General features: G+C 73.3%; 80 protein-coding genes and 4 pseudogenes (2 of these 84 running past the window's edge). 56 read left to right on the top strand and 28 right to left on the bottom strand.

Translation table 11 applies throughout. The features are described from left to right. The 21 genes from QFZ71_RS00740 to QFZ71_RS00640 form a co-directional block, all read left to right on the top strand. Nucleotides 1-254 carry the 3' portion of a gas vesicle structural protein GvpA gene (locus QFZ71_RS00740; RefSeq protein ID WP_307666293.1) on the top strand. 184 nt of this gene lie to the left of the window's left edge, so 254 of the gene's 438 nt are visible here — the last part of the coding sequence; its start codon lies off the left edge, out of view; its stop codon occupies nt 252-254. A gap of 2 nt (nt 255-256) precedes the next feature. Beyond that, nucleotides 257-967, top strand: coding sequence for a GvpL/GvpF family gas vesicle protein (locus QFZ71_RS00735; protein WP_307666292.1), 711 nt, complete (start codon nt 257-259; stop codon nt 965-967). A 50-nt stretch (nt 968-1,017) separates the two neighbouring features. Beyond that, complete coding sequence (locus QFZ71_RS00730; protein ID WP_307666291.1) at nt 1,018-1,275, top strand: gas vesicle protein GvpG; 258 nt, start codon at nt 1,018-1,020, stop codon at nt 1,273-1,275. Nucleotides 1,276-1,327: 52 nt separating this feature from the next. Further along, nucleotides 1,328-1,912 (top strand): hypothetical protein, encoded by a 585-nt coding sequence (locus tag QFZ71_RS00725; RefSeq protein ID WP_307666290.1) that lies wholly within the window; start codon nt 1,328-1,330, stop codon nt 1,910-1,912. Beyond that, complete coding sequence (locus tag QFZ71_RS00720) at nt 1,905-3,140, top strand: SRPBCC family protein (protein WP_307666289.1); 1,236 nt, start codon at nt 1,905-1,907, stop codon at nt 3,138-3,140. The genes QFZ71_RS00725 and QFZ71_RS00720 overlap by 8 nt, the downstream gene beginning before the upstream one ends. A 128-nt stretch (nt 3,141-3,268) precedes the next feature. After that, nucleotides 3,269-3,757, top strand: a complete 489-nt coding sequence (locus QFZ71_RS00715) for a gas vesicle protein (protein ID WP_307666288.1) — start codon at nt 3,269-3,271, stop codon at nt 3,755-3,757. Beyond that, complete coding sequence (locus tag QFZ71_RS00710; RefSeq protein WP_307666287.1) at nt 3,754-4,614, top strand: GvpL/GvpF family gas vesicle protein; 861 nt, start codon at nt 3,754-3,756, stop codon at nt 4,612-4,614. The genes QFZ71_RS00715 and QFZ71_RS00710 overlap by 4 nt, the downstream gene beginning before the upstream one ends. Continuing rightward, entirely contained in the window at nt 4,611-4,823 is a 213-nt protein-coding gene (locus tag QFZ71_RS00705; RefSeq protein WP_053622820.1) for a gas vesicle protein, read from the top strand. Before QFZ71_RS00710 ends, QFZ71_RS00705 begins: the two co-directional genes overlap by 4 nt. Before the next feature lie 59 nt (nt 4,824-4,882). Next, a complete protein-coding gene (locus QFZ71_RS00700) occupies nt 4,883-5,299 on the top strand; it encodes a gas vesicle protein K (protein ID WP_307671299.1) in 417 nt (138 codons plus the stop codon). A 49-nt stretch (nt 5,300-5,348) separates the two neighbouring features. Then, entirely contained in the window at nt 5,349-5,804 is a 456-nt protein-coding gene (locus tag QFZ71_RS00695; RefSeq protein ID WP_307666286.1) for a hypothetical protein, read from the top strand. Nucleotides 5,805-6,219: 415 nt separating this feature from the next. Then, nucleotides 6,220-6,708 carry a hypothetical protein gene (locus QFZ71_RS00690; RefSeq protein ID WP_307666285.1) on the top strand — a complete coding sequence of 163 codons (489 nt, stop codon included), beginning with the start codon at nt 6,220-6,222 and terminating at the stop codon, nt 6,706-6,708. Then, nucleotides 6,705-8,252: a DNA polymerase Y family protein gene (locus tag QFZ71_RS00685; protein WP_307666284.1), complete on the top strand. Its 1,548-nt coding sequence runs from the start codon at nt 6,705-6,707 to the stop codon at nt 8,250-8,252. The genes QFZ71_RS00690 and QFZ71_RS00685 overlap by 4 nt, the downstream gene beginning before the upstream one ends. Next, on the top strand, nt 8,245-11,448 hold the full coding sequence (locus QFZ71_RS00680; protein WP_307666283.1) for an error-prone DNA polymerase: 3,204 nt from the start codon (nt 8,245-8,247) through the stop codon (nt 11,446-11,448). The genes QFZ71_RS00685 and QFZ71_RS00680 overlap by 8 nt, the downstream gene beginning before the upstream one ends. A 324-nt stretch (nt 11,449-11,772) precedes the next feature. Next, entirely contained in the window at nt 11,773-13,137 is a 1,365-nt protein-coding gene (locus QFZ71_RS00675) for a lysine N(6)-hydroxylase/L-ornithine N(5)-oxygenase family protein (RefSeq protein WP_307666282.1), read from the top strand. Nucleotides 13,138-13,230: 93 nt separating this feature from the next. Then, nucleotides 13,231-14,292: an iron ABC transporter permease gene (locus QFZ71_RS00670; RefSeq protein WP_307666281.1), complete on the top strand. Its 1,062-nt coding sequence runs from the start codon at nt 13,231-13,233 to the stop codon at nt 14,290-14,292. 68 nt (nt 14,293-14,360) lie between these two features. Next, entirely contained in the window at nt 14,361-15,395 is a 1,035-nt protein-coding gene (locus tag QFZ71_RS00665) for an iron chelate uptake ABC transporter family permease subunit (RefSeq protein ID WP_307671298.1), read from the top strand. Nucleotides 15,396-15,432: 37 nt separating this feature from the next. Next, nucleotides 15,433-16,305, top strand: coding sequence for an ABC transporter ATP-binding protein (locus QFZ71_RS00660; RefSeq protein ID WP_307666280.1), 873 nt, complete (start codon nt 15,433-15,435; stop codon nt 16,303-16,305). A 148-nt stretch (nt 16,306-16,453) separates the two neighbouring features. Next, nucleotides 16,454-17,506: an iron-siderophore ABC transporter substrate-binding protein gene (locus QFZ71_RS00655; RefSeq protein WP_307666279.1), complete on the top strand. Its 1,053-nt coding sequence runs from the start codon at nt 16,454-16,456 to the stop codon at nt 17,504-17,506. Between the two features lie 47 nt (nt 17,507-17,553). Beyond that, a complete protein-coding gene (locus QFZ71_RS00650) occupies nt 17,554-19,341 on the top strand; it encodes an ABC transporter ATP-binding protein (protein WP_307666278.1) in 1,788 nt (595 codons plus the stop codon). A 60-nt stretch (nt 19,342-19,401) separates the two neighbouring features. Next, the gene (locus QFZ71_RS00645; protein WP_307666277.1) at nt 19,402-30,339 is read left to right on the top strand and encodes a non-ribosomal peptide synthetase; all 10,938 of its coding nucleotides are present in this window, start codon (nt 19,402-19,404) and stop codon (nt 30,337-30,339) included. Between the two features lie 4 nt (nt 30,340-30,343). Further along, complete coding sequence (locus tag QFZ71_RS00640) at nt 30,344-32,044, top strand: ABC transporter ATP-binding protein (RefSeq protein WP_307666276.1); 1,701 nt, start codon at nt 30,344-30,346, stop codon at nt 32,042-32,044. Nucleotides 32,045-32,107: 63 nt separating this feature from the next. Here the strand turns inward: QFZ71_RS00640 and QFZ71_RS00635 are convergent, their stop codons facing one another. The 3 genes from QFZ71_RS00635 to QFZ71_RS00625 form a co-directional block, all read right to left on the bottom strand. Next, complete coding sequence (locus QFZ71_RS00635; protein WP_307666275.1) at nt 32,108-33,211, bottom strand: alpha/beta hydrolase-fold protein; 1,104 nt, start codon at nt 33,209-33,211, stop codon at nt 32,108-32,110. Nucleotides 33,212-33,415: 204 nt separating this feature from the next. Continuing rightward, complete coding sequence (locus tag QFZ71_RS00630; protein ID WP_307666274.1) at nt 33,416-33,943, bottom strand: DinB family protein; 528 nt, start codon at nt 33,941-33,943, stop codon at nt 33,416-33,418. 89 nt (nt 33,944-34,032) lie between these two features. Continuing rightward, nucleotides 34,033-34,455, bottom strand: coding sequence for a MarR family winged helix-turn-helix transcriptional regulator (locus tag QFZ71_RS00625; protein WP_307666273.1), 423 nt, complete (start codon nt 34,453-34,455; stop codon nt 34,033-34,035). A 187-nt stretch (nt 34,456-34,642) separates the two neighbouring features. Here QFZ71_RS00625 and eno point away from each other — a divergent pair. Continuing rightward, nucleotides 34,643-35,944, top strand: a pseudogene (gene eno, locus QFZ71_RS00620) (phosphopyruvate hydratase). 136 nt (nt 35,945-36,080) lie between these two features. Here the strand turns inward: eno and QFZ71_RS00615 are convergent. Then, nucleotides 36,081-37,052: a DUF3048 domain-containing protein gene (locus QFZ71_RS00615; protein WP_307666272.1), complete on the bottom strand. Its 972-nt coding sequence runs from the start codon at nt 37,050-37,052 to the stop codon at nt 36,081-36,083. A 307-nt stretch (nt 37,053-37,359) separates the two neighbouring features. Here QFZ71_RS00615 and QFZ71_RS00610 point away from each other — a divergent pair, with 307 nt between their 5' ends. From QFZ71_RS00610 to pgm, 3 genes are all read left to right on the top strand, one after another. After that, complete coding sequence (locus QFZ71_RS00610; protein ID WP_307666271.1) at nt 37,360-37,803, top strand: hypothetical protein; 444 nt, start codon at nt 37,360-37,362, stop codon at nt 37,801-37,803. A gap of 197 nt (nt 37,804-38,000) precedes the next feature. Continuing rightward, a complete protein-coding gene (locus QFZ71_RS00605) occupies nt 38,001-39,068 on the top strand; it encodes a chitinase (RefSeq protein ID WP_307666270.1) in 1,068 nt (355 codons plus the stop codon). Nucleotides 39,069-39,284: 216 nt separating this feature from the next. Further along, nucleotides 39,285-40,928, top strand: a complete 1,644-nt coding sequence (gene pgm, locus QFZ71_RS00600; protein WP_307666269.1) for a phosphoglucomutase (alpha-D-glucose-1,6-bisphosphate-dependent) — start codon at nt 39,285-39,287, stop codon at nt 40,926-40,928. 181 nt (nt 40,929-41,109) lie between these two features. On the opposite strand, the gene QFZ71_RS00595 is transcribed toward pgm, so the two are convergent. From QFZ71_RS00595 to QFZ71_RS00575, 5 genes are all read right to left on the bottom strand, one after another. Beyond that, complete coding sequence (locus QFZ71_RS00595) at nt 41,110-41,349, bottom strand: phosphopantetheine-binding protein (protein ID WP_307666268.1); 240 nt, start codon at nt 41,347-41,349, stop codon at nt 41,110-41,112. Next, entirely contained in the window at nt 41,346-41,978 is a 633-nt protein-coding gene (locus QFZ71_RS00590; RefSeq protein ID WP_307666267.1) for an isochorismatase family protein, read from the bottom strand. The genes QFZ71_RS00595 and QFZ71_RS00590 overlap by 4 nt, the downstream gene beginning before the upstream one ends. Nucleotides 41,979-42,007: 29 nt before the next feature. After that, nucleotides 42,008-43,684, bottom strand: a complete 1,677-nt coding sequence (locus QFZ71_RS00585) for a (2,3-dihydroxybenzoyl)adenylate synthase (RefSeq protein WP_307666266.1) — start codon at nt 43,682-43,684, stop codon at nt 42,008-42,010. Continuing rightward, nucleotides 43,681-44,886: an isochorismate synthase DhbC gene (gene dhbC / locus QFZ71_RS00580; RefSeq protein ID WP_307666265.1), complete on the bottom strand. Its 1,206-nt coding sequence runs from the start codon at nt 44,884-44,886 to the stop codon at nt 43,681-43,683. Before dhbC ends, QFZ71_RS00585 begins: the two co-directional genes overlap by 4 nt. Nucleotides 44,887-44,965: 79 nt before the next feature. Further along, the gene (locus QFZ71_RS00575) at nt 44,966-45,796 is read right to left on the bottom strand and encodes a 2,3-dihydro-2,3-dihydroxybenzoate dehydrogenase (protein ID WP_307666264.1); all 831 of its coding nucleotides are present in this window, start codon (nt 45,794-45,796) and stop codon (nt 44,966-44,968) included. A 99-nt stretch (nt 45,797-45,895) separates the two neighbouring features. Here QFZ71_RS00575 and fhuB point away from each other — a divergent pair, with 99 nt between their 5' ends. Beyond that, nucleotides 45,896-48,292, top strand: a complete 2,397-nt coding sequence (fhuB, locus tag QFZ71_RS00570; protein ID WP_307666263.1) for a Fe(3+)-hydroxamate ABC transporter permease FhuB — start codon at nt 45,896-45,898, stop codon at nt 48,290-48,292. Nucleotides 48,293-48,346: 54 nt separating this feature from the next. Further along, nucleotides 48,347-49,633 (top strand): enterochelin esterase, encoded by a 1,287-nt coding sequence (fes, locus tag QFZ71_RS00565; RefSeq protein ID WP_307666262.1) that lies wholly within the window; start codon nt 48,347-48,349, stop codon nt 49,631-49,633. A 111-nt stretch (nt 49,634-49,744) separates the two neighbouring features. On the opposite strand, the gene QFZ71_RS00560 is transcribed toward fes, so the two are convergent. From QFZ71_RS00560 to QFZ71_RS30385, 3 genes and pseudogenes are all read right to left on the bottom strand, one after another. After that, nucleotides 49,745-51,202, bottom strand: coding sequence for a DHA2 family efflux MFS transporter permease subunit (locus QFZ71_RS00560; protein WP_307666261.1), 1,458 nt, complete (start codon nt 51,200-51,202; stop codon nt 49,745-49,747). Further along, nucleotides 51,199-51,402, bottom strand: coding sequence for an MbtH family protein (locus QFZ71_RS00555; protein ID WP_307666260.1), 204 nt, complete (start codon nt 51,400-51,402; stop codon nt 51,199-51,201). The genes QFZ71_RS00560 and QFZ71_RS00555 overlap by 4 nt, the downstream gene beginning before the upstream one ends. A 5-nt stretch (nt 51,403-51,407) precedes the next feature. Next, nucleotides 51,408-58,818: pseudogene (locus QFZ71_RS30385) on the bottom strand (amino acid adenylation domain-containing protein). 136 nt (nt 58,819-58,954) lie between these two features. Here QFZ71_RS30385 and QFZ71_RS00540 point away from each other — a divergent pair. Beyond that, a complete protein-coding gene (locus QFZ71_RS00540) occupies nt 58,955-60,154 on the top strand; it encodes a M20 family metallopeptidase (RefSeq protein ID WP_307666258.1) in 1,200 nt (399 codons plus the stop codon). A 142-nt stretch (nt 60,155-60,296) separates the two neighbouring features. Here the strand turns inward: QFZ71_RS00540 and QFZ71_RS00535 are convergent, their stop codons facing one another. Next, the gene (locus QFZ71_RS00535; RefSeq protein WP_307666257.1) at nt 60,297-61,304 is read right to left on the bottom strand and encodes an ABC transporter substrate-binding protein; all 1,008 of its coding nucleotides are present in this window, start codon (nt 61,302-61,304) and stop codon (nt 60,297-60,299) included. A 149-nt stretch (nt 61,305-61,453) separates the two neighbouring features. Between QFZ71_RS00535 and QFZ71_RS00530 the strand changes: the two genes are divergently transcribed. The 6 genes from QFZ71_RS00530 (at nt 61,454) to QFZ71_RS00505 (ending at nt 68,584) form a co-directional block, all read left to right on the top strand. Then, nucleotides 61,454-62,245 (top strand): ABC transporter ATP-binding protein, encoded by a 792-nt coding sequence (locus tag QFZ71_RS00530; RefSeq protein WP_307666256.1) that lies wholly within the window; start codon nt 61,454-61,456, stop codon nt 62,243-62,245. Nucleotides 62,246-62,313: 68 nt separating this feature from the next. After that, nucleotides 62,314-62,973: an MSMEG_1061 family FMN-dependent PPOX-type flavoprotein gene (locus QFZ71_RS00525; protein WP_307666255.1), complete on the top strand. Its 660-nt coding sequence runs from the start codon at nt 62,314-62,316 to the stop codon at nt 62,971-62,973. 244 nt (nt 62,974-63,217) lie between these two features. Beyond that, the gene (locus tag QFZ71_RS00520; RefSeq protein WP_307666254.1) at nt 63,218-63,382 is read left to right on the top strand and encodes a hypothetical protein; all 165 of its coding nucleotides are present in this window, start codon (nt 63,218-63,220) and stop codon (nt 63,380-63,382) included. A gap of 5 nt (nt 63,383-63,387) precedes the next feature. Continuing rightward, a complete protein-coding gene (locus tag QFZ71_RS00515; RefSeq protein WP_307666253.1) occupies nt 63,388-64,308 on the top strand; it encodes a carbohydrate kinase family protein in 921 nt (306 codons plus the stop codon). A gap of 28 nt (nt 64,309-64,336) precedes the next feature. Beyond that, nucleotides 64,337-66,463: a trehalose-6-phosphate synthase gene (locus QFZ71_RS00510; protein WP_307666252.1), complete on the top strand. Its 2,127-nt coding sequence runs from the start codon at nt 64,337-64,339 to the stop codon at nt 66,461-66,463. A 384-nt stretch (nt 66,464-66,847) separates the two neighbouring features. Continuing rightward, nucleotides 66,848-68,584, top strand: a complete 1,737-nt coding sequence (locus QFZ71_RS00505; protein ID WP_307666251.1) for an immunity 49 family protein — start codon at nt 66,848-66,850, stop codon at nt 68,582-68,584. 91 nt (nt 68,585-68,675) lie between these two features. Here QFZ71_RS00505 and meaB read toward each other — a convergent pair whose 3' ends face one another. The 3 genes from meaB to QFZ71_RS00490 are packed head-to-tail and all read right to left on the bottom strand — an operon-like array spanning nt 68,676 to nt 73,828. After that, nucleotides 68,676-69,722, bottom strand: a complete 1,047-nt coding sequence (meaB, locus tag QFZ71_RS00500) for a methylmalonyl Co-A mutase-associated GTPase MeaB (RefSeq protein ID WP_307666250.1) — start codon at nt 69,720-69,722, stop codon at nt 68,676-68,678. Nucleotides 69,723-69,734: 12 nt separating this feature from the next. Next, nucleotides 69,735-71,966, bottom strand: coding sequence for a methylmalonyl-CoA mutase (gene scpA / locus QFZ71_RS00495; RefSeq protein WP_307666249.1), 2,232 nt, complete (start codon nt 71,964-71,966; stop codon nt 69,735-69,737). Next, the gene (locus QFZ71_RS00490; RefSeq protein WP_307666248.1) at nt 71,966-73,828 is read right to left on the bottom strand and encodes a methylmalonyl-CoA mutase family protein; all 1,863 of its coding nucleotides are present in this window, start codon (nt 73,826-73,828) and stop codon (nt 71,966-71,968) included. Before QFZ71_RS00490 ends, scpA begins: the two co-directional genes overlap by 1 nt. Nucleotides 73,829-74,097: 269 nt before the next feature. On the opposite strand from QFZ71_RS00490, the gene QFZ71_RS00485 reads away from it, so the two are divergent. Further along, nucleotides 74,098-74,604: a DUF6325 family protein gene (locus QFZ71_RS00485; protein WP_307666247.1), complete on the top strand. Its 507-nt coding sequence runs from the start codon at nt 74,098-74,100 to the stop codon at nt 74,602-74,604. A gap of 120 nt (nt 74,605-74,724) precedes the next feature. After that, nucleotides 74,725-75,522, top strand: a complete 798-nt coding sequence (locus QFZ71_RS00480) for a tyrosine-protein phosphatase (protein WP_307666246.1) — start codon at nt 74,725-74,727, stop codon at nt 75,520-75,522. Nucleotides 75,523-75,611: 89 nt separating this feature from the next. Here QFZ71_RS00480 and QFZ71_RS00475 read toward each other — a convergent pair whose 3' ends face one another. Next, entirely contained in the window at nt 75,612-76,256 is a 645-nt protein-coding gene (locus tag QFZ71_RS00475; protein ID WP_307666245.1) for a hypothetical protein, read from the bottom strand. Beyond that, nucleotides 76,253-76,831 (bottom strand): hypothetical protein, encoded by a 579-nt coding sequence (locus QFZ71_RS00470; RefSeq protein ID WP_307666244.1) that lies wholly within the window; start codon nt 76,829-76,831, stop codon nt 76,253-76,255. Before QFZ71_RS00470 ends, QFZ71_RS00475 begins: the two co-directional genes overlap by 4 nt. 413 nt (nt 76,832-77,244) lie before the next feature. On the opposite strand from QFZ71_RS00470, the gene QFZ71_RS00465 reads away from it, so the two are divergent. Next, nucleotides 77,245-77,742 carry a GNAT family N-acetyltransferase gene (locus QFZ71_RS00465; protein ID WP_307666243.1) on the top strand — a complete coding sequence of 166 codons (498 nt, stop codon included), beginning with the start codon at nt 77,245-77,247 and terminating at the stop codon, nt 77,740-77,742. 75 nt (nt 77,743-77,817) lie between these two features. Here QFZ71_RS00465 and QFZ71_RS00460 read toward each other — a convergent pair whose 3' ends face one another. Next, nucleotides 77,818-78,198 carry a VOC family protein gene (locus QFZ71_RS00460; RefSeq protein ID WP_307666242.1) on the bottom strand — a complete coding sequence of 127 codons (381 nt, stop codon included), beginning with the start codon at nt 78,196-78,198 and terminating at the stop codon, nt 77,818-77,820. A gap of 226 nt (nt 78,199-78,424) precedes the next feature. Between QFZ71_RS00460 and QFZ71_RS00455 the strand changes: the two genes are divergently transcribed. Continuing rightward, nucleotides 78,425-78,985 (top strand): DUF6328 family protein, encoded by a 561-nt coding sequence (locus tag QFZ71_RS00455; RefSeq protein ID WP_307666241.1) that lies wholly within the window; start codon nt 78,425-78,427, stop codon nt 78,983-78,985. 16 nt (nt 78,986-79,001) lie between these two features. Here QFZ71_RS00455 and QFZ71_RS00450 read toward each other — a convergent pair whose 3' ends face one another. Continuing rightward, nucleotides 79,002-79,814 (bottom strand): VOC family protein, encoded by an 813-nt coding sequence (locus QFZ71_RS00450; protein WP_307666240.1) that lies wholly within the window; start codon nt 79,812-79,814, stop codon nt 79,002-79,004. A gap of 233 nt (nt 79,815-80,047) precedes the next feature. Then, complete coding sequence (locus tag QFZ71_RS00445; RefSeq protein ID WP_307666239.1) at nt 80,048-80,389, bottom strand: DUF6479 family protein; 342 nt, start codon at nt 80,387-80,389, stop codon at nt 80,048-80,050. A 229-nt stretch (nt 80,390-80,618) separates the two neighbouring features. Between QFZ71_RS00445 and QFZ71_RS00440 the strand changes: the two genes are divergently transcribed. From QFZ71_RS00440 to glsA, 9 genes and pseudogenes are all read left to right on the top strand, one after another. Further along, on the top strand, nt 80,619-81,008 hold the full coding sequence (locus tag QFZ71_RS00440; RefSeq protein ID WP_307666238.1) for a hypothetical protein: 390 nt from the start codon (nt 80,619-80,621) through the stop codon (nt 81,006-81,008). Nucleotides 81,009-81,084: 76 nt separating this feature from the next. Then, nucleotides 81,085-81,648 (top strand): 2Fe-2S iron-sulfur cluster-binding protein, encoded by a 564-nt coding sequence (locus QFZ71_RS00435; RefSeq protein WP_307666237.1) that lies wholly within the window; start codon nt 81,085-81,087, stop codon nt 81,646-81,648. Further along, nucleotides 81,645-82,646 (top strand): xanthine dehydrogenase family protein subunit M, encoded by a 1,002-nt coding sequence (locus tag QFZ71_RS00430; protein ID WP_307666236.1) that lies wholly within the window; start codon nt 81,645-81,647, stop codon nt 82,644-82,646. Before QFZ71_RS00435 ends, QFZ71_RS00430 begins: the two co-directional genes overlap by 4 nt. 67 nt (nt 82,647-82,713) lie before the next feature. Next, nucleotides 82,714-84,813 (top strand): xanthine dehydrogenase family protein molybdopterin-binding subunit, encoded by a 2,100-nt coding sequence (locus QFZ71_RS00425; RefSeq protein ID WP_307666235.1) that lies wholly within the window; start codon nt 82,714-82,716, stop codon nt 84,811-84,813. A 181-nt stretch (nt 84,814-84,994) separates the two neighbouring features. After that, complete coding sequence (locus tag QFZ71_RS00420) at nt 84,995-85,453, top strand: ATP-binding protein (protein ID WP_307666234.1); 459 nt, start codon at nt 84,995-84,997, stop codon at nt 85,451-85,453. 194 nt (nt 85,454-85,647) lie between these two features. Further along, nucleotides 85,648-87,061, top strand: a pseudogene (locus QFZ71_RS00415) (NADP-dependent succinic semialdehyde dehydrogenase). 49 nt (nt 87,062-87,110) lie between these two features. Then, nucleotides 87,111-89,498, top strand: a complete 2,388-nt coding sequence (locus QFZ71_RS00410) for a phosphoketolase (protein WP_307666233.1) — start codon at nt 87,111-87,113, stop codon at nt 89,496-89,498. Between the two features lie 86 nt (nt 89,499-89,584). Next, entirely contained in the window at nt 89,585-90,544 is a 960-nt protein-coding gene (locus QFZ71_RS00405; protein WP_307671297.1) for a D-2-hydroxyacid dehydrogenase family protein, read from the top strand. Nucleotides 90,545-90,817: 273 nt separating this feature from the next. Beyond that, entirely contained in the window at nt 90,818-92,167 is a 1,350-nt protein-coding gene (gene glsA, locus QFZ71_RS00400) for a glutaminase A (protein WP_307666232.1), read from the top strand. A gap of 6 nt (nt 92,168-92,173) precedes the next feature. Here the strand turns inward: glsA and QFZ71_RS00395 are convergent, their stop codons facing one another. Both QFZ71_RS00395 and QFZ71_RS00390 read right to left on the bottom strand, forming a co-directional pair. Continuing rightward, nucleotides 92,174-92,995, bottom strand: coding sequence for an endonuclease I family protein (locus tag QFZ71_RS00395; protein WP_307666231.1), 822 nt, complete (start codon nt 92,993-92,995; stop codon nt 92,174-92,176). Between the two features lie 239 nt (nt 92,996-93,234). After that, nucleotides 93,235-93,786, bottom strand: coding sequence for a GH25 family lysozyme (locus QFZ71_RS00390; RefSeq protein ID WP_307666230.1), 552 nt, complete (start codon nt 93,784-93,786; stop codon nt 93,235-93,237). 158 nt (nt 93,787-93,944) lie between these two features. Between QFZ71_RS00390 and QFZ71_RS00385 the strand changes: the two genes are divergently transcribed. Together QFZ71_RS00385 and QFZ71_RS00380 are read left to right on the top strand one after the other, a co-directional pair. Beyond that, the gene (locus QFZ71_RS00385; RefSeq protein ID WP_307666229.1) at nt 93,945-94,157 is read left to right on the top strand and encodes a hypothetical protein; all 213 of its coding nucleotides are present in this window, start codon (nt 93,945-93,947) and stop codon (nt 94,155-94,157) included. 125 nt (nt 94,158-94,282) lie between these two features. After that, nucleotides 94,283-95,437, top strand: coding sequence for a methyltransferase (locus QFZ71_RS00380; RefSeq protein ID WP_307666228.1), 1,155 nt, complete (start codon nt 94,283-94,285; stop codon nt 95,435-95,437). Nucleotides 95,438-96,341: 904 nt separating this feature from the next. Here QFZ71_RS00380 and QFZ71_RS00375 read toward each other — a convergent pair. After that, on the bottom strand, nt 96,342-96,782 hold the full coding sequence (locus tag QFZ71_RS00375; protein WP_307666227.1) for a MerR family transcriptional regulator: 441 nt from the start codon (nt 96,780-96,782) through the stop codon (nt 96,342-96,344). 436 nt (nt 96,783-97,218) lie between these two features. Here QFZ71_RS00375 and QFZ71_RS00370 point away from each other — a divergent pair, with 436 nt between their 5' ends. From QFZ71_RS00370 to QFZ71_RS00360, 3 genes are all read left to right on the top strand, one after another. Beyond that, nucleotides 97,219-98,730 (top strand): SulP family inorganic anion transporter, encoded by a 1,512-nt coding sequence (locus QFZ71_RS00370; RefSeq protein WP_307666226.1) that lies wholly within the window; start codon nt 97,219-97,221, stop codon nt 98,728-98,730. A 212-nt stretch (nt 98,731-98,942) separates the two neighbouring features. Continuing rightward, entirely contained in the window at nt 98,943-101,114 is a 2,172-nt protein-coding gene (locus QFZ71_RS00365) for a serine/threonine-protein kinase (RefSeq protein WP_307666225.1), read from the top strand. 96 nt (nt 101,115-101,210) lie between these two features. Beyond that, entirely contained in the window at nt 101,211-102,833 is a 1,623-nt protein-coding gene (locus QFZ71_RS00360; RefSeq protein WP_307666224.1) for an NAD(P)/FAD-dependent oxidoreductase, read from the top strand. 68 nt (nt 102,834-102,901) lie between these two features. On the opposite strand, the gene QFZ71_RS00355 is transcribed toward QFZ71_RS00360, so the two are convergent. Next, nucleotides 102,902-104,821: a serine hydrolase gene (locus tag QFZ71_RS00355; RefSeq protein WP_307666223.1), complete on the bottom strand. Its 1,920-nt coding sequence runs from the start codon at nt 104,819-104,821 to the stop codon at nt 102,902-102,904. A gap of 301 nt (nt 104,822-105,122) precedes the next feature. Beyond that, the gene (locus tag QFZ71_RS00350) at nt 105,123-107,537 is read right to left on the bottom strand and encodes an acylase (RefSeq protein ID WP_307666222.1); all 2,415 of its coding nucleotides are present in this window, start codon (nt 107,535-107,537) and stop codon (nt 105,123-105,125) included. Between the two features lie 152 nt (nt 107,538-107,689). Here QFZ71_RS00350 and QFZ71_RS00345 point away from each other — a divergent pair, with 152 nt between their 5' ends. Further along, on the top strand, nt 107,690-109,195 hold the full coding sequence (locus tag QFZ71_RS00345) for an acyl-CoA synthetase (protein ID WP_307666221.1): 1,506 nt from the start codon (nt 107,690-107,692) through the stop codon (nt 109,193-109,195). 158 nt (nt 109,196-109,353) lie between these two features. Here the strand turns inward: QFZ71_RS00345 and paaK are convergent, their stop codons facing one another. Continuing rightward, complete coding sequence (gene paaK, locus QFZ71_RS00340) at nt 109,354-110,649, bottom strand: phenylacetate--CoA ligase PaaK (protein WP_307666220.1); 1,296 nt, start codon at nt 110,647-110,649, stop codon at nt 109,354-109,356. Nucleotides 110,650-110,852: 203 nt separating this feature from the next. Between paaK and QFZ71_RS00335 the strand changes: the two are divergent. From QFZ71_RS00335 to QFZ71_RS00325, 3 genes and pseudogenes are all read left to right on the top strand, one after another. After that, nucleotides 110,853-111,739, top strand: a pseudogene (locus QFZ71_RS00335) (alpha/beta fold hydrolase); the annotation flags it as partial. A gap of 221 nt (nt 111,740-111,960) precedes the next feature. Continuing rightward, nucleotides 111,961-113,232, top strand: a complete 1,272-nt coding sequence (locus QFZ71_RS00330) for an APC family permease (protein ID WP_307666219.1) — start codon at nt 111,961-111,963, stop codon at nt 113,230-113,232. Nucleotides 113,233-113,622: 390 nt separating this feature from the next. Next, a complete protein-coding gene (locus tag QFZ71_RS00325) occupies nt 113,623-114,123 on the top strand; it encodes a hypothetical protein (protein WP_307666218.1) in 501 nt (166 codons plus the stop codon). Nucleotides 114,124-114,411: 288 nt separating this feature from the next. Here QFZ71_RS00325 and QFZ71_RS00320 read toward each other — a convergent pair whose 3' ends face one another. Beyond that, nucleotides 114,412-115,343, bottom strand: partial view of a germacradienol/geosmin synthase gene (locus tag QFZ71_RS00320; protein WP_307666217.1) — the final stretch only. 1,282 nt of this gene lie beyond the right edge of the window; only the last 932 of its 2,214 coding nucleotides appear in the window; its start codon lies beyond the right edge, outside the window; the stop codon is at nt 114,412-114,414.

Raw genomic sequence — 115,343 nt, 5'->3', positions numbered from 1 at the left:
TGAGGTTCGCCGAAGCCTGTAACCGGCTCGACCTGGAATCCGGCCGCAAGGCGCCCAGCCAGCTCACCGACCTCGTCGGCGACATGACGGAGAGCGGCGCCAAGGGCAAGTCCAAGGGCGCGCTCAGCGGTGCCGTCGAGGCTTTCACCGATTCGTTGCAGAGCAAGAGCGACGAGCGCGAGGAGGAGCAGCCGCGCAAGCGCACTGCCCGTAAGACCACGTCCAGCCGTCAGTCCCAGCGAGGCGAGGAGTAACGGTGCCTACGTACATTTACGCCATCACCGGAGCCGGCCACCCGCTGCCGCTGGAGGGCCTGCACGGCGTGGGCGACCCGCCCTCCGCGCTGCGTGCCGTGAGCACCGACCGGCTGGCCGCCGTCGTCAGCGACGCGCCCCCCGGACTCCGCGCCAAGCGGCGTGATGTGATGGCCCATCAGAACGTGCTGGAAGCGCTGATGGCGGGCGGCGCGACCCTGCCGATGAGGTTCGGTCTGGTGGGCCCCGGCGATACCGAGGTCACCGCCGCGCTGGAGCGGGAGGCCGGCGCGTACCAGGAGCGACTGGCGGAGCTGGACGGCCAGGTGGAGTACAACCTCAAGGCCGGCCGGGACGAGGACGACCTCCTGCGGGAGATCATGACCGGGTCCGACGAGATCCGGCAGCTCAACGAGCGCACGCGGGCCCAAGGCAGCCATGACGACCGGATCGCCCTGGGAGAGCTGGTGGCGCGCGAGGTGACCGCCCGCGGGCAGCGGGAGGCGGAGGACGTCGCCCAGCGGCTGACGGACGCCGCCACGCGCAGCTCGCACGCCGAGCCCGCCCCGCAGCAGTTCCTCAATCTGTCCTTCCTGGTGCCCCGCGCCAAGACCGAGGCATTCGTGGCCGCGGTCCAACAGGAAGCCGAACGGCGCGGCGACGCCTACACGTTGACGCTGACGGGCCCGCTGCCGCCGTACAGCTTCGTCTGACCGCCGGGCTTGTCCGTCCGGCTTCCGGGAGCGGAGGTGAGCCGTCCGCCATGGGCCTCATCAGCAGCATCCTGACTCTGCCGCTGGCCCCCGTACGGGGAACGGTCTGGGTTCTCGACCAGGTCGTCCAGGCAGCGGAGCAGGAGTACTACGACCCCGAGCCGGTACGCGCCCGACTCGCGCGGCTGGAGCAGGACCTCAACAACGGACTCATCGACGACGAGGAGTTCGACCGGCTGGAGGACGAACTGCTCGACCGGCTCGACGAGATCGAGGCGTACCGGAACAGCACACGGCAGGGGCCGTGAACGTCAGCCACAACCACGCGTGAGCGGGGAGAGATTCAGAGGTGCACCACACATGACGAAGAACGCCAAGATAGGCGCGGCTCTGGTGGGGGGATACCTGCTGGGGCGTACCAGGAAGGCCAAACTCGCGCTGGGGTTCGGGATGTTCCTCCTCGGCAGGAAGATGGACCTCGACCCGCGGCAGATCGGCAGGATGCTGGCCGACTCGCCGGTCCTGGGATCGCTCAACGACCAGGTACGCAAGGAACTGGTGGACGCCACCAGGTCGGCCGCCACCAAGGCCCTCACCCAGCGGGCCGGCAGCCTGGCGGACTCCCTCCAGGAGCGCACCCGGGCGCTGGGGGCCGGGCCCGAGGCCGACGACGGGGAGCCGGACGAGGACGACCGACCGAAGAAGGCCGACGACACGGGCCCGGACGAGGACGCCGACGGGAGCGGGAAGGCCAAGCGCGCCCCTCGTAGGACCGCCACCTCCGACTCCAAGTCCCCTTCCGCGTCCAAGAGTCGCTCGTCGTCCGGCACCGGCCGGTCGGGGAAGGGAAGCACGTCGGCCGCTCCCGCGCGCAAGCGCGGCAGCGCCGCCCGCAAGACCGCGTCCTCCGGTGCCCGCAAGGCCCGTGGAGGCGACGATGCCTGAATCCGCTCTCGGCGGCATCAAGGACGACGTGGTCAAGAACCCGGCCACCGACCGTCTCAAGGACGAGCTGCAGAACTATCTCCGGGCCCGTGCCGAACACGCCGTGACCCAGTTGGGCCACCGTCTCGGCGACTCGGTGTCCAAGCTCGCGGAACCGGGCGGCGGAGGCGGCGCCTTGAAGAGCCTGGCCAAGGGAGGCCAGGCGTTCGGTGAGGGGAAGTCGCCCGGCCAGGCCGCCCTGAGCGCGGGCGCCTCCCACCTCAAGGACACCGTGAAGGACAAGGTCAAGGGATTGTTCGGCAAGGGCCGCAAGTCCGGTGGGGGCAAGTCGAAGAGCGTCACCATCGTCGAGGACATCGACGTCGGCGTGCCGGTCCGCGAGGCGTACGACCAGTGGACCCAGTTCCAGGAGTTCAGCTCGTTCGCCAAGGGCGTCGTGAGTGTGGAGAAGGCGGACGACACCACCAGCAACTGGAAGGTGAAGGTCGCCAAGTCCACCCGCAGCTGGAAGGCGAACGTCACCGAGCAGGTACCCGACGAGCGGATCACCTGGACCACCGAGGGCGCCAAGGGCACGGTGAAGGGCGTGGTCACCTTCCACGCCGTCACCGACGACCTCACCCGCGTCCTGCTGGTCCTCGAGTACTTCCCCAAGGGGCTGTTCGAGAAGACCGGCAACATCTGGCGTGCCCAGGGCCGCCGCGCCCGGCTCGACCTCAAGCTCTACCGCAAGTTCATCATGATGCGGGGTGAGGCGACCGACAGCTGGCGTGGCGAGATCCGCGACGGGGAGGTCGTCGTCAGCCACGACGAGGCGATCGAGGAGGAGGCGCGCGAGGACGAGGGCGCCGCATCCGAGGACGACGCCCCCGAGGACGCGTACGAGGACGACGAGCCCCGCGACGAGGGCGACGAGCCCGAGGACGAACACCTCGACGAGCCCGAGGACGAAGACTCCGAGGACGAAGATCTCGAGGACGACGAGCCGGCGGAGTCCGCCTACGACGAGGAGCCCCGGGACGAGGGGTTCGCCGACGACGACGCCGACGAGGATCTCGAAGCGGCGGACGAGGCGGAGGAGCCGGCGGACGAGGGCGACCTGGACGCCGAGGACGACCTGGACGCCGACGAGGACGACGAGGACGCCGAGCCTGCGGTCGAGGAGGAGGAAGCGGAGGACGAGCGGCCGGCCCGCCGCTCCGGACGCCGCGCGGCCGCCGACCGGTGACCCTTCCCGTTCGCGGACCCGCCCGCGACCGGCCCCCGGGCACACCCCCGGAGGCCGGCCGCCGGGCTCGCACCCGGAGCCGTAGCGGCACCAGCCCACCGACACCCCGTGGAAAGGAGTGAGAGACCGTGTCCGATTCACTCGCCGGCCGACTGCCGGCCTCGCCCCGAGGGGCCGCCCCGGCACGCGGGCAGCAGGGCTCGTCGGCCAACCTCGCCGACATCCTGGAAAGGGTGCTCGACAAGGGGATCGTCATCGCCGGTGACATCCAGATCAACCTGCTCGACATCGAACTGCTCACCATCAAGCTCCGCCTGCTCGTCGCCTCCGTCGACAAGGCCAAGGAGATGGGCATCGACTGGTGGGAGCACGACCCCTCGCTCTCCTCGCGGGCCCGCCCCGCAGCGCGTGAGCGTGAGACGGAGGCGGGAACCGTGTCCGGTGCCGGGATCGGCCCCCCGCCCGGGGCCGGGGCAGGCGCCGGGAACGAGGCGCTGGCGGAGGAGAACGAGCGGCTGCGCGCCGAACTGGCCCGTCTGCGGTCGGCGGCCGCGCTTCCGGGCGCCACCGAGGCCGAGGCACCGGCGGATCCGTCCGGACAGGAGGAGGAGCGATGAGTACCGGACCGAACACCCCCGCCGGTGCACCGGACGCGGGCGGCGCCGGGGAGATGAGTTACGTCTACGCGGTCGGCCGCGAGGGCCCCGCCCTGGACGGGCTCGCCACGCGGCTGCCCGGTCTGGACGGCCGGCCCTTGCGCCCCGTCGTCGGGGGAGGGCTGTGCGCGCTCGTCTCCTCCGTGTCGGCGGACGCGTTCAGCGAGCAGGGGCTCACCGCGCAGATGGAGGACCTGGACCGGCTCGAAGCCGTGGCCCGTGCCCACCACGCCGTGGTGGACGCCGCGTTCGCGGAGACCGCCGTCCTGCCGATGCGGCTGGCCACGGTCTACCTGGACGACTTCCGGGTGGCCGCCATGCTGGCCCGGCAACGCAGTGACTTCCAGGAGCTGTTGGGCCGCCTGGAGGGCCATGTCGAGCTGGGCGTGAAGGTGTACGCCGATCCCCGTGAGGCCGCCGCGGCAGCACCCGCCGGGCCGTCCGCCGTGACGCCGTCCGGCGCCGGGGCGGGCCGCGCCTACCTGCGGCGGCGCCAGGCGCAGCAGCGCGACAGCCAGGACGTCTACCAGGCGGCCTCCGATCTCGCCGCCCGCGCCGCGGGACTGGCGGAGGGGGTGGCGTCGTCGCGGGCGGTGCACCGCCCGCAGCAGGGGCAACTCGCCGCCAGGGCCGGGGTGAACGTGACCAATGAGGCCTATCTCGTACCCCGTGAGGACGCGGCCGGACTCCACCGCGAGCTGGCCGCGCTGGCCGACGGCGCCCCCGGCGTGTCGATCGAGGTGACCGGGCCGTGGGCGCCCTACTCGTTCGCCACCGCCATGGTGGCGGAGGGCGTGGACGGTGGTGGCCCGCGATGAGCACCGACCTCATCGGCGGTGTTCTGGGGGAGAGCGAGCCCCGGAGCGGCCCGCCCGTCGCCCTCATCGACCTTCTGGACCGGCTGCTGAACGGCGGGGCCGTGCTCACGGGAGACCTCGTCCTGTCCATCGCCGACGTGGATCTCGTCCACATCAATCTGCGAGCGGTGATCCGCTCGATCACCGGTGAGGAGCCGGGGCCGTGGTGAGCCCGGCACCGGTGGCGTACGAGCGGCACGCCCCGGAGAGCGGGGAGGAGAAGGACACGATGAACGAGGACGACCGCGCGCGAAGCGCGGAGGGGACCACCGCCGCCACGGCGGCCGAAGAGGTGGCCCGCACCGCGGCCCGCGCGTTCGGGCTCGCCCCCGCGCAACCGGACGACGGCCGCGGTCCCTCGGCGGCGGCCCAGCGGCTGCAGACCGACCCGGACACCGTGGAACGGGACCTCATCAAATTGGTGCTCACCATCGTCGAGTTGCTGCGCCAGCTCATGGAGCGCACCGCGATCCACCGCGTCGAGCAGGGCGACCTGAGCGAGCTCCAGGAGGAACGGATCGGCATGACCCTGATGATCTTGAACGAACGCATGACCGAGCTGTGCGACCGCTACGGGCTGACGATGGACGACCTCAATCTCGACCTCGGGCCGCTCGGTTCGCTGCTTCCGCACAACGGCGCCTGAACGCGCCGAATCCAGGTTTCATCCCATCGCGCACGGCAAGGAGGAGCCCATGACTGACGACAAGGACGCAAAGAACTCCACCCAGAGCAAGGGCCGGACCGCCACCGCTCGCAAGACGGCCGCCTCGGCCGGCAAGACGGCCACCGCCACCGCGGAGAAGGCCGGTGAGCAGACTCGGGCCAAGAGCGACGAGGCGCGGTCCGCGGCCGGGAGCGCCAAGGACTCGGCCTCGGAGGGCGTACGGGCGGCCGGTGAGACCACCCGGCGCGTCGGCCGTGCCGCCGCCGCCGGCCTCCAGAGCGGTCAGCAGGCCGTGGCCGCCAACGCGGCCAAGGCCGCGAGCGCGGCCGGTACGGCCTGGACCGTCGTCAAGCACCGGAAGGCGGTCGCCGTCGGAGCCGCGGCCGGAGTGGCCGGGGTCGCCGGGGCGGCGTTCGCCGTCGGGCGTTCGACGGCCAAGCCTCCGATGGGCCCGCTCACCCGGCTGGCACGCGGGCGGATCTGAACGCGGTACGGAACGGACGCGGGACGCCGGGGCACCACGGGCCCGGATGTGGGGCGGGGCCGGAGAAGAATCTCTCCGGCCCCGCCCCACATCCGGGCCCGGATGCTTTCCGTCCTGTTCCACCGTGGTCGTAGCGCCCCGCCTGCCGCTGTCGCGCCGCCTGTCCGCACCTCCGGTGGATCTCGTGGATCTAGCGCGATAGATCTGGCTTGAAATATTCGAACGTTCGAGCGAATATCGACAAGTGTGGACAGGTCAGCAGGTCGTCGAGGAGCGGGGCGCGAAAACCGGTGCGGTGGCGTCGCCGCTCTCCGGCCTGCTCCCGGGAGGAGGTATTCGTCCTGGTACTGCTGTAGGTGCGGGCGGGGACCTGCCCCTGTTGCTGGCGCTGGCCGCTCTGGCGGCAGCGGATGCGATGGCATGGGCGGCTGTGGGGGTGCCGGAGCTGGGTGGACTGGCGGCGGCACAGGCTGGGCTGGATCTGGCCACCGGCCTGGTGGTGAACGATCCGGGGCCACGCGCGGCCCAGGTCCTGGCCGTCCTCCTGGAGTCGGTGCCGGTGGTGCTCGTCGGCGCCTCGGTACGGGTGCCGGAGCGGGCGGTACGGCGGCTGCGGGCGGTGATGCGGCGCAGCGGAGCGGTGTTGCTGGCGGCGGGCCGTTGGCCGGGCGCGGACGTGCAGCTCCGGGTGGCGCCGGTGGGCTGGGCCGGGGTGGGCCGGGGGCACGGGCTGCTGCGCGGCCGCCGGGTGACGGTGACGGCGGGCGGGCGTGGCGCGGCCGCGGCCCCGCGGAGCGCCGAGCTGTGGCTGCCCGGCCCGGACGGTCTGGTGGGCGTGGTGGAGCGGGAGGCGGCGGAGACCGTGCCGAGCGGGGCGCGGGCCGAGCTCCGCGTCGTCGGATGACCGGGGCCTCCGGTGCCGTACGGGTGGTCGTGGTCTGGGTGCCCGACTTCCCCGTGCTGGCGTGCGGCGAGCGGGACGGTACGCCGGTGGCCGTGGTGCACCGGGGCGCGGTGGTGGCGTGCTCCCCCTCCGCGCGGGCGGCCGGGGTCCGGCGGCGCATGCGGCTGCGGACCGCGCAGGCCCGCTGTCCCGCGCTGCGGATCGTCGAACGGGACCTCGCCGCCGAGGTGAGGATGTTCGAACAGGTGGTGCGCCACGTCGAGACGGAGGTGACGCCCCGGCTGGAGGTCATCCGCCCCGGTCTGATCGCGGCCCCGGCGCGCGGGGCCGCACGGTACTGGGGCGGTGAGCGGCGGCTGTCCGTACGGCTGGCGGAAGCCGTCGCCGAACGGGAGCTGCCGGCCCGGGTCGGGATCGCCGACAGCACTTTCACGGCGGCGCTCGCGGCCCGCCGCGACGGCGGGGTGATCGTCCCGGCCGGCGGGGACACCGCGTTCCTGGCCCCGTACCCGGTGGGCGTCCTGGGCGTGCCCCGCCTGGCCGAACTGCTGAAGCGGCTCGGCATCCGCACCGTCGGGGACTTCGCCCGGCTGCCGGCGGGACGCGTCGCCGAACGGCTCGGTCCGGAGGGGGTCGCCGCCCATCGCGTCGCCCGCGGGGAGTCGGCCCGGCCCGTGTCCGTACGGGCCGCCGCCCGCGACCACACGGTGCGACGGCTGTTCGAGACCGCCGAGGAGCAGCTGGACGCGGTCGTGTTCGTGGCGGTCGCGCTCGCGGATGAACTGCACGCGCGCCTGGCGGCGGCGGGCGTGGTGTGCGGGCGGATCGAGGCCGAGGCCGAAACGGCCGACGGCCGGACGCTGACGCGGATCTTCCGCCACGAGGGGCGGCTCTCCTCCCGGGCGGTGGCCGAGCGCGTACGCGGCGTCCTGACCGCCTGGTCCGAGGCCGGCCTGCTGGACGCCGGCGGCGGGGAGCCGGGAATCCGGCGGCTCGTCCTGCGCCCCGACGGGATCACTCCGGACACCGGCTCGCAGGGCGCGTTCGACGGGGAGCGGGACACCCCGGTGGAGGTGGAGCGGGCCGCCGCCCGGGTGCAGGCGGTGCTCGGGCACCGGGCGGTCACGCGGATCATCGAGGCCGGCGGCCGGGGACCGGGCGACCGGATCCGGCTGGTCCCGGTCGGCGACGTCCCCGAGGACGACGGTGCCGCGAACGGCCCGTGGCCGGGACGGCTGCCCGCCCCGCACCCGGCCGCCGTCTACCCGGTACGGCGTCCGGCCCGGCTGACCGGCTCCGACGGCGCGCCGGTCGGCGTGGCCGGCCGGCTGGAGCTGTCGGCCGAGCCCGCGGTCCTCTCCGTCCACGGACGCCGCCCGGCCGGGGTGAACGGGTGGGCCGGGCCCTGGCCGGTGCTGGAGCGGTGGTGGGCGCGGGACGGCGGACGGCGGATCGCCCGGATGCAGGTCACCACCGACGACGGGCACGCCTGGCTGCTGCTCGTCGACCGGAGCGAGTGGTGGGTGGAGGCCCACTATGGGTGAGCTCCTGCGCCTGCCCATCTCCGGCCGGCCGGAGGAGGAGTGGGCCGAACTCCACGCGCACAGCGCGTTCTCCTTCCTCCGGGGTGCGAGCCCACCGGAGGGCCTGGCCGCCGAGGCAGCCCGGCTCGGCATCGGCGTCCTGGCGGTCACGGACGTGGACGGTCTGCACGCCGCGCGCCGGCTGCACGCCGCCGCGCGCGAACACGGGATCGGTGCCGTCCACGGCGCCGAACTCACCCTCGGCGACCCCGTCCTGGGCACACCGGTGGTGCTCGCCCGCACGGTGGAGGGGTTCCGGCTGCTCTCGGCGGTGATCACCGCCGCGCAGCTCGCCGGCTCCAAGAACGCCCCGGTCTACGACCTGGACGAGGTGGCGCGGGCGGCCGCCGCCGGACAGTGGGCCGTCCTGCCCGGCTGCCCCCCGCCGGACACGGACCGGTGCGACGTCGCCGCCGTCGCCCACCGGCTCGCCCGGCTCACCGACGTCTTCGGCACCAGCGGTACGTACGCCGAACTGGTCGACCACCGGCTCCCGGAGGACTCGGTCGCCGCCGACGCGGCCTGGGTGGCCGCCCGCCGCGTCGGCGTGCCCGTGATCACGACCGGTGCCGTGCACTACGCAGCCCCCCGCCAGGCCCGTGTGGCGCAGGCGCTCACCGCCCTGCGCCGACGCGAGACCCTGGACCGGGCCGCCGGACACCTGATGGCCGCCCCGACCGCCCATCTGCGACCCCGGTCCGAGCGGGCGGCGTTCCTGTCGCGTTACCCCGGCGTCGCGGACGCCACCGTCGAACTGGGCCGCGCCTGTGTGCTCGACCTCGGCGAACTGCGGCCCGAACTACCGGAGTTCGCCGTACCCGAGGGGTATACGCAGGACTCGTGGCTGCGGGAGAGCGCGGAGGCCGCCTGCGCCGGCCGCTACGGCCCGCGCACCGACCGGCGGGCGGACACGGCATGGCGGCAGCTCGACCATGAACTCGGCCTCGTCGCCGATCTCGGGCTCGCGGGCTACTTCCTGATCGTCCACGACATCGTCCGGCACGCCGCCGAACAGGGAATCTGGTGCCAGGGCCGGGGCTCCGCCGCCAGCAGCGTGATCTGCTACGTCCTCGGCATCACCGCCGTCGACCCGCTCCGGCACGGCCTGCTCTTCGAGCGTTTCCTGTCCGTGGAGAAGGCCGGCCCGCCGGACATCGACCTCGACCTGGAGTCCGGACGCCGCGAGGAGGTCATCCAGTACGTCTACACCCGCTACGGCCGTCGGCACGCCGCCCAGGTCGCCAACATGATCACGTACAAGCCCCGGCTCGCCATCCGGGACGCCGCCCGCGCCCTCGGCCACCCCGAGGCGCAGATCCGTGAGATGACCCGGCACATCCACCACGCCCCGCCCGGCCCCGAGACGGCCCTCCCCGACGACGTTCGCGCGCTCGCCGCCCAGCTCCACACGCTCCCGAGGCATCTCGGGGTGCACTCGGGCGGCATGGTCCTCACCCGGCAGCCCATCGGCGAGATCATGCCCGTGGAGTGGGCGACCGCCGAGGGCCGCAGCGTCCTCCAGGGCGACAAGGACGACGTCGCCGCCGCCGGACTGATCAAGATCGACCTGCTGGGTCTCGGCATGCTGTCCGCCCTGCACACCGCCTGCGACCTCATCCACGCGTACCACGGCGTCCGTCACGACCTCACGTCCATCCCCCGGGACGACCCCGAGGTCTACGCGATGATCGCCCGGGGGGACACGATCGGCGTCTTCCAGGTCGAGTCCCGCGCCCAGATCTCCACCCTGCCCCTCCTGCGGCCGACGAAGTTCGAGGACCTGGCCGTCGCCGCCTCCATCATCCGCCCCGGCCCCATCCAGGCCGGCAGCAAGCACCCGCTGCTCCGCCGCCGGCGCGGCGAGGAGCCGGTGACCTACCCCCACCCGCTCGCGAAGGCGGCGCTGGAGCCGACCCTCGGCGTCGCGCTCTGGCAGGAGCAGGCCATGCAACTCGCCATCGACTGTGCGGGGTTCACCCCCGGCGAGGCCGACCGGCTCAGGAAGGCGATGGCGGCCAAGCACGCCCCGGAGAAGGTGGCCGCGATGCGCGGCCGGCTGCTGACCGGCATGGCGGGACGCGGCATCCCCCCGGCCGCCGCCGAGCGGATCGCGTCGATGATCGAAGCCTTCTCCGACTACGGGTTCCCGCAGTCCCACGCCCAGTCCATGGCCGGGCTCATCTATGCCGGCGCCTGGATCAAGCTCCACCATCCCGCCGCGCTCATCGCGGGGATCATGGCGCACCAGCCGATGGGCTTCTACGACACCCAGACCCTCATCGGCGACGCGGAACGCCACGGCATCACCGTCCGGGGCCCCGGCGTCCGGACCTCCGGCGTCCACGCCACCCTCGAACCCGGCCCGGCACCCGGCTCCGCGCCCCGCCCGGCGTACGACGGCCCCGGTACGCGACCCGGCGGGCCCGGCCCGAGGTCCGCCACGGTTCCCCCGGCGATCCGCCGCGGTCTGACCAGCGTCACCGGCCTCGGGGAAGAGGCCGCCGAGGAGATCGTCGCCCTCCGGGCGGAACGGCCGTTCGCGGACCTGGACGACTTCGCCGCCCGCACGCGGCTGCCCGCCCGGATCCTGGAGCAACTGGCCACCGCCGGCGCGCTCGACGGCCTGGGCGGGCATCGCCGTACCGCCCTGTGGACCGCCGGCACCGCGCCCGGCCGGACGCGCCAGCCGCCGCTCCCCGGACTCGCCACCCCCGCGACCGCACCCGAACTCGCCGCGATGACCGCCGCCGAGGAGACCACCGCCGACCTCACCGTCACCGGAGCCAGCGCCACCGCCCACCCCGTCCACCACATCCGCCCCCACCTGGACCGTCTGGGGGCGCTCCCCGCGGCCTCCGCCCGCACGCTCCGCGACCGGGCGGAGGTCCGGATCGGCGGGCTGCCGAAGTACCTCCAACGCCCCCCGACCGCGCACGGCGTGGCCTTCGGGGCGATCGAGGACGAGACCGGCATGGTCAACCTCGTCTTCGCCCCGCACATCTGGGACCGCTGCCACCCCACCCTCATCGACGCCCCCGCCGTCCTCGTCACCGGCCGGGTCGAGCGCTCCGACGGCACGTTCAACATCGCCGTCGGCCAGGTGGAGCCCGTCCAGGTGGCCGCACCCGTGCCCCGGCGTCAGGTCGGGCGCCGCTGAGGTGCGGTCCGTACCGGCGGTGTACAGGTCTGTTCGCGCCAATGATCGGCGGGCCGGCGGTCCTGCCGGTGCCCGGCCCGGACGACGCGCCCCCCTGCGGCCGGGGTCCGCCGCCCCTGTGTGTGTCGATGTTTCGACGGAAGCACCCATTTCCAGCCGGAGTTGATCATCCGTCAGCGACACGTTGCCCGTTATGCCCTATCGACAAGGCGAGTTGACAAGCTTAGGCTCACCTAAGTTCGGGTGTCCGCTTCGTCGGCATGCCCGCCTTCCGTATCTTCCCCTCACGCCTGACAGGCGGATCTTCCGGACGATGGGAGTGACATGTCACAGGTTCTTCCTGGCGGCACACCACCGGTCCACGACCTCATCGGCATCGGCTTCGGCCCGTCCAATGTGGCCTTGGCGATCGCGCTCGGCGAGCACAACAGCACAGTCGGCAGGCAGGATTCGGTCACCGCTCACTTCTTCGAGCAGCAGTCGGGCTTCGGCTGGCACCGCGGCATGCTCATCGACGACGCCACCATGCAGGTGTCCTTCCTCAAGGACCTGGTGACGCTCCGGAATCCGGCCAGCGAGTTCAGCTTCCTGTGCTACCTGCAGAGCAAGGGCCGGCTGATCGACTTCATCAACCACAAGAACCTCTTCCCACTGCGGGTGGAGTTCCACGACTACTTCGAGTGGGCCGCGGCCAAGGTCGACGACCAGGTCTCCTACGGCCACGAAGTCATCGGCGTCACCCCGTTCGTCCACGACGGCACCGTGGAGTACCTCGACGTGACCGTCCGCTCCGGTGGCGAGATCGCGGTCCACCGCGCCCGCAACCTCGTCATCGGGACCGGGCTGCGCCCCCTCATGCCCGAGGGCGTGGAGCGGGGCGAGCGCGTCTGGCACAACTCCGACCTGCTGCGGAAGGTCGATGCCCTGGACGGCTCCTCGCCCTCGCGGTTCGTCGTCGTCGGCGCAGGCCAGAGCGCCGCCGAGAACGTCGCCTACCTGCACCGCCGCTTTCCGGACGCCGAGGTCTGCGCCGTCTTCTCCCGGTACGGCTACAGCCCCGCCGACGACAGCGCCTTCGCCAACCGGATCTTCGACCCCGAGGCGGTCGACGACTACTTCGCCGCACCCGAGGCGGTCAAGAACAGTCTGATGGCCTACCACGCCAACACCAACTACTCCGTGGTGGACATCGACCTGATCGACGACCTCTACCGTCAGATGTACCGGGAGAAGGTCCTGGGCGCGGAACGGCTGCGCTTCCTCAACGTGTCCCGCGTCACCGGAGTGGCGGAGCGGCCCGACGGTGTCCGCGCCACCGTGAAGTCCCTGGTGACCGACGAGGAGACGGAACTCGACGCCGACGTCGTGGTGTTCGCCACCGGCTACAGCCCCGCCGACCCGCTCGGCGTGCTCGGCGAGGTGGGCGAGCACTGCCTGCGCGACGACACCGGCCGCGTCCGTGTGGAGCGCGACTACCGGATCGCGACCGGCCCCGGCGTGCGCTGCGGCATCTATCTCCAGGGCGGTACGGAGCACACGCACGGCATCACCACGTCGCTGCTCTCCAACACCGCGATACGGGTCGGGGAGATCCTGGACTCCCTGCTCGGCCGCCGGGTCAAATCCACCTCCGACGAGTCGGGGCCGGTGGCCGCGGGCGCCGGCCGGGAAGTGCCCGCCGGGGCCTGACCGGACGGGCGGCACGACGGACGTCCCGCCCGCCCGGTGACCTGCCGGACGGGCGGCACGGCCGTTCTGATCAAAGGGATATCGTTCCTCGACATGGTGACGACTGAGGTGGACCGCCCCGCGCCCGGCGGGACGACGGACACCCGCGGACGGCGGGTGGCCGGTCTGGGCGTCCTCGCGGCCGTGCTGGTGATCGCGGCGGCTCTCTCGTTGACCGTCGGAGCAAGGTCGTTGAGCCCCGGCGAGGTCTGGCACGGGATGTTCGCGGACCCCGAACCCGACCGGAGGCTCACCGAGATCCGCCTCATCGTGCAGACCGTGCGGGTGCCCCGTACCGTCCTCGCGATCGTGGCGGGGCTGGCGCTCGGCGTCGGCGGGGCGCTGATCCAGGGGTACACGCGCAACCCCGTCGCCGACACGGGACTGCTGGGGGTGAACGCCGGAGCCTCCTTCGCCGTGGTGTCGGTGATCGCCGTGTTCGGGTTCACCGACCCGTTCCACTACGTCTGGTTCGCCTTCGTGGGCGCCGGTCTCGCCGGTGTCCTGGTCTTCGGCCTGGCGAGCGTCGGCAGGGGCGCGGGCAACCCGTTGACCCTCGCACTGGCGGGACAGGGCGTCACGGTGTTCCTCGCGGCGATGACCACGGCGGTGGCGCTCTCCGACAAGGAGTCGCTGAACGCCCTGCGGTTCTGGAACGCCGGCTCCGTGGCCGGCGTCGGATTCGACGTCATCCGGCCGGTGAGCGGCTTCGTGGCCGTCGGACTGGTCCTGGCGCTGATCACCCTGCCCGCCCTCAACCTGCTCAACCTGGGCGAGGACGTGGCGCGGGCCCTGGGCGTGAACATCGCGGTGAGCCGGACCCTCGGCATCGCCGCCGTCACCCTGCTGGCGGGGGCGGCCACCGCGGCCTGCGGCCCCATCGCCTTCCTCGGGCTCATGGTGGCCCACCTGGCCCGCCGCCTCACCGGCCCGGACTACCGCTGGCTGGTGCCGTGCGCCGGGCTGCTCGGCGCCGTGGTCCTGCTGGTGTGCGACATCGTGGGCCGGCTGCTGGTACGGCCGGGTGAGCTGGAGTCGGGCGTCGTGGTCGCCCTCCTCGGGGCGCCCTTCTTCGCGGTCCTGGTGTGGCGGGGCAAGTTCAGGAGCACGGCATGAAGCAGGTCCACGAGAGCCGGGAACAGGTACTGCCGCCCCTGAGCGGGACCGAGGCGGAGCAGGCGTCGATGCCGCCGGGCGTACGGCTCGGAAAGGTGTCGTTCGTCTGGCGGCCCTGGCTGGTGCTGGTCACCCTGGTCCTCGCGGCGGCGGCCTTCCTGGTCTTCTGCCTCTCGATCGGCGTCGGGGACTTCCCCATCGGTCTCACCCGTGTCATCGCCACCCTCTTCGGGCAGGGGGAGCAGGTCGACGAGTTCGTGATCATGGATCTCCGTCTGCCCCGCGCGCTGGCCGGTCTGATCGTGGGCGTCGCCCTGGGCGTGTCCGGGGCCATCACCCAGTCCGTGGCGCGCAACCCGCTCGCCAGCCCCGACATCCTGGGGATCACCGCCGGGGCCGGCGCCGTCGCGGTGTTCCTGGTGACCGCGACGGGCGGGACCGCCACGGCGGTGGCGGGCTCGGTCGGGCTGCCCTCCGCCGCCCTGCTGGGCGGGCTCGGCACGGGGCTGCTGGTGTACCTCCTCGCCTGGCGGCGCGGGATCGACGGTTTCCGGCTCATCCTGATCGGCATCTCGGTCACCGCGATGATGCAGGCGATCACGACATGGCTGCTGGTCTCGGCCGACATCCGCGACGTGGCCCGCGCCCAGGTGTGGCTGGTCGGTTCGCTGGACAACCGGTCCTGGGACGAGGTCCGGGTGGCGTTCTGGTGCACGCTCGTCCTGCTGGTCGCCGTCGCCCTGGTGGCCTTCCCGTTCAAGCCGATGCACCTCGGCGACGACGTCGCGGCCGGGCTGGGCGTACGGTTCGGCCGGGTGCGGGGCGTCCTGCTGCTCTGCGCCGTCCTGCTGGCCGCGGTGGGGGTGAGCGCGGCCGGGCCGGTCCCGTTCGTCGCACTGGTGGCCCCCCAGGTGGCGATGCGTCTGGGGCGGTGGCCCACACCGCCGTTGACCGCCTCGGGCCTGGTGGGCGCGCTGCTGCTGATCGGTTCCGACCTCGTCGCCCGCGCGGCGCTGCCGATCGGGCTGCCGGTCGGCGTGGTCACCGCGGTGATCGGCGGACCGTTCCTCGTCTACCTGCTGGTGCGGGCGAACCTCCGGTAGATGGTAGAAGTAAGGCATACCTCAACAAGGGGGACTCGTGGCCGCTCAGTTCACCGTACGGACCGCTGCGGACGTCAAGGACGACATTCCCCGGCTGGCCGCCAGGGGCATCACCGTCGGGTACGGCGACCGTACGGTCATCGACGGCCTCGACGTGACGATCCCGCCCGGAGTGATCACCACGATCATCGGCCCCAACGGCTGTGGGAAGTCCACCCTGTTGCGCACCCTGAGCCGGCTGCTCAAGCCGTCCGGAGGCACCGTCGTCCTGGACGGTGAGGACATCGGCCGTCTCCGGACCAGGGACGTGGCGAAGAAGCTCGGGCTGCTCCCGCAGGCGCCGGTCGCCCCGGACGGGCTGACCGTCGCCGACCTCGTCGCGCGCGGACGCCATCCGCACCAGAGCTGGCTGCGGCAGTGGTCGTCGGACGACGCCGACGTGGTGCGGCGCGCCCTGGCCATGACCGGGGTGGCGAACCTCGCGGAGCGGTCCGTCGACTCGCTGTCCGGCGGGCAGCGCCAGCGGGTATGGATCTCGATGACCCTGGCGCAGGGCACCGACCTGCTGCTGCTCGACGAGCCGACCACCTATCTGGACCTGGCCCACGCGATCGACGTACTCGACCTCGTCGACGATCTCCACGAGTCGGGCCGCACCGTGGTCATGGTCCTGCACGACCTCAACCTGGCCACCCGCTACAGCGACCACCTCGTCGTCATGCGGGCGGGGGCGGTCCTGGCGCAGGGGCATCCGCGGGACGTCGTCACCGCCGAGCTGCTGTACGAGGCGTTCGGGCTGCGGGCCCGGGTGGTCGACGATCCGGTGGGCGACCGGCCGCTCATCGTGCCGATAGGCCGGGCGCACGTCGGACCGGGCGTGCGGGCCGAGGGCGATTCCCCGCCCCGGTGACCGGATTGACCGGTCGTCAGGCACCAACTCGGCCTCATTGGTGGAAAGTTTATTCAGTAAGGCTAGGCTGCCCTCAGTTGATCGGGGTACAGTCTGGCTGCCTCCGTACCGGGGCGCAGTGGACCGCGCTAGAGCAAGGGATCCGACGATGCTTCTCCATCGAACGACGTCTGTGAAGCCGTGGCGGCGGCTGGCCGCGGCCGTCTCCGCCGCGACCCTCGGCGTCGGCCTCCTCGCGGGATGCGGCGACGACTCGGCGAAGGCGGGGAAGAACGACGACGCTCCGGCCGCCGGCGGGGGAGTGTTTCCGGTCACCGTGGAGCACGCGTTCGGATCCACCGAGGTCGAGCAGGCCCCGAAGCGGGTCGTCACCGTCGGCTACACCGACGACCAGGCCGTCCTCGCGCTCGGCACCAAGCCGGTCGGCATGGTCGACCAGTACCCCAACCCGGCCGGCCGGACGCCCGACATCAACACCCAGTGGCCCTGGGTGAAGGACCACTGGGGCGACACGCGTCCCGAGGTCGTCATGAAGAACGGCGACGCCGGCCCCAACTTCGAGAAGATCGCCTCCCTGCGCCCCGACCTGATCATCGCGGTCTACTCCGAGGTCGACAAGGCGGCCTACGAGAAGCTCTCCAAGATCGCCCCGACCGTCGGCCGCACCAAGAGGGAGAAGGAACTCTTCAGTGCCCCGTGGCAGGACAACGCGGTGCACATCGCCAAGGCGCTCGGCAAGGAGAAGGAGGGCGCCGAACTGGTCAAGGGCATCCAGACCAAGCTCGACGCAGCCAAGAAGGCCAACCCCGGTTTCGTCGGACAGAAGGCCGTCGCGGTGTCCTGGTACAAGGACTCGATCTCCGCCTTCACCTCCACCGACGTCCGCGGCCGCCTCATCACGGGCACCGGCTTCACCTACCAGAACGAGATCGACAAGGTCGCGGGTGGCGCCTTCTCCACCGAGCTCTCGCCCGAGCGCATCGACCTCATCGACGTCGACCGCATCTTCGTCATCAACGACAAGGCCGACACGGACGCGCTCAAGAAGTCCGAACTGTTCACCAACCTCCCGGCCGTCAAGAACGGCAAGGTCTCCTACCTGCTGGACAGCGAGGGCCCCGCGATCGGCGCCGCGATGTCGCAGGGCACCCTGCTCTCCCTGCCCTACGCGATCGACGAACTCGTCGAGTCGGCCAAGTGAGCGATGGCCGCCCCACGGCCCGTACCCCGGCGAGAAGCGGTCTCCGAGTGACTGTCACCGACACCCCCGTCGCCCCGGCGGCCCTGCGCACGGCAACCGGCGGCGAGGCCGCCCGCTGGGTGGCCTCGCACTGCCGCCGGACCCCGTGGCTGACGGCCTCCACCGTCCTGACCACGGTGGCCGCCGCCGCGCTCCAGGTGCTCCCCGTGCTCCTGCTCAGCCGCGTCGTCGACGGGGTGGCGGGAGGCGGGTCACGCTCGATCCTGCTCACCGTCGGCGTGCTGATGGTGGCCGCCGCGCTGCTCGGCGCGGTGGCCACCGCCGCCTCCACCTTCCTGATCGGCAGGCTCGGCGCCGAACTCCTCGCCCGGCTCCGCGAGCAAGCCGTGCGCGCCGTGCTGGGGATGCCCAGCGCACGCGTCGAGGAGGTCGGCCGCGGGGACGTGCTCTCCCGCGTCGGCGACGACGTGGCCGTCATCTCCAAGGGCATCAGGTCGGCCATCCCCACCGTGTTCTCGGCGGGCGTCCTGGTCGTCATCGCGACGGTCGGCATGTTCGGCCTCGACTGGCGCCTCGGCCTCGCCGGAGCCGGCGCCCTGCCCGCCTACGCGCTCGCCCTGCGCTGGTACCTGCCCCGCTCCGCGCCCCTCTACCGGCAGCAGCGGATCGCCCAGGCCGACCGCGCCCAGGCGCTGATCAGCGGACTCAACGGCATCGACACGGTCCGGGCCTACCGCCTGGAGGGCGCGGTACGCGAGAAGGTCACCACCGAGTCGTGGCGGGTGCGCAACCTCGGCATCGACGTCTTCCGCTTCTTCGGCCGCTTCGTCGGCCGGGAGAACCGCGCCGAGTTCATCGGACTCGTCCTGATCCTGGTCGTCGGATACGCCCTGCTGGAGGCGGACGCCGCCACCCTGGGCGAGGTGTCGGCCGCCCCGCTGATGTTCCACCGGCTGTTCACCCCGCTGGGCGCCATCATGTTCACCTTCGACGAGGCGCAGAAGTCGGGGTCCGGCCTGACCCGCCTGGTCGGGGTCTTCTCCGAGCCCTCCGAACAGCGGCTGGTCGGCGACGGCACGGTCGCCACGCCCGGCGTCGAGCCGTACCCGGTCACCGTACGGGACGTCACCTTCACCTACCCCGGCGCCGAGGAACCGGTGCTGCGCGAGGTCTCCCTGACCATTCCGGCCGGGGGCTCGCTCGCCCTGGTCGGCGCGACCGGCGCGGGGAAGTCCACCCTGGCCGCGCTCATCGCGGGCATCGGGAGACCGCAGGCCGGGTCGGTGCGCATCGGGGCGCACGACCTCGCGGGTCTGGACGAGGCCGGGGCCCGCGCCCTGGTCAGCATCCTGACCCAGGAGACCCATGTGTTCTCCGGCCCGCTCGCCGACGACCTGCGGCTCGCCGCTCCGCTCGCCGGCGACGAGGAGCTGATGGAGGCCCTGCGCACGGTCGGCGCGGGGGAGTGGGCCGGACAGCTCCCCGACGGCCTGGACACCCCGGTCGGTGAGGGCGGCGAACGCCTGGACGTCACCAAGGTCGCCCAGGTCGCCCTGGCCCGGCTGGTGCTCGGCCGGTCGCCCGTGGTGGTGCTCGACGAGTCGACCGCGGAGGCCGGCAGCGAAGGCGCGGCCGAGCTGGAACGGGCCGTGCTCGCCGCCTGTGCCGGCCGGACCACGCTGTTCGTGGCACACCGGCTGACCCAGGCGATGGCCGCCGACCGCATCGCCGTGCTGGACGAGGGACGTGTGGTGGAGGAGGGGACACACGGCGAACTGGTCGCGCTGGGCGGGCAGTACGCCCGGCTGTGGCGTGCGTGGCGAGAGGGAAGTTAGGCGCGACCCCGCCGAGCGGCCGGGTCAACGTGCAGACCGCGAAAGGATGCTGAGACGTCGATGGCGGAACCGAGCGCTTCTGGCATACAGCTGTCCCCCACCCGGCTGGCCGCCCTGCGGCGGCGGACCGGAGACCACGGCGACCGGACCCTCGTCGAGGCATGCGCCGCCGGGCTCGCGTACTGGGCGACCGGCGCGGGCCCGCAGGGCACGGAGCTCACCCCCGTCACCCCCTTCCCCGAACTCCTCGACCGGGTCCGGGAGGGTTCCGGCACCGCCCCGCGGTGGGAGGTCGACGAGCGGACCCTCCGCATCACCGTGCCGCCCGGCATCGATCCCGCCGAAGCCCAGCGGACCCTGGACGACCTGGCCGACTTCCCGGACCGGCCCCTCGGCGCCATCGGCCCGTCCGATCCCCGGCAGCGGGCCGAGGAACTGGCCCGCTGGAACGACACGCGGGCCGACCGCGTCCGGCCGACCGTCATGGAACTCTTCCGCGAACAGGCGCGGCTGCGGCCGGACGCCGTGGCGATCGTCGACGAGCACCGCTCCCTGACGTACCGCGAAACCGCCGAACTCTCCGCGCAGTTGGCCCACCACCTGATCGAACGCGGGCTCGCCCCCGAGCAGGTCGTCGGCATCTCGCTCGGCCGGTCCGCCGAGATGGTCGTCGGCCTCCTCGCCGTGCTCCGGGCCGGGGGTGCGTTCGTCCCCCTCGATCCCCAGTGGCCCGCAGCCCGCCGCGCCGCCGTCGCCGAGGACGCCCGGATCGTGCTCCAGCTCAACTCCAGCGGCAAGGCCGACGCCGGGGAACCGGACGCCGTCGCCGTCGCCCTCGGCGACTGGAAGTACGGCGCACACCCGGCCGACGCCCCCGACGCCGCCCTCCCCGGCGACGCCCTGGCCTACGTGATGTTCACCTCCGGCTCCACCGGGCGGCCCAAGGGGGCCATGATCCGGCACGAGGCGATCAGCGAGCGCCTGCTCTGGCAGTCCGGCGAGATCCTTCACTTCGGCCCCGACGACGCCTCCCTCTTCAAGGCCCCGCTCTCCTTCGACATCTCCGTCAACGAGATCCTCCTGCCGCTGGTGACCGGCGGCCGGCTCGTGGTCCTGCGGCCCGGCGGCGAGCGCGACCCGCACCACCTGCTCGGCGTCATCGCCGAACAGCGCGTCACCTTCACCTACCTCGTCTCGTCGATGCTGGACGTCCTCCTGGAGATCGTGGGCGACTCCGGCCGCCTGGACAGCCTGCGGCACGTCTGGTGCGGAGGCGAGGTGCTGACCCCGGAGCTGTACGAGCGGTTCCGCGACCGCCTCGACATCCCCCTCTACCACGGCTACGGCCCCGCCGAGACGACCATCGGCGTCTCCCACGTCATCTACCGGGACGCCGCCGAGCGCCTGTCGACGTCGATCGGCAGAGCGAACCCGAACACCCAGCTCTACGTACTCGACGACGAGCTGCGTCCGGTGCCGGTCGGCGTCGGCGGCGAACTATACGTCGGCGGGCTGCTGCTGGGACGCGGATACGCGAGCGCGCCCGGCCTCACCGCTTCCCGCTTCGTCGCCAACCCGTTCGCCTCGGACGGCTCCCGGCTCTACCGCACCGGCGACCTGGCACGGTACGCCCCGGACGGATCACTGGACTTCCTCGGCCGCGCCGACAACCAGGTCAAGATCCGCGGCATGCGGCTGGAACTGGAGGACGTCGAGGCCGGCCTCGCCGAACACCCCGGCGTCCGGCACACCTGCGTCGTGGCGAAGAAGAACGCGGCGGGCGGCACCTACCTCGTCGGCTACGTCATCCCCTCCGGCGACCACCAGGTCCTCGGCGCGGACGACGTGAAGGCGTGGGCGACCGCCCACCTGGTCGAGCACATGGTCCCCGCCCACCTCGTCGTCCTGCCCGAGTTCCCGCTCACGCCCAACGGCAAGATCGACCGGAGGGCGCTGCCCGAACCCGCCGTCGGCTCCGGGAACCTCGTCGCGCCCGCCACGGAGAACGAGCGCCTGGTGTGCGAAGCCGTCGCCTCGGTGCTGCGGCTGGAAGCCGTCGGCGTGGACCAGGACTTCTTCCGGCTCGGCGGCGACAGCATCCTCGCGATCTCCCTGCTCGGCGCCCTGCGCGACGCCGGCCTCCATGTGACGGCCCGCCAGATCTTCGCCAACACCGTCGTCGGTGCGCTGGCGGCGGTGGCGAGCCGGGAGTCCGTCGCCGTGGACCACGGGGACGTCGCCACCGGCACCGTCGTGGGACCGCCCATCGTGCAGTGGCTCGGCGAGACCACCGACGCCATCGACGGCTTCGTCCAGTCGGTCGTCCTCACCACCCCGGCCGCACTGACCGCCGAAGCGCTCGACACCCTCCTCGACGCCGTACTCACCCGGCACGACATGCTCCGCGCCAAGCTCGTACGCGGCGAACGCTGGAGCTTCGACATCCCCGAAGCCGGAACGGCCCCCCGCTGCTGGGAGGAGAGCGACGCCCCCCAGGAGGAATGCGTCGCCCGCGCCACCGCAGCACTCGACCCGGACCACGGCGTCATGCTGCGCGCCGTCTGGCGCCGCTCGGCCCGCCGACTCGTCCTGGTCGCCCACCACGTGGTGATCGACGGCGTGTCCTGGCGCATCCTCATGGACGACCTGGCCACCGCCTGGAACCTGCACGCCGCGGGGCGGCCTGTCGCGCTTCCCCCGGTGGGGACCTCTTTCCGCCGCTGGACCCAGCTCCTCGGCCGTACCCCGTTCGACGCGGACCGTACGTACTACACCGCCCCGCTGCCCGCCGCCGACGCGCCGCTCGGCAGGCGCGCGCTCACCGAGGCCGACACCGTGGCGCGGGAGCGGACCCGGACCGTCTCCGTCGGACCGGGGACCACGGCCGCACTGCTCGGCGAGGTTCCCGCGAAGTTCCACGCGGGCGTCAACGATGTCCTGCTGACCGCCCTCGCCGTCGCCCTCGCCCGGTGGCGCCGCGACCGTGGACAGGACCAGACGTTCGCCCACATCGAACTGGAAGGCCACGGCCGCGAGGCCCGCTTCGTCGCGGAGGCGGCCGGATTCGAACCCGAACTCTCCCGCACCGTGGGCTGGTTCACCACGCTCTTCCCGGTCACCGTGGACCCCGGCACGGCCCCCGACCTCACGGCCCCCGACTACCTCGCCGCCGCCCTCAAGGCCGTCAAGGAGGACCTCGCCCGCGTGCCGGCCAACGGCGTCTCCTACGGCGCCCTGCGCCACCTCGGCGGCGACCTGCCTGCCGGCCCCGCACCGCAGGTCCTCTTCAACTACCTGGGACGGTTCGCGGCGGAGAGGACCGGCGACTGGCAACACGCAGCACACGTAGGCCAGTTGGGTGAGATGCGCGACCCCCGGATGCGGCTGCCGCGCGCCCTGGAGTTCAACGCGATCGCCGAACCCGGCGCGAGCGGCTCCCACGAACTGGTCACCACCGTCTCCTGGCCCGAGGGCGTGTTCACCGAGGACGACATCACCTCCCTCTGCGACCACTTCCGCTCCACCCTCGCCGCACTCGCCGCCCTCGACGAAGGCGGCCACACCCCCAGCGACTTCCCGCTGGTGCCGCTGACGCAGGCGGACGTCGACGCCTTCGACGGCCCCGCGCTGCACGACATCCTCCCGCTCACCCCGCTCCAGGAGGGGCTCTACTTCCACTCCGTCTTCGACGACGAAGCCACCGGCGCCTACGTCGAGCAGCAACTCCTGAGCCTGGACGGCGAGGTGGACGCCGAACGGCTGGAGGCGGCCGCAACCCGGCTCCTCGCACTCCACCCCAACCTCGCCGCCCGCTTCACCGCCCTCGCCGACGGCCGGGTCGTCTCCGTCCTCGAGACCGGCAAGCGCCCGCCCTTCACCGTCCTGGACCGCCCCGGACTCACCGACGAGGAGATCCGCGACCTCGCGGAAGCGGACCGCAGGGCCGGCTTCGACCTCGCCGCCGGGCCCCTCATGCGCTTCACGCTCATTCGCACCGGCGCGGGCCGCACGACCCTGGTCCAGACGGTGCACCACATCATCGCGGACGGCTGGTCGGTACCGCCGATGCTCCGCGCCCTGCTGACCGAGTACCACACACCGGGGTCGGCCTACCCGCTCGGCGGCTACCGCGACTACGTCGACTGGCTCGCCGGACGCGACCAGGACGAGAGCGACCGGGTGTGGCGCGAGGAACTGGCCGGGCTGCCCCGTCCCTCCCTGGTGGCCGAGGGCCACATCCCCTCCGGACGGTTCGCGGACGTGGCGGCGGACCTCACCGACGACGTCGAGGCGGCCGCGCGCTCGGCCGGAATCTCCCTGAGCGTTGCCGTGCACAGTGCGTGGGCGGTGACCCTGGGCGGCCTCCTGGGCGGCAGGGACGTCGTCTTCGGCTCCACCGTCTCCGGACGCGACGCCGAGGTCCCCGGCATCCGCGACATGGTCGGCCTCTTCATCAACACGATCCCGGTACGGGCGCGCTGGAACGCCACCGACACGGCGGCTGACCTGCTGCACGCCGTGAAGCTCCATCAGGGCGCCGTCCTGGCCCACCAGCACGTCTCCCTGGCCCGGATCGGCCGGCTGAGCGGGACGGGACCCCTGTTCGACACCCTGGTCGTGTTCGACATCGCGGCCGACGTGTCCGCGCTGCGCGGACCGGACGACACCCTTGTCGTCACCGGCATCGTCAACGAGGGCGCACCGCACTACCCGTTGACCCTCGTCGTCGAACGCGACCCGGACGGCCGCTCGCGGTTCAACCTGATCCACGACGGTGAACTCCTGCGCCCCGCCGACGCCGAGGCGATCCTGCACACCTTCGTCCGGGTTCTCACCGGGCTGCTCGACCGCCCCGACGACCCGGTCGACGCGCTGGTCCAAGCGCCCGGCAGGCCCCCGGTGCGGGAGGAGCCGACCACCCTCGGCGAGCTGTTCGACGCCGCCGCGCGCCGCGATCCCGCGGCCACCGCCGTCACCCGGTGCGGGCTGGACGGCGGCACCCACTCCCTCACCTACGGCGAACTGGCCGACGCGAAGGACGCGTTGGCCGCGACCCTGCGCGCCGCCGGCGTCCGCCGCGGGCAACGGGTCGCCGTCGCCGTCCCGCGCTCCGTGGAACAGGTCGTCGCCCTGGTCGCCGCCGTCACCGCCGGAGGCGCGTACGTCCCCCTGGACCTCGCCTACCCGGACGAGCGGCTCGCGTACATCCTCGCCGACGCCGCCCCGCAGGTCGTGCTCGTGGACCGGGAGCAACGCGACCGCTTCACCCGGCTGCTGGACAGCGCGGGCGTGGCGGCCCGCGTCCTCGTCCAGGGCGACGAACTCCCGCCCGCGGACCGGCCCGAGGACGGTGGACCGGCTGCCCGGCCGCCCGCCGTCCGTCCCGGAGACCCGGCGTACGTCATCTATACCTCCGGCTCCACCGGCCGCCCCAAGGGCGTCCTCGTCCCGCACTCCGCCGTGACGACGCTCCTCGCCAACACCCGCGCGGACATGGCGTTCGGCCCCGACGACGTCTGGGTCCAGTTCCACTCCTTCTCCTTCGACTTCGCCGTCTGGGAGCTGTGGGGCGCGCTCGCGCACGGCGGCGAACTGCTCGTACCGGAGTACGCGCTGACCCGGTCGCCGGTCGACTTCCACCGGCTGGTCCGGGAACGCGGCGTGACCGTGCTCAACCAGACCCCGTCCGCCTTCCACCGCTTCATCGAGGCCGACCTGCGCGCCGAGCGGCCGGTCACGACGCTGCGCCGCATCGTCTTCGGCGGCGAGGCCCTCGACCTCGGGCGGCTGCGCGGCTGGGTGGAGCGGCACGGGACGACGTCGCCCGAGCTGGTCAACATGTACGGCATCACCGAGACCACCGTCCACGTCACCCACCGGGTCCTGACGGACGAGGACTTCGCCCGGCGCGGCGACGTCAGCCCCATCGGCGGACCGATCCCCGGTCTGACCGTCCATGTGCTCGACGACCGGCTGCGGCCGGTCCCGCCGGGCCGGGTGGGCGCCGTCTACGTCGCGGGCGGCCAACTGGCCCTCGGCTACCTGGGGCGCCCCGGACTCACCGCCGGCCGCTTCGTGGCGAACCCGTTCGCGGCGGACGGCTCCCGCATGTACCACACGGGCGATCTCGCCCGCCGGACGCCGGCCGGCGAGCTGGAGTTCGCCGGCCGCGCCGACGACCAGGTGCAGCTCAAGGGATTCCGTATCGAACCGGGCGAGGTCGAGAACGCGGTACGGGAGGTGAACGGCGTCGTCGACGCGGCCGTCACCGTGGCCGACAGCGGGGACCACCTCGTCGTCCACGTCGTCGGCGACCCGCCCGCCGACCTCGTCACCCGACTCGCCGCCCGGCTGCCCGCGCACATGGTGCCGGGCCGGGTGCTGCCCCTCGACGCGCTGCCGCTGACCGTCAACGGCAAACTGGACCGCAAGGCCCTCACCGAGCACGCCGCGCGGGCGGCCCGACAGGACGCCCGGAGCCGCGGGACCGCACCGGACGCCACCGGCGCACCCGCGCTCACCGCCCTGACCGGCATCTTCACCGAGGCGCTGCCCGGCACGACCGTCGACGCCGACACGGACTTCTTCGGCGCGGGCGGCGACAGCATCGTCGCCATCACCGTGATCAACCGCGCGCGGGCGCTCGGCCTGACGATCGCGCCCCGTGACGTGTTCCTGCTCCGGACGCCGCGCGCGCTCGCCGCCCATCTGGCCACGCGTGCCCCGCAGCCGGAGCCGCCGGCACCCGCCCGCAGCGAGGACGGCCCGCTGCCGCTCACGCCGATCATCCTGCGCCAGCGCGAGCTGGGCACCCCGCTCACCGGATTCGCCCAGGCCAGGGCGGTGCCGGTCGCGGAGGGCGTCGGCCTCGCCGACATCCGGCGCGCGGCCGACGCCGTCGTGGCCGCACACCCGGCCCTGCGTCTGCGCCTGCGCGTCGAGCACGGCGTGTGGTCCCTGCGCACCGAAGCGCCCCGCGCGGCGGTCGTCGTGCCGGAGCGCACCGCCGCCGCCACGGCCGCCGCGAACACGGCGGCCCGCCGCCTCGACCCCGAGGCCGGAGAGGTCGTCGCGTTCTCCTGGCTCGCGGCGAGCCGCACCCTGGTCGTCACCGTCCACCACCTCGCCGTGGACGCGGTGTCCTGGCTCGTCCTCCTCGACGACCTGGCCACCGCCCTGGGCGGAGCCGCGCTGCCGCCGCCGACCACCGGCTACGCCGCCTACGCCGAGGCGCTCGCGGTACGCGCCGCCGAGAAGGCCGACGACCTCGGGCACTGGATCACCACCCTCCGGGCCCCGGACCTCCTGCCCGCCGTCCAGGGCCTCAGAAGGACCACCGTCGCCCTGCCGCCCGACGTCAGCGACCAGGTGACCCGCACCGCGCCCGGCGCGCTCGGCCTCGGCCTCACCGAGCTGCTGTGCGGAGCCCTGCGCGCCGCTCTGACCCGCGTCCAGCCCACGCCCACCGACCTCGCCGTCGACCTGGAGCGCCACGGCCGTGTCCCGGCGGCGGAGCACCACGACTACTCCCGTACCGTCGGCTGGTTCACCTCCATCGCCCCCGTACGCCTCACCGCCCACACCGACCCCGTCGCCGCGGCGCGCGAGATCGCCGAACGCCAGCCGGACGAGGACGGGCATGTCGCCTACGGGCAGCTCCGGTACCTCAACCCGCAGACGGCCCCGCTGCTGACCGCCAGGCCGCAGATCCTCTTCAACTACCTCGGCCGGGGAAGCGAGTCCGAGGCGCTGCGGATCACCGACGCCACCCCCGCGAGCAGCCCGTACGCCGTCGAGGTCAACGCCTGGACGGACGAGGCCACCGGCCGTCTGCACGCCGGTTTCACCCTGGCCGAAGGCGTCCCCGACGCGATCACCGGACACTGGCTGACCGCCCTGCGGCGGATCGCGGACGCGTCCGCGACGGCCGAGCGCACGGCACCGGTCACCCCGCTCCAGCGGGGCCTGTACTTCCAGTCCCAACTGGGTGGCACCGCCGGGCACTACGTCGCCCAGAGCTATTTCACCTTCGACCGGACCCTGAACGCCGACGCGCTGTCCGAGGCCATGGCGCGGGTGATCTCCCGCCACCCCGTCGTCGGCGCGGGCTTCACCACCGACGACGAGGGCAACCCGGTCCAGCTCCTCGCGGCGGGCCGGCGCGTCGCCGTCCGCACCGTCCACGTGACGACCCGCGCCGAGGCGGAGACCCTGCGCACCGAGGACCGCGAGCGCGGCTTCGATCCGGGAGAGCCGCCCCTGGTCCGGCTGACCGTGGTGCGGGGCCCCGAAGGCGGCGACGGGCTGCTGCTCAGCTACCACCTGCTGCTCTGGGACGGCTGGTCCCGCGAGATCCTGCTGCGCGACCTCTTCGACGCCTACGAGGCCGTCGTGGCCGGCCGACCGTGGGACGCGACACCGGCCGTCCCCGGCTTCGAGGAGTACGCCCGCACGCTCGCCGCCGAGGACGCGGCGGCCTCCGAGCGCTTCTGGGCGGAGCACCTGGCCGGACTGGAGGGTCCGACGCTGCTCGCCGGGCCGGCCCCCGCCCTCGGCGAGGAGCTGCCGCGGCCGCTCACGCACACGCTCTCCACCGAGCTGTCGGAACTCCTGCGCGCCACGGCCCGGACCCACGGCGTCACGCTGAACTCGGTGCTGACCGGCGCCTTCGGCCTCCTCCTCGGAGCCCGCACGGGACGCGGTGACGCCGTCTTCGGCGTCACCGTCTCCGGCCGGGAGGGCGACGGGCACGGCGACATCGTCGGCGTCCTGCTCAACACGGTCCCGATGTGGACCCGCGCCCGGCCCGGCGACTCCGTCGACGCCTACCTGTCGTCCGTCCAGGCGGCACGGGTGGCTGCCATGGAACACGAGCACCTCGGGCTCGGCGAGATCCAGCGGGCCGGCGGACACGACACCCTCTTCGACAACCTGTTCGTCCTCCAGAACTTCCTGGACCCGGACGCCTTCGCCGAGATGAACGCCCGCCACGGCATCACCTCCGTCCAGGCGGACGACTCCACGCACTACCCGTACACCTGGGTCGTCACCCCCGGCGACCGGCTCACCGTCAAGCTGGAGCACCGCCACGGCGACGCCGTCCACGCCCGCCGCCTGCTGGACGACTACCTGCGTGTCCTGGAGGACCTGGCGACCGCCACCGGCCCGGTGGGCGCCCTGCCCGGTCTGGCACCGCCCCCCGTACCCGCCGTACGCACCGAGGTCGGCACCGACACCGTGGTCGACCGGTTCGACCTCGCCGCCGACCGGCACCCCGACCGCACCGCCCTCGTCGCGGACGGCGCCACCCTGACCTTCGCCGCACTCCAGAGCCGCAGCCGGGCCGTGGCCGGCGTCCTCGCCGCCCGTGGCATCGGCCCCGGGGCCACGGTGGGCCTGGCGATCCCGCGCTCCCCCGACTGGATCGCCGCCCTGTTCGCGGTCCTGCGCGTCGGAGCCGCCTACGTGCCGCTGGAGCTGGACCACCCCGACGAGCGGATCGCCGCGATCGTCGAGGACGCCCGGCCCGAGGTGATCCTCACCGTGAGCGCGGTCGCGCCCCGGCTGAGCGGCGAACTCATCGAACTGGACCGCCCGTTGCCGGAGGCGGAACCGTACGCCACGTTCGCGCCCGGCGACCCGGACCGGCTGCGCCACCCCGCGTACACCATCTACACCTCCGGTTCGACCGGGAAGCCCAAGGGCGTGGTGACCGAATACGCCGGCCTCACCAACATGCTGATCAACCATCAGCGTCGCATCTTCGAGCCCGTGCTCGCCGAGCACGGCCACCGGACCTTCCGGATCGCCCACACCGTGTCGTTCGCGTTCGACATGTCGTGGGAGGAGCTGCTGTGGCTCGCCGACGGCCATGAAGTCCACATCTGCGACGAGGAACTGCGCCGCGACGCGCCCCGGCTCGTCGAGTACTGCGTCCGTCACCGCATCGACGTCATCAACGTGACGCCCACCTACGCCCAGCAGTTGGTGGCCGAAGGGCTGCTGGAGGACCCCCGACGACGCCCCGCCCTCGTCCTGCTGGGCGGCGAAGCCGTCACCCCGGCGCTGTGGCAGCGGCTCGCGGAGACCGAGGGCACCGTCGGCTACAACCTGTACGGGCCCACCGAATACACCATCAACACCCTCGGCGTCGGCACCTTCGAATGCCAGGACCCGGTCGTCGGCGTGGCCATCGACAACACCGAGGTGTACGTCCTCGACCCCTGGCTGCGCCCGCTGCCCGACGGCGTGCCCGGCGAGCTGTACGTGGCCGGCGTCGGCATCGCGCGCGGTTACCTCGGCCTCAGCGCCCAGACCGCCCACCGCTTCGTCGCCTGCCCCTTCGGCGCGCCCGGCGAGCGCATGTACCGCACCGGGGACCTGGTGGTCCGCAGGCCCGACGGGAACATCGCCTACCTCGGCCGCACCGACCAGCAGGTCAAGATCCGCGGCCACCGGGTCGAACTCGGCGAGGTCGAGGCCGTGTTCGCCGCCCACCCGGCGGTCCGGCACGCCGCCGCCGTCGCCCAGCCCGATCCGGGGGTCGACGGCGCGTACCGGCTGGCCGCCTATCTCGTCCTCGCGGACTCCGCGGACCTCGCCCGCGTCGCGGAGGAGGCCGGCGCCGGGCTGCCGGACTTCATGCGGCCCACGCACTACGCCCGGATCGACGGCATCCCGCTCACCGTCAACGGGAAGGCCGACACCAGGGCGCTGCCCGAGGCCCGACCGCTCGGCGCGCTGACCACGGCGGGCGAGCGCGGCCCGGAGACCGAGACCGAGAGGGTGGTCTGCGAGTTCTTCGCGGAGGCCCTGGACCTGGACGACGACGAGGTCAGCGCGGTCAGCGACTTCGCCTCCCTCGGCGGCCACTCCATGCTGGCGGTGCGGCTGACCGGACTGCTCCGCCGCGAGTACGGTCCTGTCGTCACCGTCCGCGACCTGCTCACCCTGCGAACCCCGGAAGCGCTGGCCCGCCACCTCGATGAGAACTCCTGAACCGATGAAGAACCCCGAAACCCGGCGGCCCCGCCCCGGCGCCGCCATCCTGCGGACGGCGCTGCGCCGCAACATCGGCGCCATGGCCGCGGGAACCGTCCTCATGGGCCTGTACCAGGCGGCCGAGACCGCGTTCCCCATCGCGCTCGGCCTCATCGTCGAGCACACGATGCGGGACCGCAGCCCCGGCTCGCTCGGCGCCTCCATCGGCGCGCTGGCCGTGATCATCACGACGGTCTCCCTGTCGTGGCGGTTCGGCATGCGCGTCCTGCAGAAGGCCAACACGACCGAGGCCCACCGCTGGCGGGTACGGGTCGCCGCCTGCGGGCTCCAGCCTGCGGCCGGGGACGTGGACCTCAAGTCCGGTGAGATCCTGACCATTGCCACCGAGGACGCCGACCAGACCGCCGACATCATCGAGGTGGTGCCGCTGCTGGTCAGCTCCCTGGTCGCGGTCGTGGTCGCGGCGGTCGCCCTGGGTCTCGCCGACCTGAGGCTCGGCCTGCTGGTGATCGTGGGGACCGTCGCGATCCTGTCGGTCCTCGCGGTGATGTCCAAGAGGATCGGAGCCGGCACGCAGGAGCAGCAGGCCAGGGTGGCGCGGGCGGGCGCCAAGGTGGCCGACCTCATCATCGGGCTGCGCCCGCTGCACGGCTTCGGCGGCAACCACGCCGCCTTCGGCTCCTACCGCGGGGTCAGCACGGACGCAAGACGCCAGGCGATCACGGTCGCCCGGGTGAACGGCGCCTACGCCGGCACCGCGCAGGCGCTGAACGCGGTCCTCGCCGCGGCCGTCTCCCTCACGGCCGGGTGGCTGGCCTTCGAGGGCCGGATCACCATCGGGGAGCTGGTCATGGCCGTGGGCCTCGCGCAGTTCATCATGGAACCGCTCAAGATGTTCTCCGAGATGCCCAAGTACGTCATGATCGCCCGCGCCTCGGCCGAGCGTATGGCGCTGGTCCTGGACGCGCCCTCCGCGACGGCCACCGGGACGGAGCGGCCCGAGCCGGGCGGGTCCTTGGAGGTCGACGGCGTACACCATGGAACCCTCCGGGGGGTCACGTTCACGGTGGAGGCCGGCGAGTTCGTGGCGATCGCCGCCTACCAGCCGCGCACCGCCGCCGAGTTGGCCTCGGTCCTCGCGGTGAACACCGCTCCCCGGACGTACGGGGGAGTGGTGCGCGTCGGCGGCCGGGAGATCGGGGACCTGTCGGTCGAGGCGGTCCGCGAGCACCTGCTGGTGAACCCGTACGACGGGGAGATCTTCGCCGGCACCCTCCGGACGAACATCGACCCCTCGGGCAGCGGCCGGCCGGTCGACGCGGCCGTCGAGGCGTCCATGCTCACCGATGTCGTCGCCCTCCACCGCGAGGGGCTCGACCACCCGGTCCGCGACCGGGGCGCGAACCTCTCCGGCGGGCAGCGGCAACGCCTCTCACTGGCCCGTGCGTTGGCCGCCGACACCGAGATGCTCGTCCTGCACGACCCGACGACGGCCGTCGACGCGGTCACGGAGCAGCTCATCGCCCGCAACATCGCAAAACTGCGCCGGGGCCGGACGACGCTGGTGATCACCAGCAGTCCGGCGCTGCTGGACGCGGCCGACCGGGTGCTCGTGCTGGACGGAGGTGTCGTCACCGCCGAGGACACCCACCGCAACCTCCTCGCCGGCGACGAGGCGTACTGCCGGGCCGTGGCGAGATGAGCCGCCGGGCGGTCACCGGTGCGTCCACGGGGCGTTCCGGAGGCCGCCCATCCGGGCGGCTCCTCAGCCGAGCGCCCAGGCGACGTCCCTGAGAAGGGCGTGCCGCCAGCCCGCCCGGTCGTGGTCCGACGCCGAACGCGACACCCGCACCGCGGCGCCGGACCGCTCGGTGAGCGCCTCGGTCACCTCGCAGTGCGGCAGCATCGCTGCCTCGTGCTCGCCCACGTCGAACGCGCACCGCAGCCCCGACAGGTCGACGCCCCGGCGCAGCCGCTCCGCGATGACGCCGCCGGCCGGCCCGTTCAGCGGCTCCGGCCGGTCCCCGGCCCCCGGCGTCCACCAGAAGGACCCCGACTGGCAGGCCACCGCGGACACCAGCTCGGGAAACTCCAGCGCCGCGTACAGTGCGCTCAGACCGCCCAGGCTCTGCCCCGCGACCACCAGCCGGTCCAGGTCCGCCGACACCCCCGACTCGCGCACCAGCGGCAGCAGTTCGTCCCGGACGGCCTCCCACAGCTCGGGACGGCACGCGAACTCGGCCTCCCGGTCCTTGGCCGGCAGGAACACCAGGGTGACCGGCGGCAGATCCCCGGCGGCGACGGCCGCGTCGAAGGCGGTCATGGCCGGATGCAGGTACAGCCAGTCGTCCCCGTCGAGCAGCAGAACCACCGGGCCGCCGCCCCCCGCCGGGTGGACGCGCACGGTACGCCGCCCGCCGAGCCGGGCGCTGTTCCAGCGGATCCGGGTGCGGGGGAGGGGCGGCACGTCGTCGGGGCCCAGCGCGGGCCAGTGCGGCTGGGGCGGGGCGTCCGGCGTCGCGGCGATGGACCGGTCGGCCCCGGCGCCGACCGGGTTGAACGGATCGGCGTGGGCCGTGTCCCCCACGAGGAAGCGGTACGTCACCCGCAGCCGTTCGGGCATCGGGACCTCGGCGTACCAGCAGTCCGTGTTCGGCAGACGCCGCAGTGGCACGGGCGGCGACCAGCTCTCGAAGTCGAGCACGGCCTCGGGGCCACGCCACAGGAAGAGGGTGCGCCAGCCGCCGTCCACCGGCAGCGACACGGGCGTGCGTACCGCCGCCCAGAACGCGTCGGTACCGGGTCGGCCGGGAAGCGCGAACGCGGTGAAGGGGCTCTCACCGTCGGTCCGCTCGATCACCGGACGCATGGGCGTCTCCTTGGGGGAGGGGGGAGGAGCATCTCCCGCCGTGTAAGGGGAGCCTAACCCATGAGTGCTGACGGTTGGTCAGGCGCGGGATCCCGGCAGGACGCGGGCCGAGGGTGCTGCGGCCGGTCGGGGCACAAGGCCGCCCGAACCCCCTCGAAGAGCGCTACGGATGTGCGGGCGGGCGGCCGCCCGCACGGCTCCCGGTCAGGCGGAGGACGCCGCGCGCAACAGGCGGAGCTGGCCGATCTCCGCCACGTTCTTCATCAGTTCGGCGTTGACCCAGGCGGCCATGTCGGCGACGGTGCGGTCCGCGCCGTGTCCCCAGGGGAACGGCGCGGTCGCGTCGAGGTCCGCCTCGCCGAGACCGTCCAGGACCTCCAGCCACTCGTCCTTCAGGGCGCGCAGCCACCCGATGGCGCTCTCCGCGTCGCCCGGCCACGCGACGTCCTCCCGCTCCCGCGGCTTCCGGCCCGAGGCGTGGGCGACCGCCGTCCCCCACCACCAGCCGATGTGCCAGGTGAGCCAGCCGATCGTCGGTACGGGAATCGGTTCGGGCTCCGTCTCCGCCCAGTCCGGCAGCCACCGCCCGTCGGCCTGCCGGTGCACCGTCCAGCACAACGGCCCCGGCTGCCACAGGAAGTCCTCGGCGTCGAGCCGGTCGAGGTGGTAGTCGAACAGCGACCAGGTCAGGTCGAACTGGCGGCGCAGGAGGACATGTCGCGGAGAGTTCATCGGGCGACCTTCACACACCCGTACGCCCCCGACAACGCGATTTTCCGCGGGCTCCGGTTCCCCCGCCGGACCGGCCGGCCCGTGGCGCCTCAGTACGCGGCGAGCCGTTCCATCAGTACGGCAGTGCGCGCGAGCAGTTCCTGCTCCTCCGTGCTGAGTTCGAGGTCGATCGCGCGGGCCAGCCAGTCGGCCCGGCGGTCGCGCTCCGCTTCCAGAGCGGCCCGCCCCACCTCGGAGAGGTCCACCAGGGACTTGCGGCCGTCCGTGGGGTGCGCCCGGCGGACGACGAGGCCCTGGTCCATCAGGAGCCCGACCGCGCGGGCCATCGACTGGGGACGCACGCGCTGGTCCGCCGCGAGGTCGCTGGTGGTCATGGCCCCGTTTCGATCGAGGACGCCCAGCACGGCGACCTGGCCGTGCGGGATCCGGTCCTCCTGCTTCACGCGCCGTGCGAGTTTGCCCATGGCGATCCGCAGATCGGCGGCGACGGCGGCGGGCTCCGGGGTGGGCATAGGGAACTCTAACCCGTGCGCCGCGAGGAGTCCGCGCAGGTGACGGGTGCGTGGGAGACCACCGGCGAAACTGCACAGCAGGACTGCGCAGCACATCTGAACAGCATTGCTGTAGAGTCCTGGTGTCGCGGTTCGCGCCGGCGCTGTCGCAAGAGTGCCGCGACATGTGACTACGGAAGGGCCTTCCATGGACCTCGCAGCTGTCGGACCCACCGCCATCCGGTCCGTGACCGCCCGCCGCGTCATCGACAGCCGTGGCAACCCCACCGTCGAGGCCGACGTCCGCCTCGCCGACGGGTCCCTCGGCCGTGCCGCGGTCCCCTCCGGCGCCTCCACCGGAGCACGGGAGGCCGTCGAGCTGCGTGACGGGGACGCCGGACAGTGGCACGGCAAGGGCGTGGACCGCGCGGTCGGCCATGTCTCCGGGGAGATAGCGGCCGCCGTGGTGGGCCGCGACGCCGACGACCAGGCGGGTCTGGACGCGGCGCTCGTCGCGCTCGACGGAACGCCCGGCAAGTCCCGGCTCGGCGCCAACGCGATCCTCGGCGTCTCGCTCGCCGCCGCGAAGGCCGCCGCCGCGTCCCACCGCCAGCCGCTCTACCGCTACCTGGGCGGCGCCGACGCCCGTCTCCTGCCGCTCCCGATGATGAACATCATCAACGGCGGCGCTCATGCCGACAATCCGCTCGACTTCCAGGAGTTCATGATCGCGCCGGTGGGCGCGACGACCTTCGCGGAGGCCGTCCGGATGGGCTCCGAGATCTTCCACACCCTGCGCCGCGACCTGCTCGCCGCCGGCCACGCCACCGGCGTCGGCGACGAGGGCGGCTTCGCACCCGCGCTGCGTACGGCCGAGGAGGCGCTCGACTTCGTACTGAGCGCCGTGGAACGCACCGGGTACCGGCCCGGTACGGACATCGGCCTGATCATGGACCCCGCCTCGTCGGAGTTCTTCCGCGACGGCGCCTACGTCTACACCGGCGAGGGCGTCCGCCGCACCCCCTCCGAGCAGGTCGACTACCTGGTCGAGCTGATCGACGCGTACCCGATCGTCTCCATCGAGGACCCGATGGCCGAGAACGACATGGACGGCTGACGCGAGCTGACCGCCCGCGTCGGCCACCGCTGCCAGCTCACCGGCGACGACGTGTTCTGCACGGACGAGGCGCAGGTGCGCGAAGGCATCCGTACCGGCGTCGGCAACTCGGTCCTGGTGAAGGTCAACCAGATCGGCACCCTGACCGAGGCGCTCGCCACGGTCGCCACCGCCCGCCGGGCCGGCTGGAGCGCCGTGATGTCCCACCGCTCGGGGGAGACGGAGGACACCACCATCGCGGACCTGGCGGTGGCGACGGGCTGCGGCCAGATCAAGACGGGCTCGCTGTCCCGCTCCGACCGCACCGCCAAGTACAACCAGCTGATCCGGATCGAGGAGGAGCTGGGCGACGCGGCGCAGTACGCGGGCGGGGCGCTGCTCTCCCGCTCCTGACCGCCGGCCGGGGGCGGCCCGCACCCCCGGTGCCCCGTGTCCACGGGCCCGGCCCGGCCCGGTGGACCGTCATGTCCACCGGTGGCGGGGCCCACGGCCCCCGCCACCGGGCGGACGCCCCGTCCCGCACCCTGCCTCAGGGGGCCGTCGCGGAACCGGAGCCCCCGCGGGGCGCGTACAGGATCCACAGCGGGCCCTCGGCGAGTTCGATGCGCCGCCCGTCGGAGGCGGTGTATACGGTGTCCGCGTCCGCCGAGGGGCGCGACCACCGCACGTCGTGGGCCCGGCCGTCCCGCAGGACGACCGCGCTGCCCGCCCCCACCGTCTCGGTGAACGGGCTGACGTTGCCGGACCGGTCGCGGAACTCGGACGGCCGTACGGTCACCTCCTGGACGACCACCGTGCCGGCCCCGAGCCGGCCGCCCTCGCTCGTCCGGGCCGGCGCCCCGTCCAGCGAGACCAGCCACCGCTCGCGCCCCGCCGACCAGCTGAACGTCACGGACGCGGACGGATAGCGCACCGTGCGGCTGTCCTCCGGCTCCCCGCCGGAGGGCGTCGCACCCGTCTTCAGCCCCAGCGCCTCGACGGCGTCCGCCCCGGACGCCTCGAACGGAATCCTCCCCGGCCGCAGGTAGAGATTGTGCGGCGCGGGCCGCCCCGGACCCCGGAAGTAGGCCCCCGGCGCCTTCGAGGGCGGCACGGCGTCCAGCGGCGCGCGGTCGATGACCGGCAGCAGCCTGCCCTGAGCGCCCGAGAAGGCCAGCACCGGCCGGCCGAACTGCCGCAGCAGTTCCAGATCGGTCTCCCGCGCGCTGCGCACCGGGCCGATCACCGGCGGCACCTCGGAGGAGTAGACGGCGAGGATCCGGCTCAGCCCGGCCTCCACCTGCTCGACGTACACGACGTCGGCCTTCTCCAGTCCGGTGTGCGGGCGCGCGGGGGCCACGTTGTCGATCTTCACGGCGAGCACCCGCCCGGCCCGTCCCCCGAAGGACGTGCTGTCGTGGGGCGAGGGCGAGCCGTCCCCGCCCGTGCATCCTGCGGTCATGGCCAGCAGCAGCGCACCGAACAGTGCCCCGACCGACCTCTTCACTCCGGCTGCGGACATGGCGAACGCCCTTCCGGGAGCGGCGGTCGGCGGTCTCGGCGCACCGCCGTCGTATCGCGGCCCCCTCCACCGTCCATCATCGCCTCTCGGGCGCCCCGCGGCCGTGCGGCGGGCCGTGCCGGGCGGAGACGGCCGCGGACATGCAGACGGAATGTGCCCGAACCCCCTGGGGTCCGGCCGACTTGGCCGGAACTGCTCGCCGCCGCGCCCCGGATTCTGCTTCCTCCGGGGCCGTCACCTCTCTACGGTTGCACCAGTGGCGGGCGGTGTGCCCGTACGGCACGACAGGTGAGGCGGAGGGGATTCGGTGGAAGCCGAGTTGGCGGCACTGGCGGCTTCGGGGGCGACGACCTTCGTGGGGCTGATGGCGACGGAGGCGTGGACGCAGGTGCGCGGGCGGCTCGTCCGGTTCCTGGGCCGGGGCGAGGACGACGAGGTGATCGACGCCGAGCTGGAGGAATCCCGCGCGGAGCTGACGGCGGCCCGCGCCGAGGACGACGAGGCGGCGGCCGCGGACATCGAGGCGGAGTGGCGCAACAGGCTCCGCCGCACCCTGCGCGCCGACCCCGCGGCCGCCGGAGAACTGCGGGCGATCCTCGACGAGCTGGCGCCCCAGCAGTCCACCGGCCCCGCCGTGGCGATCAACCACAACACCATCAACGGCGGCCACTACAACGCGCCGGTGATCATGGCCCAGTGGGTCAACGACGGCGTTCCCCCCACGCCCCGGCGGGGATCAGGCGACGCGTGACCACCACGGGCTGCGGTGACGTGCCCCGGCACGCCGCCGCGGCGCCCGTCGCACGCCCCTGACGGCGTATCTGGTCCAGACCTCTTGACCGAAGGTCTGGACCATTCTACGGTTTGGCAGGGTCACGACACAGGGCGGGTCGGGGCGAACCTTTCGCGCCGTCGGCGGCGGACCCGGGCAGGAAGGACTGACGGACCATGGGACGTGCACCACGACTGCTGGGCCTCGCCCTGGCCGCTGCGCTCACCGTACCGATGCTGGTCGGAGCCGCGCCGCCCGAGACGTCGGGAACGAAGAACGCCGCCGCCGAGACCTGTGCGGTCAAGTCGAAGCCCGCGGGCAAGGTGCTCCAGGGGTACTGGGAGAACTGGGACGGCGCGGCCAACGGCGTGCACCCGCCCCTCGGCTGGATCCCGATCACCGACCCCCGTATCACCCGGCACGGCTACAACGTCATCAACGCGGCCTTCCCCGTCATCCGCTCCGACGGCACCGTCCTCTGGGAGGACGGCATGGACAACACGGTCAGGGTCGCCACCCCCGCGGAGATGTGCCAGGCCAAGGCGGCCGGCCTGACCACCCTCATGTCGATCGGCGGGGCCACCGCCGGAATCGACCTCAGCTCCGGCGCGGTGGCCGACCGGTTCGTCGCGACGATCGTCCCGATCCTGAAGAAGTACAACTTCGACGGCATCGACATCGACATCGAGACCGGACTCGTCGGTTCCGGCAACATCAACCAGCCCTCCCCGTCGCAGGCCAACCTCATCCGCATCATCGACGGCGTCCTCGCCGCCATGCCGCCGAACTTCGGCCTCACCATGGCCCCCGAGACGGCCTACGTCACCGGCGGCAGCGTGGTCTACGGCTCGATCTGGGGCGCGTACCTCCCGGTCATCAAGAAGTACGCCGACAACGGCCGCCTGTGGTGGCTGAACATGCAGTACTACAACGGCAGCATGTACGGCTGCTCCGGCGACTCCTACTCCGCCGGAACCGTCGCGGGCTTCACCGCACAGACCGACTGCCTGAACAAGGGGCTCGTGATCCAGGGCACCACCGTCAAGGTGCCCTACGACAAGCAGGTGCCGGGCCTGCCCGCCCAGCCCGGCGCGGGCGGCGGCCACATGTCGCCCTCGCTCGTCTCGCAGGCGTGGAACCGCTACAACGGTTCCCTCAAGGGGCTGATGACCTGGTCCCTCAACTGGGACGGCTCCAGGAACTGGACCTTCGGCGACAACGTGAAGTCCCTCCAGGGCCGTTGAGCCGCAAACCCGCCTGATCCCCACGCCCCCGGTCCGCCGATGACCGGGGGCGTGGCGCCGCTCCGGCCGGACGCGACACGAGGAAGGCGTGAACCGGTCGCGCACCGGGGCGGTCGAGACGACAGAATCGGGTACGGACCGGGTGATCTTTCCCCGGTGCGCCGGCCCCGTCCCCCCGCGGGCCGGCCGGTGACGAAGACGTACGAGGAGACCCCGATGGTGCACGAACGGGCCGGTCACCCGGCACAGCCCGCAGACCTGGTCGACGTGGCACGCCTGGTGACGGCCTACTACGCCCTCCATCCCGATCCGGCCGACCCCGCCCAGCGGGTGGCCTTCGGCACCTCGGGCCACCGCGGCTCCGCGTTCGCCGCCGCGTTCAACGAGGACCACATCGCCGCGACCACCCAGGCGATCTGCGACTACCGCGCCCGCCAGGGCACCGACGGGCCCCTGTTCCTCGGCGCGGACACCCACGCCCTCTCCGAACCGGCCCGCGTCACCGCCCTGGAGGTGCTCGCCGCGAACGGCGTCACCACCCTCATCGACAGCGCGGACGGCTACACCCCGACCCCCGCCGTCTCGCACGCCATCCTCACGTACAACCAGGGGCGCGCCGGGCACCTGGCCGACGGCATCGTGGTCACCCCCTCGCACAACCCGCCCGCCGACGGCGGCTTCAAGTACAACCCGCCGAACGGGGGACCGGCCGCCTCCGACGCCACCTCCTGGATCCAGGACCGGGCCAACGCCCTGATCGAGGCGGGGCTCGGAGAGGTCCGCCGCATCCCCTACGCCCGCGCCCTGGCCGCCGACACCACCCGCCGTCACGACTTCCTGACCGCGTACGTCGACGACCTGCCCTCCGTCCTCGACCTCGACGCCGTACGGGACGCGGGCATCCGGATCGGCGCCGACCCGCTCGGCGGCGCGTCCGTCGCCTACTGGGGGCGGATCGCCGAACGGCACGGGATCGACCTCACCGTCGTCAACCCGCTGGCCGATCCCACCTGGCGGTTCATGACGCTGGACTGGGACGGCAAGATCCGTATGGACTGCTCCTCGCCGCACGCCATGGCCTCGCTGATCGAGCAGCGCGACGCGTACGCCATCTCCACCGGCAACGACGCCGACGCCGACCGGCACGGCATCGTCACCCCGGACGGCGGCCTGATGAACCCCAACCACTATTTGGCCGTCGCCATCGACCACCTCTGCACCCACCGCGACGGATGGGCCGCCGGGACCGGCATCGGCAAGACCCTGGTCTCGTCGTCGATGATCGACCGGGTCGCCCACGACCTCGGCCGCCCCCTGATGGAGGTCCCGGTCGGCTTCAAGTGGTTCGTCGACGGCCTCCACGACGGCAGCCTCGGCTTCGGCGGCGAGGAGTCCGCCGGGGCCTCCTTCCTGCGCCGCGACGGCAGGGTCTGGACCACGGACAAGGACGGCATCCTGCTGGCCCTCCTCGCCTCCGAGATCACCGCCGTCACCGGGGCCACCCCCTCCGAGCACTACGCGCGGCTCACCGACCGCTTCGGCGACCCGGCCTACGCGCGCGTCGACGCACCCGCCACCCGAGAGGAGAAGGCCGTCCTCGCCAAGCTCTCCCCGCAGCAGGTCGAGGCCGACACCCTGGCCGGGGAACCGATCACCGCCGTCCTCACCGAGGCCCCCGGCAACGGGGCGCCCATCGGCGGCCTCAAGGTCTGCACCGACAGCGCCTGGTTCGCCGCCCGCCCCTCGGGCACCGAGGACGTCTACAAGGTGTACGCGGAGAGCTTCCAGGGCCCCGGCCACCTCGCCCGGGTCCAGGAGGAGGCGCAGGCCCTCGTCTCCGAAGCCCTGGGAAGCGCCTAGGAGCCGGGCCGCCGGCCGCGTCGCGGGCGGAGCGGGCGGACCCGGCGGGCCGGGCGTGGGGATTCCCCACGCCCGGCCCGCCCGCGGGGATCGCGCCCACCGGCGACCGGCCGGCCCGGGGGGCCGGTCCCACAAGTGGTCCTCGGGCCGGTCCCCGGGGCGGCCTGCGGGGCCGGCGGGTTCAGCCGGTGATGCCGAGCAGAGGGGCCCAGGACTCCAGGGCGGGCTTCTCGGCGAGGTCGGCGAAGGCCACCTCGATGCCGTGGTCGCGGCGCCAGGCGGCGGCCAGCGACATCAGGCGGACGGAGTCGAGGCCGTAGTCGACGAGGTTCTCGTCGACCGGGATCTCCTCGGGGTCCTCCCCGAGGATGTCGGCGACATCGGCACGCAGTTGTTCGAGCGTGAGCGCCACGGCGGTCACTTCCCTTCGAAGACGGTCCGGGCGGTCGTGACGACGGCGCACTTGCCCGCGGCCCACCGCAGCGCCATCGCATGGTCCTCGGCCGAGAAGTCCGCCACCGCGTCGGCCACCACGAACGCCTGGATGTCCTGCATCCACGCGTCGCAGGCCGTCATCAGCACCCCGATGTGGGCGTAGACGCCGGTGATGACGATCTGGTCGCGCCCCTGCTCGCGCAGCCGCTCCAGCAGATCGGTCCGGACGAATCCGCTGTACTTCCACTTGGTGAGGACCGTGTCGCCCGCGTCGGGGGCGACCTCGTCCGCGATGGCGGCCAGGTGTTCGTCGGCCGGGAGGCCGGGCCCCCAGAAGTCCTGCTGGAGCCCGCGCTCCTCGGGGCTCTGGCCGCCGGGCTGCGCGGTGTAGAGCACCGGAACACCGAGCCGAGCGGCATCCTTCTTCAACTCGGCTACATGGGCGAGCAGTTCGGGTACGGGGGCCGCGTCGCGGTCGTACGCCGAGAGGAAGTGGTTCTGCAGGTCGTGGACGAGGAGCACCGCACGCGCGGGATCGACGGTCCAGTCGACCCGGTTGGCGGGCAGCTCGTCGGCGGCCGGCATGGGGTAGGGGGCGATGGCGGGCAGAGCCATGGTGGAGAGCATTCCGTTCGAGGAGTCGTTCAGTGGGACGGGGAGGCGGGCGCGGCCGTGGGCGACGGGACCGGGGGAGCGGACGGCGCGGCGGTGCGGGCGGCGGCGTTGCGGAGGTCCTTCTTGGAGACCTTGCCCACGCCCGTCTGCGGGAACGCGTCCACGAACTCGACCCGGTCGGGCACCTTGTAGGCGGCCAGGCCCCGTTCGCGTACGAACCGCTTGACGGCCACGGGCTTCAGCGGACCCTCACCCGAGCGCAGGATCACGTAGGCGCAGACGCGTTCGCCCAGATACGGGTCGGGCTCGGCCACCACGTTGGCGTCGTGCACGGCCGGGTGGGCGAGGATGTGGTTCTCGACCTCCTCGGCCGCGATCTTCTCGCCGCCCCGGTTGATCTGGTCCTTGGCCCGCCCCTCGACGACGATGTGCCCCGTCGGGGTGGTCCGCACGATGTCGCCCGTGCGGTAGAAGCCGTCCTCGGTGAAGGAACGGGCGTTGTGCTCCGGGGCGTTCCAGTAGCCCCGGATGGTGTAGGGGCCTCGGGTCAGCAGGTGGCCGGTCTCGCCGGGGGCCACCTCCCGGTCCTCGTCGTCGACGACCAGGATCTCGTCGTCGGGCGAGATGGGCCGCCCCTGAGTGGTGACGATCGTCTCCACCGGGTCGTCCAGCCGGGTGTAGTTGACCAGCCCCTCGGCCATGCCGAAGACCTGCTGGAGGGTGCAGCCGAGGGCGGGACGCACCCGGCGGGCCGCCTCCTCGCTGAACTTCGCGCCGCCCACGAGCAGGACGTCCAGGCTGCTGAGGTCGTGTGCCGCGTTGGGAGCGGCCTCGGTCCACAGGAGGGCCAGCGGCGGCACGAGCCCGGTGATGGTGACGCCCTCGCGTTCGATCAGCGGGAACGCCGCCTCCGGGGAGGGCGCCGGGCACAGCACCACACGGCCCCCGGCGTACAGGGTGCCCAGCGAACCGGGGGAGGAGAGGGGGAAGTTGTGGGCCGCCGGGAGCACACACAGGTAGACGCTGTTCTCGTCGACCGCGCAGATCTCGTTGGACCCCCGCAGCGAGTAGATGTAGTCGTCGTGGGTGCGCGGGATCAGCTTCGGCACACCGGTGCTGCCGCCGGACAGCTGGAGGAAGGCCAGGTCGTCCGGGCGCGGACCGCCGTAGCCGACCGGGTCCTCGGCCACCTCGGACAGCGCCTCGAACTCGCCCGGATCCCCCTGGGCGACGAACACGTGCCGCAGCGTCCTCACATCGGCACGGGTCTTCGACGCCAGCTCGCGGTAGTCGAAGCCGCCGTGCTCGGCCGCGACGATGTACGCCACCGCCCCGGTGAATTCGCAGAAGTAGGTGATCTCGCTCTCGCGGTGCGCCGGCAGCGCGAAGACCGGCAGGGCGCCGATCCGGAACAGCGCGAAGATCACCTCGAAGAACTCGGCGATGTTGGGAAGTTGCACCACCACCTTGTCGCCCTTGGCGATGCCGCGGGAGAGGAGGCCCGCCGCCAGCCGGTCGGCGCGCCGGTCGAGATCGGCGTACGTCCACCGGCTCCTCGCCACGGGATCGACGATCGCGACCCGGTCCGGATGGGCCTCGGCGCGCTGCCGCAGCATCTCCCCGAAGGTCTCGCCGCGCCACCAGCCCGCCGCCCGGTACTTCTCCGCGAACTCGGCGGGCCAGGCCGGCGCCGCTTGCGTACTCACAGCTCGGCTCCCACGGCGGTCAGGAAGGTGCGGAACTTGGCCGCGGTCTCGGCGGTCTCGGCCTCGGGCTCGGAGGCGGCGACGACGCCCGCACCGGCGTAGAGGCGCAGCATGCGCTCCTCGGCGTCGGCGCAGCGGATGGTGACGACCCATTCGCCGTCGCCGTGGGCGTCGCCCCAGCCGACCATGCCGGTGAAGAACCCGCGGTCGAACGGCTCGGTCTCCGCGATGACCTGACGGGCGGTCGGGGTCGGCGTCCCGCAGACGGCGGGCGTGGGGTGCAGCGCGCAGGCCAGTTCCAGCGCCGAGGCGTCGGAGGAGGCGAGGGTGCCGGTGACCGTGGTGGACAGGTGCCACATGGTGGCGGTGCGGATGAGCGTCGGGCGGGCCGGGACGGTCAGCTCCGCGCAGTGCGGGGCGAGTGCCTGGTGGACGGCGTCCACGACGACGGCGTGCTCGTGGAGGTCCTTCACGGACTCCAGGAGCGTGGCCGCCCGCCGTACGTCCTCGGCGAGGTCGGCGCTGCGCGGGGTCGATCCGGCGAGCGGGTTGGCGACGACCCGCGTCCCGTGGCGGGAGACGAGCAGTTCGGGGCTGGCGCCGATGAGGGTGCGGCCGGGGCCGGTCGGCAGGGCGAAGGTGTAGCCGGAGGGGTCGCGGCGGGCGAGCCGCTGGAGCATCGCGGGCAGGTCGAGCGGGGCGTCGGAGGTGAGTTCGAGGGTGCGTGCCAGGACGACCTTGCTGAACTCCCCGCGCCACATGCGCTCCACGGCGGAGGCGACGCCCTTGCCGTAGATCTCCGGCTCGGGCACCTGCTGTATTCGCCATCGTCCGGCGGCGGGAGCGCTCGCGGGCAGGGCGATGAGCGGGTCGGAGGCGAGCGGCGGCGCGGTGCGGACCGCCGCCGGGACGCTCAGGGCGGCCGGGGAGCAGTGGTCGAAGGGTATGGCGCCCATGACCACCGGCGACTCCTGCCCGGCGGAGACCGCCGCGGCGAGCGTGGCGTCCACCCGTTCGGCCAACGGTCTTTCGTCATGTGGGACTTCGCGGCCCGGTCCCCGTGCGAGCAGGGTGCGTCCGGGGGTTGCGAGAAAGCGGTCGCCCGGTGTGTAGGCGTCCAGCAGTGAGGTGGCCGCTCCTACGGCCGGGTGGGCCTGGTCGGCCGGTTCGGTGTGCGTGGCGACCTGGGGTGCCGTCGACACGGGAACTCCATTCTCGATGGTCCCGTCAGCGGGTGCGGGGGCTGGATGGAAGGTGAAGGCGGGGAGGAGCGGACGGCGGTCAGCGCAGGGTCGCTCCGCCGTCGACGTACAGCTCCTGCATGGTGATGTGGCGGGCGCGGTCCGAGGCGAGGAACGCCACCGTCTCCGCGATGTCCGCCGGGTCGGCGATCCGGCCGAGCGGAATGCCGGTGCGGTACGTCGAGGGGTCCCCGTCGAGGACGCGCCGCGCGGCGCCGGGATCGGTCCACAGCGCCCGTTGCATCGGGGTGTCGGTGGAACCGGGCGCGACGACGTTGCAGCGGACACCGCTGCGCGCGAGTTCGAGCCCCAGGCATTTGGTGAACATGGCGGCCGCCGCCTTGGACGCGGCGTAGGCGGCCATGCCGGTGCGGGGGATTCCGGCGGCGTTGGAGCCGACGGTGACGACCGCGCCCGATCCGCGGGCGGCCATGAGCGGGGCGACGGCCTGCGAGACGTGGTAGACGCCGGTGGCGTTGACCGCGAACGTGTCCGCCCAGTCCTGGCCGGAGAGGACGGACGCCGGGCCGGTCCGCAGGATGCCCGCCACGTTCACCAGCACGTCCACCGGACCCAGTTGGTGTTCCACGCGGGCCACGGTGCTCTCCACCGAACTCCGGTCGGTGACATCCATCACGTACGGGTGCAGGCTGCCGGCCGAACGCTCGTCCTCGGGCAGCTTCTCCTGGCCCAGGGCCCACTCGGCGGCGAGCGCCTCGATGCCGGGCAGGGCCAGGTCGGTGGCGGCCACCCGCGCGCCGAGGGTGGCGAGCAGGTCGGCGACTGCCGCGCCGATGCCCTGTGCGGCACCGGTGACCAGAGCAGTGCGCCCGAGGAACTCGCCGCTTCTGCCCGGTATGTGCTCAGCCATGAGCAACCTCCTCCGGGTGTTAGGTAAGGGTAACCTAAATTGAATCGACGGCCCAGAAGGTGTCGAGCCGTCGATTTCCACTTAGGCTAGCCTCACCTTATGCATACGCCGCGCACGGGGACCACGGCCTCGGCTCCCGAACACGACACCTCGACCGTTCAGTTGGCCGGGCCCGAAGTCGACCCGCCGACGGAGGCCCTGCCGACCGATCATGAGAACGTCGCCACGGGAGTCGAGAAGGGGGCGCCGCGACAGGCCGGCCACGCCACCGGCCACGGGCCGGCCTCCGGGAAGCCCGCGGCCCCGGACGCACCCGAGGACCCCCGCCCCGCGGCGGGCCCCCGGTCGCGGACCGTGGGGGCCGCCGTCGCCGGACTGGTCCTCGCCGTCCTGCTGTTGACCGCCCTCTCCCTCTGCGTCGGCGCGGGCGAGGTCGGCCCCGGCGGCGTTCTGGACTACCTGCTCGGCCGCGACGGCGCGCGCGACGACGCCCGGCTCTCCCTCGTCGTCGGCGATCTGCGGCTGCCGCGCACCGTCACCGCGCTGCTCGTCGGAGCCGCCCTCGGCGTCGCCGGCTGCCTGCTCCAGGCGGTCACCCGCAACCCCCTGGCCGAGACCGGGCTCCTCGGGGTGAACGCCGGCGCCTCGCTCGGCGTCGTCGCGGGCATCGCGCTCCTCGGCTTCGATTCCGGTTACGCCTACCTCGTCTGCGCGTTCGTCGGCGCGGTGGTCGCCAGCGGCCTGGTCCTCCTGATATCCGGCAGACGCGGCGGCGGCTCACCCATGCGCCTGGTCCTCGCCGGAGCCGCCCTCGGCGCCACCTTCGGCGGGCTCACCAGCGTCATCATCGTCAACTCCGCCGAGACCTACGACCGGTTCCGCTTCTGGGTCCTCGGCTCCCTCGCCGGGGTCGAGGGCTTCGGCGAACTCGTCCGCCTCGCCCCCGTCCTCGCCCTCGGCTTCCTCATCGCCCTCCTGGCCGCCCGCCCGCTCTCCGCCCTGGCGCTCGGGGACGATCTGGCACGGGGCCTCGGGCACCGGCCCCCCGTGATCCGTACGGTCGTCGCCGTCGGCGTCACCCTCCTGACGGCCGCCGCCGTCGCGCTCGCCGGGCCCATCTCCTTCCTCGGCCTGCTCGCCGGGTTCCTCGCCCGCGCCCTCGCCGGCACCCGGCTGGCCGCCCGCATCCTGCTCGCCGGGCTCATCGGGGCCTGCGTCCTCACCGTCTCCGACATCGCCGCGCGGGTGGTCTCCCGGCCCTTCGAGGCGCCGGTCTCCGTCATCGTCGCCCTCATCGGCGCGCCCGTCCTCATCGCCATCGTCCGCTCCCGGCAGCTGGCCTCGATGGGCATGACCGAACCCGCCACCGAGGAACGCGCCCCCGACCGCCCCCGCCGCCTCCGGACCGCCCTGCCGCGCCCCACCCGCCGCACCCCGAAGGCCAAGACCCTCCGGGCCGCCCCGGCCGACACCCTCGTCCTGCGCCGCGGCCCCCTCTCCCTCCTCGTGACCCGGCGTGCCGCACTCGCCGCCCTCGCCCTCGCCGGAGCCCTCGTCCTCGCCGTGGTCCTCTCGGCGTACGCGGGCCAGAGCGACATGGGCGTGGGCCGCACGTTCCGTGCGGTGTTCGGCCAGGGTGACCGCTTCGACGTCCTGCTCGTCCAGAAGTTCCGACTCGGCCGCATCGTCGCCGGACTCACCGCCGGCGCGGCGCTCGGCCTGGCCGGCTGCCTCACCCAGACCCTGGCCCGCAACCGCCTGGCCACCCCCGAACTCCTCGGAGTCAACGACGGGGCCACCGCCGCGGTCCTGCTGTCCGTCACGCTCAGCGCCACCGGGTCCTTCGGCGCCTGGTGGGCCGGACCGATCGGCGCGCTCGTCGCCGTCGTCGTGGTCACCACCGTCTCCGGCGGCCTCGGCCAACGCGGCTACCGCGTCCTCGTGGTCGGCCTCGCCATGTCCGCACTGGCCTCCGCGGTCACCCAGGTCGTCCTGTCCCGCCGCTCCCTCTCCTCCGCCGGCTCCCTGTACGTGTGGACCTCGGGCAGCCTCAACGGTCGCAGCTACTCCGTCGCCGTGCCCGTCCTCATCGGCCTCGCGGTCCTGGTGCCCGCCGCCCTCGTCGTCGCCCGGCACCTGGGCGTCCTGCGCTTCGACGACGCGACCGCCTCCTCGCTCGGCTCCGCGCCCGGCCGCGTCCGCGCGCTCTCCCTGCTCCTGGCCGTCGCCCTCGCGGGCCTCGCGGTCGGCATCTGCGGCCCCGTCGGCTTCGTCGCGCTCGCCTCCCCCGTCATCGCCTCCCGGCTCGCCGGGCCCCTGCGGGTCCCGCTCGTCGGCTCGATGCTCACCGGAGCCGTCCTCGTCGTCGCCGCCGACACCCTCGGCCGCATCGTCCTCGACGGCTCAGAACTGCCCGTCGGCATCGTCACCACCGTCCTCGGCGGCCCCTTCCTGCTCTGGGTGCTGCTCGGGCGCTCCGCCGCCACCCGCGTGTAGCTGCCGCCATCGCGCGGCCCCGTCCTCACCCCCGTACGGAAGAACGAGACAGCCATGACCCACCCGCCGGGCGAAAACCCGCCGCCCCCTCCCGTGTCGTCCACCGAACCGACCGACTCCGGGACGAGCGCCGTGCGAAGCCCGCTGCTGCGTACGCTCCGCGCGGACGTCCGCGCGGAGCGGCCCGCCGCCGAGGAGGCGTTCTGGCGGTACGCCGCCGAGACCGGCACCCCGCTGGTCGAACCCGACCCCGAGGGCGACGCGGACCACCGGCTCGTCACCTTCGTCCGCCGCGAGGACCCCGAGCGCCCCGCCACTCACGTCCTGGCCCTGGTCCACACGGTCACCGACAAGGACCGGCACGCGGGCGACCTCGCCCCGCACCTGATGCGCCGTGTCGAGGGCACCGGCGTCTGGGCGATCAGCCACCGGCTGCGCGCCGACCACCGCGCCTCGTACCAGTTCCACGCCACCGACGGCAGCCGCGAGGACGCCCTGTGCGCCGACCGCACCGCCTGGCTCCAGGTCCTCGACCGGGCCGAGCCCGACCCGCTCAACACCCGGCCCCCCCTGCCCTCACGGGACGGCCGCAACCCCGCCTCCGTGTTCGACCTGCCCGACGCCCCGCCGCAGTCGCACATCTGCCGCCGCGCCGGCGCGGACCGGGGGCGGACGATCGACGCCGAGGTCGACGGCCGCCGGGTCACCGTCCACCTGCCCCCCGGCCACCGCCCGGACGGTGGCCCGTACGCGCTCGCGGTGCTCCTCGACGGAGAGATGTGGGGGCCCGTCCTCGGTGTCGGCGACATCCTCGACAACCTGCACGCGGACGGAGACCTGCCACCCACCGTGGCCGTCCTGGTCGACACCATGGGCCGGCGGATGCAGGACCTCGCGTGCAGCGCCCCGTTCGTCGACTGGCTCGCCGACACCCTGCTGCCGTGGGCCGGGCAGGGGTACGGAGCCGGGGCGGACGCCGCCCGAACGGTGATCGCGGGGCAGAGCGCGGGCGGCCTCACCGCAGCGTTCGCCGCCTTCCGGCGCCCCGACCGCTTCGGCCTCGCCCTCTCCCAGTCGGGCTCCTTCTGGTGGCCCGACGACGAGCGCGGCTGCGAATGGCTCACCGGACAGTACGCGTGGGCCGAACGCAGGCCGGTCACCCTCCGGTTGGAGGTCGGACTCCAGGAGTGGATGCTCCTCGGGGAGAACCGCAGGCTCCGCAACGTGCTGCGCGCCCGCGGCTACGACGTCCGCTACCGGGAGTTCAACGGCGGCCACGACTACGCCTGCTGGCGTGGCGGCCTCGCCGACGGCCTGGCGGACCTGCTCGGCGCGCGCTGACCCACGCCGTGGGCCGCTTCCCGGCCCCGTGCGGGCAACGTCCCGGCCTCATGCGGGCAAGGGGCGGGGCGGCACCCCCTCGGGATGCCGCCCCGCCCCTTCTTCGCGCACTCAGCCCCTGATCGCCGGAGCCTCGTCCCCCGCCAGGACCGCACCCGGCGGCGCGTCCTCGTCGTCGAAGGGCGGCGGCTGCGGAGCCTCGCGCGGCAGCCGCAGCGCGATCAGCGCCCCGACCGCCACCAGCCCCGCCGTCACCCAGACCGCCGTACGGTACGGGCCCGGATCGACGGCCTCCGTCACATGGCCGCCCCCGATCACCGCCGCACAGGCGGCGATCCCGAACGCGCCGCCCAGGGTGCGGACGATCTGGAACAGGCCCATCGCCTGCCCCATGTCCGCAGGCCCGATCGACTCGAACCCGGAGATCTGCACGGTCAGCACCGCCGTCCCGAGCACCAGACCGATGAGGAACATCAGCGCGCGCACGCTCCACGCGTTCTCCGCCACGCCGGGCACGGCGAGCGCCCCGAAGACCGCCGCGGCGAGCAGCAGCGCCGGCACGGTCAGCAGCCGGGGGCCGAGCCGGGGCAGCAGCCGGTCCACCACCTGCGAGGCCAGCATCAGCCCGACCGCCTCCGGGAACACGCTCAGCCCGGCGTCCAGCGCCGACGCCCCCAGACTCGCCTGGTAGAGCAGCGGAAAGACGAACAGCACGCCCATCAGCCCGGCCGCGGTCACCCCGGCCAGCGCCGAGGCGGACCCGTACACCCGGTCCGCGAGCAGCCGCAGCCTCAGCAACGGCGTTCTCGCCCGCACCTGGTGCAGGACCGCCGCCAAGAGCAGGACGGACCCCAGCGCCGCACTGACGGCGACGGGGGGCCGGGTCCAGCCCTGCGAGGGGCCGAAGCCGAGCGCGTACGTCAGCAGACCCAGCGCCGGGGTGGCCAGCCAGAAGCCCACCGTGTCGAACTTCCCCTCCGGTCCCTCCACATGCTCCCGCAGGCCGAGGACGCCCAGCAGCACAGCCGCCACTCCGATCGGCACGTTCACGAAGAACAGCCAGTGCCAGGAGAGGTGTTCGGTGAGTAGCCCGCCCAGCGGCGGACCCAGCGCCGGCATCAGCGCGGTCGGCACGATCAGCACCTTCGCCAGCTTCATCCGCTCGTGCGGCGGGAACGCCCGGAACAGCAGCGTCATCCCGACCGGCGTCAACAACCCGCCCGCCAGGCCCTGTGCGGCACGGGCGACCACGAGGGTGGTCAGGCCGGGGGCCAGACCGCAGACCGCCGAGGCGAGCGTGAACGCGGCCAGCGCGCCGAGGAAGACCCGCTTCGTCCCGAACCGGTCGCCCAGCCACCCGGCCACCGGCAGCGCCACCGCGAGCGCGACCAGGAAGGCAGTCTCCACGGTGTTGGCCGCCGACAGCGGGCGGCCGAAGTCGCCCGCGATCGTGTACAGCGCCGGGTTCACGATCGTCGAGTCCAGGCCGTTCATGCACATCGCGGCCGTGTAGACGAGGACGACCGCGATCCGGGGGCGTATCCGGGGCCGGATCAGCAGCCCGCTCACCGCGCGGGGGCGGCGACGGGGCCGGACCAGTGCGCGGAGATCCAGTCCAGCGCTTCCTGCCGGGCGACCGGGCCGTGCGCCGTGGTCCAGCCCTCGGGCACCGCGGCGAACAGCGGCCACAGCGAGTGCGCACCCTCCGCGTTGGTCAGCACCAGGAACTCCCCGTCCGCGTCGAAGGGGTTGGTGGATGCGTCGCTCATCGGTGTCACTTCTCCAGCTCGGTCAGTCGGTCGGCGACCACGCGTGCGATGTGCGCGATCGGCTCGGGCAGGGTCATGTCCTTGTGCGAGCAGGCGACGTCGGTGTTGTCGATGCGCCCGCTCACGTACGGGGTCCAGGTTTCCGGCGTCAGGGCGTCGTCGATGGTGTCCACCGTGGCCCGGAAGAACAGCACATCGCCCCGGAACACCCGGTGGTCGTAGGCCCGTACGAGATCGTTGGTGTTGAGGTACACCTCGCCGAGCGCCTCGATCTTCGCGGCGGAGAGCGCGGCCAGCGGGGAGCCCTCGCGGCGCAGTACCTCCACCACGTTCGCCGTGTTCAGCTCCTTGTCCCCGAGGCTGTCGGGGCCGTAACCGCCCATGGTGAGCAGCGATTCGAGGGCCTCGGCACGGTCGGGCACCGGCAGACCGCGGAACCCCTCGGCGGGATAGGCGTCGAGGATGGCCAGCAACTCGACCTCCTGGCCGGCCTCTTGGAGCACTGCCGCGATCGCGTGCGCGATGATGCCGCCGGTCGACCAGCCGAGCAGCCGGTACGGGCCCTCCGGCTGGACCTCGCGGATGCGGGACGCGTAATGGGCGGCCAGCTCCTCCAGCGTGGTGGGCAGCGGCTCCCGCGCCGTCGCCTCACCGACGCCCTGGGCCTGGAGTCCGTAGATCGGCACATCGGCCGGCAGATGGCGGATCAGACCGGCGTAGCACCAGCTCAGGCCACCCGCCGGGTGGACGCAGTGGACCGGGGCGCGGTCGCCGGGCCGGGCGGGTCGCAACGGCAGCAGCACATCGAGCGGGTCCTCCTCGCGCGAGACGTCCAGCGCCGCGTCCAGCGCGGCGGGCGTCGGCGCCTGGAACACCGTGCCGATCGACACCTCGATGCCGAACGCCGCCCTGATCCGCCCGGCGAGACGCACCGCGAGAAGGGAATGGCCGCCCAGGTCGAAGAAGTTGTCCTCCACCCCTGCGGCCGGCAGCCCCAGCACCTCCGCGAAGATCGAGCAGAGCTGCTCCTCGCGGACCGTGCGCGGCGCGCGGCCCCCGGCGGTCGGCGGAACGCCCGGCGCGGGGAGCGCCTTGCGGTCGAGCTTGCCGTTGCCGGTCAGCGGCAGCCGGTCCAGCACCACCACCGCCGAGGGCACCATGTGGACCGGCAGCGTGGCGGCGGCGTGCTCGCGCAGGGCCGCCGGAACCGGTTCGGCACCGGGCGCGGGGACGACGTAACCCACCAGCCGCTTGTCGCCGGGCGTGTCCTCGCGGACCACGACCGCCGCGTCCGCGACCTCGGGATGTGCGGCCAAGACCGCCTCGATCTCCCCGAGTTCGATGCGGAAGCCGCGGATCTTCACCTGCTGGTCGCCCCGCCCGAAGTACTCCAGGGCGCCGTCCGCACGCCGCCGGGCCAGATCGCCCGAGCGGTACATCCGGGTCCCGCTCTCCCCGAAGAGACGCGCGAACGGGTCGGCCACGAAGCGCCCCGCCGTCAGGTCCGGGCGGCCCAGATAGCCGAGGGCCACCCCTTCGCCCGCGACGTACATCTCACCGGTCACACCCGGCGGCACCGGCTGGAGCCGGTCGTCGAGGACGTAGACGCGCAGGTCCGGGATGTTGACGCCGATGGTGCTGGAGATCGCGGAGGCCGCCGTCGCCCGGTCCAGCGCCAGGTACGAGACATGGACGGTCGTCTCCGTGATGCCGTACATGTTGACCAGGGTCGGTGCGTTCTCGTGGTGGCGGGTGTACCAGTCCGCGAGCCGCCCCAGCTCCAGCGCCTCCCCGCCGAACACCACGTACCGCAGCGCCAGTTCGTGCCCCGGCGACTCCCGGTCGGCGGCGGCGAGCTGGTAGAAGGCGGACGGCGTCTGGTTCAGGACGGTCACCTTCTCGTCCGCCAGCAGCCGGAGGAAGGCGTGCGGGTCACGGCTGGTCACGTGCGGGACGACGACGACCCGGCCGCCGTACAGCAGCGCCCCCCACAGCTCCCACACCGAGAAGTCGAACGCGTACGAATGGAACAGGGTCCACACGTCGTCCGGTCCGAACGCGAACCAGTGCTCGGTCGCCGTCAGCAGTCGCGTCACATTGTGCTGGGTGACCACGACGCCCTTGGGACGGCCGGTGGAGCCCGAGGTGTAGATGACGTAGGCCGGGTCCTGCGGGGTGAGCGGCCGGGTGCGGTCCGCCTGGCCGAGGGGGCCGTCCGGGAAGCCGGCCGCCTCGTCCACCGTGATCAGAGGGAGGTCGTGCGCGGGCAGCCGCCCGGCCGTCGCCGTGTCCGTGATCAGCGCCGCCGGACGGGCGTCGTCCAGCATGTACGCGAGCCGGTCCGCCGGGTAGTCCGGGTCCATCGGCAGATACGCGGCCCCCGCCAGGGACACCGCGAGCAACCCGGCCACCAGGTCCGGCGAGCGCGGCAGGGCGAGCGCCACGATCGAGCCGGGGCCGATGCCGCGGGACGCCAGCAACCGGGCCAGGGACCGGGCCCGTGAGGACAGTTCGGCGTACGTCAGCGACGTGCCCTCGCAGCTGACGGCGGTCCGCTCCGGGTGCCGGCGGGCGGCTGCACCGTAGACCTCTGCCAGGGTGAGCGGCGCCGGGCCGTCGCCGGGAACGCCGTTCGCCTCGACCAGGACCCGGTGGATCTCGTCGTCACCGAGGATCGGGAGCAGCCCGACAGGGGTGCCGGGCCGCTCGGCCGCCGCGGTGAGCAGCCGGGACAGGCGGTCCGCCAGGGCCTGGGCGGTCGACCGGTCGAAGAGGTCCGTGCGGAACTCCAGGAAGCCGCCGATGCCGCCGCCGGGGAGCTCGCCCGCGTTGAGGGTCAGGTCGAACTTCGCGGTGCCGGACGGTACGGCGGTCAGCCGCGCGGTGGTCTCCGGGCCGAGGGCTACGGGCCCGTCCGCGATCGACTGCCAGGCCAGCATCACCTGGAACAGCGGGTGCCGGGCCAGCGAGCGCGGCGGGTTCAGCGCCTCGACGAGGTGGTCGAAGGGCAGCGCGTCGTGTTCGTACGCGGCGAGCGTGGTGGCGCGCACCCGGTCCAGCAGATCGCCGAAGGCAGGGTCGCCGGAGGTGTCGGTGCGCAGCACCACGGTGTTGGTGAAGAAGCCGACGAGCCCGGCCGTGGCGTCGTCGTCGCGGCCCGCCACGGGGGTGCCGAGGGGGATGTCGGTGCCGCAGCCGTGCCGGGTCAGCAGGGCGGCGAGCCCGGCCTGCACCGTCATGAACACGGTCGCGCCGTGCGCCCGCGCGAGCCGGCGCAGCGCCTCGTGCGCCGCCGCGTCCAGGGTGAAGGGCACGGTGTCGCCCGCCGAGGTGGCGACGGGCGGCCGGGGCCGGTCGGTGGGCAGCTCCACCTGGTCCGGCAGCCCGGCGAGCGCCTGCCGCCAGTGGGCGAGCTGCGCCTCGGCGAGCGCGGTCGGCTCGGCCGGGGAGCCCAGGAGCAGCTGGAGCCTGGCCGCGTGGTCCACGTACTGGCCGCTCAGCGGTGTGAACTCCGGTACGCGTCCCTCGGAGCGGGCGGCGTAGGCGGTGGCCAGGTCACGGGCGAGGGGAGTGGTGGAAGCCCCGTCGCCCGCTATGTGGTGCAGGAGCAGCAGAAGGGTGTGGTGCTCGGGCGCATCGCTGAACAGGACGGTACGCAGCGGGGGTTCGGTGGCGAGATCGAAGCAGTACCGCACGGCTTCGGCGAGATCGCTGCCGGGCTCGGCCAACTGCAGCACCGGGCGGGCCGCCGGGTCGTCGGCGGAGAGTATGCGCTGGTGGGGCATGCCGTCCGTGCTGCCGCCCACGGCGTCGCCGGAGGCGTGGTCCATCGGCGGATACACCGTACGGAGTGTTTCGTGACGACCTGTCAGGTCCTCCAGGGCGAGCTGGAGCGCGTCACGGTCGAGAGGACCGTCGACGCTCAGGACGAGCGGGATGTTGTAGGTGGGACTGGGCCCTTCGAGACGGTCGAGGAACCACAGTCGCTGCTGGGCCGCGGAGAGCGGGAGCGGGCCGGTGCGCGGGACGGGGACGAGCGGCAGGGAGGTGGTGGCGGCCCCGCCGCGGGAGCGGACGAGCGCGGCCAGGGCGCCGGGCGTGGTGTGGCGGAAGACGTCCGCGATGCTCATCGGCACGCCGAAGTGCTCCCGGACGCGGGCGGCCAGCCGGGCGGCGAGCAGCGAGTGCCCGCCGAGGTCGAGGAAGCCGGCGTCGGCGGCCGGTGGTTCGGCGATGCCGAGCACGTCGGCGAAGATCCCGCGCACGATCTCGGTGTGCGGTCCGCCGTCCGCGCCGTCCGTGGCTCCCCCGGCGAGGACGAGCGGTTCGGGGTCGGGCAGGGCGCGGTGGTCGAGCTTGTCGTTGGCGGTACGGGGCAGCGCGTCCAGGAGGGTCACGGTCGCGGGGACCATGTGCTCGGGCAGGGCGGCGGCCAGATGCTCGCGGAGCTCGGGCGGGGGTGGGAGGCGCGCTGTCGGCGGCGCGGTCCGGTCCTCCGGGCCCGGCGTCCTTGGACCGTACCGGGACGGCGTAGGCCAGCAGCCGCTTGCCGTGGCCGGTGTCGCGGGCGATGACGGCGGCCGCGGCGACCCGGGGGTGGGCGGCCAGCCGGGCCTGGATCTCCCCGAGTTCGATGCGGAAGCCCCGGATCTTGACCTGGTCGTCGCTGCGCCCGAGGAACTCCAGGGTGTGGTCCTCGCGGCGGCGCACCAGGTCACCGGTGCGGTACATCCGGCCCCCGGCGTCCCCGTGCCGCGCGCCGAAGGGATCCGCGACGAACCGCTCGGCCGTCAGATCGGGGCGGCCCAGGTAGCCGAGGGCCAGGCAGGCACCCGCGACGTACAGCTCACCCGTCACACCGGCGGGCACGGGGCGGAGGGAGGAGTCCAGCACGTAGACGCGTGAGCCGCGCACCGGCCGGCCGTCGGGCACGGCGGCCGTGGCACCCGGCACCCAGTAGTAGGCGTCGACCGTCGTCTCGGTCGGCCCGTAGAGGTTGACCGGGTGCACGGCCGGCGCCTCCGCCAGCCGCTCCCACAGAGCCGGGGGCACGGTCTCCCCACCGACCACCAGATGGGCCGGATGATGGCGGCCCTCGTCCAGCAGACCCTCGGCGAGCAGCGCTTCGGCATAGGAGGGAGTGACATCGAGATAGTCGATCAGGTGCGCGTCGACGTACGCGGTGAGGGCCGCCGGGTCCCGGTAGGCGGCGTCGTCCAGCAGGTGCAGCTCGTGGCCGTGGACCATCCACAGCAGCGGGTCCCAGGAGGCGTCGAAGGCGAACGAGGCGCTGTGCGCGACCCGGAGGCGTTCCCGGCCGGTCCGGGCGACGGCCGGAGCGATGTGGTCCGTGCCGTGCCCGGCGCAGAGGTTGGCGAGCGAGGCATGGCTGACGAGGACGCCCTTGGGGCGGCCCGTCGAACCGGAGGTGTGGATGAGATAGGCCGGGTCCGCCAGGGCCGGGCCGCCCGGCAGGGGACCGGCGGGGCAGGCGGCCAGGGCGTCGGCCGTGGCCGGGGCGTCCAGCGCCACGACCGGCAGGCCGTGGTCGGGCAGCGCGGCGAGCGTCGCCGCCGTGCCGATCACGCACAGCGGGCGCGCGTCCTCCAGGACGGCCAGGGTCCGGGCGGCGGGGTGGCCGAGGTCGAGCGGCTGGCAGACCAGGCCCGCCTTGAGCACGGCCAGCAGCGCCACGACCATGTCGGCGGTCCGGGGCAGCGCCAGGGCCACCGTGCCGCCCGCGACACCGCCCTCCCCGGCGATGCCCGGCCCGGTCAGCAGATGGGCCAGGCGGTCGGAGGCGGCGTCCAGCTCGGCGAAGGTGAGCCGGGCCCCCGCCGAGGCGGCGTCATCGGCAGCGGCCGCCGACGGGTCCGTACGCGGGTCGGGCGCGGAGCCTGCCCCGGCCCCGGTGCCCCGGAACGTCCCCGCCACCGTGGAGCGTACGGCGACGGCGTCCGGGGTCCGGGCCGCCTGTGCGGTGAACGAGCGGGGGAGCGGAAGCGCGGCGGAAGGCTCGGTGCGGCCGGACGTGGCGTCCCGCACCTGCTCCTCGGTGAGCAGGTCCAGGGTGCCGATCGGCCGTTCCGGGGCGGTCAGCAGCAGCTCGGCCAGGCCGTCCAGGCAGCGCAGCCAGGTGTCCTGGTGGGCGGCGAGGTCCGCAGGACCGTAGGAGGCGGGGTCGGCGTCCAGGGTGAGCCGCAGGCCCCCGTCCGGACCGGGGGCCGCGCCGAGAGCCAGCCCTTCCACGGGACCGGCCGCGAGATTGCGCACGGTGCCCGTGGCCCCGGCGAAGTCCAGCGCGCCGTCGAACGGTTTGACGTTGACCAGCGGACCGGTGAGCGGGGTCTCCGCCGACTCCAGGGCCAGATCGCGGCGCAGGTCGGCCTGCGGGTAGCGCTGGTGGCGGCGGACCGCGCGGATCTCCAGCACCACCCGGCGCAGCAGTTCGGCCGCGGTGTCCGCCGGGCGCACGGTGATCCGCAGCGGCAGCACGTTCACGGTCATGGCGGGTGTCCGCAGGGCCGCGGGTCCCCGCCGGTTGGTCAGCGGCAGGCCGAGCACGACGTCCTCGGCGCCGGTGAGCCGGTGCAGATGGCCGGCGGTCGCGGCCACCACGAGCTCCGCCCAGGTCGCCTTCGCCGTACCCGCGGCCGAGGACAGCCGCTCCAGCGCCCCGGCGGGAAGATCGGTGACCAGGTGGACCGGTCCGCCGTCCGTCGCGTCCCGGGTGAGGGCGGGGGAGCGGTGTGGAGCGGGGACCGACGCGCCCGCCATGCGGGCGGTCCAGAACGCCCGGTCCGCCGCGTACTCCTCGCCGGCCAGATACGCGGCCTCCTGCCCGGTCAGCTCGCTCAGCGGGGCGAACCGGCCCTCGGGCAGCGGCTCCCCGGCGGCCAGCGCCCGGTACAGCTCGGCGACGCGCTGCCCGATGAGGGACAGGGCGTAGGCGTCCACCGCGATGTGGTGCACGCGCTGGTACCAGAGGTGGCGCTCCTCACCGACCCGGATCAGAGCCTGCGTCATCAGCGCGCCGTCGGCGGCGAGGTCCACCGGCCGGGACAGGTCCTCCCGCATCCACGCCTCGGCCTCGGCCTCGGTCGACTCCAGGCGGTGCACCACGGGTGCGACGGGGGTGACGACCCGCTGCACGGGCGCCCCGTCGACTTCGGACACGCGCACGGCGAGCGTCTCCGCCTCGGTGACCGCCCGCGTCAACGCCGTCGTGAACAGGTCCGCGTCCAGCGGTCCGTCGATCTCGACGCGGTCCGCCGTGTTCAGCTCGGTGCCCAGCGGGGCCAGCTGGTGCGCGTAGTAGATGCCCGACTGGGCGGCGAGGAGGGGGAGTCCGGGGGAGGACACACCACCGAGGTCTGCTGCCGAAGAGCTGGTCGGGCGGTTCGGACGCTCATGCATGGGTGTGACGACTCCCCTGAAGGACAACGGACACCGGGCTGTTGGGCACACGGCGCACACTTAGGTAAGGCTAAGTTAACCTATTTCCGGCAGCGCAGGCGACCGCACGCAGCGGTCCGGAAGGCAAGGAGCATCCATGACCGTCCCCGCAGTCCCGCACCCCGAGGCGGATGCCGACGAGACGGCCGACGCGTGGTTCCGCGGACTCAGGGCCGCCGTACGGGAGGCGGTCGACGGCCACGCCCCGGCTCTGCTGGAGCTGAGCCGGCTTCTGCACGCCGAGCCCGAGACCGCCTTCGAGGAGCACCGAGCCGCCGCGCGCTGCGCGGGAATCCTCGCCGCCCACGGCTTCGAGGTCACCGCCCCCGCCCACGGCCTGGACACCGCGTTCAGCGCCACCATCGGCTCCGGGCCCCTGACCGTCGCCATCGCCTGCGAGTACGACGCCCTGCCCGGCCTCGGACATGCCTGCGGGCACAACCTCATCGCCGCCGCCGGGGTCGGCGCCGCACTCGGCCTCGCCCCCTTCGCGGACGAACTCGGTCTGACCGTACGCGTCCTCGGCACCCCTGCCGAGGAACGGGGGGCGGGCAAAGCGCTGTTGCTGGACGCCGGGGCGTTCGACGGGGTGGACGCCGCGATGATGGTGCACCCCTGCCCCTTCGAGATGGCCGACTTCCGCTCCTTCGCGCTCGGCACCCTGGACGTCGTCTACACCGGCCGCGCCGCGCATCCCAGCCTCAACCCGCACGAGGGCCGCAACGCCGCCGACGCCCTGACCGTCGCCCAGGTCGCCCTGGGCCTGTTGCGCCAGCAACTTCCCCCGCAGTGGCGGGTGCACGGCATCACCACGGGTGCCGGGACCGCGCCCAACGCGATCCCCGACCGGGCCACCGCCACGTACGAGATACGGGCGCTGGCCGCCGAGGACCTGCGGGAGCTGCGGCAGCGGGTCGAGGACTGCTTCCGCGCCGGGGCGCTGGCCACCGGCTGCGAAGTGGCCCTGGAACGCCCGGAGCCCGACTACCTCGACTTCCGCGGCGATCCGGAGCTGATCCGGCTCTGGACGGCCAACGCGCGGGAACTCGGCCGCGCCGAACCCGTCGAGCGCCCGCCCTTCGCCTGCACCGACATGGGCAACGTCTCTCACGTCGTGCCGTCCATCCACCCGGTGCTCGACATCAGCGCGGGAGCCTGCGGCCCGCACGAGGCCGCTTTTGCCGAGGCTGCGCTCTCTCCGGCGGCCGAACAGGCGCTGCTGGACGGGGCGGTCGGGATGGCGTGGACGGCGGCGGACTTCGCCGTCGCCAGGTCCCGAGGTGGCGCACGGGCCTGAGGCGGTGCCCGGCGCCGGGGCGGGGCGGGGCCTCGGCCCGGCGCCCGCGCCACGGCCTCGTGCACGACACCGCAGCTGTGCGGCCCGGACCGGGAACTCCCGGTCCGGGCCGCACAGCACGGGGCCTCACCTCACCCGGAGGTCACTTGGCCGTGAGCGCCTTGACGTAGTCGTTCAGGACGACGTCCGCCGCGAGCGGTCCGCCGCGCGTGGACCACACCGAGCCGTCGACCGTCACCGCGTGGCCGTTCTTGACGGCGCCCAGCTCCTTGTAGGCGGGCTTGGACTGGACGTCCTTGAGCGCCTTCTCGCCGTCCGAGGTCAGCGTCGACAGGAACAGCCAGTCGCCGTCGATCTCGTCGATCTTCTCCAGGCTCAGCGACGGGGTGTGCGCGTTGCCGTCCTTGTTCTGGGACGCGGGCCGCTTCAGCCCCATCTCCAGGGCGACACCGCTGGCGAACTGCTTGTTCTCCATCCAGCTCGGCCCGTCCGGGTTCCAGCGGACGATGGAGACCTCGGCGCCCTTGTTCGCGCCGAGCTTCTCACCGGCGGCCTTCGCGGCGGCCTCGTGGTCCGTGATGAACTTGTTGGCCTTGTCCAGCTTGTTGACGGCGTTGCCGACGCCCCGGAAGAACAGCTTCCAGTCGTCGGTCGGGGCCATCGTCACCAGCGTGGCCGGGGTGATCTCCCGCAACTGCTCGAGCACCTGCTCGTCCTGCATGTCACCGGCGAGGATCAGGTCCGGCTTCGCCGCGACGACCTTGTCCATGACCGGCTGGAGCAGGTTGCCGACGACGTTGACGCCCTCGACCTTGTCGGCCAGGTAGGCCGGAGGCTTGTCCAGTCCCTGCCCGTTGGTGATGCCGACCGGCTTGATGTCCAGCGCCAGGACGGCGTCCAGGTCCTCCTGGGTCAGGGTGACGATGCGCTTCGGCTCCGCCGGGATCTCCACGGCCTTGCCGGTGGCGTCCTTGACCGTACGGGTCGCGGTGGAGACGGAGTCCGTCTTGCCGGCCTTGTCCCCGGAGGACGTGCCCGAGTCGGAGTCCGAACCGCAGGCCGTCAGCAGCAGGGTGGCGGCCCCGAGGGTGGCGACGGCTTGCGCGGCTCTTCGGGCGGCGGTGCGGGCGGGACGGCTGTGCAGGGTCATCAAGGGCTCCGGGATCAACGGGACATGAAGCGGCGACGGCCGTACGGTCGCGTGGATGCGCCCGTCGGCTCGTGAGCGAGCTAAGGTTAGCCTTACTTTAGCGGCATCGGGCACAGCGGTGCCCACGTCCTCCGGAAAGGCCGGTCCCCGTGGAAATCCGAGTCGAACAGCTCACCGCTGGATACGCCGGTCACACCGCCGTGGATCGGGTGGACCTGACGGTTCCCTCCGGCCAGGTCGTGGCGATCGTCGGCCCCAACGGCTGCGGCAAGTCGACGCTCCTGCGCTCCATGGCCCGTCTCCACCAGCCCCGCTCCGGCACCGTGTTCGTCGGCGACGCCGATGTCTGGCGGCTGCGCCAGCGCGACGCCGCCCACCGCGTCGCCCTGCTGCCCCAGGCCCCGCAGGCCCCCGAGGCGGTCACCGTCGCCGGACTGGTCCGGTACGGCCGCCACCCGCACCAGGGTCTGTTCCGCCAGTGGTCGCACGAGGACGAGGAAGCCGTCACCCGCGCCCTGGAGGCCACCGGCACAGCCGCTCTGGCCGGACGCCGCCTCGACCAGCTCTCCGGCGGCCAGCGCCAGCGCTGCTGGCTCGCCATGTCCCTCGCCCAGGAGACCCCGGTCGTCCTGCTCGACGAACCCACCAGCGCCCTCGACATCGGCCACGCCGTGGAGGTCCTGGACCTGGTCCGCGAGGTGGCCGCGCAGGGCCGCACCATCGTCATGGTCGTGCACGACCTCGCCGCGGCCGCACGGTACGCCGACACCCTGGTCGCCATGCGCGACGGCCGGATCGTCGCCTCCGGTCCGCCCCGCGATACCGTGGACGCCGCGCTGGTAAGGGAGTTGTACGGCATCGAGGCGGAGATCCTCACCGCGGCCTCCGACGGAGCCCCCGTCGTGGTGCCGAAGGTGAGCGCGCCCGTGGCCGGTGTCTGAGCCGGCCGGCGCGGGCCCCGCCCACGCCCGCACCGGCAACCGGCGGCCGGGTCGCTAGGGTCGAACGCATGACGACATCCCTGGCCGGCAGTGCCTTCGACTCGCTCCGTCTCGACGCCGTGTCCGACCACGAGGAGCTGCGCCGGGCGTACGCGCTGCCCGGCACCGCTGCCGTACGCAAGCAGATGACCGAACTCACCGAACAGACGCGTCAGTTGATCAGTTGCTCCTCGCTGGTCCTGGTCTCCAGCGCGGACGCCGAGGGCAACTGCGACGTCTCGCCGCGCGGCGGCCCCGCCGGTTTCGTCAGCGTCCTGGACTCGCGGACCGTGGTGATTCCGGACGCGACCGGCAACAAGCGCCTGGACACGATGCAGAACATCATCGCCACGGGCCGGGCCGGGCTGCTGTTCCTCATCCCCGGGCGCACCACGACGCTCAGGGTGAACGGCCGGGCCTGCGTCTCCACCCGCCCCGAACTGCTCGCGCAGCTGACCGCCGTGGGCAAGCCGCCGGCCGGCGCGCTGGTGATCGGGATCGAGGAGGTCTACCCGCACTGCCCCAAGTCGCTCATGCGCAGCGGGGCCTGGAAGCCGGAGCAGTGGCTGCCGGCGGACGCCCAGCCCTCCTCGGCGGAGGTGACGCTGGCCCAACTGAGGATGCCGGAGCTGACGATCGCGGACATCGAACGGGTGGAGGCGGAATCGCTGAAGTACCGGTACGAGTAGCCGCACCGGCCCCGCTCGTTCTGGCCGGAGGCGTGATCGGCGGAAGGCTCCACCGGGGCGTTCCGGGGGGAACCCCCGGACCGCCCCGGCTCCCCGGCCACGTGCGACCGACTGCCCTCACGCCCCCGGTGAACCGGATGCGGCCCGCCGCGCAGGGCCCTTTCGGGCAATGCAGAGTCGGTATAAGGCCACTTCTCTCCCTCGCATCATGACGGGGCGCCACCGGGCGCTTACGTTTCTGAGCATGCCTGATCCGCGGCACGTGCCGCAGTCGCCGCAGGAGGAGCACGACATGATGCGTGTGTGGCACGAACCGGGCCATGAGGCCGCCCGGCAGGAGGCGGCGACCGCGGACGCCGTGCGCGACGGGGTGGGCGAGCGGAGTCCCGCCCACCGGCAGGGGCGGTAGCGCCCGTGGCATCCCGGCCGGCCGAAGCCGCGGTGCTCATCGTCGGGGCCTACGCGGTCGATCTGGTCCTCACGGATCTGCGCGGCCCGGTGAGGGCGGGGGCCGAGGTGTGGGCCGATGGACTGGACATGGTGCCCGGTGGGGCGTTCACGTTGGCGATGGGGCTGCACCGGCTGGGGCGGCGGGCAGTGTGGGCAGCCGATTTCGGCACGGACCTCTTCAGCCGTGCGGTCCTGGCGGCGGCGCGCCAGGAGGGCATGGAAGAGGCGGGCTTCCGTCATCACCCGCGCCCTGTGCGCAATGTGACGGTGGCCCTCTCCGATGCGAAGGACCGGGCGATGATCGCCCACGAGGACCCCGTCGCCGCCCGCCCTCCGGCGGAGCTGATCGACGCGTTCCGCCCGTCGGTGGTGATGCTCCCCTTCCTCCGGTACGGCCCGGACACCACCGACGCGCTGAAGACGGCCGCCCGGCACGGAACGCGGGTGTTCATGGACTGCCAGGACTACCCCGGCCACATCGGCATGGACGACGTCCGCGAGACCCTGGGGCGGGTGGACGTCTTCGCGCCCAACGAGTCGGAAGCGCTGCGGGTGACCGGGGCCGGCACGGTCGAAGAGGCGCTGGCGCTGCTCTGCGAGCTGGTGCCCACCGTGGTGATCAAGCGCGGTCCGGCAGGCGCGGTGGCCGCGGCGAACGGACGTCGGGCGGTTCAAGGTTCTCCTGCGGTGCCCGTGGTGGACACGACGGGAGCCGGAGACTGCTTCAACGTGGGCTTCGTGCACCGGTGGATCGACGGCAGCCCCCTGGCGGACTGCCTGGCGGCAGGCGTGGCCTGCGGAGCCGCCGCCGTGACCGGCCCCGGCTCCGGCAACGCGCTCGGCGCGTCCGAGCTCCCCGCCTGGCTCACACGGCTGCCGTACTGAACGCGGAATCACGGAGGCGGGGGCTGTCATGAACCACCTCGAGAGCCGGGCACGTGGCGGACACGTCCCCGCGGGCCGGAAGGTCCTGGTCGCCGACCTCGACGGCACCTTGCTGGGCGGCGATCAGGAGAGCCGTCTGCAACTGCTCCGTGCTCTGGGGCGTCACCCGGAGATCACCGTCGTCTTCGCCACGGGCCGCGGCCTGCACTCCGTACGGGCGCTCCTGCGGCAGGACCCGCTGCTCCCCGCCCCACGGTGGATCGTCGCGGACGTCGGCGCCAGCGTGATCGACGCCACCGACATGAGCCACAGCACCGCGCTGGAACGCCCGCTGCGGAGGGGGTGGCCCGGTCACGCGACCGTCCGGGAAGCGTTGCGCGGCTTTCCTCAACTCGCCCACCAGGACGTCGTACAGGAGGGGCGCTCCTCGTTCCTTCTGGCCCCCGAAGGGCTGACCGGCGCCCTCACGGCGGCAGTGGAGAAGCTGGGCTGCTCCTGGTCCTACAGCGAAGGACGCTACTTCGACGTCCTGCCGCCACAGGCGGGCAAGGGGCCGGCCGTCCGGCAGCTCATCGACAAGCACCGATGGCCGCTGTCCGGCCTGCTCGTCGCCGGTGACTCGCTCAACGACCTGTCACTGTTCCACCTCCGCACCCACGGCGTCATCGTGGGCAACGCCGAGGCGGCCCTCACCGAGCGAGCTCCCGAAGGCCCGCTGATCCACCGCTCCCACCTCCACGGGGCCGCCGCCATCCTCCGGACGCTGCGACACCTCGGCTGGGTCGGGCCGCCCTCGCCCGTCGTCATCGGCTATCACCGAGCGCCCGCCCGCTGGAGGGAGGGGCGGTGGGAACAGCCCTCCAGCCCCAACGGCATCATGCCCACCCTGACGTCCATCCTCGGCAGCACGAGCAGGGACGGCGGCCTGCGCGCCGTGTGGGCCGCCGCGGTCACCGGAGAAGGACCCGACCCGTGGCCCGTCCCTTTTCCCGACCGCCTGCCCATGGCGCTTCTGCCACTGCCGGCATCCCGCTGGGCCGGGTACTTCCACCGGGCCTGCAAGGAAACGCTGTGGCCGGCGCTGATGTCCCATCCCCACCTCATCCGTCACGACCCGTCCCACTGGGCCGACTACGAGCACGTCAACGCCGCCTTCGCGGACCACATCAGCGCCCACGCCGCCCAGGACGCGACCGTATGGCTGCACGACTACAACCTCTGGCTCGTCCCCGGCCTTCTCAAGCGTGCTCGGCCGGACCTGACCATCGGCCTGTTCCACCACACCCCGTTCCCGCCGCCCGAGGTCTTCCGGACCCTGCCGGTCGCCGGACAACTGTGCGCCTCCCTCGCCCGACTGGACTGGGCGGGCTTCCACACGGCCGCCTTCGCCGACCACTTCCAGCAGCTCCTGAAGGGCAGCACCGCCGTGCCACGCACCGGTGTCCATCCCCTGGGCATCGACCGGACGGCCGTCACAGCCCTGGCACGCTCCCGCAGCCCCCACGTGACCGCCGAGGACGGCCTGTCGGTCCTGTCCGTGGAGCGCCTGGACTACGCCAAAGCGCCCGTCCACAAGATCCGCGCCCTCACGACCCTCCTCGACCGCCGCCCGGAGCTGCGCGGCCGGCTGACCTTGCGGCTCGTGTGCCCGCCACCCGAGCCCGGCATCCGCGCCTACGAGACGACCCGCATCGAACTCGAGCAGGCCATCGCCACCCTCAACGTCCGATGGGGCACCGGGGAATGGCAGCCGGTGGAGTACACCCCCCGATCGCTCCCCTTCGAGGAGGTCATGGACCACTACCTGGCAGCCCACGTCTTCTGGGTGACCTCCCTGGCGGACGGGATGAACCTCACCGTCCAGGAATACCTCACCGCCCACGCCGCCTCCGGGCGCGCAGGTGTCCTCGTCCTCTCCCGCCACGCCGGTATCGCTCAACAGTTCGGGAACGCGGCACTGCTCACCGACCCACACGACCCGGAGGACCTCGTCGAGGTCCTGCACACCGCGCTGACCATGGCCCCGTCCCACCGCATGGCGAACTCGGCCCGCCTGACGCACCTGCTCGACACCGCTCCGCCCGTCGACTGGGCCCGCGCGGTGATCGCGGCCATCGGCGGGAAGCCCGGACCGCCGTCGGCCATGCCGTGGTGAACACCCCGTGCGCCGGAGGACCGAGCTCATCGCCGGCATCGGATGGACCGGACGGAGGGGCCACGGAGTCCGTCGTCGAAGTCGCCGGCACCGGGCGGCGGGTGCCCTGTGCGAAGCAGACCGCGGTGGGAACGGTGGACGACCTGAGCTGGACTGCTGCGGCACCCGGTGCTCCCCGTGGTCGTCAGGCCCGGCCGGAGCTACGGAAACGCGGTCGCGGCGGCGATCGCCGCCGCTGCCCCCACCGGACCGGCCCCGACCGCCCACCGGATCCGTCACACGCGGCTCGACGCACGATCACACCATGAGGAGCGCCGTCCTAGGCTGTCCCCCAGGTACCGATCAAGAAGCGGGGCAGGGGCCATGCGCATAGAACGTCATCAGGTGTCCGGGGCAGCCGTGTCGGCGGCCCGCGAGGACTTCACCAACCGGATCGGGGGCCAGGTGCGGTCCCTGTCGAGGGCCGACCGGATGACCACCTACGCATGGCAGTCGATCGCGGACGAGTTCCTGGACTACCTGGGCGCCCTCTCCGTCGAGACGCCCGACCTGGACACGGCGGAGGCCAAGGCCGTTCTCAAGGACGCCTGCGAAGCCGCGGCCGGCGCTGTCGCCTACGCGGCGTACCACCCCCACTGCGGCTTCCAGATCTTCCTGGACTACGTGAACTTCGGGATGAGCTACGACCGGGGGGAGGACGCCCCCGAGGAGAGCGTCACGGCGGGGGAGTGGACCGACGCCCTCTGCCTGGCGGTCCTCAGGGACAGAGCCGCGTGGCACGGGGAGGCGTTCCGCTTCGCGCGGGACAAGTTCGCCGAGCAGACCCGCGGCACCCCCGTGGGCGAGCTCACCACCGGGCTGATGGCCGTGGTTCTGGACGACACCGGCAACGAGGACGACCACCCGCCGAGCGCCGGGGCCAAGCTCTCCGCCCTCGACGCCGCCCTGGGCCGTGTCCGTGCCCGCGCGGAGGAGACCGGCGAGCCCCTGCTGGAGAGGCCGGGCAGTGCGGCGCTGCACGCGTTGCGTGCCCTGGTCGCCGAGGACCGGGACGCCTTCGACACCGCGCTGGCCGGCCTCCTGACCCGGCACGCGGCGCTGCACAGTACCTCCGCCACCCCCGGCAGCCTCCTCCCGCTCGTCCCCCTGGCCCTCGCCGCGCTCGCGTACCGGACCCTGGGCTGGTCGCCCGCCGTCCGGACCGACTACCTTCCGCACGCGCTGGTCACCGGCTTCGAGAAGCGGAGCCCGCGGGTCGCCGGGTTCGGGCGGGACCGGCGGGCGGACGCGGTGTCGGCGCTCGCCGCCGGACCGCTGGCCGTGGAGCGTCCGGCCTTCGCCTGGACGGTGCACCGGGAGGCCGAGGCCCTGTCCGAGGAGCACGTCGCGGACGTACTCACCACCGCCGGCGACGACCCCCACGCGGTCGGGCGGCTCGGCCGGGCCATGGGCGACCAGGAGCGCCTGTTCAAATGGCGCTCGGGTGTGTCGGACGGGGCGACGGACGATCAGCTCCGGAACGTGCGCCTGGCCTCGCAGATGGGGGCGGCCCTGTTCCGCATCGCGCTGGCCGAGCCGGGCTCCGACGTCGAGGTCGCCATCGACGGCCGCACCCTGCGCTACCGGGCACGCCGCGACGAGAAGGCCGGACCGGGCCTCTGGCACACGGCCACCGCCTTCGCCCTCATCACCGGCTCCCGCGAGGACCTCGCTCCTCTCGTGCTCACCGGGCCGACGTTCGCCACCCCGGACGGCTCCGCGTTCAGCGCCTACCGCGAGGCCCTGCACGCCTACTTGACGGGTACGGGCCCCGAAGCGGCGGCCGAACAGGCGCTGCGGCAGGCCGAGAAGGCCAGGGACTGGGGCTGGGCGATGCCGCCGGCCGTCCTGCTGTCCCAGCTGGTGGAAGGCGACGCGGAGAGCTTCAACCTGGCCCTGGCCGACGCGCTCGAAGCCCATCGCGCCCACTACCAGGTCGCCGACCGGGCCGACGACCCGGATGCCGCCGTCAACCTCGACGCCCTCGCACTGGCCTGCCACGCCCGCCGCCGCGGCTGGGACATCCGCGTCGACTCCGGGTACCTCCCGAAGGAAATCCTCCGGGCCGCCGAGCCCTTCTGAGCGCGGATCGGAGCCCTGGCGCTCCGTACATGAGCGGCCGCCGCCCTCGTCCGTGCGGGCGGCGGCAGGGCATCCGCTCACCGCGCCGCGTTCAGCCGGACCCGCCCGCCCCGCCCCCGGGACGCGAGCCGCCCGCCCCGCCTTCGTGGAACGCGCCGCCGCGGAACACACCCAGGATCTCCTCGGCCGCCAGCGTCGCCGTCAACGTGCCCTCCCGGACCCGCTGTTCCAGCTCCGGCGCGAGCTTCCGCACCTCCGGATGGCTGCGCAGACCGTCCAGCAGCTCGTCGCGGACCATCGACCAGGTCCAGTCCACCTGCTGGTCACGCCGCTTGGCCGCCAGCCGCCCCGACGAGTCCAGGATCGTACGGTGCTGCTCCAGCCGCTCCCACACGGTGTCCAGACCGGTCGACTCGCGCGCGCTGCACGTGAGCACCGGGGGCGTCCACGCCGCGTCCGTCGGGTGCATCAGCCGTAGCGCGCCCGCCAGTTCGCGCGCCGCCGAGCGCGCGTCGCGCTCGTGCGGGCCGTCGGCCTTGTTCACCGCGATGGCGTCCGCCAGTTCCAGGACGCCCTTCTTGATGCCCTGCAACTGGTCGCCGGTACGGGCGAGCGTCAGCAGCAGGAACGTGTCGACCATGTTGGCCACCGCCGTCTCCGACTGCCCGACCCCCACCGTCTCCACCAGCACCACGTCGTAACCCGCGGCCTCCATCACGACGATGGACTCCCGTGTCGCCTTCGCCACCCCGCCCAGGGTGCCTGCCGTGGGGGAGGGGCGCACGAAGGCGGCCGGGTCCACCGCCAGGCGCTCCATCCGGGTCTTGTCGCCCAGGATGGAACCGCCCGTACGGCTGGAGGACGGGTCGACCGCCAGCACCGCCACCCGGTGGCCGAGCCCCGTGAGCATCGTGCCGAGCGCGTCGATGAACGTGGACTTGCCCACGCCCGGCACCCCGCTGATGCCGATCCGCCGGGCCGCCCCCGCGTGCGGCAGCAGCCGCTTCAGCAACTCCTGCGCCAGCACCCGGTGTTCGGGGCGCGTCGACTCGACGAGCGTGATCGCGCGCGCCACGAACGCCCGCTTCCCGTCGAGCACTCCCCGCACATAACCGTCGATGTCGATCTTCGCGGCCATCCGGTCAGCGGCTCACAGCTCGTGGCCGAGCGCGGCGCCGAGCCGCGTCACCAGGTCGTGGGCCGCGTCCGGGATCACCGTCCCCGGCGGGAAGACGGAGGCAGCGCCCGCCTCGTGCAGGGCCTCGACGTCCTGCGGCGGAATCACCCCGCCCACCACGATCATGATGTCCTCGCGCCCCTCGGCGGCCAGCTCCTCACGCAGCGCGGGAACGAGCGTGAGGTGCCCCGCCGCCAGCGAGGAGACGCCCACGATGTGCACGTCGGCCTCGACGGCCTGCCGCGCCACCTCGCCCGGCGTCTGGAACAGCGGGCCCACGTCCACGTCGAAGCCCAGGTCGGCGAAGGCCGTGGCGATCACCTTCTGGCCCCGGTCGTGGCCGTCCTGGCCCATCTTGGCGACCAGGATGCGCGGCCGCCGGCCCTCCGCCTCCTCGAACGCGTCGACCAGCGCACGGGTCCGGTCCACGGAAGGGGACTCTCCTGCCTCTTTGCGGTACACACCGGAGATCGTACGGATCTGCCCGGCGTGCCGCCCGTACACCTTCTCCAGCGCGTCCGAGATCTCGCCGACCGTCGCCATCGCGCGCGCCGCGTCGACCGCCAGTGCCAGCAGATTTCCCTCCAGGTCCGGACCGGGGTCACGCCCGGCGGCGGCCGTCAGCGCGCGCAGCGCCTCCTGGCACTTCGCCTCGTCGCGCTCCTCGCGCAGCCGGCGCAGCTTCTCGATCTGCTGCGTGCGCACGGAGGAGTTGTCGACCTTGAGCACATCGATCTGCTCGTCGGTCTCCACCCGGTACTTGTTCACGCCGATCACCGGCTGCCGCCCGGAGTCGATCCGCGCCTGTGTCCGCGCGGCCGCCTCCTCCACCCGGAGCTTGGGGATGCCCGCGTCGATGGCCTTCGCCATCCCGCCGGCCGCCTCGACCTCCTCGATGTGCTGCCAGGCCCGGTCCGCGAGGTCCCGCGTCAGCTTCTCCACGTACGCGCTGCCGCCCCACGGGTCGATGACCCGGCAGGTACCGGACTCCTGCTGGAGCAGGAGCTGCGTGTTGCGGGCGATCCGGGCGGAGAAGTCGGTGGGCAGCGCCAGCGCCTCGTCCAGTGCGTTGGTGTGCAGCGACTGGGTGTGCCCCTGCGTCGCGGCCATCGCCTCCACACACGTACGCGTCACGTTGTTGAACACGTCCTGCGCGGTGAGCGACCAGCCCGAGGTCTGCGAATGCGTGCGCAGGGACAGCGACTTGGGGTTCTTCGGGTCGAACTGCTTGACCAGGCGCGCCCACAGCAGCCGGGCCGCCCGCAACTTGGCGACCTCCATGAAGAAGTTCATCCCGATCGCCCAGAAGAACGACAGGCGTGGCGCGAACGCGTCGACGTCCAGGCCCGCTTCACGCCCGGCGCGCAGGTACTCCACCCCGTCGGCCAGCGTGTACGCCAGCTCCAGATCGGCCGTCGCCCCGGCTTCCTGGATGTGGTATCCGGAGATCGAGATGGAGTTGTAGCGCGGCATCTTCTGCGAGGTGAACGCGAAGATGTCGGAGATGATCCGCATCGAGGGCGACGGCGGATAGATGTAGGTGTTGCGGACCATGAACTCCTTGAGGATGTCGTTCTGAATGGTCCCGGCCAACTTCTCGGGCGGTACGCCCTGTTCCTCGGCGGCGACGATGTACAGCGCCAGCACGGGGAGCACCGCGCCGTTCATCGTCATCGACACCGACATCCGGTCCAGCGGAATGCCGTCGAACAGCTGGCGCATGTCGTAGATCGAGTCGATCGCCACCCCGGCCATGCCGACGTCACCGGTCACCCGCGGGTGGTCGCTGTCGTAGCCCCGGTGGGTCGGCAGGTCGAAGGCGACCGACAGCCCCTTCTGCCCGGCCGCGAGATTGCGCCGGTAGAAGGCGTTGGACTCCTCCGCCGTGGAGAAACCGGCGTACTGGCGGATCGTCCAGGGCTGGTTGACGTACATCGTCGGGTAGGGCCCGCGCAGATACGGGGCGATGCCCGGGTACGAGTGGAGCGCGTCCAGGCCTTCCAGGTCCTCACCGGTGTAGAGCGGCTTGACCGTGATGCCCTCGGGCGTCTCCCAGAGCGGGGCCTCGGCGCCCTCGGCCGCCTTCGTCACGGCCGCCTGCCACTCCTCGGCCGAACCGGCCGGAGCGGCGGGCGTGGCGGAGGCGAGCGGAACATCGGAGAAATCGGGAACGGAGAACTTCCGGTCCGTGGGCGAGGTCGGCATCACGCCACTCCCAAACGGTCGAGTACGGAGGTGAGAACGGCGACCGCGTCGCAGCCCGCGAAGACGTAGGCGTCGACGTCGGCGTACTCGCCGGGACGCCCGGCGAGGAACACCTGCGCCGCACCCGCCGACTTCAGCGCGGCGGCCACCGGCTCCGCCTGCTCGGCGTAGAGCGCGTCCGACGAGCACAGCACGGCGACCGACGCCCCGGAGGACTTCAGCGCCCCGCCGGCGGTCCCCGCGTCCACCGACACCGGATCGTGCACCGCCTCGATCCCGCCCGCTCCGAAGAGGTTGACGGCGAAGGAGGCCCGCGCGGTGTGCGCCGAGGCCGGGCCGAGCGCGGCGACGAACACCTTCGGGCGGCTTCCGGTCGCCGCGAGATACGCGTCCGACCGGGCGCGCAGGGCCTCGAAGGCCTCGTCCCGCCGGACCCGCGGCAGACCGCCGGGCGCCCCGGCGTACGGGTCGGGCGCGGGTTCCCGCTCCACCGCGCGCTCGCCGGGCATCGGGAACTCGCTCACCCCGGTGATCGGCTCCTTGCGGCGGGCCAGCTTCGCGCTGCGCGCCGCCCAGGTGGCGGCCAGCCGTTCCGCGACCGTTCCGGAGCGCAGGGCGGCGGGAAGACCGCCCGCCCGCTCGGTCTCCTGGAAGAACGCCCAGGCGGCGGTGGCGAGTTCGTCGGTCAGCCGCTCCACGTACCAGGAGCCGCCCGCCGGGTCGACCACCCGCGCCAGATGCGACTCCTCGATGAGGATCGTCGAGGTGTTGCGGGCGATGCGCCGCGCGAACGCGTCGGGCAGGCCCAGCGCGTGATCGAACGGCAGCACGGTCACGGACTCCGCGCCGCCCACCCCCGCGCCCAGCGTGGCCAGCGTGGTGCGCAGCATGTTCACCCACGGGTCGCGGCGCGTCATCATCACCGGCGAGGTCACCGCGTGCTGCCGCTGCGCTCCGGCGGCGGGAGCCCCGGACGCCTCGGCGACCCGCGCCCACAGCCGGCGCGCCGCGCGCAGCTTGGCGATCGTCAGGAACTGGTCGGCGGTGGCCGCGTAACGGAACTCCAGCTGCCCGCAGGCCGCTTCCACGCTCATCCCGGCACCGGTCAGCGCCCGCAGATAGGCCACCCCGGTGGCCAGGGAGAGCCCCAGTTCCTCGCCGGCCGAACCGCCCGCCTCGTGGTAGGGCAGCGCGTCGACGGCGATGGCCCGCAGCTCCGGGTACTCCGCGTCGCACCGCCGCGCCCAGCGCACGGCGGGGGCGAGGTCCGCCTCGACACCCGTCCGGGCCTCGTGGCCGAGCGGGTCGGCGCCGAGCGTTCCCCGCGCCTCGTCCCGTGCGACGCCGCGCTCCTCGTACAGCCGCAGCAACTCCGTCGCGGCGGCGTCCAGGTCGGCCGGGGCGTCGAGCGCGATCGGCGCGAGATCGAGGTATACGCCCTCCAGGGCCCGCGCCAGGCCCTCGACGGGGACGCCCGCCGGGCCGCCCACCGCGAGCCAGAGCGAGGTGACCCCGTTCTCCAGATCGCCGAGCAGCGCGTCGTTGAGCCGGACGGGATCGGTGAGGGCGTGGCGCTGGCGCACGTCCCAGCCGCCCGCCGCGTTCCCCCCGGCCCTGCCGCCCCGGACGAAGGGGGCGAAGCCGGGGAAGCCGGTGTCCGGGGACTCGTCGTGCGCGGTGTAGAGGGGGCGGGTGGTGAGCCCGTCCTCCAGTGTGGTGGACAGGGCTTCCTCGGCGGCCGGGCCCGAGACTTCCTTACCCGACTTGCGCAGTACGCCTTCGACGAGGCTCTGCCACTGGTCATGGGAAGGGTCGGGGAACGCGGCGGTTGGAGAGAGCCCGTCAGCAGGCTGGACCGTCATGCTCAGATGCTAGGGCAGGGCGCGGAACGAGTAGCAGGGGCACAGGCTGTGACCTTGCCCTCGCGGGGATGCACTTGATCCTTTACACACGGTCGCGTAACCGGTGGAGGTGCCCGGCACCGGGCAACACGACGGGCCACGACGTCGGGATGAATCGGACAGGTGACACATATTATGTGCGGAGTTGCCTTATTTGTTGTGCCATCCCTGGAATGCCCGTATCCACCCCGGTGCGCCCGCGGCCGCCGGGACACGGAGAGGACGCGACCGTGGCCGTCGGACCTGTGGAGTACCTCGTCATCGCCTTCCCCGGCAGCAGCTTCACCGGGTCGATCGCCCCCGCCCTCGCCGGAGCCGTGTCGTCCGGTGCTGTGGAAGCCGCCGATCTGGCCTTCGTCCGGCGGGCCGGGGGCGGTGCGCCGACCCGGATGGAGCCGCGGGAACAGGACGACGGGGGAGTGATCCCCGCGGCCGGCGGCGGGGCGGCGACGCTGAGCCCGCAGGACCTCGACCGGCTCGACGCGTGCCTGCCGCCCGGCGACGTCGCCGCGATCGTCGTCCGCGAGGACCTGTGGACCACCGAAGCGGCCCGCGCGGTCCGCGAGGCGGGCGGCGCCTTCGTCGCGCACGAACGCCTCGGCGCCGCCACCGGTACGGACGAGGCCGCCGGCGACGACATCATCGACCGGCTGGAGCGCCTCGCCGACCTCTGGAAGCGCGAGATCCTCAGCGACGACGAATTCGTGGAGCAGAAGATCCGGCTCCTGGCGGACTGACGTCCGTCCGGCGTCCGGGGAAGCCCGACCACCTCTCCCGGCGCCGAAGTCCATCCCGCGTTCGACGTCGATCCCGATATGGGGAAATCTGGATTTCCTCGGGGAAAGAGGCAGTTCATCGTGCAGACCGCCCGGCCCGTTACGGCCTCCACCGTTGTCAATCTGCGCGACCTGGGCGGCATCGCCCTGGGCCGTGACCGCCGGGTGCGCCAGAACGTCCTGTTCCGCTCGGGCCAGCTGAGCGGACTCGACCCGGAGAACGACCGGGCGGTCGCGGCGCTCGGCATCCGTACCGTCGTGGACCTGCGCACCGCCGACGAGCGCCGGTGGGCCCCGGACCGGCTGCCGCGCCGGTCCCGGCTCTTCGTCGCCGACGTGCTCGGCGATCATCCGGGCGTCGCGCCCGCCCGGCTGCGCTCCCTGCTCGCCGACCCCGTCGAGGCGGAACGGGCGCTCGGCGGGGGCCGCGCCGAGGAGCTGTTCGCGGAGACCTACCGCAAGATGGTCCTCTCGCCCGGCGCCGCCGCGGCCTACCGGGCCTTCCTGGAGACCGCCGCCGACGCCCGCGCCCGGCCGGTGCTCTTCCACTGCACGGCGGGCGAGGACCGCACCGGCTGGGCGGCGGCCGTGCTGCTGATGATCCTCGGAGCGCCCCGCGCCACGGTCCGGGCGGACTTCCTCCGGGTCGATCCCGCCGTACGGGCGGCGCTCGCCCCGCAGGTGGCGCGGTTCCTGGAGGGCGGCGGCGACCCCTCCCTCGCCGCCGCGATCACCGAGGTCCGCCCCCATCACCTGGACGCGGCCCTCGACGCCATGGACGAGCGGTGGGGCGGCCTCGACGGCTATGTCCGCGACGGACTGCGTGTCCCCGACTCCGTACTGGAGCGGCTGCGCGACGGGCTGGTGATCCGCCCCTAGACGGACGCCGGAGCCACGACCCCGCGAGGGGGCCGGTGCTGCCAGGAGACTCCTGGCAGCACCGGCCCCCTCGTCCGTGTCGGACCCGGCTACAGGCGTACGAGCCGTTCGGTCAGATCCCGGTAGTGCTGGAGGGCGATCCGCAGGTCCTCGGTCTCGGCCCCCGCGTCGTCCTCGCCCTTCCCCGCGCGCAGCTTCCGCCCGCGCTCCTGGAGGGCCGCCCCGAGGTCCGCGACGACCTCCTCGAACGTGGCGTCGGCGTCCCGCACCGCCCTGCGCGGGTCCTCCACGAAGCCGGTGACGGCCTGCTGGATGCGCGCGGCGAACGCGTCCCGCCGCTCCGGGGCGAACAGCGGGTGTCCGGCGTGCGGGCCGCTGTCGGCATGGTCCCCGGCGCCGGAGGGCCCGGAGGCGGTCCGGGGATCCGCCGTCACGTCGTGGGCCAGGGGAACCGGGGCGGCCGCGTCGGGGGTCATGGTGCCGGACGCGGACCCCGGTGCGTGGGCGCCCGTGGAGCCGGGGGCGTGGGGGCTCGGGGAGCCGTGCTCGGGAGCGCGGGCCGCCGAGGGCCGTGCCACCGGCTCCGCGGTGTTCTCCCTGCCCGTGACGGTCCTCGTGCCCGCGCCGGACGCGGTCGGCCGCCTGACCGGCGTACCCGTGTCGATCGGCCCGACGCCCTCCGGGAGGCCGGTGCCGCCGGGCGGGGGAGTCCTGTCGTTCGGTGCCTGCGTCATGATGTGCCGTTTCCCTTCACCAGATGCCGGTTGCCGTGTGCGCGCTGCGACCCGCCGTCGGCGAGGAGCGCTTCGAAGAGGCCGCGGGCGTCCATCAGCGCCTCGCGCATCTCCTCGGTGCTCGTGTTCCCGCCCCGCGCCGCGTGCACGCGGCGGTAGCCGTGGACGTGCGCGGCGTGGCGGACCGAGAGCGCGTCGGTCCGGTCGTCGAAGTCGTCGCCCTCCGGGAAGCCGCGCTCCCGCGAGAGATCGGCCAGCAGCATGTCGGCCTCGGCCAGCGACCGCTGCGGCGACTCGACGAACAGCTCCTGGGCGCTCGCCCAACGGGCGGCGTAGCGCGCGCGGGCCTCCTCGGTCAGCGGGCGTTCGGTGAGATGACCGTGGCGCCTCACCCGGTCGTCGAGCTCCTGCTCGGCCGCCTTGGTGTCACCGCCGTGCCGGGCGACGACCCGGTCGTACTCCGGTCCGAAACGGCCGCGCAGTCCACGGCCGCCGGCCGTGCGCCGGCGCAGCAGCAGGAACGCGGCGATGGCCGCCACCACGACCACGGCGACGATGATGATCGCTGTCGTCACGGCTACCGCCCCCTACGTTCGTCGGCCGGTACGTAGCTCTGCTGTCGCACAGTGGTCAGCCCCTTCCGGTCCGGGCCCGGCGACGATCGCCGGGCTGCGTGCAGGAGTTCGTGTACCCCCGGATCGCTGTTCGAGGCAGCCCCGCTTCGACGGCGTCCGGACAGGTGCTCGCTTCAGGGGGGAAGCGCCGGATCGGCATCGGGTCGGAGGGATGCGTCATGACGGAGGGGAAGCCACCGGGAGTCGGTCCCGAACTTCCGGGGCGACCGGCAGAGCGACGAGGCGGCGCGGCGGATTCTCCCGGCTGACGGGCTTCGGCCGAGCCCCTCGACGTGCACGCGGCCGTACGCCGCCGGCGCGAGGAACGACGACCGGCCCGATCCGCCGCCCCCACGGTGCCGCATACTCGCCGTATGGGAAAGAGCAGGTCAGGACGGCGGGGCGGCCGCGCCGCACAGAGCCCCGACGTGACGGTCCGCCGGGCCGCGGTGGGCGATGCCGGACGGCTGACCCGGCTGGTCCGCACCTCCCGTGCCTACGAGGGACCGTACGCGCCGATGGTCGCGGGCTACCGGGTCGGACCGGACTACGTCGAGACCCACCGGGTCTTCGTCGCCGAGGACGACGGGACGGGCCAGGTCCTCGGCTTCTACGCACTCGTCGTCGATCCGCCGGAGCTGGACCTGATGTTCGTCGCCGACGCGGCCCAGGGGCGCGGCATCGGCCGGCTTCTCGCCGCCCATCTGCGCGAGGAGGCCCGCGGCGCGGGGCTGGCGGCCGTCCGGATCGTCTCCCACCCGCCCGCCGAGGGCTTCTACCGGAGCATCGGCGCCGAACGGGTCGGCACGATCCCGGCCGATCCGCCCGCGGTGCTGTGGGACCGGCCCGAACTCCTGCTCCGCATCGGCTGAGCCGCGGCCCGCACGGCGGGGCCCGGCCGCGCACCGCGGCCGGGCCCGTGTTCCGTACCGGATTCCCCCGGTGGATCAGCCGCCGTACGGACGGGTGATCAGCTCCAGCCAGTGGCCTCCGGGGTCGGGGAAGTACACGCCCCGGCCCCCGTCGTTGCGGTTGATCTCGCCGGGCAGCTTCCGCTGCGGGTCGGCGTAGAAATCGATCCCCCGTGCCTGGATCTTCGTGAACGCCGCGTCGAACTCGGCCTCCGAGACGAGGAAGGCGTAGTGCTGCGGCGTGATCGAATCGGCGGGGACCGTCGCGAAATCCAGGGTGACCTTGTTCTCGAGGACGACGGGGACGAACGGTCCCCATTCCTCTCCGACCGTCAGGCCCAGCAGATCCGCGAAGAACGCGGCGGACTCGCGGTTGTCCCGGCAATGGACGATGGTGTGGTTCAACTCGACTGACACGGTGGAATGCCTCCAAGGGCATCTCACGGGCCACCTCCACGCCTCACCCGGACGGTGACCGACGCGCGATGCCCTGCGGTGATCTTAGACGCGCCGGGGAGCCGGGTCGAGCGGTATACGACTGCCCGGACCGACCAGGGTTGGCTCTGCCCGGTCGGGGCACCTGTAGTCGCGGATCGAACGGGTGTATCGGTGCGCCCGGCGTGTCGAGATGAGGAGAGCGTCGATGCCGGAGTCCTATGGCAGAGGCCGGGAGGAGACCCAGGAGGAGCGGGCGGACCGGCAGTGGTCCGAGCTCCTCCAGGAACTGCGCGTCGCGCAGACCGGGGTGCAGATCCTCTTCGGTTTCCTGCTCGCGGTGGTCTTCCAGTCCCGGTTCGAGGATCTGGGCCCCGTCGACAGGGACATCTACGTGGTGACCGTGATGCTGGGTTCGGCGACCGCCGCCGCGCTCATCGGCCCCGTCTCGTACCACCGGCTCCTCACCGGCCGCCGGATGAAGCCGCAGACGGTGATGTGGGCCTCCCGGATGACCGTCCTCGGCCTGATACTGCTCTTCTGCACGATGTGCTCGACGCTGCTCCTGATCCTGCGCGTCGCCCTGCACAACCAGTTGGCCCTGTGGCTGGTCGGTGTGATGGCCCTGTGGTTCCTCGCCTGCTGGTTCCTCTTCCCGTTGTGGGCCCTCGCCAAGGGACGCTCCGGCCCCCGCGACGACGAGCCGGGCGACAGCGGCGACGCGAGCGGTGCGGACGCCCCGTCCGGCCGGGGGAGCGGCTCCGCCTGACCGGCCTGCCCGCCGCTCAGGCCGGGCTGCGCACGTCGGTGACGGCGAACAGCGCGCCGTCCGGGTCCCGCAGCGTCACTTCGGTGCCCCCGAAGCCGGTGCGGTCCTCGGCGAGCGCGCCGCCGTGCCGTTCGGCCGCGGCGACCGTCGCCGCGAGGTCCGTCACCGGGAACTGGACCTGCCAGTGCGGGCGCACCAGCGGGTCGACCGCGGCCTCCACGGCCCCCGAGCTGATCCGGGCCAGCGCGTGCCCGGAGCACCGCACGATGACTTCCTCGCCCTCGTACGCCACGTCGCAGGCGCCCGGCCGCCCGCTCGCCCAGTCGAGCACCTCACCGTAGAAGATCGCCGCGTCGAAGGCGTTGCGGGTCCGCAGCCGCAGCCAGGCGTGCGCGTGGTCGGCCGGGGCCGGGGGAGAGGTGGAGGGATCGGTGCGCTGCCAGAGGCCGAAGGACGCCCCGTCGCGGTCCGACGCCAGCACCCCGCGCCCCTTGCCGAGCGTCAGCGGCCCCACCGCCACGGTCCCGCTGCGCTCGCGCACCCGTGAGGCGGCCACGTTCGCGTCCTCCACCGCGAAGTACGGCGTCCAGGCCACCGCGACCTGGTACGCCGAGGAGACGGCGAAGACGCCGGCGACCGGAATCCCGCCGCGGAAGGCGACGGAGAAGTCCTCCCCGAGCCGCCCCGGACGGAACGACCAGCCCAGCACCCGCCCGTAGAACCGCTGGGCGGCCTCCAGGTCGCGGGTCATCAGGGTGACCCAGCACGGTGCGGCCGGCCCGGTCAGCGGCGCTGCCGAAGAGGCCGTACGGGGATCGCTTCCGGTCATCGTCCACTGCCTTCTCCGGGGAGCGGCGCCCTGCGCGGCCGCTGCGGTCCAGCAACCAGCGTCGACCGGCCCGCCCGGTCCCGCAAACGCGGCGACCGTTCCCGGACCGGGGCGCGCCGGGGCGCTCACGACGGCGGGCCCGGCGCACACCCGGTGGTCGGGTGCGCGCCGGGCCCGCCATGGCCGTGGGCGCGCCGAGAGCCGCCTCCGCCGGCGCCCGAGGGCCGGACAGGTCAGCCGCGCGGCCGCTCCTCGTCGGGCGGCAGCGGCCCGTTGCCATGGTCCTTGAGCTCGTACGGGGACAGGGCGTGGCCGTCCGCGGGGAATTGGTCGGAGGAGTGCGGGTCGCGCTGCTCGATGTGCGTGCGCTGCTCCGGCCGTTCCGGCTGCTCATGGGGCTGGGGCGGCGGCGGCTCGGCGTCGTGCTTGCGCTTGCTGAGGATGAACCCGCCGATCAGCAGGGCGACGACGGCCAGCCCCACGAGGGGCAGGGCGAGCCCGAGGGCTCCCGTGCCGTCCGCGAGGGTGGCCGCGACGGGAAGCTCGGCCGCATTGACTCCATTCAGAACGTCCATGCCTTGCGCATACCCCGAGAGAAGGGTGTCAGTCAGCTATTCACAGCAATTCATGTTTTATGGGTATCTCAGGGGAAACGCGTTTCAAGGCCGGGGCCGGAACAGCCCTCCTGCCCGCTCTCCCGGAGCTCAAGACGTGTTCCGGGTGTTTCCCGCGTCGCCGCCGGCCGGACGCGGGGGCGGCCCGGAGGGGCCCCGAAGGCCGGCACACCCAGCGGAAGGAACCACGGTGAACAGCACTCCCGAGCAGGTCGGCGAGAACCACCCCGCGAGCCGGGAGGTGGTGGTCTCGCTCAGCCGCTGCGACGCACAGGACGCGCGGACCGTGTTCGACGTGCTCACCGCCGCGTTCGCCTCCGACCACCCGATGGGTGAGACCCCCGAGCCGTCCTCCGGCCCCCGCCCCGACATCTGGGTCACCACCGTCGACGTGACGGAGCCGAAGGCCGACGCCGGCCCCGCCCGCCTCACCGCCCCGGTCACGGTGGAGGCCCAGGGCGGCTACCAGGCCGTCGACCGGCTGCGGACCCACCTCGGCGGCGCCTTCGCGGTGAGCGTCGTGGGCACGGCCGCGGGGGACCAGGAGCAGGAGGTCCGGCTGCGGCTGGAGAACCGCTGACCGCCCGCACGAGGACACGACCGGCACCACGGCCGCGGGGCGGTACCCGCCCCGCGGCGAAGCGAAAGGCGCGCGCATGGACTCCCTCGCTCTCGGAGCGGACCTCGAACCCGAACCGGTCGTCGACGAACGCTCCGCCGTGACGCTGCGCGTCAACGGTGAGGAGTCGACGCTGACCGTGGACCACCGCAGCACGCTCCTGGACACCCTGCGCGAGGACTTCGGCCTGACCGGGGCCAAGAAGGGCTGCGACCACGGCCAGTGCGGGGCCTGCACGGTCCTCGTGGACGGGCGGCGGGTCAACAGCTGCCTGCAGCTCACCGTCGCCCGCAACGGCTCCTCGGTCACCACCGTGGAAGGGCTCGCCGACGGCGAGGAGCTGCACCCGCTCCAGCACGCGTTCGTCGAACGGGACGCCCTCCAGTGCGGATTCTGCACGCCGGGCCAGATCTGCTCGGCCGTGGGCATGCTCCGCGAGGCCGCCGACGGCTTCCCCTCGCACGTCACGGAACCGGACACCGCCGCCACCGGAACGGTCGCACTGGACGCCGACGAGATCCGGGAACGGATGAGCGGCAACCTCTGCCGGTGCGGGGCCTACCCCCGGATCGTCGAAGCCATCGAGGACGTGATCGCGTGAAACCGTTCGGCTATGTGCGCCCCGCCTCCACCGACGAGGCCGTCCGGCTCTGCGCCGCCGGCCCCGGCGCCCGCTTCCTGGGCGGCGGCACCAACCTGGTGGACCTGATGAAGCTCGGCGTGGAGACGCCCCGCATCCTCGTCGACGTCTCCGGCCTGCCGCTGGACCGGGTGACCCGGACGCCCGAGGGCGGTCTGAGCATCGGCGCCACCGTCCGCAACAGCGACCTCGCCGCCCACCCCGACGTGACCGGAAGCTATCCCGTCCTCTCCGGCGCGCTGCTCGCCGGGGCCTCCGGCCAGCTCCGCAACGCCGCCACCACCGGCGGAAACCTGCTCCAGCGCACCCGGTGCCGCTACTTCCAGGACGTCTCCAAACCCTGCAACAAGCGGCTGCCCGGATCAGGTTGCCCCGCGTACGCAGAGGGCGGCCGGGACTTCGCGATCCTCGGGTACTCGTCGGAGTGCGTGGCGACCGACCCGTCCGACATGGCCGTGGCCCTCGCCGCGCTCGACGCGACCGTGGTGCTCGTCGGGCCCGAGGGCGAACGGACCGTCCCCGTCACCGAGTTCCACCGACTCCCCGGGGAGAATCCGGACCAGGACACCGTGATCCGGCCCGGCGAGCTGATCACCGAAGTGGTGCTCCCACCGCCGGCGCCCGGCACCGTGTCCCGCTACCGCAAGGCCCGCGACCGGGCCAGCTACGCCTTCGCGCTCGCCTCCGTCGCCGCCACCCTCCGCGTGGAGTCCGGCCGCGTGGAGAGCGCCACGCTCGCGTTCGGCGGCGTCGCCCCCCGGCCGTGGCGGGCCCGCAGGGCCGAGGCCGAGCTGCGCGGCGCGCCGGCCACCCCCGCCGCCTTCCAGCACGCCGTGATCGCGGAACTGGCCGAGGCGCGGCCTCTGGATGGCAACGCCTTCAAGGTGGACCTGGCCCGCCGCCTCGCCCTCGACGTACTGGGCGACCTCACCGAGCGGCAGCCCGCCCCCATCGGCTGAACGCGCCACCGGCCCGCCCCCACCGGCCGGACGCGCCGGCCCCCGACGACCCCGAGGACCCATCGCCATGACCACGCAAGCCCCGCAGTTCCCCGGTGCGCCCGTCGTCCGCAGAGAGGCGCGGGACAAGGTCACCGGAGCCGCCCGCTACGCCCTGGACCGCACGCCCGCCGGGTGCCTGTACGCCTGGACGGTCCCGGCCACCGTCGCGGCCGGACGCGTCACCGCCGTACGGGCCGTGGACGCCCTCGCCGTACCGGGCGTCCACTCCGTCCTCACCCACGACAACGCGCCCGAGCTCCGGGAGCCCGACGACCCGATCCTCGCCGTGCTCCAGGACGACCGGGTCCCGCACCACGGCTGGCCGATCGCCCTCGTGATCGCCGACAGCCTCGAAGCGGCCCGCACCGGGGCGGGGGCCCTGCACATCGAGTACGAACGCGACCCGCACGACGTCACCCTCACCGAGAACCACCCCGGCCTCTACACGCCCGACGAGGCCAACGGTGGCGAACCCGCCCTGCGGGTGCGCGGCGACGTGGACCGGGCCCTGGCCGCCTCGCCCGTCCAGGTGGACGCCACGTACCGGATGAGCGCACTGCACAACCACCCGATGGAGCCGCACGCCGCCACCGCCGTGTGGGAGGACGGCCACCTCACCGTCCACGACTCCAGCCAGGGCGCCACCAAGGTCCGCGAGAGCCTGGCGCAGGCGTTCGGCCTCGACCCGGACCGGATCACCGTCGTCTCCGAGCACGTCGGCGGCGGCTTCGGCTCCAAGGGCACCACCCGTCCGCAGGGGGTCCTGGCCACGATGGCCGCCCGGCACACCGGCCGCCCGGTCAAGGTCGCCTTCCCCCGCGCCCAGCTCGCGGAGGTCGTCGGCCACCGGGCCCCCACCATCCAGCGGGTCCGGCTCGGCGCCGACCTGGACGGCACGCTCACCGCCGTCAGCCACGAGGTCGTCACCCGGACCTCCACCGTCAAGGAGTTCGTCGAACAGGCCGCCGTGCCCGCCCGCGTCATGTACGCCTCGCCGAACAGCCGCACCGGCCACCGGGTGGTCGCCCTCGACGTCCCCAGCCCCTCCTGGATGCGCGCTCCGGGGGAGGCTTCGGGGATGTACGCCCTCGAATCCGCCATGGACGAACTCGCCTCCGCCCTCGGCCTGGACCCCGTGGAGCTGCGGCTGCGCAACGACACCGGGACCGAGCCGGACAGCGGCCGTCCCTTCAGCAGCCGGGGCCTCGCCGCCTGTCTGCGCGAGGGAGCGGCACGGTTCGGCTGGTACGACCGCGATCCCCGGCCCGCCGCCCGCCGGGAAGGCCGCCGGCTCATCGGTACGGGCGTGGCCTCCGCGACGTACCCCGTCCTCGTCTCCCGGTCCACCGCGAGCGCCCACGCCGCTCCGGACGGCTCCCTGCGCGTCCAGGTCAACGCGACCGACATCGGCACCGGCGCGCGCACCGTGCTGGCCCAGATCGCCGCCGACGCGCTCGGCGTCGCCCCCGAGGCCGTCCGCGTCGACATCGGCTCCACCGACCTGCCCACCGCCCCGCTCGCCGGCGGCTCCTCCGGCACCGCCTCCTGGGGCTGGGCCGTGCACAAGGCGTCCGCCGCCCTCGCCGCGCGGCTCGCGGAGCACACCGGAGCGCTGCCGGCCGAGGGGATCACCACCACCGCCGACACCGAACAGGAGACCGGCGAGGAGTCCCCGTACGCCCGGCACGCCTTCGGCGCCCACTTCGCCGAGACGGCCGTCGACGCCGTCACCGGTGAGGTACGCGTCCGCCGCCTCCTCGGGGTGTACGCCGCCGGACGCATCCTCAACGACCGCACCGCGCGCTCCCAGTTCACCGGCGGCATGGTCATGGGCATCGGCATGGCGCTCACCGAGGGCTGCGGCATCGACCCGGTCTTCGGGGACTTCACCGCCAAGGACCTCGCCACCTACCACGTGCCCGTCTGCGCCGACACGGCCGACATCCAGGCGCACTGGATCGAGGAGGACGACCGCCACCTCAACCCGATGGGCAGCAAGGGCATCGGGGAGATCGGGATCGTCGGCACCGCCGCCGCCATCGGGAACGCGGTCCGCCACGCCACCGGAGCCCGGCTGCGCGAACTGCCCCTCACCCCCGACACCCTGCTGCCCTACCTGCTGTGACCGCACGACGCTCCCACCAGCACGGAAGGGCCCGCTGTTGCGCGTCCGGCGTACCGGCCTCACCCTGATGAGTGACCCAGAAGTGATCAGTGCTCACGCTTCGTGTTCGGGGGTCGTTCGTGCGACGGGGTGAAGAAGGACGACGGGGAGCGCGTGGGCCTCGTGATGAGGAGCCTCGACGATGACCGTTCCACTCGACCGGCACTGCTCGGTCGAACTGCAGGTGTCGGCAGAGCGTGTTTACCGGCTGCGGCGGATCGTCGCCGCGCACTTGCGTCACTGGAGTCTCGACCTGCACGTCCGGCCGGTCTGCCGGGCCCTGGACGAGCTCCTGACCAACGTCCGTCGGCACGTCGGTGACGCCGACACCTGTGTCGTCGAACTCCGCTGGACCGGACGACGCGTGACCGTGTCCGTCGCGGACGACAGCGCCCGGATGCCCCGGCTGCTGCCGGTCGGCGGCGGACTGAGCCGGGTGATGGCCCTGAGCGACAGCTGGGGATCCTGCCGGACCGCGGGCGGCAAGGTGGTCTGGTTCACCCGCTACGCCGAGGCGCCCCGGACGGTGGGACTGCTCCCGTACGCCCCGCTCCCCGGCGTGCGCGCCGCCCGCGACACGCCCCTGGCGTCGCTCGTGTGACCCGCCCCGTACGGGGCGGCCCGCACCGGCCCGACGCGGAACCTGCCCCGCGGATGTCCTGCCGCTCGTGACGGGACACCCCCTCGCACGCATGATCCGCGTCGGCCGGGTACGTGCGGGGGAGGAACGGACCGCGTTGCGCCCACGGGCGTGGCGCGGCACGGTCGGAGTACCGATGCAAGGAGGTCCCCGCCATGCCCATCGCGACGGTCAACCCCGCGAACGGCGAACTGATCAGGTCTTTCGACGCCCTCGGGGACGAGGAGACCGAGCGCAGGATCACCGCGGCCGCGGAGACCTTCCGCCAGTACCGCACCACCCCCTTCGAACAGCGCGCGGCCTGGCTGAACCGGGCCGCCGACCTCCTCGACGAGGACCGCGACACGATCGCCCGCACCATGACCCTGGAGATGGGCAAGCCCGTCACCGCCGCCCGCGCGGAGGCGGCCAAGTGCGCCAAGGCGATGCGCTGGTACGCCGCCCGCGCCGAGGGGCTGCTCGCGGACGAGCACCCGGACCCCGACGACGTCCACGACTCCGGTGCCTCCCGCGCGCTGGTCCGCTACCGGCCGCTCGGCGTCGTCCTCGCCGTGATGCCGTGGAACTTCCCGCTCTGGCAGGTGGTGCGCTTCGCCGCCCCCGCGCTGATGGCGGGCAACGTCGGGCTGCTCAAGCACGCGTCGAACGTGCCGCAGACCGCGCTGTACCTGGAGGACCTCTTCCACCGGGCGGGCTTCCCCGCCGGCTGCTTCCGCACGCTGCTGATCGGCTCGGGCGCCGTCGAGCGCGTCCTGCGCGACCCGCGCGTCGCCGCCGCGACGCTCACCGGGAGCGAACCGGCGGGCCGCTCCGTCGCCGCAACCGCGGGCGACGAGGTGAAGAAGACCGTGCTGGAACTCGGCGGCAGCGACCCGTACCTCGTGCTGCCCTCCGCCGACGTGGCGCAGGCCGCCGCCACCGCCGTCACCGCACGCGTCCAGAACAACGGCCAGTCCTGCATCGCCGCCAAGCGGTTCATCGTCCACGCCGACGTGTACGACGCGTTCGCCGAACGGTTCGCCGAGGGCATGCGGGCCCTGACCGTCGGCGACCCGCAGGAGGAGGGCACCGACATCGGCCCGCTCTCCACCGAACAGGGCCGCACCGACCTGGAGGAACTCGTCGACGACGCCGTCGAACGGGGCGCGCGGGTGCTGTGCGGCGGACGCCGGCCCGACAAGCTCGGCGGCGGCCTGGAGAACGGCTGGTTCTACGAGCCCACCGTGCTCGCCGGCATCACCACCGCCATGCGCATCCACCGCGAGGAGGCCTTCGGCCCGGTCGCCACCCTCTACCGGGTCGCCGACCTCGACGAGGCGATCCACCTGGCCAACGACACCCCCTTCGGCCTCAGCTCCAACGTTCTGGACCCGCGACGCGGGCGAACAGGAGCGCTGCGCCCGCGACCTGGAGGCCGGCGGCGTCTTCTTCAACGGGATGACCGCCTCGCACCCCGCGCTGCCCTTCGGCGGGATCAAGCGCTCCGGTCACGGGCGTGAGCTGGCCGGGCACGGCATCCGCGAGTTCTGCAACGTCACCACGCTCTGGTACGGGCCCGAGGCGTCCTGAGCCCGCCCCGACCGCCCGTGCGCCGTCAGCCGACGAGGAGACCAGCTCCGTGAGCGACACCCCGCCCCCTTCCGCACCCACCACCCTCACCGACGACGACATCGCCGCGCTCGACGCGCACTGGCGCGCGGCCAACTACCTCGCCGTCGGCCAGATCTACCTGATGGACAATCCCCTGCTGACCCGGCCGCTCGTCCCCGAGGACATCAAGCCGCGGCTGCTCGGACACTGGGGCACCTCACCGGGGCTCAACCTCGTCCACACCCACCTCAACCGGGTGATCAAGGCCCGTGATCTGAGCGCCCTGTGCGTCTGGGGGCCCGGCCACGGCGGACCCGCCGTCCTCGCCAACTCCTGGCTGGAGGGCAGCTACTCCGCCACCTACCCGGACGTCGGCCGGGACGCCGAGGGCATGGGACGGCTGTTCCAGCAGTTCTCCTTCCCCGGCGGCGTGCCCAGCCACGTCGCCCCCGAGACCCCCGGTTCCATCCACGAGGGCGGCGAACTCGGCTACGCCCTCGCCCATGCCTACGGGGCCGCCTTCGACCATCCGGACCTGGTGGTGGCCTGCGTGATCGGCGACGGCGAGGCGGAGACCGGGCCGCTCGCCGCCTCCTGGCACGCCAACAAGTTCCTCGACCCCGTCCACGACGGGGCCGTCCTGCCGATCCTCCACCTCAACGGCTACAAGATCGCCAACCCGACGGTCCTGGCCCGCATCCCCGAGGGGGAGCTGGACCAGCTGCTGCGCGGCTACGGGCACGACCCACTGTTCGTCACCGGCGATGACCCGGCCGCCGTCCACCGCGCCCTGGCCGCCGCCCTGGACACCGCCCTGGACCGCATCGACGCGTACCGGCGGGCGGCCCGCGAGGACGGCGTCACCGAACGCCCCCGCCGGCCCCTGATCGTCCTGCGCACCCCCAAGGGCTGGACCGGGCCGAAGGAGGTCGACGGGCTCCCGGTCGAGAACACCTGGCGCTCCCACCAGGTCCCGCTCTCCGGCGTCCGCGACAACCCGGAGCACCTGCGGCAGCTGGAAGTCTGGATGCGCTCCTACCGGCCCGAGGAGCTGTTCGACGCCGATGGCCGTCCCACCGCACCGGTCCTCGCCTGCGTGCCCGAGGGCGAGGCCCGCCTCGGCTCCACCCCGTACGCCAACGGAGGGCTGCTGCTGCGCGACCTCCCGCTGCCCGACCTCGCGGACCACGCCGTACGCGTCGAGAAGCCCGGCGCAGACCTCCACGAGCCGACGAAGGTGCTCGGCGGTCTCCTGGAGAGCGTCATGGCCGCCACGGCCGGGCGCAGGGACTTCCGCGTGGTCGGCCCCGACGAGACCGCGTCCAACCGGCTCGACGCCCTCTACCGGGCCACCGGCAAGGCATGGCAGGCCGGCACCCTGCCCACCGACGAACACCTCGCCCACGACGGCAGGGTGATGGAGGTCCTCTCCGAACACCTCTGCCAGGGCTGGCTGGAGGGCTACCTCCTCACCGGGCGGCACGGACTCTTCTCCTGCTACGAGGCGTTCGCCCACATCGTCGACTCCATGGTCAACCAGCACATCAAATGGCTGCGGACCTCGCGGCGGCTGCCCTGGCGGCGCCCCATCGCCTCCCTCAACTACCTGCTGACCTCGCACGTCTGGCGCCAGGACCACAACGGCTTCTCGCACCAGGACCCCGGCTTCGTCGACCACGTCCTCAACAAGAGCCCCGAGGTCGTCCGCGTCTACCTCCCGCCGGACGCCAACACCCTGCTCTCGGTGGCCGACCACGCGCTGCGCAGCCGGGACTACGTCAACGTGATCGTCGCCGGGAAGCAGCCCACCTTCGACTGGCTCACCATGGACGAGGCCCGCGCCCACTGCGCGCGCGGCGCCGGGGCCTGGGAGTGGGCCGGCACCGAGGACGGCGACCGGGAGCCGGACGTGGTCCTCGCCTGCGCCGGGGACGTGCCCACCCAGGAGACCCTGGCCGCCGCCGACCTGCTCCGCCGCCGTCTGCCGGAGCTGGCCGTCCGGGTGGTCAACGTCGTCGACATCGCCCGGCTGATGCCCGACACGGAACACCCGCACGGCATGCCGGACTCCGAGTACGACGCCCTGTTCACCCGCGAGCGGCCGGTCGTCTTCGCGTACCACGGCTACCCGTGGCTCATCCACCGCCTCGCCTACCGCCGTGCCGGCCACGCACACCTCCATGTGCGCGGCTACAAGGAGGAAGGCACCACGACCACCCCGTTCGACATGGTGGTCCGCAACGACCTCGACCGCTACCGGCTGGTCATGGACGTCATCGACCGGGTGCCCGGCCTCGGCGTCCGCGCCGTCGCGCTGCGCCAGGAGATGGCGGACGCCCGCACCCGCCACCACGCCTGGATCCGCGAGCACGGCACGGACCTGCCGGAGGTCGCGGGATGGAAGTGGGGCGGCTGACGCGGCCTTTCACCGGGGCCCGTACGGGGCGAGGGGGGAGATGAGCGATCATGGCGGCGACCCTGCCCGGCCGGAGAGAGGCTGTCATGAAGCTGCGCTGCGCCGTCATCGAGGACTTCCAGTCCGTGGCCACCACCGTCGTCGACTGGTCGCCCGTGAAGGACGACGTCGAGGTCGTCACCTTCACCGAGCACCTCGCCACGGTGGACGAGGCAGCCGCCGCCCTCGCCGGCTTCGACATCGTGGTGACCCTCCGCGAACGGGTGCCGTTCCCGGCCGAACTGTTCGCCCGGCTGCCCCGGCTGAGACTGCTCGTCGCCTCCGGCATGCGCAACTCCGTCATCGACTTCGATGCCGCGCGGCGGCACGACGTCGTCGTCTGCGGCACCGCCAGCTCCTCCACCCCGCCCGTCGAGCTGACCTGGGCGCTGCTGCTCGGTCTCGCCCGCGGCATCGTCCCCGAGGCCGAGGCCCTGCGCACGGGCGGGCCCTGGCAGTCCACGCTCGGGGCCGATCTGCACGGGCGGACGCTCGGCCTGCTGGGGCTCGGGAAGATCGGCGGCCGGGTGGCGCGGGTGGGCCTGGCCTTCGGCATGGAAGTACTGGCCTGGAGTCAGAACCTCACTCGGGAGCGGGCCGACGAGGTGGGGGCGAGGCTCGCCTCCTCGCGGGACGAGCTGCTGGCCGCGAGCGACTTCGTCTCCGTCCATCTGGCGCTCGGCGAGCGGACCCGCGGCCTGATCGGCGCGCCCGAACTCGCCCGGATGCGCCCGACCGCGTACCTGGTCAACACGTCCAGGGCGGCCATCGTCGACACGGACGCCCTGTTGGCCGCCCTGCGCGACGGGGTGATCGCCGGGGCCGCGACCGACGTGTTCGACACCGAGCCGCTCCCCGAGGGCGACCCGGTGCGTACCGCGCCGGGCCTGCTGGCCACCCCGCATCTCGGCTATGTGTCGCGCGCCAACTACGAGACGTACTACGGCCAGGCCGTGGAGAACATCAGGGCCTTTCTCGACGGCCGGCCGGTCCGCCGCCTGGGCTGACGGGCGGACCGGTGTCGTGCGTGGCTCCACCGCCACCGGTCTCCGCCCCGCCCGACCGGACGAGCCCGCCATCATCGACAGGTCGATTCATGTCTTCTGGTCCTAGGATGAGCGAGTTGTCTCTCTGAGGTCCGGGAGGATGCGCGATGTTCACGCCCACGGTGGGGAAGACCACGACGACCGCGCCGAAAGTGCGTGGGGCGCGGCGCGGCGGCGCCTTCGGGGACGAGGCCGCGTGAGCCGCGCCCGGACCCGTCCGGCGGGGACCGCCCCATGAGCGCCGCCGACGCGGTGACCGACTCGCTCCACAGCCTGCGCGACCGGTTCGCCCCGGTGAGGGAGGGGAAGCCGGCCGACTACATCCCCCAGCTCGCCCTCGCGGACCCGGACGCCTTCGGGCTGGCCCTGGTCAGCATGGACGGGCACCGCTACAGCGCGGGCGAGGCGGAGGTCCCCTTCACCATCCAGTCCGTCTCCAAGCCGTTCGTCTACGCCCTCGCGCTCTCCACCCTCGGTCTCGACGAGGTCAGCCGCTGGGTGGGTGCCGAGCCGAGCGGTGAGGCGTTCAACGCCATCAGTCTCGAACCCGGTACGGGCAGACCCGCCAACGCCATGGTCAACGCCGGCGCGATCGTCACCACGGCCCTGATCCCCGACGCCCCCGGCGAACCCGCCTTCGACCGTGTCCGGCACTGCCTCGGCCGCTTCGCCGGACACGAACTGGACGTGGACGAGCAGGTGTTCCGCTCCGAATCGGCGACCGGCGACCGCAACCGGGCGCTGGCCTACCTGATCCGCTCCACCGGTACCCTGCCCGTCGACCCGGTCCTGGCGGTCGACCGCTACTTCCGGCAGTGCGCGATCCGCGTCACCGCTCTCGACCTCGCCACGATGGCCGCGACGCTCGCCTACGGCGGGGTGAACCCCGTGACCCGTGAGCGGGTGGTCTCCGCCGAGGTCGCCGCCCGGGTCCTCGCCGTCATGGCGACCTGCGGCATGTACGACGGTTCCGGCGACTGGCTCCTGCGCGTGGGGCTGCCCGCCAAGAGCGGGGTCTCCGGCGGGCTCATCGCGGTGGGCCCGGCCCGCTTCGGGGTGGCGACGTACAGCCCGCCGCTGGACGCCACCGGTGGCTCGGTACGCGGCCATGCCGCACTGGAGGCGATGTCGCGGCGGTACGGCCTCCACCTCATGCTCAACCCCGCGCTGCCGGGCTCCACCGTCACCCTCGTCACGACCGCCGACGACCTGCCCTCGGCACCCTCGGGGGAGCGGGAGCGGAGCCTGCGCGAGCGGGTCGGCGTCGTCGTCGCCCAGGGAGCCATCGACTTCACGGCCGCCGAGCGCGTGCTGTACGCCCTGGACGAGTCGGGGCCGGACGGCGGCCCGGTCGTGCTCGACCTGCGCGATGTCACGTCCGTCGACTCCGTGGCGCTGGCGATGCTGCACACCGGGCTCGCCCGGCTCACCGCCGACGGGCGGTACGCGGCGGTCGTCGACCCGAAGGACCTGCTCGGTCCGATCGACGCGGTGCGGGAGCGGACCGGCCAGGACCTGCCGCACCACGCCACCCGTGAGGACGCCGTGGAAGACTGCGCGCGGACCCTGGCCGGGGAGGGCTGAAACCCGTCACCGCCAGATGGCGCCGACCCACTCGGGGTGGTCCACGAACGGGTTCCGGTTGTGCTGGAACCGCTCGAATATGACGTCGTTGCGGCGCTTCTCGAAGGTGTCCGGCGGGTCCTCCTGGCTCCACTGCCGGAGGACGGAGAGCCTGCCCATCTTCGGTGCGGACCCGTTGTTCACCTGGTCGTTGGGTTCGAGATCGGCGAAGGAGTCGTTCCCCTCGTACCGGACCGCCATGTAGAGGATCATGCGGGCGACGTCGCCCTTGACCTCGTCGCGCGGCTCGAAGGAGTCGCCGTCGGTGAAGTTGCCCGGCGCGTCGCCCAGTTTGCTCCCGCCGTTGTCGAAGTCCTTGTTGCCGCGGGTGGAGTTGACCTGGACGTCGGTGGGCCGCAGGTGGTGCACGTCGGTGCCCGGACCCGTGGCCGTGCCGAAGTCGCCGTGCGACTTGGCCCAGACGTGCTCCCGGTTCCACTGGCCCGAGTTGCCGCCGTTGTCGTTCTTGGACTGGGAGCGTCCGGTGTACAGCAGGATGACGTTGGAGGGGTTGGCGGGGTCCTCGTCGGTGGCCTTGAGGGCGTCCCACACCTGGCTGTAGGAGAGTTTGGTCTGGTCGCTGATGATCGTGTGCAGGGCGGCCTTGAGTTCGGCGCCGGACTTGCCGACGGCGTCCTGGTAGTACGTGTCGTCGAGGGCCGCCGTGATGGTGGTGCGACGGTCGGGCGGGGTGTCCACGGGGGCTGCGGCGGCGGTGCCCGACAGGACGGTCACGGCGGCCGCCGCGGCCATGAGTGGACGCGCGTAGAACGAGAGACGACGGGACATGGGGGGTGTCCTCTCCTGAACGCGGACACCGCGCCGAAGTTGCCCCGGGTGCGGGGGTGTTCGGGCGGCGGCCGTGCGGTAGGTGGTCAGCCGGGAGCCTTCCACAGGCACCGTGCCGCACGTGTGAACACGGTGTACTTATCATGTGCAGGTCAAGTCTGGAGGGTGGGACCCCTCCGGAGCGGACCGTCCCGCGGGCGGCGGAGCCGCTACGGGACGGTCGGGGTCCGGGCGGACGGCTACCCGGCGGCCCAGTCGCGCAGCGCCCTCACGGAGTCGAAGTCGGCCACGTTCCTGTCGAGCGGGTCGTCGGTGTACTGGTGGATGCGCCAGTCCGCCTCGATGCGGGGCTTGCCCGCGGAGACGTAGTCGGCGATCCACAGCCCGTCCCCGGCGTAGTCGGTGGCGTCGTGGTTCAGCCAGAACGCGCGATTGCAGTACAGCAGGACCCGGTGGTCGGGGCGCTCCTCCTTCACCGCCTTGATGAAACGGTCCTTCTCCGCGTTGCTCGCCCGCGTCCCGCCGCCGGTCTGCTCCCAGTCGACCGCGAGCAGATCGCCCGCCTTCTCGGGCGTCCTGTTCAGGAAGAAGTCCACCTGCTCCGGCACGTTCCCCGGCCAGAGGAAGTGGTAGAAGCCGACGACGCACTCGGCGTCCCGCGCCCGCTTGACCTGCGCGTCCAGGCGTGGGTTGACATAGGTGCGGCCCTCGGTGGACTTGATGAGGACGAAGTCGACACCGTCCGTGTCGTAGGAGGGCTGGTAGGCGCTGACATCGACGCCGTGGATCATGGGCACCGCCTCGGAAGGTGGGGGCAATGGCTTCCCTCTCCTGCCCACTCCCCGGTGCTCGCAAGGACTGATTCACTCTCTCGGGTAACGGACGCTTCCTCCTCGGATGCGGGTGGGCCGCAGGGGGGCGAGAATTGCCGCAAGGACGAGGAGGCGGCATGAGCGAAGAGCCCGAAACCGTATCCGAGGCCCTGGCCGGACCGGACGGCGTCACGCCCGACCGGCTCCTGCACACGGGCGCGAGCGACCGGCCGAGCCCGGAGGATCTGGTGCTCGCCTCCGGGCGGGACCTGACGCCGGAGAACCTGGAATGGGCCCGGCGCAAGCTGGCCGACGAAGGGCGATCGGCCCTGGACAGACAACTTCCCTGACGGCCTGCGGGCCCCTGGGCCACCCGGCGGACGGGTGCGCGGAGCCGTACGCCGGGGTGACGGCGGCCGAGCGGCCGGGGAGCGTGTGGGGCGCCCCCGGCCGCCTCGGCTAGCCTGAGTGCCATATGAACCGTTTGACGACCTCGCAGGGCACATTCGAACTCGCCCGCTTCCCCGAACACCCGCGCGACCCGTTCCGAGCCTGGGACGCCGCCGACGACTATCTGCTCCGGCAGCTCACGGACCCGGAGGCGGGCCCGGTCGACCTCTCGGGGACGGTCGCCGTCGTGGGGGACCGGTGGGGAGCGCTCACCACCGCGCTGGCCGCGCACCGGCCGGTGCAGATCAGCGACTCCTACCTGGCCCGGCGAGCCACCCTCGCCAACCTGGCCCGCAACGGTCTCGACCAGGACGCGGTGCGGCTGCTGTCCTCGCGCGACACCCCGCCCGGCCGGATCGACGTCCTCATCGTCCGGGTGCCCAAGTCCCTGGCGTTCCTGGAGGACCAGCTCCACCGGATCGCCCCCGCCGTGCACGCCGGAACCGTGGTCATCGGCACCGGCATGGTCAAGGAGATCCACACCTCCACGCTCAAGCTCTTCGAGCGGATCATCGGCCCGACCCGCACCTCCCTCGCGGTGCGCAAGGCACGGCTCATCTTCTGCACCCCGGACCCCGCACTGCCGCGTACGCCGAGCCCGTGGCCGTACCGCTACGAGCTCCCCGCCGACGTGGGCCCCGCCTCCGGGCGGACCGTCGTCAACCACGCCGGGATCTTCTGCGCGGACCGCCTCGACCTGGGCACCCGCTTCTTCCTGAAGCACCTGCCCAACCGCGGTGGGGCCGCCCGGATCGTCGACCTCGGCTGCGGCAACGGCGTCCTCGGGCTCTCCGCCGCCCTCACCGCCCCCGACGCGCACGTCACGTTCGTCGACGAGTCCTACGGGGCGGTCGCCTCCGCCGAGGAGACCTTCCGGGCCGGGGCGCCGGACGGCGCGAAGGCGGACTTCCTCGTCGGCGACGGGCTCGGGGATCTCGCCCCGGGCAGTGTGGACCTGGTGCTGAACAACCCGCCCTTCCACTCGCACCTCGCCACCACCGACGCGACCGCCCGCGCGATGTTCACCGGCGCGCGGACCGCGCTGCGCCAGGGCGGCGAGCTGTGGGTCGTGGGCAATCGGCACCTCTCGTACCACACCCATCTGCGCCGGATCTTCGGGAACTGCACCACGGTCGCGGGTGACCCCAAATTCGTGGTCCTGCGCGCCGTCAAGCGCTGACGCCTCGCCGTGTTCCGGTCCTTCCGGATTCTCGCAACAGGCTCTGCCCCGTGCGCCTCTTGCGCACGGGGGACGCCGAAGCGGGACTCCGGAGGGGCCGCGCGGCGGGATGGCAGGATGACGGGGTGTCCGGCCTCCCGTGCGAGCCGTGGCTGCGCGGCCTCGCGTTCCATCCGGCGGCGCCTTCCGAGGTGCTGATGCGCCTGCTGGAACGATCGGGCCACGGGGGCGGCCCGTCGATGTGCGAAGGGCGGGACCTGCCCGAGGCCGTCATCGACGCGGCCCTGCGACACCCGGACCAGCACATCCGGCGTGCGCTCGCCCGCAACCGGTTCGTCGCCCCGGTGCGGCTCGCCCCCTTGGCGACGGATCCGTCGGGGGTCGTGCGAGGGCGGCTCGCCGGCGGGCCCCGCGGCTTCCCCCGCTGGGTCCGGCCGCTCCCGGACGACATTCTCGTGGCTCTCCTGACCGCCCGGGACGGAGGTGAGGACGGCAGGGTCACCGCGGCCGAGACCGCGGCCGAACTCGTGTCGTCCCGGCAGATCCCGCCCTCCTTCCACCCCTCCCTGGCGGACCACCGGCATCCCGGACTCCGCGTACACGCCACCTGGAGCTGGCAGCCGCTCACCCCGGAGCAGCGGACGGCGCTGCTGGACGATCCGGACCCCGAGGTCCGTCGAGCGGTGCGCGGCCGCCACCAACCCGAACCTGACGCCGCAGACCTTGGAGGCGCTCCTCGCCGACCCCGCCACGGCCGAGGGCGCCGCCGCCAACCCCGCCCTCCCGGTTCCCCGTACGCACGCCCTGCTCGACCACTGCCCGCACGGCACCGGCACGCCGTGAGCCGGGCGGCACCTCCGCGCCGCGCGCGGTCCTGACCGGCAGCTGAGGGATGGTGAGGTCCTCAGCCGCCGTCCGTGGCCGCGGCCTCGCCCGGAGCGTTCGCCGTGGCCGGGCCCTGCGCGCGGGCGCGGAGCGTGGCCTCGAAGTCCTCGGCGCGGGCGAGCTGGACGCGGAGCCTGCCGACCTGCTCCGCGGCGGACCGCTGGTAGGACCGCACCCGCGCCAGCAGCACCTCGCGCTGCTCCGGGTCGAGCGGGTCGTTCCCGTCCAGCCGGTCGGTGGCGTCGAGCAGGTCGCGCATCTGGTCCAGGGTGAAGCCGAGCGGCTTCATCCTCCTGATGACCATGAGGCGGGCCACGTCGGTCTCGGTGTAGAGGCGGAAACCGCCCCGGGATCGTGCGGAAGGCGTGACGAGGCCGGTCTCCTCGTAATGGCGGATGGTGCGCAGGGAGAGCTCGGTCCGTGCGGCGACCTCGCCGATCTGCATGTGCTTGCCGTCCACGCCCGTACCCCTGGCCTCTCTCGTCTCCCGGAACGTCCCCGGGGCATCTCCGGGAGCGTCGCTTCCGGGGCGGGAACCCCTCCGCCGATCTCTACCCTTACGTTAGGGTAGAGTTGCCGGTGGCAAGGCTGCGCACCGCTGCCCGTCGTGCCGGGTCGGGAGTCGAAGACGCCTCCGGCGACGTTCCGATTGTCGCAGGAGATGAGGGTGCGCGAGCCCATGACGCCCGTCGCCGCGCTCTGTCCGCCCTGACCCCCGCGACGTCCCGTGCCCGGACCTGACTCCGGCCGCGCCGTGGTGCGCGGCCGCTCCATCCCCCCGTCCGGGGTCCCGGCTCCACGCCCGTGGCGCTGTCGGCGAGGGCCACCCGGCACCCCGTCACCTCCGCACGCCCGCCCCTGCTCGGGCGCGCCCGAGCAGGACTGGTTCTCCTCCCTTGTCTTCCCTCTCCTCCGCTCCCTCCCCGGTCGCGCGCCTGCGTGGCCTGAAGCCCGACTGGCTCTCCGACCCCAAGGTCTGGCGCACCGAGGTGCTGGCCGGTCTGGTCGTCGCCCTGGCGCTGATTCCCGAGGCGATCTCGTTCTCGATCATCGCGGGCGTCGATCCGACGGTCGGGCTCTTCGCTTCCTTCACCATGGCCGTGACGATCGCGGTCGTCGGCGGTCGCCGGGCGATGATCTCGGCCGCCACCGGCGCGGTGGCGCTCGTGATCGCGCCGCTCAACCGGGAGCACGGCCTCGGGCACCTCGTCGCCGCCGTCATCCTCGCCGGCCTCATCCAGGTGGTGCTGGGGGCACTGGGTGTGGCGAAGCTGATGCGGTTCATCCCGCGATCGGTGATGGTCGGCTTCGTCAACTCCCTCGCCATCCTCATCTTCATGGCGCAGGTCCCCGAGATGCGGGACGTCCCCTGGGCGGTGTACCCCCTGATCGCCGGCGGTCTGGCGCTCATGGTGATCTTCCCCCGGATCACCACGGTCGTCCCGGCCCCGCTCGTCTCCATCGTCATCCTCACCGTGATCACCGTCGGCGCCGCCATCGCCGTGCCGACCGTCGGCGACAAGGGCGCTCTGCCGTCCTCGCTGCCGGTACCGGGCCTGCCCGACGTGCCCTTCACCCTCGACACCCTGACGACGATCGCCCCCTACGCGTTCGCCATGGCGCTGGTCGGCCTGATGGAGTCGCTGATGACCGCGAAGCTGGTCGACGACATCACCGACACCTCCTCGAACAAGACCCGCGAGTCCGTCGGCCAGGGGATCGCCAATATCGTCACCGGCTTCTTCGGCGGCATGGGCGGCTGCGCGATGATCGGCCAGACCATGATCAACGTGAAGGTCTCCGGAGCCCGCACCCGCCTCTCCACGTTCCTCGCAGGCATGTTCCTGATGGTGCTGTGCATCGCCTTCGGCCCGGTCGTCTCCGACATCCCGATGGCCGCTCTGGTGGCGGTGATGGTGATGGTGTCGTTCGCGACCTTCGACCGGCACTCCATCGCACCCGGCACTCTGCGGCGGATGCCCGCCGGAGAGATCACGGTCATGGTGATCACCGTCGTCTGCGTCGTGATCACCCACAACCTCGCCATCGGGGTGGTCGTCGGCTCGGTCACCGCCATGGTCGTCTTCGCCCGGCGCGTCGCCCATCTCACGGAGGTCACCGCCGTCATCGACCCCGACGGCTCCACCGTCGTCTACCGGGTCACCGGGGAACTCTTCTTCGCCTCCTCCAACGACCTCGTCGGCCGGTTCGACTATGCGGGCGACCCCGGCCGCGTCGTCATCGACCTGAGCTCCGCCCACATCTGGGACGCCTCTTCCGTCGCCGCCCTCGACGCCATCGGGACGAAGTACGCCCGGCGCGGCAAGAGCGTGGAGATCACCGGTCTCGACGACCCGAGCGCACGCCTGCATGGCCGGCTCACCGGTGAACTCGCCGCCGAGCACTGACCGTACGCGAGCGCGTCGCGCGGGCCGGTGCCGTTCCCGGTGGCAGAGATCCGGTCGAGGGAGGCGCCACGCGGCCTACCGGCCACTCCGCCCGACGGCGACCGCCCCGTCGCGTACCGCCTCCGCCGGCCGGCAGCCATACTGGACGTGCCGGGGAGGGTGCAGTGTCCGTGGCGGGGGCCACGGGGGACGACGGGGGCGGGAAGCGGACGATGGCGGAGACCAGGCTGATCCAGAGCCGCTACCGGTTGATCGAACTGATCGGGCGCGGCGGCATGGGGGAGGTGTGGCGCGCTCTCGACGAGTCGCTGGGCCGGCAGGTCGCGGTCAAATGCCTCAAGCCCCTCGGTCCCCAGCACGACCAGGCGTTCACCCGCGTCCTGCGCGAACGCTTCCGGCGCGAGGCACGGGTGGCCGCCTCCCTCCAGCACCGGGGTGTCACCGTCGTCCATGACTTCGGCGAGTACGAGGGCGTGCCGTACCTCGTCATGGAGCTGCTCGACGGGCAGAACCTGAGCCAGCTCCTGGAGGAGAACGAACAGCACCCGCTGCCGGTCGAGCACGTCGTCGACATCGCGGAACAGGTCGCGGACGCCCTCGGCCACACCCACCGGCAGGGCATCGTCCACCGCGACCTCAAGCCCGCCAACATCATGCGGCTGACCGACGGCACCGTGAAGATCTGCGACTTCGGCATAGCGCGCCCGGGCCACGACATCGACCTGAGCTCCCGGCTCACCACCACCGGTCTCGCCATGGGGACCCCGCACTACATGTCGCCCGAGCAGATCAGCGGCAAGGAGGTCGACCACCGCAGCGACCTCTACTCGCTGGGCTGCGTCCTGTACGAGATCGCCACCGGGGTACCGCCGTTCGACCAGGAGGACGCCTGGGCCGTACTCGTCGGCCACCGCGACACCCCGCCGGAGCCCTTGCGCACCCACCGCGCCGAGCTGCCCGACTTCTTCGACCGCGTCGTCCTCGACCTGCTCGCCAAGGCCCCCGAGGAACGGCCCACGGACGCGAGCGACCTGCGCCGCCGCATCGTCCTCGGCCGGACCGGGGAGCAGCCCGCGCTCGGCCCCGGTCCCCGTGCCCGTCCCGGAGCAGGACGGCCGCCCGCCGCGCGCGAGAAGGCCCTGCCCGCCTGGACCCGCGCGATGACCGCCGGTCGCCGCGCGACCGGATCGACGCCGCCGCCCGCCGAACCCCCCGACCCGGCCGCCGGGCTGACGGGGCAGTGGACCACCGCCACCGCCCCGCACACCGGCTCCTTCGTCCCGGTGTCGGCCGGGCCGCCCGCCGCCGGCCGCCCCGCCACGCCGGAGGGCCGGCACGGCGAGGGCCTCGGCCTCGGCCGCCCGGACCGCTGGGCGGAAGCGGCCGAGACGCACCGCGAGGTCGCCGCCCAGCGCCTCCACCTCCTCGGCCCGGACCACCCCGACACCCTCGCCGGCCGGTACGAGATCGGCGTCACCCTCAGCCGTACGGGCCGGGCCGACGAGGCGCTGCGCGAGTTCACCCACGTCGTCGAAGGCCGGGAACGCGTCCTGGGGTCCGACCACCCGCACACCCTGGCCGCCCGTCAGGCGAGGGCCCACGCCCTGGGGCGCCTCGGCCGGCACGCCGAGGCCCACGAGGTGTACGAGGCGGTCCTCGCCGTCCGCGAACGCGTCATGGGCCCCGACCACCCCGACACCCTGCGCTGCCGCCACAACCTGGCGTTCAACCTCAGCCGCCTGGGGCGGCCCGAGGAGTCCTGCCGGATCGCCCGTGAGGTCGCGGACGCCCGCGCCCGGCTGCTCGGCCCGGCGCACCCCGACACCCTCGCCACCCGCTACGAAGTGGCGTACACCCTGGGCAGGCTGGGCCGCTGGGTTCAGGCGCTGGAGATCTACCAGGACGTCGCCCGCGCCCGCGCGACCACCCTGGGCGCCGACCACCCCGACACGTTCGCCGCCCGCTACGAGGCCGGCATCAGCCTCGGCCGGCTCGGCCGGGACGAGGAGGCCCTGGAGGTGTACCGGTCGCTGGTCGCGGACCGCACCCGCACCGCGGGCGAGGCCGACCCCGAGACACTGCGCGCCCGCCACGGCCTCGGGGTCAATCTCGGGCGGCTGGGCCGCTGGGAGGAGGCGCTGGCCGAGGCCCGTGAGGTCTGCGCCCTGCGGGAGCGCACCCTGGGCCCCGACCACCCGGACACGGCGGTGAGCCGCCGGGAGGTCGCCGCCGGGCTCGGCTGGCTCGGCCGGTGGAGCGAGGCCCTGGTGGCGTACCGGCAGATCGCGGAGGCACACACCCGCACCCTGGGCGCCGGCCACCCCCGGACACGCGCCGCCCGCGACGACGAGGCGCACTGCCTGGCACGGCTCGCGCAGGGGTAGGACCGCCCGCCGTCACCGACCGGCGGGAAGCGAGGGCGACCTCTCCGGCCCCCGCCGCCCCTGGCCGGGGCGGCGGGCGACGTGTTACGAAGGTGCATGCCCGCACCCCAGAGCCCAGCACCCCGGCCCCCCGCAGGTCAGCACGTTGCCCGAGCGGGCACCGGGCCCGGCGCGCCCTCCCGCGACCGCTACGACGCCGTGATCGTCGGCGGCGGACACAACGGCCTCGTCGCCGCTGCCTACCTCGCCCGTGCCGGACAGTCCGTCCTCGTCCTGGAACGGCTCGGCACCACCGGGGGAGCGGCGATCTCGACCCACCCCTTCGCCGGGATCGACGCCCGGCTCTCCCGGTACTCGTACCTGGTGTCCCTGCTGCCCGACAAGATCGTCCGGGACCTCGGCCTCGACTTCGCCGTACGCAAGCGGACCGTGTCCTCCTACACCCCCGCCGTGCGCGACGGACGCCCCACCGGACTGCTGGTCGCGGGAGAGGGCGCCACGCGCGACTCCTTCGCCGCGCTGACCGGCGGCGAGCGCGAGTACGAGGCGTGGCAGCGGTTCTACGCCATGACGCGCCGGGTCGCCGAGCGTGTCTTCCCGACGCTCACCGAGCCGCTGCCCGGCAGGGACGCGCTGCGCGAGCGGATCGGCGACGCCGACGCCTGGCGGATGCTGTTCGAGGAACCGATCGGGGTGGCCGTCGAGGAGAACTTCACCGACGACCTGGTGCGCGGTGTCGTCCTCACCGACGCGCTGATCGGCACCTTCGCCGACGCCCACGACACCTCGCTCCTCCAGAACCGGTGCTTCCTGTACCACGTGATCGGCGGCGGCACCGGCGACTGGGACGTCCCGGTCGGCGGCATGGGCGCGCTAACCGACGCGCTGGCCGGGGCCGCCCGGACGGCGGGCGCCGAGATCCGTGTACGGCACGAGGCGACCCGGATCGAGACCGACGGGAGCGCCGCCGAGGTCACCGTCCGCACCCCCGAGGGGGAACACGTCGTCGCCGCCCGCCGCGTGCTCGTCAACGCCTCCCCGCAGGCACTCGCCACCCTGCTCGGCGACACCCCGCCCCCGCCCGCCGAAGGCGCCCAGCTCAAGGTGAACATGCTGCTCACCCGGCTGCCCCGGCTCCGAGACCGGAGCGTCGACCCCCGGCAGGCGTTCGCCGGGACCTTCCACATCGCGGAAGGGTACGGGCAGTTGGCCGAGGCGTACCGGGAGGCGGCGGCCGGGCGGCTGCCCGCCGCACCGCCCTCCGAGATCTACTGCCACTCGCTGACGGACCCCTCGATCCTCGGCCCCGAACTCGCCGCGCGCGGCTACCAGACCCTCACCCTGTTCGGCCTGCACGCCCCCGCCCGGTTGTTCGCCTCCGGCAACGAGGCCGCCCGCGCGACGCTGCTGAAGGCGACCCTCGCCGAACTGGACGCGCACCTGGAGGAGCCGGTCGCCGACTGCCTGGCCCTCGACGAGCACGGAGAGCCCTGCATCGAGGCGAAGACCCCGCTCGACCTGGAGAAGGACCTGCGGCTGCCCGGCGGCCACATCTTCCACCGCGATCTCACCTTCCCGTACGCGGAGGAGGCCCTCGGGCGCTGGGGGGTGGAGACCGCCCACGCCAACGTGCTGCTCTGCGGGGCGGGCGCGGTGCGGGGCGGTGGCGTCAGCGGGGTCCCCGGCCACAACGCGGCGATGGCCGCGCTGGGCAGGTGACCTGAGTCGTCCCGGACGCGCCGGTCCGGGCGGGCGGGGCCGCCCGCCCGGGCCCCGCCCGCCCCCTCTCAGTCCGCCGAGGGCGTCCAGCCCGTCGCCTCGATCCGGCGGGCGTCCTCCGGGCGTTCCGCGTCGAAGGCCGTGCCGGCGCCGTCGCGGACCCGCAGGCCGTCCACGTACGCACCGCGTCCCACGTACAGCCGGTCGGTGGTGTAGCGCCAGCGCAGCCGCAGGTCCTCACCGCGCCAGGCCGACAGGTCCGCCTCCAGCCGGTGCCACACGCGCCCCGACCAGCCGGTCGCCGCGCCCGTCGGGTGCGACTGCGGGCGACGGCCGGGCCCCGGTGCGCGCGTCGTGAACGGCACCGGCCGCCACTCCCCGCCCGTCGACGCCTCCAGGAAGAGCCCGTCGGCGGCCGGTTCGGTGTCCCACCACAGCGCGCACTCCAGCCGGGCCCGGGAGGAGCCAAGCCGCAGAGAGGGCAGCGCGAGGGTGGCCGTGGCCGCGCTCGCCATCCCGGAGAACCAGGCCGTACGTCCACGTTCCGGCCGGACCGGCACGGCCCGTGCCAGCTGGTTGGCGGTCGCCACCCGTGGCGCACTGCCCGAGCGCCAACTCCTGACGGGATGGACGGAGTTGCCCAGCACGATCAGGAAGGTGTCGGTCGTCGGGTCGAGCACCATGCTGGTGCCGGTGAACCCGGTGTGCCCCGCGCTGCGCGGGGTCGCCATCGCGCCCATGTACCAGTGCTGGTAGAGCTCGAAGCCGAGCCCGTGCTCGTCGCCCGGGAAGCCGGTGTTGAAGTCGGTGAACAGCAGATCGACCGATTCCTCGGACAGGATGCGGGAACGGCCGTAGACACCGCCGTTGAGGAGCGTCCGGGCGAGGACCGCGAGATCCCAGGCGCACGAGAACACCCCGGCGTGGCCCGCGACCCCGTCCAGGCTGAACGCGTTCTCGTCGTGCACCTCGCCCCAGACCAGGCCGCGGTCGATCCCGGACCAGGGCCGCCGGGCGTCCTCGGTCGCCGCGATCCTCGGCTTCCAGGAGGCGGGCGGGTTGTAGCGGGTGCGGCGCATGCCGAGCGGGACGGTGATGTCGTCGCGGAGCAGGACGTCCAGCGGACGGCCGGTGACCTTCTCCAGGACCAGTTGCAGCGAGATCAGGTTGAGGTCGGAGTAGAGGTAGGCGCTGCCCGGCGTGCTGGCCGGGACCTCCTCCCACAGTCTGCGGAGCTTGCCCTCACGGGTCGGCTCCTCGTACAGCGGGATCCAGGACCGGAAACCCGAGGTGTGCGTGAGCAGCTGACGGACCGTGATGCCCTGCTTGCCGCCGCCCGCGAAGTCCGGGAGGTACGAGGCGACCGTCGCCTCCAGCTCCAGCCGGCCGCGCTCGATCTGCTGGACCGCCAGGAGCGAGGTGAACAGCTTGGAGATCGAGGCCAGATCGAAGACGGTGTCCTCGGCCATCGGGATCTGCCGGTCCGCCGGGAACTCGACCCCGGTGTCGGTCTTCTCGTCGTACGCCGCGTAGCGCACCGCCTTGCCGATCGGCCGGTGCAGCGCCACCGTGCCGCCCCGCCCGGCGAGCAGTACCGCCCCCGCGTACCAGGGGCGGCGGGGGGAGTCGGCGAGATACGCCTCGGCGTCCCGGACGAGCTGGTCCAGCGGTCCCTGGAGCAGCCCGGCGCGCGCCGCGCTCCCGCGCCGCAGCGTGGGCCGGTGCGCCCCTGATCCCATGCCCGCTCCCGTGCCGGCCGCTCTCTCCGCCGCCCCCGCGCCCGGCCCGCCGCGCGGGGCCGCTCCCGCCAGCGGGATCGGCGTCAGCGCGAGTGCGCCGCCGAGCGCCAGTATCCCGCCGCCGAGCCGCCTCCGGGGGATGCCGCTCCCGGTGGAACGGACACCGGCCGTGGGGCCGTCGCCGCCGCGGCCCCAGCCCCCGCTCCGGTCGCCCGCCGTGCGGCCGTACTCCTGCGTGTCCCCGGTCATCCGCAACTCCTTCCCGCGCCTGACCTCCGGTCACCGGACAGCGCCCGTACGCCCGGAGCCCGCGCGAAAGTAACTTCCGAAACCTGGCCGAGCAGTGAAAGTTCCTGCCGCCGCAGAGGGTACTGTCACCTCCGCCGCCCCGCGCGTGTCCCGACACCCCAAGAATGTGACTCCGCGTCAGGAGCTGTCCCTCCGCTGCGGCGCCCCGGGGCGCGGGAGGGCTTCGAGTGCCGCGGTGACCCGGACGGGACACCGGCGTCCGGGAGGGGCGGAGCCGCGCCCCGCCCCTCCCGGACTCCGCCTACCGCCGCTCGTGCACCCGCACCACCCGCAGCGCGGGCGAGCGGGTGATGTCCTTCTCGCAGAACCGGGGCGTCACCCAGCGCTCACCCGCGTACAGCCGGGTCTGATCGCTGAAGTGCGGCGACGTGGGGTTCTCCGACTGGGAGTACGTCAGCAGCGTCCGCGCCACCGGACAGCGGCTGTCGTCCCAGCCGACCGCCTGGATGTAGCTGGAACCCGCCGACACCTCCGTATAGCCGCCTCCGGCCGGGTTCCACACCGGCTCGGTCTTGTTCCAGACGCCCAGCGACTCCGTACCGCCGCCGATCGGGAGCCGCTTGCCGTTCCGTTCGACGAACTGGTGCTTCCCCAGCGGCGCGTCCAGCGCGATGCCCGCCGCCCGCAGCGCCGTCACCGCGTCCGCCAGCGCCCTGCCGAGCCCCGGCGCGGCGGTGTTCAGCCCGCGCGGGGTGCGCACCGGATCGGCCGGGTCGAACGGAGTCCGCCACAGCTCGGCGGCGGGCGCCGCCGACGCCCTCCGCCAGAACCGGTCGAAGAGCAGCGCGCCCCGGCTGTCGCTGTCCGTCGACCGGTCCCAGCGCCGCAGCACCCGGCAGGCCTCCGACACGTCCACCGGCGTGCCGTCCGAGCCCACGGCCGTGCCGCCCGGCAGCGCCGCACACCACGCCGCCACGTCGGACGCGACCAGATCGCCGGCCGGCGCCCGGTTGGCGAACTGCTGCCGTTGCAGGTCCCGCACCCCGAGGCCGCCCTTCTCCGCCATCGCCGCGACGTCCTCGACCGCGCCGCGCGTCCGCATCGACCGGGGCGTCGCGGCCGTGCCGAAGACCCGCTCGTACCCGGTCAGCGGCCGGTCCGCGTTGGTCAGCCAGGCGCTGTCGTTGGAGTTCTCCACGTACGGCAGGTCCTTCAGCACCGGCATCCGGTCCGGCCCGAAGATCCCCGGCTGCACCGCGTCGCGGTCACTGCCCAGCGCACAGTCCTTCCGTGAGCCGTCCAGGACCGCGAGCCCGGAGGCCGGGTAGGTCGCCCGGCCGAGCGGGGTCGAGCAGCGCTCCGCCAGCTCGTCCGTGATCCTCGGCAGTACCTGCGCCTGGGCGAAGAACGAGCGCCCCGCCCGGTCCGCCGCGACCGTGTTCACCCACGGCATCCCCTGGTGCCGGTGCAGCGAACGCTCGACGTCCGCCGTGGAGCGGGCCTTGGCGAAGCCCAGCCCCGTGTCGGCCATCCGCAGATTCACCGCGTTGGGATCGTTCAGCGCGTACGCCGTGCTCGCCGTCCACGGCAGCGGCAGCCCCGCGCCCAGGGACGTGGTGACGGGGCCGTACCGCGTCCACCACTGGGTGCGCCGCACGGGTGCCGCGCCCTTCACCGGGACGCTCACCGTCCGCTCGGTCATCCGCTCCGGCTTCCCGTCCACGAGGTAGACGGTCGGGTCGGCCGGATCGAGGGTGAGCTGATGCAGGTTCAGCGTGACGCCGGTGGCGACCGTATGGCTCCACGCCACATCCGCGTTGTGCCCGATCGAGATCGTCGTCGCGCCCAGCAGGGAGGCGCCCGACACGTTCAGCTCGCCGGGGATCGTCTGCTGCGACTGCCAGAAGCGCCGTCCGCCCTGCCACGGGTAGTGCGGGTTGCCCAGCAGCAGCCCGCGCCCGTTCACCGTGGTGGAGCCGCCGAACGCGACCGCGTTGGAGCCCATGTCCGCGTTCTGCGCCGACAGCAGGCGCTCCGCCGCCGACGCCGCCTCCCGGGGGCTGACCCCGGCCGCCGGGGGAGCGGCGGTCGGCGGCCGCGCGGCGGTGATGCCGTCGATGCCGCGCCCCTGGCCGCCGAGCACGGCCAGCGCGTACCCGCGCGCCGCCACGTCCAGCGCCGTCACCGGGCGCACCCAGGACGCGCCCCGGCAGGCCGGATCGGTGATCCGGTTCCGCGCGATCCACGCGTTGTACCCGGCGGCGAACCCCCGCATCGTCTCCTTCACGTCCCGGCTCGGACCGGCGGGCGCGGGAGCCTCGAGCAGGCTCTCCACCGTGCCGCTGTCCCGGACCCCCCGGAAGTACAGATCGCTGGAGAGGTTCGTCGCCGCCGAGGAGAGCGAGAAGTCCGTGGCGGCGTCCGGCCCGAAGTACCGCGACCGCTCGCCGCGCACGGTGAGGAAGCCGTCCGCCAGGGTGCACACCTGGTCGGCGGCCTGCGCCCAGCCGGTGCCGAAGCCGAGCTGCGCGTAGTCCTTCGCCACGATGTGCGGGATGCCGTACTCCGTGTACCGGATGACGGCGGAGAGACCTCCGCCGGACGGGTTCCGCTCCGCGCCGGGCCCGGACGCGGTGGCCGGCGCCAGCGACGCCGACACGGTGAACAGGGCGAGAGCGGCTGTCCCGAGCAGTCTCAGACGGTTGCGTAACGTCAAGGTGTTCCTCCAGCGGTGCGGGGGCACGGCGGCCGCTCCGGACCGCCCGGACAGCCACGCGCAACTCAGCCAGGGAGCCGCGGCGGCTGTCAACCGTCCGGTCGGTATCCGTCCTCTTGACCCCGCGGGGCCCGGCCGCACAGGATCACGCCATGACTGGTGTACGCAGCAGCACCGTGGACGGCGTCCTCACCCGCAGCGCCCGGCGCACCCCCGCCCGGACCGCCGTACGGTACGCCGACCGGGCCTGGACCTACGGCTCCCTGGAGGCCGCCGTCTCCACGGCCGCAGCCGTCCTCACCGAGGAGCACGGACTCGCCCCCGGCGACCGGGTGGCCGCCTACGCGCACAACTCCGACGTCTACCTGATCGGCTTCCTCGCCTGCGCTCGGGCCGGGCTCGTCCACGTACCGGTCAACCAGAACCTCACCGGCGACGACCTCGCCTACCTCCTCGACCAGTCCGGCTCCACCCTCGTCCTGACCGACCCGGACCTCGCCGGGCGGCTCCCCGCCGGGCTCCCGGTACGCGCGCTGCGCGACGCCCCCGGCTCACTGCTCGACGCCCTGGAGACGGAGAGGCCCTTCACCCCGAAGCGCCCGCCCTCCTCCGGCGACCTGGTGCAGCTGCTGTACACCTCCGGCACCACCGCCCTGCCCAAGGGCGCGATGATGACGCACGGGGCCCTGGTCCACGCGTACGTCAGCGCGATCACCGCGCTCTCCCTGGCCGCGACCGACCGGCCCGTGCACTCCCTGCCGCTCTACCACTCGGCCCAGATGCACGTGTTCCTGCTGCCGTATCTCGCGGTGGGCGCGGAGAACACCATCCTGGACGCCCCGGACGCCGGCCGGATCTTCGACCTCGTCGAAACGGGCCTCGCCGACAGCCTGTTCGCCCCGCCCACCGTCTGGATCGGCCTCGCCGAGCACCCGGAGTTCGCCACCCGCGACCTCGGCGGCCTCCGCAAGGCGTTCTACGGGGCCTCGATCATGCCCGTACCCGTCCTGGAACGCCTGCGCGAGCGCCTCCCGCGCCTGGCCTTCTACAACTGCTTCGGCCAGAGCGAGATCGGCCCGCTCGCCACCGTGCTCGGCCCCGACGAGCACGAGGGCCGGATGGAGTCGTGCGGCCGGCCGGTCCTCTTCGTGGAGGCCAGGGTCGTCGACGAGCAGGGCGAGGACGCTCCCGACGGAACCCCCGGCGAGGTCGTCTACCGCTCGCCCCAACTGTGCTCCGGCTACTGGGAGAAGCCCAAGGAGACGGCCGAGGCCTTCCGCGACGGCTGGTTCCACTCCGGCGACCTCGCCGTCCGCGACGCCGAAGGCTTCCTCACCGTCGTCGACCGGGTCAAGGACGTCATCAACTCCGGCGGCGTCCTCGTCGCCTCCCGCCAGGTCGAGGACGTCCTCTACACCCACCCCGCCGTCGCGGAGGCAGCGGTCGTCGGACTGCCCGACGACCGCTGGATCGAGGCCGTCACCGCCGTCGTCGTCAGGCGCGGCGGGACGAGCGCGGACGAGGGGGAACTCATCGCCCACGCCCGCGAGAAGCTCCCCGCCTTCAAGGCGCCCAAGCGCATCGTGTTCGCGGACAGCCTCCCGCGCAACGCCAGCGGAAAGATCCTCAAACGGCAACTGCGGGACGAGCTGGGCTGAACCGGAGGGCGAGCAACCGCAACCGTCCGGAAGCGTCGGCTCCGCCCCCGGAGGCCCGGAGGCCCGGAGGCCCAGAGGCCCGGAAGCCCGGAACCACCGGTTCACCACCGCCGCGCCGCTCCTGCCCACCGCCGGGCCGGCCGGCCCCCACGCCGCCCCTACTCCGCGCCGGACTCCCGCAGATCCACGATGCGCCGGATCTTCCCAACCGAGCGTTCAAGGGTCTCCGGGTCCACGATCTCGACGCTCACCGACACTCCGATGCCGTCCTTCACCGCCGCCACGATGGACCGCGCCGCCGTCTCCCGTTCGTCGGTCGTCGCGCCCGCCCGCGCCTCCGCGAACACCGTCAGCGCGTCGAGCCGCCCGTGCCGGGTCAGCCGCAGCTGGAAGTGCGGGGCGACGGCGGGCGTACGGAGCACGATCTCCTCGATCTGGGTGGGGAAGAGGTTGACCCCGCGCAGGATCACCATGTCGTCGCTGCGACCGGTGACCCTCTCCATCCGGCGGAACGTCCGTGCCGTCCCCGGCAGCAGCCGTGTCAGGTCGCGGGTGCGATAGCGGATCACCGGCATCGCCTCCTTGGTCAGCGTGGTGAAGACCAGCTCGCCCTCCTCGCCGTCCGGCAGCACCTCACCGGTGAGCGGGTCCACCACCTCCGGGTAGAAGTGGTCCTCCCAGATGTGCGGCCCGTCCTTCGTCTCCACGCATTCCTGCGCCACCCCCGGCCCCATCACCTCCGAGAGCCCGTAGATGTCCACCGCGTCGATGGCGAACCGGTCCTCGATCTCCCGGCGCATCCCCTCGGTCCACGGCTCCGCGCCGAAGATCCCCACCTTCAGGGACGTGGCACGCGGATCGACGCCCTGCCGCTCGAACTCGTCCAGCAGCGTCAGCATGTAGGACGGCGTGATCATGATGATCTCGGGCCGGAAGTCCTGGATCAGCCGGACCTGGCGCGCGGTCATGCCGCCGGAGGCCGGGATCACCGTGCAGCCCAGCCGTTCCGCGCCGTAGTGCGCGCCGAGCCCGCCGGTGAACAGCCCGTAACCGTACGCCACATGGACCTTGTGGCCGGGCCGCCCGCCCGCCGCCCGGATCGACCGGGCCACCACGTCCGCCCAGGTGTCCAGGTCCCGTTCGGTGTACCCGACGACCGTCGGACGCCCGGTCGTGCCGCTGGAGGCATGGATCCTGCGCACCTCGTGCTCCGGTACGGCGAACATCCCGAAGGGGTAGTTGTCCCGCAGGTCCGCCTTCACCGTGAACGGGAACCGGGCCAGGTCCTCGAGCGTCCGGCAGTCCTCGGGCCGCAGCCCCGCGCGGTCGAACGCCTGCCGGTAGAACGGGACGTTGGTGTACGCGTGGTGCAGCGTGGACTTCAGCCGGTCCAGTTGCAGGGCTTCGAGCTCGCCCCGCCCGAGCCGTTCCGCCGCGTCCGGCATGGCCGTCATCAGGACCCTTCCTTCCAGCACAGGAGACATTCGGGCGACAAGCAGGTCGCCGCCGAAGCGACCGATCATTCGGTCGCCCTCGCTGGGAGCAGTAACGCAGGCGGCCGGGGGGGTGCGGGCAAGAGGCGGGCGGGCCGCGCGGCCGATCCGACGGCGGCGAAGTCCGGTGCGCGGGCCCACAGGGTGCTGTTCGGATGGGGCGCATGCCGATCTTCTCCGCGTACGACACGACCCCGCTCGCCTACCGTCTGGTGGGGGAGGGGGAGCCACTGATCTGCCTGCCCGGCGGACCGATGCGGGCGAGCGCGTACTCGGGGACCTCGGAGGGCTTGCCGCCCGTCGGCAGCTCGTCCTGCTGGACCTGCGCGGCACCGGCGGATCCGGTGTGCCCGAGGGCCCCTCGACCTACCGCTGCGACCGCCTCCTCGACGATGTGGAGGCCCTGCGCACCCACCTGGGCCTCGACCGGATCGACGTACTGGCCCACTCCGCCGGGGCGTACCTGGCCCTGCTGTACGCGGCCCGCCACCCGGAACGGCTGCGGACCCTGACCCTGGTGACGCCCGGCGTCCGGGCCGTGGGCATCGAGGTGACCGACCAGGACCTGCGTGAAGCCGCCGAACTGCGCCGCGACGAGACCTGGTATCCGCAGGCGCGGGCCGCCCAGGAGGCCCTGCTCGCCGGCGGACCCTTCGCCGAGCTGTGGCCGGCCGTCCGGCCGCTCACCTACGGCCGCTGGGACGAGGCGGCCCGCGCCCACGCCGGGGCATCCGCCGGACAGACCAACGCCGAGGCGCGCGAACGGTACGCGGAGGAGGGGGCCTTCGACCCCGCCGCCACGGCCGCCGCCCTGCGCCAGGTCACCGCCCCCGTGCTCGCCGGGGAGTACGACGGCCATCCGAGTCCGCACCGGGCCGCGGAGCTGGCCGCGCTCTTCCCCGAGGCCGAGTTCACGGTCCAGCCGGGAGCCGGCCACTTCCCCTGGCTGGACGACGCGGGAGCCTTCGCCCGTACGGTGGCGGCGGCCCCACCAGCCACATCGACCAGGGGCAACTCGCGCAGCTGGTCCGAGCGCTGCCGAACGCCGCTTCGGTCACCATCGATGCCGGACACCTGATCCACACGGACCGGCCGGAGGAATTCCTCGCCGCGATCCGGGAGTTCGGCCTCGCCTGACCCTGTCCCGTCCGGGGAAAAGGCTCCGGCGGGGCCGAACGCCCGACGCGATGCGTCGGAGGGGCGCACCCGGCTCGTATATCTTCCGGTATCGGTTGCCGCAAGAGGTGTGCCGTGTCGCCGAGGAGTGAGTTCATGAGCAAGCGATCGGCGGAAGCCGGGCCGCAGGAGTTGCGACGGCGGCTGGGGCTGTCCGACGCCGTGGTGATCGGCCTGGGGTCGATGATCGGCGCGGGGATCTTCGCCGCGCTCGCACCCGCCGCGCGCGCGGCGGGTTCCGGGCTGCTGATCAGCCTGGCCCTGGCCGCGGTGGTCGCGTACTGCAACGCCACCTCCTCCGCCCGGCTCGCCGCCCGCTACCCGGCCTCGGGCGGCACCTATGTCTACGGCCGCGAACGGCTCGGTGACTTCTGGGGCTACCTCGCCGGGTGGGCCTTCGTGGTCGGCAAGACCGCTTCCTGTGCGGCCATGGCCCTCACGGTGGGCTCGTACGCATGGCCCGGCCAGGAGCACGCGGTCGCGGTCGCCGCGGTGGTGGCGCTGACCGCGGTGAACTACGCGGGGGTGCAGAAGTCGGCGCTGCTGACCCGCGTGATCGTGGCCGTGGTCCTGGCGGTGCTCGCCGCCGTGGTGGTCGCCTCCCTCACCTCGTCCGCGTCGGACGCGGCCCGGCTCGCCGTCGGGGGCGACGCGACCTTTGGCGGGGTGCTCCAGGCGGCGGGACTGCTGTTCTTCGCCTTCGCCGGATACGCCCGCATCGCCACGCTCGGCGAGGAGGTCCGCGACCCGCGGCGCACCATCCCCCGCTCCATCGCTCTCGCGCTCGGCATCACCCTGGCTGTCTACGCCGTCGTCGGCGTGTCCGTGCTGAGCGTCCTCGGCCCGCAGGGGCTGGCACACGCCGCCGCGCCCCTCTCGGACGCGGTCCGGGCGGCCGGCGCCGACTGGCTGGTGCCGGTGGTGCGCGCGGGAGGGGCGGTGGCCGCGCTCGGCTCGCTGCTCGCGCTGATCCTGGGCGTCTCGCGCACCACGCTGGCCATGGCCCGCGACCGGCACCTGCCCCACGGCCTGGCCGCGGTCCACCCGAGGTTCGCGGTGCCGCACCGGGCCGAGCTCCTGGTGGGTGCCGTGGTGGCCGTGGTCGCCGCGACCGGGGACGTGCGCGGGGCGATCGGGTTCTCGTCGTTCGGCGTCCTGGCGTACTACGCCGTCGCCAACGCCTCCGCCTGGACCCTCGCTCCGGACGAGGGCCGCCCGGCCAGGGCGATCCCGGTCCTCGGGCTGGCCGGCTGCCTCGTCCTGGCGTTCGCCCTCCCGGTCTCCTCGGTGGTGCAGGGTTCCGCGGTCCTGGCTCTCGGCGCCGCCGTCCACGGGGTACGGCGTGTGGTGGCCGCACGCCGGGCATGACCGGCCCGGTGCCACGGAGCCGCGTCGCCCCCCCAGCACCTCGCGCGCCAGCTCCCTGAGCGCCCGGCGGTCCTCGTCCAGGGCCTTCCTCCCGGCATCGGTCGCCCGGTGGACCCGCCGGGTGCGGCCGCCGACGCCCCGCTGCCCGGAGACCGACAGCGCGTCCGCCTCCAGCCGGTGCGGGGTCAATTACAGCGTGCCGGGGCTGAGCCGGTAGCCGTGGGAGTAGCGGAACGAGACGTGGCCGCGCCGGGCGATACGGCCGGGCTCGCCACGGGGCTCGCGGGAACGGAGACCCTGCTCCCGCCGGGAAGGAGCGCACCCCCGGCCCGCCGCCGGGGCTCCGGGCCCGGCTCCGCGACGTGAGCCGGGACACGTACCATGGGCGGCATGTCCTTCCTCCGCCGCCGTAGCGCCGCAACACCCGCGGGCCCGGACTTCGACGTCCTGGCCATGGACCCCGGTGACTGGCCCGGCAACCTCGGCGCCGGCCTGCTCCCCGCGCCCGACGGCAGCTGCCAGGGCGTCTTCCTCCGCTACGACCTGTACGGCGGCCGGGGCCCGGCGATGATCATCGGCAACCTCCCGGAAGGTTCGCCCGCCCGCGAGACCGAGGAGGGTCAGGTCCCCTTCGAGGTGGCCCAGCTGCTGCTCGCCCTGGAGAACGACGAGCCGGTCGAGGTCGTCAGCTCCGAGGACGTCCCCGTCATGCAGGGCGACAACCTGCTGATCGTCCACCGCATCAAGCTCTCCGAGAGCCGTATCTCCTGCGTCCAGTTCGACCGCAGCGACGGCGTCCTGGTGACCATCGCCAGTTGGGACCGGCCGATCACCGACGATCTGTACACGCTGCTCAAGCCCCTGCCCGCAGAGCTGTTCCAGCAGGGCTGAGACCCACGCGCGCAAGGCCGTCCGGATCCGTCCGGGCGGCCGTTCTCCTGCCCGGCGGTTCTTCGGCGGGCGGCGGCCCGGTGCTCGGCGCTCCGGGGCCCACGACGCCGCCGCTCCGGCTGCTCTCCAGGGGCCGCTCACCGGAACCCGCCCAGGGCCGCGGAGTCCGGGGCCGTACGGCGCCCCGGTCCGCTCGGACAGCGTTCCACGCGCCCGGCCCGCGAATCCGGCCGCGGCCCGCCGGGAGGTCCTCCCGACGGGCCGCACTCCTGCGGGCCCCGCGAGAAGCTACGCCGTGCTGCCCGCCGGCTGGGCCATCAGCCGGATCACCTGCGCCGCCGACGTACCGATCCCCGTGGGCCCGGCGAGATGCCACGGCGCGCCGTGGACCTGGCGCAGATCCTCCTCGCGGTAGCGGCGGCAGCCCCGGTGCCAGATCAGAATGCCCGCCAACCAGTGCTCCAGCTCCCGCACATAGCCCGCCAGGATCTCCCGAGCCTCGGCGTCCAGGTCGAAGTCGTCGTACAGCACGGGCAGTTCGACCTCGGCGACATGCCGGAACTGCCGCAGCCGCGCGTTCATCAGATCGTGGACGATGGCCACGCCCGTCGGATAGTCGACGCCGAAGAAGTTCTGCACGACCAGGACGCCGTTGTGCACCTCTCCCTCGTACTCGATCTCCTTCTGGTACGAGAACAGGTCGTTGAGCAGGCACGCGTAGTCCGCCGCCGCGTTCTCCAGGGAACGCATGGGGCCGCTGCGGTAGACCTCCTCCGGAACCTTCCGGCCGTGCCCGAGCCGGCACAGGCTCATCGTCAGGTCCGAACCGAAGGTCGCCCGCCGCATCTCCACGTAGTCCACCGGGTCGGGGATGCGGTTCTGCGCCTGGTTCGCCAGCTCCCACAGCCAGCTCTCGGTCATCGTCTCGATCGCCGTACGGAAGGTGCGCCGCGCCCCCGCGTCCATCGGGCCGGCCGTCCTGCCCCACAGGTCGCTCAGGCTCCGCTCCAGGGCGTTCACCGGCTCCGGCGTCCCCTCCCCGTCCAGCGGCATGAACAGCGACAGCCGTTCGTTCGCCAGCCGCGCTCCCGCCAGGTCCCGCGTCCGCCCGTGCACGACCGGGAACCAGTCGTCCCCGTACGTCCCCCAGGCCAGCCACCCCGAGGACAGGTCCAGCTCGTCCGGGGTCGCGTCCGGGTGGATGCCCGCCGCGCACAACG

The organism is Streptomyces sp. V2I9, assembly GCF_030817475.1.
Lineage (GTDB): Bacteria > Actinomycetota > Actinomycetes > Streptomycetales > Streptomycetaceae > Streptomyces.
The sequence above is the reverse complement of the archived record's forward strand: the minus strand, read 5'-3'. Positions and strand labels throughout refer to the sequence as shown.

Coding starts and splice junctions, on each gene's coding strand:
- QFZ71_RS00730 (WP_307666291.1), top strand. CDS start 1,018: ATGGGCCTCATCAGCAGCATCCTGACTCTGCCGCTGGCCCCCGTACGG.
- QFZ71_RS00725 (WP_307666290.1), top strand. CDS start 1,328: ATGACGAAGAACGCCAAGATAGGCGCGGCTCTGGTGGGGGGATACCTG.
- QFZ71_RS00720 (WP_307666289.1), top strand. CDS start 1,905: ATGCCTGAATCCGCTCTCGGCGGCATCAAGGACGACGTGGTCAAGAAC.
- QFZ71_RS00710 (WP_307666287.1), top strand. CDS start 3,754: ATGAGTACCGGACCGAACACCCCCGCCGGTGCACCGGACGCGGGCGGC.
- QFZ71_RS00705 (WP_053622820.1), top strand. CDS start 4,611: ATGAGCACCGACCTCATCGGCGGTGTTCTGGGGGAGAGCGAGCCCCGG.
- QFZ71_RS00700 (WP_307671299.1), top strand. CDS start 4,883: ATGAACGAGGACGACCGCGCGCGAAGCGCGGAGGGGACCACCGCCGCC.
- QFZ71_RS00695 (WP_307666286.1), top strand. CDS start 5,349: ATGACTGACGACAAGGACGCAAAGAACTCCACCCAGAGCAAGGGCCGG.
- QFZ71_RS00690 (WP_307666285.1), top strand. CDS start 6,220: ATGGCATGGGCGGCTGTGGGGGTGCCGGAGCTGGGTGGACTGGCGGCG.
- QFZ71_RS00685 (WP_307666284.1), top strand. CDS start 6,705: ATGACCGGGGCCTCCGGTGCCGTACGGGTGGTCGTGGTCTGGGTGCCC.
- QFZ71_RS00680 (WP_307666283.1), top strand. CDS start 8,245: ATGGGTGAGCTCCTGCGCCTGCCCATCTCCGGCCGGCCGGAGGAGGAG.
- QFZ71_RS00675 (WP_307666282.1), top strand. CDS start 11,773: ATGTCACAGGTTCTTCCTGGCGGCACACCACCGGTCCACGACCTCATC.
- QFZ71_RS00670 (WP_307666281.1), top strand. CDS start 13,231: ATGGTGACGACTGAGGTGGACCGCCCCGCGCCCGGCGGGACGACGGAC.
- QFZ71_RS00665 (WP_307671298.1), top strand. CDS start 14,361: ATGCCGCCGGGCGTACGGCTCGGAAAGGTGTCGTTCGTCTGGCGGCCC.
- QFZ71_RS00655 (WP_307666279.1), top strand. CDS start 16,454: ATGCTTCTCCATCGAACGACGTCTGTGAAGCCGTGGCGGCGGCTGGCC.
- QFZ71_RS00645 (WP_307666277.1), top strand. CDS start 19,402: ATGGCGGAACCGAGCGCTTCTGGCATACAGCTGTCCCCCACCCGGCTG.
- QFZ71_RS00640 (WP_307666276.1), top strand. CDS start 30,344: ATGAAGAACCCCGAAACCCGGCGGCCCCGCCCCGGCGCCGCCATCCTG.
- QFZ71_RS00635 (WP_307666275.1), bottom strand. CDS start 33,211: ATGCGTCCGGTGATCGAGCGGACCGACGGTGAGAGCCCCTTCACCGCG.
- QFZ71_RS00630 (WP_307666274.1), bottom strand. CDS start 33,943: ATGAACTCTCCGCGACATGTCCTCCTGCGCCGCCAGTTCGACCTGACC.
- QFZ71_RS00625 (WP_307666273.1), bottom strand. CDS start 34,455: ATGCCCACCCCGGAGCCCGCCGCCGTCGCCGCCGATCTGCGGATCGCC.
- QFZ71_RS00615 (WP_307666272.1), bottom strand. CDS start 37,052: ATGTCCGCAGCCGGAGTGAAGAGGTCGGTCGGGGCACTGTTCGGTGCG.
- QFZ71_RS00605 (WP_307666270.1), top strand. CDS start 38,001: ATGGGACGTGCACCACGACTGCTGGGCCTCGCCCTGGCCGCTGCGCTC.
- pgm (WP_307666269.1), top strand. CDS start 39,285: ATGGTGCACGAACGGGCCGGTCACCCGGCACAGCCCGCAGACCTGGTC.
- QFZ71_RS00590 (WP_307666267.1), bottom strand. CDS start 41,978: ATGGCTCTGCCCGCCATCGCCCCCTACCCCATGCCGGCCGCCGACGAG.
- QFZ71_RS00575 (WP_307666264.1), bottom strand. CDS start 45,796: ATGGCTGAGCACATACCGGGCAGAAGCGGCGAGTTCCTCGGGCGCACT.
- fhuB (WP_307666263.1), top strand. CDS start 45,896: ATGCATACGCCGCGCACGGGGACCACGGCCTCGGCTCCCGAACACGAC.
- fes (WP_307666262.1), top strand. CDS start 48,347: ATGACCCACCCGCCGGGCGAAAACCCGCCGCCCCCTCCCGTGTCGTCC.
- QFZ71_RS00555 (WP_307666260.1), bottom strand. CDS start 51,402: ATGAGCGACGCATCCACCAACCCCTTCGACGCGGACGGGGAGTTCCTG.
- QFZ71_RS00540 (WP_307666258.1), top strand. CDS start 58,955: ATGACCGTCCCCGCAGTCCCGCACCCCGAGGCGGATGCCGACGAGACG.
- QFZ71_RS00535 (WP_307666257.1), bottom strand. CDS start 61,304: ATGACCCTGCACAGCCGTCCCGCCCGCACCGCCGCCCGAAGAGCCGCG.
- QFZ71_RS00525 (WP_307666255.1), top strand. CDS start 62,314: ATGACGACATCCCTGGCCGGCAGTGCCTTCGACTCGCTCCGTCTCGAC.
- QFZ71_RS00520 (WP_307666254.1), top strand. CDS start 63,218: ATGCCTGATCCGCGGCACGTGCCGCAGTCGCCGCAGGAGGAGCACGAC.
- QFZ71_RS00510 (WP_307666252.1), top strand. CDS start 64,337: ATGAACCACCTCGAGAGCCGGGCACGTGGCGGACACGTCCCCGCGGGC.
- meaB (WP_307666250.1), bottom strand. CDS start 69,722: ATGGCCGCGAAGATCGACATCGACGGTTATGTGCGGGGAGTGCTCGAC.
- scpA (WP_307666249.1), bottom strand. CDS start 71,966: ATGCCGACCTCGCCCACGGACCGGAAGTTCTCCGTTCCCGATTTCTCC.
- QFZ71_RS00490 (WP_307666248.1), bottom strand. CDS start 73,828: ATGACGGTCCAGCCTGCTGACGGGCTCTCTCCAACCGCCGCGTTCCCC.
- QFZ71_RS00475 (WP_307666245.1), bottom strand. CDS start 76,256: ATGACGCAGGCACCGAACGACAGGACTCCCCCGCCCGGCGGCACCGGC.
- QFZ71_RS00465 (WP_307666243.1), top strand. CDS start 77,245: ATGGGAAAGAGCAGGTCAGGACGGCGGGGCGGCCGCGCCGCACAGAGC.
- QFZ71_RS00455 (WP_307666241.1), top strand. CDS start 78,425: ATGCCGGAGTCCTATGGCAGAGGCCGGGAGGAGACCCAGGAGGAGCGG.
- QFZ71_RS00450 (WP_307666240.1), bottom strand. CDS start 79,814: ATGACCGGAAGCGATCCCCGTACGGCCTCTTCGGCAGCGCCGCTGACC.
- QFZ71_RS00445 (WP_307666239.1), bottom strand. CDS start 80,389: ATGGACGTTCTGAATGGAGTCAATGCGGCCGAGCTTCCCGTCGCGGCC.
- QFZ71_RS00435 (WP_307666237.1), top strand. CDS start 81,085: ATGGACTCCCTCGCTCTCGGAGCGGACCTCGAACCCGAACCGGTCGTC.
- QFZ71_RS00425 (WP_307666235.1), top strand. CDS start 82,714: ATGACCACGCAAGCCCCGCAGTTCCCCGGTGCGCCCGTCGTCCGCAGA.
- QFZ71_RS00420 (WP_307666234.1), top strand. CDS start 84,995: ATGACCGTTCCACTCGACCGGCACTGCTCGGTCGAACTGCAGGTGTCG.
- QFZ71_RS00405 (WP_307671297.1), top strand. CDS start 89,585: ATGAAGCTGCGCTGCGCCGTCATCGAGGACTTCCAGTCCGTGGCCACC.
- glsA (WP_307666232.1), top strand. CDS start 90,818: ATGAGCGCCGCCGACGCGGTGACCGACTCGCTCCACAGCCTGCGCGAC.
- QFZ71_RS00395 (WP_307666231.1), bottom strand. CDS start 92,995: ATGTCCCGTCGTCTCTCGTTCTACGCGCGTCCACTCATGGCCGCGGCG.
- QFZ71_RS00390 (WP_307666230.1), bottom strand. CDS start 93,786: ATGATCCACGGCGTCGATGTCAGCGCCTACCAGCCCTCCTACGACACG.
- QFZ71_RS00385 (WP_307666229.1), top strand. CDS start 93,945: ATGAGCGAAGAGCCCGAAACCGTATCCGAGGCCCTGGCCGGACCGGAC.
- QFZ71_RS00380 (WP_307666228.1), top strand. CDS start 94,283: ATGAACCGTTTGACGACCTCGCAGGGCACATTCGAACTCGCCCGCTTC.
- QFZ71_RS00365 (WP_307666225.1), top strand. CDS start 98,943: ATGGCGGAGACCAGGCTGATCCAGAGCCGCTACCGGTTGATCGAACTG.
- QFZ71_RS00360 (WP_307666224.1), top strand. CDS start 101,211: ATGCCCGCACCCCAGAGCCCAGCACCCCGGCCCCCCGCAGGTCAGCAC.
- QFZ71_RS00355 (WP_307666223.1), bottom strand. CDS start 104,821: ATGACCGGGGACACGCAGGAGTACGGCCGCACGGCGGGCGACCGGAGC.
- QFZ71_RS00345 (WP_307666221.1), top strand. CDS start 107,690: ATGACTGGTGTACGCAGCAGCACCGTGGACGGCGTCCTCACCCGCAGC.
- paaK (WP_307666220.1), bottom strand. CDS start 110,649: ATGACGGCCATGCCGGACGCGGCGGAACGGCTCGGGCGGGGCGAGCTC.
- QFZ71_RS00330 (WP_307666219.1), top strand. CDS start 111,961: ATGAGCAAGCGATCGGCGGAAGCCGGGCCGCAGGAGTTGCGACGGCGG.
- QFZ71_RS00325 (WP_307666218.1), top strand. CDS start 113,623: ATGTCCTTCCTCCGCCGCCGTAGCGCCGCAACACCCGCGGGCCCGGAC.